We start from the raw sequence: 110714 nt of genomic DNA on the forward strand, positions 1-110714 counted from the left end.
ACGGCCCGATCGCGGCGATGCTGGTCGAATTGTTCCCGACCCGCATCCGCTACACCTCGATGTCGCTGCCCTACCACATCGGCAACGGCTGGTTCGGCGGCCTCCTGCCCGCCACCGCCTTCGCCATCGTGGCCTCGACCGGCGACATCTATGCCGGCCTCTGGTACCCGATCACCTTCGCGGCGATCACTGTCGTGATCGGCTTCCTGTTCCTGCCGGAAACCAAGGACGTCGACATCAAGGCGACCTGATCGCAGCAACAATCGACGACACCAACCGGCCGCGGTCTCCGCGGCCGGTTTTGCTTTGTAGGGTTACCGGTTGCCGCCGACGAATTGCAGCACCACCTCGCGCCGGTGCGGACGGCTGCGATGCTCGACCAGATAGATCGCCTGCCAGGTGCCGAGCGCGAGCCTGCCGCTCAGGACCGGGACCTGGAGCGAGGTCTGCGTCAGCATGGTCTTGATGTGGGCCGGCATGTCGTCGGGTCCCTCGGTATCATGGGTCCACCCGGCGTTCTCCGGTGCGAGCCGTGACAGGGCCGTGGTGAGATCGACCAGCACGGAGGGGTCGGCGTTCTCCTGGATCGTCAGCGAGGCCGAGGTGTGGCGGATGAACAGCGTCAATGCGCCCTCACCCGCGTGCGCCTCGGCGATGAATTTTGCGGCCTCGCTGGTCAGATCGGTGAAGCCGCGGCCGGGTGTCTGCACGGTAAGCAGTGACGATGTGACGGTCGTGGCCTGCACGGACGATGGTGCGGAGCGGGTGACGGATCTGGCTGATGTCATGGAGGGGCACGCATCAAATCTTCCCCGACACGTCTTTCTGCACGCGGTTGGCCATGTCGATCAGCCGCCGCCAGGCCTTTTCCAGGAACGACATCACGCGGTCGATGTCCTGCTCGCTCGGCAGCGGGATCTCGATCTTGCGCTCGCCCTCCGCGACCTTGGGCTCGGCCTTCTTAAGCGGATCGGATTTCGGCAGCGCCTCGTCGATCTTGCCCGATACCGTCGGCCCCGCCGCGAGCTGTGCCTTCAGCCGCTCGACCTCGGCCTGCAGCCGGCCGATCTCGGCGTCGAGTGCGGTCCGCTCGTCGGGCACCGCGTAGCAGGCCCAGCCGGCGCCGTTCTTGGTGCAGGTCGATACCGTGCCGGTGCGCGTGTCGAGCCGCAGCACGCCCTCGGGGATCGGTGTCATGCTGTAGCGGCCATTTTCGCCGTCGGGCGCGGATTGCGCGGCCACGAGGCCGCCGCTGACGACCATCACCGCGGCCGCCGCCGCGAGCCATGATGTCATGGATGACGTCGCAGGTCTCATCGTTGTCTCCGCCCCGGCGCTGCTGCGGCTGCGGTTGCAATTCTACACCGGCCGGCAATCCGCCGCCAAAAACCCGCCCCTGAAATCAACGAACGTGACGGCATCTTTGATCCCACCAGCGCGGCGAAAGCACGGCTGCATCCGCCGATCCTGAGCAGACCTGCTGCGGTGCGGCGTCACGCTGTGTGCAGCGCTGCCGTGCACGCCAATATCATTAAGCAAATCAGAGACATAATCGAAAGCGACGCAATCGTGACTTGGCTTGACTTGATTATGGGCCATCAGTATGGTCCGCGCGGCTTTTGAGGGTGGCGGGCGTAATTTCCATTTGGCCGCAGCGTTTCGGGTCTTTGTCGCATGGCACAGAGCACGGGACACGGTGAGAATGGAGATCGCGATAGATCGTCCGAGGAAGCCGCGCTTTCCGATCGGCTCGGAAATCTTGATCAGCGGTTGTCCGAATTTCGCGACCGCCGGGCCAAGACCGAGCAACCCGCAGGTGACGAGGAAGACACAGCGGCCAGAGCCTCGGCGATGGCGCTTGGTTTTCGGTTATCCTCCGAGTTGGTCGCCGGTGTCGCTGTCGGAGCGGGGATTGGCTGGGGGTTCGACCGTTTGCTGTCGACGTCGCCTTTCGGATTCATCGTGTTCCTGCTGCTGGGCTTCGTCGCCGGCGTGGTGAATGTGGTGAGATCGGCAGGCGCGGGTCAAAACAGGCGCGGTGGTTCTTAAAGCTGGTCCCACCAGGAGAGGAATGATCGTGCCGGCCTCGCCGGTACGGGCCGGCCCGGCCGGCAGACCGAGACCCGCCGGCATGCCCGGCAGACCAAGAGATGCCGCGCCGATGAAAATCGATCCGATCCACCAGTTCAACATCGAGCCTCTCTTCACCCTGGGCCATATCGGCAATCACACGATCGCCTTCACCAATTCATCGCTCTACATGCTGATCGCGGTCGCGATCATCTCGATCCTGATGCTCGCCAGCGGCTCGCAGCTGGTTCCCGGGCGCCTGCAGTCGGTCGCCGAGATCTCCTACGAATTCGTGGCCTCGACCATCCGTTCGACGGCCGGCGCGGAAGGCATGAAGTTCTTCCCGCTGATCTTCTCGCTGTTCATGTTCATCTGCGTCTCGAACCTGGTCGGCATCATCCCCTACACCTTCACGGTCTCGAGCCACCTGATCGTCACCGCCGGACTGGCGCTCTTGGTCTTCTTCACCGTGCTGATCTACGGCGTCGCCAAGAACGGCGTGAAGTTCTTCAAGATCTTCGTTCCCCACGGCGTGCCCGGCTACGTCCTGCCGCTGGTCATGTTCATTGAAGTCCTGTCGTTCTTCCTGCGGCCGGTCTCCCACAGCATTCGTCTGTTCGCCAACATGCTGGCCGGCCACATCGCGCTGAAGGTGTTTGCCGGCTTCGTCGCCATGCTGGGCTTCTCGCTCGGCGCCATCGGCTGGGTCGGCGGCGTGCTGCCGCTGGCGCTCACGATCGCGCTGTACGCGCTCGAGATCCTGGTCGCGTTCCTGCAGGCTTACGTCTTCGCGATCCTGACCTGCATCTACCTCAACGACGCCATTCATCCGGGACACTGAGCGGTCCGGGGAATTTCCACCCACAACCCTATCTTTCTTCCAAGGAGTCTAAAATGGATCCGGCAGCAGCAAAACTTATCGGCGCGGGCATCGCGTGCATCGGCATGGGCGGTGCGGGCGTCGGCGTGGGCGTGATCTTCGGCAACTACCTCGCGGCAGCCGTCCGCAACCCGTCGGCCGCTCAGGGCCAGTTCGGCAACCTGATCTTCGGCTTTGCCGTGACCGAAGCGCTCGGCATCTTCTCGCTGCTGATCGCGCTGCTTCTGCTGTTCGTTTTCTAAAGGAACGACTTCTTCCGCGCCGCTTCATCCGAAGCGGCGCGTGACAGCAACAGGAGTACTCCATGGCCGAGAGTCATGGCGGGGCAAAAGGACCGGCGGCGGGTGCCCACACCGAAGCCGATGGCGGTCATCACAGCGGCGGCTTTCCGCCGTTCGAGAGCAGCACCTTTGCTTCGCAGCTGGTGTCGCTCGCGATCTTCTTCGTCCTGCTTTACGTGATCGTGTCCAAGCTCGCTCTGCCGAAGGTCGGTGGTGCGATCGAGGCACGCCAGAACAAGATCGAGGGCGACCTCGCCGAGGCGCAGAAGCTGAAGGACCAGTCCGAGGCTGCGCTGAAGGCCTACGAAGGCGAGCTCGCTTCGGCGCGTTCGCGGGCGCAGGCGATCGGCAACGAATCCCGCGACAAGGCGAATGCGCAGACGGACGCCGAACGCAAGGCGTTGGAAGCGCAGCTGGCGGCCAAGCTCGCCGAGGCAGAGAAGACCATCGCCTCGACCCGCACGGCCGCCATGAGCAACGTCCGCGGCATCGCGGCCGACGCGGCAGGCCAGATCGTGCAGCAGCTCACCGGGGTCATCCCGGATGCCGCCTCGGTCAATGCCGCCGTTGACGCGTCCTTGAAGGGTTAGCCACAGATGTTCTTCGATCCTGAAACCTGGGTCGCCGTCGCCTTCGTGATCCTGATGGTCGTGTTCGGCTATCTCGGGGTGTTCAAGTCGGCAATGACCGCGCTCGATCATCGCGCCGCCCGCATCAAGGCCGAGCTCGACGACGCCGCGCGCCTCAAGCAGGAGGCGGCCAAGGTGCTCGCCGACTACAAGGCGCGCAGTGCCATGGCCGAGCGCGAGGCTGCCGACATCATCGCCAACGCCAAGGCCGAAGCCGAGCGCATCGCTGCCGACGCCAAGGCGAAGATGGAAGACTTCGTCGCCCGCCGCACCAAGACCGCGGAGGGCAAGATCGCGCTGGCCGAGGCCCAGGCACTGGCCGATGTCCGCGCCGCCGCCGCGGAAGCCGCCGTCCAGGCTGCCTCGACGATCCTGTCGCAATCGGTCAAGGGCCAGATCGCCGACGACCTGCTCGCCAGGGGCATCAGCGAAGTCAGGCAGAAGCTGAACTGAGGGATTTGCCTTCACCAATCAAAAAGCCGGCGCGATGAGCGCCGGCTTTTTTGTTGCGTGAGAGATGCCTCCTCATCGTCATGCCCGGGCTTGTCCCGGGCATCCACGTCTTGGCCGCCAGAAAGAACGTGGATGGCCGGGACAAGCCCGGCCATGACGACTGAATTTTCGTGCGGCCCTACTTCTTCTTCCGGCCCTTCGGCTCCGGCGAGAGCGCCTGCGGGTCGAAGCCGACGTAGAAGATGTAGGTATCGGCGACCGCGGGCGCCGGCGTCGGATAGGTCATATCCTCGGCGACGAAGGTGAAGGGTACGCTGCCGCCTTCCGACATCGCCACCGTGGTCCGGTAGGCCTTCGAGGCGATCACTTTCTCGCCGACGCCGCCCTGCACCACGGCGATGCGCAGCGGCACCTCGACGGAGGCGGGCGCGCCGGCGGGGCCGGCGATGACGCGGCCCTGGATGCCGATCCGGGCCGTGATGCCGGCGCTGCTGCGGGAGCATTCGCGCGCCATCTTCGTGATCGAGGCCTGGAAGCGGATGTCATTGCCGACAGCCGGCTTGCCGCTGGCGCCGACCGCGTAGGTCGAGGCCCCCGCGCGCACCGTGACCTGCGGGCAATCGAGGTCGTCTTCGGCCGGCTGCCCCGGCGCAGGCGCCGGCTTCGTCTCGGCCGGCTCGTCGGACTTGCCGCCGAACAGGCTCTTGAAGCGGTCGGTCAATGACTGCGCCGCCACCGGCGAGACAGAGGCGAGCGCGATCGACGATGCCAACACGACCGCTGCGCCCCGCCGCAACCTCGTCCGCGATGACCGAAGCTCCTGCACCATCAACACCCGTACTCCATGACAATGTTCCGGCCGGGTTATATCGCCAAAATCGGCGAACCCAAGGCCGCAAAAAGGGGGACTCGGCCGCACGAGACGGCCGCTCAGCCGCGGAAATCCTCGTGCAACAGGCCGAACAGCAGGTGATCCTGCCAGATCCCGTTGATGCAGAGATAGCGGCGCGCCAGGCCCTCGCGCGAGAAGCCGCACTTCTCCAGCACCCGGATCGACGGGGCATTGGTGGGGATGCAGGCGGCCTCGACCCGGTGCAGATTGAGCTCGCCGAACAACGTCGGCAGCAGCACCCGCAGCGCGGCCGTCATGTAGCCGCGATGGGCATAGGGCTGGCCGATCCAATAGCCGATGGTACCGGCCTGCACGATGCCACGCCGGACATTGGCGAGCGTGATGCCGCCGACCAGGGCACCGTCGAGCTCACGGAAGATCAGAAAGGGATAGGAGCGGTCCGCGGCGATGTCCTCGGCATAGCGGCGCAGGCGGCGGCGGAAGCCGGACCGGGTGAGATCGTCAGACGGCCAGATCGGCTCCCAAGGCGTCAGATAGTCGCGGCTGGTCTCGCGCAAATGAGCCCATTGCAGGAAGTCCGACATTTGCGGCGCACGAAGGAGCAGCCCGTTGCCGCGCGGCGCCAGGGCGGCGGGTCCACTGGATGGCAGGCGAAAGAGGGCCATGGTGATGCTTTCCGGGGCGAGGCAGCCCGCGCGCGGCTCCTAATGCAGCCTCGCCTTGGCGCGCGCCAGGGTCAATCCTTCCGCAAAAGACACCGCCGTGTCCAGACCCCTGCCGCTGCCCAATGCAACGACCGCAGGCCGGCTGCGCGACAGCAGCGTGCGGGCCGCGTCCCGCGTCGATTCGATGCTGACGGCATCGATCCGGGCCACCAGTTCCTGCACGGTCTGCGGCCGACCGTAGGCCAGCACATGCCGGGCGAGCTGCTCGGCGCGGGAGGAGCAGCTCTCCAGCGCCATCAGCAGACCCGCCTTCATCTGCGCCTTGGCCCGGGCGATCTCGGCCTCGGTCAGCGTCTCCACCGAATCGTTCATGATGTCGACCACGACCTCCATCATCTCCGGCGCGTCGGCGGGATCGGTGCCGGTGTAGAGGCCGAAAAAGCCGGTGTCGGTGTAGGGCGCGTGGAAGGTGTAGACGGAGTAGCAGAGGCCGCGCTTCTCGCGCACCTCCTGGAACAGGCGCGACGACATTCCGCCGCCGAGGACATTGGTGAAGACCTGCAGCGAGAACAGCGAAGGATCGGTCTGCGGCACCCCCTCGAGCGCCAGCGTCAGATGCGCCTGCTCGAGCTCGCGATGCACCACCTTGGTGCCGCCCTGGCCAAACCGAGCGGCCTGCGGCTTCGGCCCGGGCGTCGCCTCGAAGCTCGCAAAACGCTTTTCGACCTCGGCGACGACTTGGCCGTGGTCGACCGCGCCGGCCGCCGCCACCACCATGTCGGGTCCGCGATAATGCGTCGACAGGTAGCCGCGCAGCATGTCGCGGTTGAAGGCGCGCAGCGTCTTGGCGGTGCCGAGCAGCGAGCGGCCCATCGGTTGGTCGGGATAGCAGAGCTCGTTCAGGTGCTCGAACACGACGTCGTCGGGCGTGTCCTGCGCGGCGCCGATCTCCTGCACGATGACGTTCTTCTCGCGCTCCAGCTCGTCGGGCTCGAAGGCGGGATTGGCGAGGATGTCGGCGAGCACGTCGAGGGCGAGCGGCACGTCGGCTTTCAGCACTCGCGCGTAATAGGACGTGGTCTCGGTCGAGGTGCCGGCATTGAGGTCGCCGCCGACCGCCTCGATCTCCTCGACGATCTCGCGCGAGGAGCGCCTGGTCGTGCCCTTGAAAGCCATGTGCTCCAGGAGATGCGAGATGCCGTGCTCGTTCGGCTTCTCGTCGCGTCCGCCGACGCCGGCCCAGACGCCGAGCGCCGCCGTCTCGAGGTGAGGCATCTCGTCGGTGACGACGGTGAGGCCGGAGGCAAGCTTGGACATCTCGACGCTCATCCGGCAACTCCCTGCTTTGCGGCGCGGCTGGCGGACAGCACGAACCGCTCGAGCTCGGCCTGATCGTTCTTCATCACCCTCATGTGTTCGGATTTGGTCATCAAACCGTCGAGCCAGGCCGGCAGTTGAGGCCGCTGGCCGCAGGCCGCCTCGACGGCATCGGGGAACTTGGCCGGATGGGCGGTGGAAAGCACGATGCTCGGCACCCTCGTATCGGTGGTGTCGCGGTCCGCGACGGCGAGCGCCACGGCGGTGTGAGGATCGACCAGCTCGCCTGCTTCGCGCCAGGCGGCGCGGATCGCAGCCGCCGTCTCGGTCTCGTCGGCGCGCCCGGCATCGAACTCCTCGCGGATCGCGGCGAGTGTCGCATCGGGCAACACGAAGCGGCCGGACTGCTTCAGCTGTTCCATCAGGCGGCGCACGCCGGCGGCATCGCGCCGGCCTGCCTCGAACAGCAGCCGTTCGAAGTTCGAGGAGATCTGGATGTCCATCGACGGCGACGCCGTCGCGTGCACCTCGCGCACCTCGTAGATGCCGGTCTTCAGGGTGCGCGCCAGAATGTCGTTGACGTTGGCGGCGATGCGCAGGGTGCGCACCGGCAGCCCCATGCGCTTGGCGACGTAGCCGGCGAAGATGTCGCCGAAATTGCCAGTCGGAACGACGAAATCGACCGCGCGCGCCGGAGCACCGACCGCGACGGCGGAGGTGAAGTAGTAGACCACCTGGGCGACGATGCGCGCCCAGTTGATGGAATTGACGCCGGAAAGCGAGGTCGCATCGCGGAAGCGATGGTTGTTGAACATCCCCTTCACGAGCGCCTGGCAGTCGTCGAAAGTGCCTTCGATGGCAAGCGCATGGACGTTGGCCGCGCCCGTCGTCGTCATCATCCGCCGCTGCACCTCGGAGATGCGGCCGTGCGGAAACAGCACGATCAGATCGACGTTCTCGAGGCCCGCAAAGGCTTCGACCGCGGCGCCGCCGGTATCGCCCGACGTCGCGACCACGATGGTGGTGCGCTGGCCGCGCTTTTCAAGCACATGGTCCATCAGCCGCGAGATCAGCTGCATCGCCACGTCCTTGAAGGCGAGCGTCGGACCGTGGAACAGCTCCAGCACGAACTGGTGCGGCGACATCTGGCGCAGCGGCACCACCGCAGGATGGCGGAAAGTGGCGTAGGCCTCGTTCGCCATGCGCCCGAGCTCGGCGTCGGAAATCTCGCCGCCGGCGAAGGGACGAATCACGTCGACCGCGACCTCCCAATAGGGGCGGCCGAAGAAGCCGGCGATCGTCTCGCTCGGAAGCTGTGGCCACACCGCCGGCAAATACAGGCCACCATCGCGGGCAAGGCCGGTCAGCATCACGTCACAGAAGCCGAGTTCGGGGGCTTCGCCCCGGGTCGAGATATAACGAGTCAAACTGCCCTCCAAATGCGGCGGGGCCGAGGCTCGACCCTTAAGCCTTTGATTTTACGTAAATACTTGTCAACAGCCAGAGGCTTTGAACCACCATAGAGTGTTTTGCGGCATCGGGAAACCGCTTCCGGCCCTCCCCTCGCCCAATGAAAAAGGGCTGCGGCATTGCCGCAGCCCTTCTCTTGGAAGGTCTGTCGTTGTGTGCAGACCGGTTTGCTTCGTCGGGGTCGTCGACCCTCAAAACTGTTCCGGCAAGCTTTCGTCGCCTGTCCCGAAATCGTCAAGGGCCAAAACCCCGCACGCCTCGAAAATGTTCCTATTCTTCCCGAACCGACTCGGGCTCGTCCTATACAGCGGCCACCACATCTTGGCAGTTAGTTCCGCTTTTTCCCGAATGAGCCGCGGGAACGAATACAGCCTCGGCCCATTGTGTCGGCCGATGGATGTCGCCCGTTGGCCATGCATTGCCCGGCCAACGGCGGCGTCGATCCGTCGGCCGAACCGCTGCATCCTGGAGCAGCCGGTTCGGTCGCCGGCGAAGGTCAGTTCAATCCGATTTCCACTGCGATCCGGATCAGGTCGGAATGGTTCTTGGCGCCGAGCTTCTGCTTGAGCAGGGAGGTGGTGTTGGCGACCGTCTTGTAGGAGATGCCGAGCGCCTCGGCGACCTCGACGATCTTGTCGCCGCGTCCAAGCAAGCGGAGGATTTCGAGCTCTCGCGGCGTCATCTGCGAAGCCGGGTTGGCCTTGATCGCCGCGCCCGAAAACGTCACGGCTTCCGCAAGCTGCGGCGAGATGAAATTGTCGCCCGCCACCACCTTGCGCACCGCTTTCAGCAGGATCCTGGGGTCGTCGCCCTTGGAGACATAGCCTTGCGCCCCGAGCTCGACGGCCCGCACCACGAAGGCCGGATCGTCGTTCATGCTGAACATGATGATCTTGGCGTCGGGATCGTCCTTGCGGATGCGTCGCATCAGCTCGAAGCCGGAGACGTCGGGCAGGCTGATGTCGATCACGGTGACGTCGGGCCGCTTGCTGACATAGGCACGATGCCCGGATTTGGCGTCGGTCGCCTCGTCAATGCGGATTGAATGGTCGGATGCGAACAGGGTGCGACAGCCGGACAGCACCACGGGATGGTCGTCGACGATCAGGACCCTTGTCGCCAGCTTGGCGGTATCTTGCATCGCGCACTCTCTTGTTTTTCGACTCATAGCCCGCCGGGAACAAATGGAAAGAGCAAATTCCGTCGATACGCGTTAGAATTGACCTAATGTGGCACCGACTTTCGTTCCGGACGCAATTGTTTCTCCCGCTCGGCGCCAGTTTCTTCGCGGCGCTGATCCTGGGCGGCGTCCTGCTCCAGATTTTCGCCACGGGCCAATTGGCGGAGGAGCACGAGCCACGACGGCGTTCGACGGAGGCGGTCGCCGCCGCGCTCAACAACGCCTTGAGGGCATCGGACAATCCACGGCAGACCCTCGACGCTTTTGTCCATTCTTTGGACACCTCCTCCGATATCCAATTCCGCGCGCTGGAGGGAGGTCCCGCGCCACCGCCGAAGGACGACCTGCGCAGGCCGCATGGCGTGCCGCAATGGTTCGTCGACCTTCTCGCCGTCCCCGACATGGACATGGCATTTCCGGTGACGATCGACGGCAGGCGTGTCGGCGACATCGTATTCCTGCAGGACATGTCGGCCGATCTGTTCGAGAAATGGATCGGCTTTCTTGCGCTCGCCAGCCTGCTCGTCGCGTTGATGGTCCTTACCGGCACAATCGCCCATGTCTTGTCGGGCTCTGTGCTGCGCCCCCTGCAACATCTCGGCGAAGGGCTCACGCGGATACGACAGGGCGACTACACCAGGCCTATACCGGTCGGAGGCCCGCCGGAAATCCGGCAAGGTTGCGAGGAGGCGAATGCGCTGGCTGCAACGCTGGCGCAGTTGAGTCAGGACAATCGCGATCTGATGCACCGCCTGGTGTCGCTCCAGGATGACGAGCGGCGCGATCTCGCCCGCGAACTGCACGACGAGCTCGGCCCCCTGCTGTTCAGCATCCGCGCCGGCACGATCGCGCTGACCGAAGCCTCCGAGCCAATGGGACAACTCGGCAAGTCGGCACATGACCTGCTGCAATCGGTAGAGGCACTGCAGCAGACCAACCGCCGCATCCTCGACCAGCTGCGACCGCTCTATATCGAGGAGCTCGGCCTTTCGAGCAGCGTGCAGACGCTGCTTCGGAATTTTCGCAAGCAGGCGCCTCATATCGTCCTGACGGACACGATTGATCCCGATCTCAGCGGAATGGGCGGGCCGCTGGCGCAGACCGTCTATCGCGTGATCCAGGAGGCACTGACCAACGTGCTGCGACATGCCAACGCCGGCAGCGCCCATGTGCAGGCCACCGTTGCCGACAAGACGCTCGTCATCGAGATCTCCGACGACGGCGGCGGTTTTCCTGCGGGCAATGTGTTCGGCCGGGGCCTGACCGGCATGCATGAGCGCGTGCGCGCGCTCAGCGGATCGCTATCGCTGCTGCGCGTGGATGAGCGAACCTACGTGCGCTGCCGCCTTCCGGCGCAGACGATGCGGGACGTTTCGTCACCGGGCTGATTCAGCAGGCGCAGCCATCCTGCGCATTCTGTCGCGCCGGTTCGCACAGCGTGCTGCGGATCTTGCCATCCGGGCTGAAACGGAACGAGGCCTGAATGCGCAGCGCGCCAGCGACGGAATATTCGAGGTGGACGCCGTGGGACGCGGGATGGATCTCTTCCAGCCCGAACCCTGCCGACGAGAAGGCGCTGAGCCGCGGCTGCCAATAGGCCTCGATCTCGCTCCGGCCGCGATAGCGCCGCGCGCCGTCGCACGTGCATTCGAGCTGCGCGTCGTCGGCGTAGAGGTCGAGCAGGGCTGCGAGGTCGCCCTTACGGCAGGCATCCACCCAGTCGACGACAATTCCCATCTGGTCGAAATCGCTCACGCCACAATCCTGTCTGCCGCGAGGAATGTTGAAGGCGGCTTAGGGTCACACTCGTGAATGTCCGCTGAATAATAAAGACCGGGCAATTCCGGGTTCCCTATCAGGGAATCTACGGAGTGACGGAACTTTGCCATCTTCCTCGCAACCAGGCCGCGAATGCGATCAACACCGCGCCCGCGAGCGTGAACCAGGTGATCGCGTATTGCAGGTGATCGTCCTTCAGATGCACGTCGAGCGGCCCCGGACGCGGAATGCCGTTCGCCGGCGCAGGCTGCTCGAGATCGATATAGAACGGCGCAACCGCGCCCCAGCCGAGCGCGCTTGCGAATGCCAGATGATCGCGCACAAACCAGAGCCGCTTGGCGCGGTTCTCCGCCGGCGCCAGCCAGCTTGCCGCCTCGGGAAAGCGCAAGTATCCGGTGAGCTCAACCGGCTCGCCGGTGACGAGCTTGTTCACCGCGCGATCCTCGACGCCGCGGTCCTGCATGGTGTTCTCGACGAAGCCCGCGTCGATCACGAGCATCTCGCCGCCGGGAAGCCGCGCCGGCAGGAACGCCCAGGTGCCGGGGCCGGAGGCGTCCTTGCGCACGGCGGAGCCGGAGGAATAGACCATCGCATCGGGCAAGGCTGCGTAGGTTGCGGTGAAGCTGACGCGGCGGAATTCGTCGCGGGCAGGATTGAGCGCGGCCCATTGCGCGGACGGCGGCAGCGCAACCGGCGCCGCCGCAAGCCGCTCGGTGAGTGCCGCAATCAGCTCGTGCTTGGCTGTGCGACGCTGCAGCTGCCAGACACCGAGCGCGACGAACACGGCCGTCAGCAACAGCGTGAACAGCGCGAAGCCGGCCACGAGGGCCTTGCGCGACGCAGGCTCGTTCATTTCGCGCGATCGACCAACCGGCCCGGCGCCGCCTTGTGGTGAAATTGCAGTGCGATCAGCAACGACTTCATCGAGCGCAACGGCAATAGCGTGGTGGCGAGGATCAGCGGCAGCCAGAGCACGGCATGCAGCCAGTATGGCGGCTGGTATTTGACTTCGACGACGAGGGCGCATGCGACGACGATGCCGCCGGCCAGCATGATGATGAAGATCGCCGGACCGTCGCCGGTATCGATGAAGGAATAGTCGAGCCCGCAACGGTCGCAAGCGGGGGCGAGCGTCAGAAACCCAGCATAAAGTTTGCCCTGGCCGCAGCGCGGGCATCGACAGGCAAGCCCGCGCAGCGCGCTTTGCAGGACGGTGGTTTCGGACGGGGGTGTGCCGGCACTGTCGTTCATGATGGCGGACTCTAGAGCATTTTCGGTTCTGATTGAATCAGAACCGAAGCTCTAGATTCTTGTTTTGACGCGTTTTCTTGACGCGAACCGGTGTCCACTTCGCTCGAAAACGCTCTATCACAGTTTCCGGCGAAAACTTCCGGCGGCCGGAAAGCGAAAAGGGCGGCCCTGCGGCCGCCCTTCCCGATCGGTTCGATGCGGCTCAGTGCGCGGCGTGGGCCATGGTCTCGGCGCCGCGTCCCCAGACGTAGATGCAGAGGAAGAGGAACAGCCAGACCACGTCGACGAAGTGCCAGTACCAGGCTGCGAACTCGAAGCCGAGATGCTGCTTCGGCGTGAAGTGGCCGGCATAGGCGCGGAACAGGCACACCAGCAGGAAGACGGTGCCGACCAGCACATGGAAGCCGTGGAATCCGGTCGCCATGAAGAACGTCGCGCCGTAGACGTTGCCGGCGAAGGAGAACGCCGCGTGGCTGTACTCATAGGCCTGCACGCAGGTGAAGAGCGCGCCGAGCACGACGGTGAGGATCAGGCCGTATTTCAGGCCCTGGCGGTCGTTCTCGAGCAGCGCGTGGTGGGCCCAGGTCACGGTGGTGCCTGACGTGAGCAGGATCAGCGTATTCAGCAGCGGCAGATGCCAGGGATCGAAGGTCTCGATGCCCTTCGGCGGCCAGGTGCCCGGGACCGCGCAGGCGCCGGCCTGGGTGCCGAGGCCGCAGCCGAACACCGCATCACGGGTGGCGTGAACGGCATCGGCCGGAAACAGCGCCGCGTTGAAATAGGCCCAGAACCAGGCGACGAAGAACATCACCTCGGAGGCGATGAACAGGATCATGCCGTAGCGGTGATGCAGCTGCACGACACGGGTGTGATCGCCCTTGTACTGGGCTTCCTTGATCACGTCGCCCCACCAGCTCGCCATGGTGTAGAGCACGCCCACGGTGCCGACGCCGAACACGATCGGCGCCGCGGAGAACATGTGGTGCATCCAGGCGATCGCGCCGACCGCCATGATGAAGGCCGAGAGCGAGCCGACCGCCGGCCAGGGCGAGGGATCGACCAGGTGATAGTCGTGATGCTTGGTGTGCGCCGTGGCCATTTCCGTCTCTCTCCTCAATCCCGTGCCTATCAGGCACTTATCCCCTTGTGTCCAACCGCCCGAGGCTGAGCCCTGCGGTCAAAGATTTCCCTTGCGCTTGTCCCCCTCGCCCGATGCCAGCGGTTTCACCACCGGATCGCGCACCGGATAGAACGTGTAGGACAGCGTGATCGTGCTCAGCCCGTCGTTCTCGTGGTCGGCGGCGATCGACGGATCGACGTAGAACACGACCGGCATCTCGCGCTTCTCACCGGGCGCCATGGTCTGCTCGGTGAAGCAGAAGCAGTTGATCTTCTGGAAATAGGCGCCGACCGTCAGGGGCGCGACGTTGTAGGCGGCCTGGCCCGCGGTGGCGCGCGCCGCCTGGTTGGTCACGGTGTAGAAGACCGTCACGACCTGGCCGATATTGACCTCGATCTCGCTCTGCTCCGGCTCGAACTTCCAGGGCAGGCCGGGCGCGACGTTGGAATCGAAGCGCACCGAGATCTTCCGCGCGATCGGGCCCGTGGCCGGCGCAGAGGTCGCCACTTGCGTCGTGCCGTTGAAGCCGGTGGCGCGGCAGAACCAGTTGTAGAACGGCACCGCCGCGTAGGAAGCCCCGACCATCAGCGCAACCACGCCGCCGCAGATGGACGCGACCACCACATCGCGCCCCAGCCCGCGGCGCTTGGCCGGGCTGCCCGACTTGGCGCTGACGTCCTGCGATATGGTCGGCTCGTGATCCATGTTTCCTACATCGGCCGCACGAGCACTGCCGGCCCCTTGACCATGGTGACGGCGAAGAACAGCACCACGAGCACGCCGAGCGCCAGAGCGATGGCGATGGAGCGCTGACGCCGGCTCCTCTGCTGCGCCTCGGTGAGGACGATTCCTTCCGGCTCGGGTTTGTCGGCCATCGCGGTGATCATGCGCCCCCAATCATCGGAGCAAGCGCCCGGTACACGACCTCGGCCAGCAGGGTCGCAAACAGCGCGAACAGGTACAGGATCGAGAACGCAAACAGCTTGCGGGTCGCGCGCAGCGACTGGCTGCGCTCGCGGCGCAGATAGACGTTGATGGCGAGCACCAGCATGCCGGCACCGAGGATCAGCGAGACCACGCCGTAGACGGCATCGAAATAGCCGAGCGCCCAGGGCGCGGCGGCGACCGCGATCAGCACGATGGTGTAGAGCAGGATCTGCAGACGCGTCGCATCGGGACCGGCGACGTTGGGCAGCATCGGAATGCCGGCGCGCGCGTAGTCGTCGGAGCGGAACAGCGCCAGCGCCCAGAAATGCGGCGGGGTCCAGAAGAAGATGATGGCGAACAGCAGCAGCGGCTCGACGTTGACCGTGCCCGTGACGGCGGCCCAGGCCACCACCGGCGGCAGCGCGCCGGCCGCGCCGCCGATCACGATGTTCTGCGCGGTCCAGCGCTTCAGCCACATCGTGTAGATCACGACGTAGAAGAAGATGGTGAAGGCGAGCAGCGCGCCCGCGATCCAGTTGACGAGGATGCCGAGCGTCATCACCGAGAAGAAGGCGAGCGTCATGCCGAACGTCATCGCTTCAGGGCGGGTGATGCGGCCGCGCGGGATCGGCCGGTTCGCCGTGCGCGACATCTTGGCATCGATGTCGCCTTCGAGCGCCATGTTGAGCGCCCCGGAGGCGCCGGCACCGACCGCGATGCAGAGCAGCGAGGTGATCGCCAGCACGGGATGGAAATGCCCCGGCGCCATCGCCATCCCGACCAGCGCGGTGAAGATCACCAGCGACATCACCCGCGGCTTGAGCAGTGCGACATAGTCGCCAACCTCCGCTTCGGAGATGCGGGGATTGCTGTCGATGGCGTTGTGGTCGAGGACGGACACTTAGATTTACTCGCTTCGTTACAGCGCCGCGGCGCCCGTCACGGGCGCCGCGGGATTGCTTACTGCACGCGAGGCAGCACTTCGAACTGGTGGAAGGGCGGCGGCGAGGACAGCGTCCACTCCAGCGTGGTCGCGCCTGCACCCCAGGGGTTATCGCCCGCCGGCACCTTCTTCATGTAGGCGTCCAGCACGCAGTAGAGGAAGATCAGCACGCCGAAGCCGGAGATGTAGGAGCCGACCGACGAGACCAGGTTCCAGCCCGCGAACGCATCGGGATAGTCGACGTAGCGGCGCGGCATGCCGGACAGGCCGAGGAAGTGCTGCGGGAAGAACACCAGGTTGACGCCGATGAAGGTAACCCAGAAGTGCGCTTTCGCGAGGCCCTCGTTGTACATGTAGCCCGACATCTTCGGGAACCAGTAGTACCAGCCGGCGAAGATCGCGAACACCGCACCGAGCGACAGCACGTAGTGGAAGTGCGCAACGACGTAGTAGGTCTCCTGCAGCACGCGATCGACACCCGCGTTCGCGAGCACGACGCCGGTGACGCCGCCGATCGTGAACAGGAAGATGAAGCCCACCGCCCAGATCATCGGCGCGCGGAATTCGATCGAGCCGCCCCACATCGTGGCGATCCAGGAGAAGATCTTCACGCCGGTCGGAACCGCGATGACCATGGTGGCGGCGACGAAATAGGCCTGCGTCGCCGAGGACATGCCGACCGTGTACATGTGGTGCGCCCACACCACGAAGCCGATGCCGCCGATCGCGACCATGGCGTAGGCCATGCCGAGATAGCCGAACACGGGCTTGCGCGAGAAGGTCGAGACGATCTGGCTGATCATGCCGAAGCCGGGCAGGATCAGGATGTAGACCTCGGGGTGACCGAAGAACCAGAACAGATGCTGGAACAGCACGGGGTCGCCGCCGCCGTCGGGGGCGAAGAAGGTCGTGCCGAAATTGCGGTCGGTGAGCAGCATGGTGATCGCACCGGCGAGCACCGGCAGCGACAATAGCAGCAGGAACACCGTCACCAGGATCGACCACACGAACAGCGGCATCTTGTGCAGGGTCATGCCCGGCGCGCGCATGTTGAAGATGGTGGTGATGAAGTTGATCGCGCCCAGGATCGAGGACGCACCGGCGAGGTGCAGCGACAGGATCGCGAAGTCGACCGCCGGGCCGGGATGGCCCGAGGTCGACAGCGGCGCGTAGATGGTCCAACCCGCCCCGACGCCGTTGGCGCCCGGCTCGCCCTCGACGAAGGTCGACATCAAGAGCAGCGCAAACGAGGCCGGCAGCAGCCAGAACGAGATGTTGTTCATGCGCGGGAACGCCATGTCCGGCGCACCGATCATCAGCGGCACGAACCAGTTGCCGAACCCGCCGATCATCGCGGGCATGACCATGAAGAAGATCATGATCAGGCCGTGCGAGGTCACGAACACATTGTAGGTGTGGGTCTCATGGAAGACCTGCACGCCCGGATACATCAGCTCGGCCCGGATCGCGATCGACATCGCCGCACCGATGATGCCGGCGATGACCGCGAAGACCAGGTACATCGTGCCGATGTCCTTGTGATTGGTCGAATAGACGTAACGCCGCCATCCGGTCGGATGGGCATGCTCGTCATGATGCGCGTGATCGCCGTGTGCCGCTGCGCTCGTTGCCATTTTCAAATCCTGCCTTGCGTCCCGTTCGGACCTTTGAAAGGTCCCGCCCTTTATCGCTTTCAGTCCCTCAGGCCGTCACCCGGCGCTTACTGCGTCGGGCCGGCCGCGGAGGCGTAGGTGCTGGTGCCGCCGCTTGCATATTTCTTCTTCGCCGCCTCGACCCAGGAGGCGAACTCCTGGTCGCTCACCACACGCACGGCGATCGGCATGAAGGCGTGGTCCTTGCCGCACAGCTCCGAGCACTGACCGTAATACATGCCGGTCTTGGTGGCCTTGAACCAGGTCTCGTTCAGCCGGCCCGGGATGGCGTCGATCTTGATGCCGAAAGCCGGCACCGCAAAGGCGTGGATCACGTCGGCGCCGGTGGTCTGGACTCGAATCACCTTGTTGACCGGCACCACCATCTCGTTGTCGACGCCGAGCAGGCGAGGCTGCTTGTCCTGCGCCATCAGCGAGTCGAACTCGAACTTGCCGTTATCCGGATAGGCATAGGACCAGTACCACTGCTTGCCGGTCGCCTTGATGGTCAGATCCGCCTTCGGCACGTCGAGCTCCAGGAACAGCAACCGGAACGACGGCACCGAGATGCCGACCAGGATCAGCACCGGAACGAGGGTCCAGGCCACCTCGATCAGCGTGTTGTGGGTGGTCCGCGACGGCACCGGGTTGGCCTTCGCGTTGAACTTGACCACCACGATCACGAGCAGCGCGAGGACGAACAGCGTGATCAGGGTGATCAGCACGAACAGGAAATTGTGGAACCAGACGATGTTGTCCATCACCGGCGAGCCGGACTGCTGGAGCGTCCACTCCCACGCCGCCGGTTGCCCGAGCTCGGCGAATGCCGTGCCACCCGTCGCCAGCGTGACGCCAGCCGCCACCAAGGCGATGGTGGCCAATCCCAGCAATTGCCGGCCCACCCGACCCATCGACATCCTCATGTCGTTCGCGCTCCCCTTCCGAAATCACCCCAAGTGCATTCCCCTGCTTCCGGGAAACGCTTATTCGATCCGCCAGTCCGCCAAACCGCCACGCAAGAATACCTCTAAGAGGAATTGGGGCCAGATCGCTAGAACGCGAAATCAAGCCTCTCAAACCATAATTCTTGATCTATCGCAATGCAGTCTTGAGGCCCGTCTGCCAGCCATCACCGGCAAGATATTTCCCAGCAAGATCAGACAAAAATACCGTTTCCCGGGACGCTGCGGCTTGACAGCGGAATTGCCCGCGGTAGGCACTGGAAGGCTGCCACGCGGCAACCTGATTCGTGTGGGCGATGGCGGTGTCGGCGGCGCAGAATTTGCTTGGGAATCGCCTTCAAGACGCCGTCATTTCCGTACAGTCCGCCAGTCAGTCCGCCAAGCGCGAGCAACCCAGGCGAGCAGAGGGACCGACCCGATGGGGCTTTCGAGATCGATGGCAAGGCCGGCGAACGGCCTCCCGGCGCTCGCCGCCCTCGTGGCTGCGATCGTCCTGCTGGCGTTTCCGGGGCTTGCCCATGCGCAGGGCGCGGTTCGTTCCGTCCATGGCGACTGGCAGATCCGCTGCGACACCCCGCCGGGCGCCCAGACCGAGCAATGCGCCCTGATCCAGAGCGTGGTGGCCGAAGACCGCTCCAATGCCGGCCTGACGGTGATCGTGCTCAAGACCGCCGACCAGAAGAGCCGCTTGATGCGCGTCGTCGCGCCGCTCGGGGTCCTGCTGCCCTCCGGCCTTGGGCTCAAGCTCGACAACCAGGACGTCGGCCGCGCCGGCTTCGTCCGTTGCCTGCCCAACGGCTGCGTCGCCGAGGTCGTGCTGGAGGACAAGCTGCTCGGCCAGCTCCGCAGCGCCAAGACCGCGACCTTCATCATCTTCGAGACGCCGGAAGAAGGCATCGGCTTCCCGCTCAGCCTGAACGGGCTCGGCGAGGGGTACGACAAGCTGCCGTAGGAGCGGCTCACCTTGGCAATCCTTTTGTTTCCGTAATGTGAGGCTTCGCGCTCTCGCGGAACCGGTCCGAAACCATTATCTTGCCCCACATCCCCCGATAATGGACGGACGCATGACCAATCCTGCCACGACCTCCCTGCTCGACCGTGCCAATCTCGATCGCGACCAGGTTCGCCATGAAGTCGCGCGCGGGCTTTCGGGCGCTGACGACGGCGAACTGTTCCTGGAATACAGCCAGACCGAAGCGCTGATGTTCGACAATGGGCGGCTCAAGCAGGCGACCTACGACACCTCGCAGGGCTTTGGCTTGCGCGCGGTCAAGGATGATGCCGTGGGCTACGCCCACTCCTCCGACGTGTCGCTGCCGGCGCTGATTCGCGCCGCCGACGCGGTTGCTGCCGTGCGCGGCGGTTACTCCGGCAGCTTCTCGGCGCCGCCACCGCATACCAATGTCCGCCTCTATGGCGACGACAATCCGCTCGATGCGCCGGGCTTCGAGACAAAAGTAAAACTGCTCGCCGAGATCGACGCTTACCTGCGCGACAAGGATCCGCGGGTGCGGCAGGTCAGCGTCAGCCTGGGCGCGACCTGGCAGGTCGTCGAGATCCTGCGGCCCGACGGCGAGAGCTATCGCGACATCCGTCCGCTGGTGCGCGTCAACATCTCCGTCGTCGCCGGCCAGGGCGATCGCCAGGAGAGCGGCAGCAAGGGCTATGGCGGCCGCGCCGGCTATGCCGAATTCATCGAGACGAGGTCCTGGCGCGAGGCCGCCGACGGCGCGCTGCGCGAGGCGCTGGTCAATCTGGAATCGATTCCGGCGCCGGCCGGCGAAATGGACGTCGTGTTGGGCGCCGGCTGGCCCGGCGTGATGCTGCATGAAGCGGTCGGCCATGGCCTCGAGGGTGACTTCAACCGCAAGAAGACGTCGGCGTTCGCAGGCCTGATGGGCCAGCAGGTCGCGGCCAAGGGCGTCACCGTGGTCGACGACGGCACCATTGCCTCGCGCCGCGGCTCCCTGTCGATCGACGACGAGGGCACGCCGACCAATCGCACCGTGCTGATCGAGGACGGCATCCTGGTCGGCTACATGCAGGACCGCCAGAACGCACGATTGATGAACATGAAGCCGACCGGCAACGGCCGTCGCCAGGGTTATGCCCACGTGCCGATGCCGCGCATGACCAACACCTACATGCTCGCGGGCGACCGCGAGCCGGCCGAGATCATCGCCTCGGTGAAGAACGGCGTGTTCGCCGCGAATTTCGGCGGCGGTCAGGTCGACATCACCTCGGGCAAGTACGTGTTCCAGTGCACCGAGGCCTACAAGATCGAGAACGGCAAGATCGGAGCGCCCCTGAAGGGCGCCATGCTGATCGGCAACGGGCCGACCGACCTGCATCGCATCCGCATGATCGGCAACGACCTTGCGCTCGATACCGGCATCGGCACCTGCGGCAAGAACGGCCAGGGCGTGCCTGTCGGCGTCGGCCAGCCGTCGCTGCTGATGGAACGCATTACGGTGGGTGGAACGGGCGCATGAGCATCGAGAAGGCAACGGTCACCCCGAAGCGGAAAAGCAGCGGCTGGGGTGGCCAACTGGTGCAGCTCGCCGGCATCGTCGCCGCGGTCTTCATCGCCAAGGGCGCGCTCGCCGAGCCGTTCTACGTGCCGTCGGGCTCGATGGAGCCGACGCTCCTGATCGGCGATGCGCTGCTCGCCTCGAAATTCCCCTATGGCTACGGCACCTCGTCGCTGCCGATTCAGATCAGCCTGCCCGAGAGCGGCCGCGTGTTCGCGGAGACGCCGAAGCTCGGCGACGTCGTCGTGTTCCGCTGGCCCGGCGATCGCTCGCAGGCCTGGGTCAAGCGCGTCGTGGGTCTGCCCGGCGACCGCATCCAGATGCGGCAGGGCCAGCTCTTCATCAACGACCGCCCCGCCGAGCTGAAGCCCGATGGCGTCGGCGCCGCCGAGGACGACCATGGCGGCAGCGAGCCCGCCTATCGCTATGTCGAGACGCTGCCGAACGGCGTCTCGCATCTGATCTTCAAGATGCGCGACAGCGGGCCGCTCGACAACACGTCCGAGGTGACGGTGCCGGCCGGCCATCTGTTCGTGCTCGGCGACAACCGCGACAATTCCGCCGACAGCCGCGTGCCGCTGCGCTCCGGCGGCGTCGGCCTGTTGCCGATCGATAATCTGATCGGCCGTGCGGATGCGGTGCTTGGCTCCTGGGATCTCGGCATGCGCAGCCAGCCGGTGTGGACCTGGCTGTCCGGATTCAGGCTGGCGCGGTTCTTCACCGCCGTGCATTGACTTGGCCGCAAGGTGAGCAAGGACGAATTCCTCGCCCTCGCGCTACGCAATCCGGTCAACGCCGCGATCCTCGACGAGCTGCACCGGCTCGCGCTGCCGGATGCATGGCTGGTGTCGGGATGTCTGGTGCAGACGGTCTGGAACGCGCTCACGGGGCGCCCGATCGACCACGGCATCGCCGATTACGATGTGTTCTATTTCGACCCCGACACATCGTGGGAGGCCGAGGACGCGGTGATCCGCGATGTATCTGACCGGCTCGGCCATCTCGGCGTCAAGGTCGAGACCCGCAACCAGGCGCGGGTGCATCTTTGGTATCCCGGCAAGCACGGCCTGCCCTACCCGCCCCTGACTCGTACGACCGACGGCATCGACCGCTTCCTGACGCAGAACACGCAAGTCGGCGTGAGACGCGCAAACAATGGCTACGAGATCTACGCACCGCGCGGGTTCGACGACATCGCAGCCCTGATCGCGCGGCCAAATCCAGGACCGAATTTTTCTGTCGCGAACTACGCGGCGAAGGCCGCGCGATGGAAGGCGCTGTGGCCGGAGATTACGGTGATCGCGGCGGAGTGAAGCGCCTCACGCGTCCCGAACAAGCCGCATCGTGAAACGATGCGGCGCAGAGCCGGGACCCATGCGCAACAGAATGCAATGTGGCATGAGCCCCGGCGCTGCAGCGCAGCGCTGAAGGAGCGCCGCCATAGCGCGTCGAAGACGCGCGTAAACGCGCTGATGGCGTCCGGGGCACGAATACGAACGCTACCGCACCACGCCCGACGTGAACCCCGCCTTCCTTCGCGGCGGCTTGATTTCCTTCTTCAGGAAGCAGCGCGCCTCGCGCCCGGTGTAGCCGGGGCGGGCATAGGTGAAGGCGCGGCATTTGTTGTCGGCGGTGCAGGCGGCCTTGCAGGCCTCGACGCTTTCGCCGTCCTTGAGCTCGAGATTCCGCAAGTCGCCGCCGGGGCGGTCGATCGACGTCTCGACGCCCTCGACGCGCGGCTCGATCACGCCGGCGCCGCGCACCCCGGAGATACAGCAACTTCCCGGCACGCGCGCCGGCACAGTGTTCTTCAACCAGCATACCGCCGAGCCGCCTTCGACGTCGGGATAGTTGAAGCTCCAGGAGCGGCAGCGGCGATCGCGCTCGCACAGCAGCGCGCAATCCTCGGGATCGCCCGATGTGACGGGCGTGCTGAAATAATCGCCGCCGGGCCGATCGAAGGCGGTCTGGGCAGGCGCCGGCACGCTCGCAAATACAAGCAAAAGCAGCGTGACACATGCCGCGGCGCTGGCCATGACGGCCCCGGACAGGCGGCCCTTCCCCATCGGAACAGCTTTCGAGTTATTGACGACGCTCAGTTTTTTTCAGCCGGTCATTTGATCGCCGCAAACCTGTATGGGCGATGAACGGCTGAAATCCAGGATCTCTGGGTCTCAGAGGTCTAGAACGCGTATTCCGCGTAGGCTGGTTCCACCGAACCCTTCCAGGGACCGTTGAATTTGTCCAGCATTTCCTCGGCCGGCGTCCGGCCGGAATCGATGATGCGATCGAGCGGTTCGAGATGCCGCGTTTCGTCGCGGCCGAGCTGGTCGATCCGGCCGCGCCGGCGCAGGCCGGCATGGGCCAGAACGAGGCATTCCTTGGCGATCTCGAACAGATAGCGGTCCCTGATCCGCGCCTTGAAGCCCATGCGCGGCACGTCGTCGCGCAGCGCCTGGCGCTCATGCGAGGTCCAGTGCTTCACCAGGTCCCAGGCGGCATCGAGCGAACAATCGTCGTAGAGCAGCCCGACCCAGAACGCCGGCAGCGCCGGCAAGCGGCCCCACGGCCCGCCGTCGGAGCCGCGCATCTCGAGATAGCGCTTGAGCCGCACTTCCGGGAAGATCGTCGAGAGGTGGTTGGCCCAGTCCGACAAGGTCGGACGCTCACCGGGAAGGTTGTTGTTGCGGCCGTCGAAGAAGGCGCGGAACGAGGAGCCCGAGACGTCGATATATTCCTCGCCGCGCTTGACGAAATACATGGGCACGTCCAGCGCATAATCGACATAGCGCTCGAACCCCATGCCGTCCTCGAACGCCCACGGCATCATGCCCGCGCGAGCGTTGTCGGTGTCGCGCCAGATCTCGGACCGGAACGAGAGGAAGCCGTTCGGCCTGCCCTCGGTGAACGGTGAATTGGCGAACAGCGCAGTCGCGACCGGTTGAAGCGCGAGCGAGACGCGCAGCTTCTTGACCATGTCGGCTTCGGAGGAGAAGTCGAGATTGGTCTGCACCGTGCAGGTCCGGTACATCATGTCGAGGCCGTATTGACCGACCTTCGGCATGTAATTGGTCATGATCTTGTAGCGGCCCTTGGGCATCACCGGGATGTCGGCGCGCGACCAGGACGGCGTCATGCCGAGCCCGAGGAAGCCGATGCCGAGCGGCGTTGCGATCTCGCGCACCTGCGCCAAGTGTGCCATCAGCTCACTCTGGGTCTGGTGCACGTTCTCGACCGGCGCACCTGACAGTTCGAACTGTCCGCCGGGCTCGAGCGAGATCGCGCCCCCCCCGGTGACGTCGTAGAGGCCGATGATGTTGCCCTGCTCCATGATCGGCTCCCAGCCGAGCAGGAGCTTCATGCCTTCGAGCAGCGCACCGATGCCGCGCGCGCCCTCGTACGGCACCGGACGATGGCCTTCGAGCGTGAACGGCGTCTTCTCGTGCTCGGTGCCCATGCGGAATTCGGACGGGTCCTTGCAGCCGGCCTCGAACCACGCAACGAGCTCGTCGCGTGATTGCAGCGGCGTCATGTCGATCTGGTCTCGCGCCATATCAAACTCTAATCAAAAGCGCTTCGACCGAACGCGCGCGGGTGACAGGGACGGCCCGCGAACCCACCGGTTGCACGGGCGAGCGGGTTTGCCGCGCGATCATCGCGACGGCATGCTTTCGTTGGCGGCCGCGGGCGGCAGTTTCATCTCGCCGCACGAGCAGCCCAGGCGATCGAGCAGATTGCTGAGCTTGACGGCGTCGGCGTCCGACAGTTTCGAACCGACATATTTCTCGATCGCGGCCGAATAGGCGCCCCACATCCGCTTCTGCAGCTCGCGGCCGGCTTCGGTGATCTCGACGAACTGGCCGCGCTTGTCGATCTTGCATTCGCGCCGCGAGGCGAGACCCTCGTCGACCAGGCGGTCGATCAGGCGCGAGGTGGAATATTGCGGGATCAGCATCTGCCGCTCGAGCTCGACCGGCCGCAGCTCGCCCGAGGGCGCCCGCGACAGCTCGAGCAGCGCGTCATACCAGGCCAGCGGTGGGAAACCGGCCTTCTTCAAGTCCTGCTCGACGCAATCGAGCACGCGGCTCTGCACCCGCATCAGGCGGATCCAGGCGGCGGTTGCCTCGGTCGATGGTTTGCGTTTCATGGTCCCGCTCAAGCTCGTCGCCCGTCTCTTACCCCATTCGATGCACCTGCATCAATCTTGACTATTTCGAGCAGGTGCATCTAGTCGTTCTTTCGGTCGAACCAAGCGTCAGGGGAAGGAAATGCCACGAAACCGTACGGTTTCCCCGGTGTGTGCCCGCCGTCCCCAAATCGTGCTCCTGGAGGCCAGCCCCTCTATGGCCTGGTCGACGTCGGTAGCGGCGCCAGGAAGGCCGAAAATGGTGAGGATTATCTGAAGCTGAGCCCAAGGCCCTGCGCTGGGCTTCCACGGCGGCGAGATCGTGACCGAAGCCCCGGTGATTGTCCAGATCATCGCGGGCACGGGCACGCGAAAGGCCGGATCGATGATCCGGCCCTTTGCTGTTCCCGCATAGTAGCCCAGGCTACAAACGTTCTCAGGCCGCCGCCTTCTTCGGCGCGAAACGGCCGTAGAAGGTCTCGCCCTTCGCCGCCATCTCCTCGAGCAGCTTCGGCGGGGTGAAGCGCGAGCCGTATTTCGCCTCCAGCTTGTGGCAGAGCTCGACGAACTTCTTCGTGCCCATGAAATCGATATAGGACAGCGTGCCCCCGGTGAACGGCGCAAAGCCGAAGCCGAGGATCGAGCCGACATCGGCTTCGCGCGGGTCGGTGATGACGTGGTCCTCGACGGTGCGTGCGGCCTCCACCGCCTGCACCACCAGGAAGCGCTGCTTCAGCTCCTCGATATCGAGCGTGTCGGGGTCGAGCTGCTTCGGCTGCAGCGCGGAAAGGCCCGGCCACAGGCTCTTCTGGCCCTTGCCCTTCTCGGGGTAATCATAGAAGCCCTTGCTGTTCTTGCGGCCGAGACGGCCCTGCTTCTCGACCATCTCCACCATCAGCTTCTTCTGCTCGGGATTGATCGCGTTGGGGCCGAGATCGGCTTCGGTCGCCTTCATGATCTTCAGACCGAGGTCGAGCGCGACCTCGTCCGAGAGCGAGAGCGGGCCGACCGGCATGCCGGCCATCTTGGCGCAGTTCTCGATCATCGCCGGCGGCACGCCTTCCAGGAACATCTCGTTGCCTTCGGCGACGTAGCGGCCGACGCAGCGATTGGCGAAGAAGCCTCTGGAATCGTTGACCACGATCGGCGTCTTGCCGATCTGGCGGACGTAGTCGAGCGCGGTCGCGAGCGCGACATCGCCGGTGTTCTTGCCGAGAATGATCTCGACCAGCATCATCTTCTCGACCGGCGAGAAGAAGTGGATGCCGATGAACTTGCCCTGGTCCTTGAAACTCTCGGCCAGCGAAGTGATCGGCAGCGTCGAGGTGTTGGAGGCAAAGATCACATCCGGCTTCAGATAGGCTTGCGCCTTCGCGAAGGTCTCCGCCTTGACCTTGCGGTCCTCGAACACGGCCTCGATCACGAGATCGACGTCCTTCAGCGCGGCGTAGTCCGCGGTGGCCGTGATGCGCGCGAGCAGCTTCTCCGCATCATCGGGCTTGGCGCGGCCCTTCTTGATCTGCTCCTCGATCACCTTCTGCGCATGCGCCTTGCCCTTGTCGGCGCTCTCCTGGTCGCGGTCGATCAGGACGACGTCGAGGCCGGCGCGGGCCGAGACATAGCCGACGCTCGCGCCCATGAAGCCGGCGCCGATCACGGCGATCTTCTTCACCTTGGTTGCGGGCACATCCTTCGGACGGCGCGCGCCCTTGTTGAGCTCCTGCATCGACAGGAACAGGCTGCGGATCATCGCGGCTGCTTCCTTCGAACGCAGCACCGAGGTGAAATAGCGCGATTCCACGCGGAGCGCGGCGTCGATCGGCAGCTGCAGGCCCTCATAGACGCAGCTCATGATCGCCCGCGCGGCCGGATAATTGTCGTAGGTCTCGCGGCGATAGATCGCGTTGCCGGCCGGGAACATCATCATGCCCGCCTTGGAGAACACCGGACCGCCCGGGAGCTTGAAGCCCTTCTCATCCCACGGCGCGACGGCCCTGCCGCCGCCCTTGATCCAGTCCTTCGCCGCCTTGATGAGGTCGGCGGCGGGAACGATGGCGTGAATGAGGTTCAGTGCCTTGGCCTTGTCGACCGTGACAGGATCGCCCTTGAGCAGGATCGTCATGGCGTCCTGCGGCGGCACCAGGCGCGGCACGCGCTGCGTGCCGCCGGCACCGGGGAACAGGCCGACCTTGACCTCGGGCAGGCCGAGGCGCGTCTTGGGATTTTCCGCCGCGACGCGATAGTGGCAGCACAGCGTGATCTCGAAGCCGCCGCCGAGTGCGAGGCCGTTGATCGCCGCCGCCCACGGCTTGCCTGACGTTTCGATTCCGCGCAGCACCTGCGAGAAGCGCCGGCTCTGCTCGAACAGCATCTGGTTCGCCGCGGTCTCGCCCTGCTCCTTGAAAACCTTCGCATAGGCCTGGTTCATGCCTTCGAGCATGGAGAGATCTGCTCCGGCGCAGAACGCTTCCTTGGCCGAGGTGATGACGACGCCCTTCACAGCGGCATCCGCAGTGGTCGCCGTGACGATCGCCTCGAGCTCGTTGGTCGAGGTCTCGTCGAGCACGTTCATGGAGCGGCCCGGGATGTCCCAGGTGACGAGCGCGATGCCGTCGGAATCGGTCTCAACCTTGAAGTTCTTGTACGACATGTTGGTTGCTCCTCAACCTTTAGACGCGCTCGATGATGGTCGCGGTGCCCATGCCGCCGCCGATGCACAGCGTGACGAGGGCGGTGGACTTGTTGGTGCGCTCGAGCTCGTCGAGCACGGTGCCGAGGATCATCGCGCCGGTCGCCCCGAGCGGATGGCCGAGCGCGATGGCGCCGCCATTGACGTTGATCTTGGCGTTGTCGATGTCGAAGGCCTGGATGTAGCGCAGCACGACGGAGGCGAAGGCCTCGTTGAGCTCGAACAGGTCGATGTCCGACTTCTTCATGCCCGAGCGCGCAAACAGCTTTTCAGTGACGTCGACCGGACCGGTCAGCATCATCGCGGGCTCCGAGCCGATGTTGGCAAACGCCCGGATCTTGGCACGCGGCTTCATGCCGTACTTGCTACCCGCTTCCTTGCTGCCGAGCAGCACGGCGCCGGCGCCGTCGACGATGCCGGAGGAATTGCCGGCGTGGTGCACGTAATTGACGCGCTCGATCTCCGGATGGGACTGGATCGCAACGCCGTCGAAGCCGCCCATCTGGGCCATCATCGTGAACGACGGCTGCAGCTGCGCCAGCGACTGCATCGTCGTGTTGGGCCGCATGTGCTCATCCTTGGCGAGGATTGTGAGGCCGTTGATGTCCTTCACCGGCACCACGGACTTGTCGAAACGGCCCTCGTCCCAGGCCTTGCCGGCACGCTGCTGGCTCTGCACGGCGTAGGCATCGACGTCGTCGCGCGAGAAACCGTACTTGGTGGCGATCAGGTCGGCGGACACACCCTGCGGCATGAAGTAAGCAGGCACCGCGATCGAGGGATCCATCGGCCAGGCGCCGCCGGAGGCGCCGATGCCGACGCGGCTCATGGATTCGGCGCCGCCGCCGATCACGAGCTCATGCTGGCCGCTCATGATCTGGGCCGCGGCGAAGTTCACGGCATCGAGACCGGAGGCGCAGAAGCGGCTGATCTGCACGCCAGGGACGGCTTCGCCGAGACCGGCCTTCAGCGCCGCGAAGCGAGCGATGTCAGAGCCGGCTTCGCCGACCGGATCGACCACGCCGAGCACGACGTCGTCGACCGAATCCTCAGGCAGGTTGTTGCGGTCCTTCAGCGCCTTCAGCGGCACGGTCGCGAGCGCGAGCGCGGTGACTTCGTGCAGCGCGCCGTCCGGCTTGCCGCGGCCGCGCGGGGTACGAACGTGGTCGTAAATGAATGCCTCAGGCATGACGCCCTCCTGATGTGATGTTCGGTACGATTGGGAGCAGGCCGCGGAAGCAGGCTCAGAACGCTTCCGCCGGCAATTCCATGATGGTGGCGCAGCCGGCCTGGATGCGCGCGAGATTGGCCGCGGTCTCCGGCAGCATCCGCTCCATGAAGAAGCGGCCGGTGACGAGCTTGGTCGAGAGATAGGGCGTGGCCCCGCTCTCGGCAATCTTCCCTAGCGTCACCTTGGCCATCCGTGCCCACATGTAGCCGAGCGCGACGAAGCCGAAGAGATGCAGGTAATCGGTTGCGGCAGCACCCGCATTGTCGGGCTTCGCCATCGCATTCTGCATCAGCCAGGTGGTGGCCTGCTGCAGATGGCCGAGCGAGGTCGAAAGCGGGGTGATGAAGGGCTTCAGCGCCTCGTCGCCGCCGTTCTCCTTGGCGAAGGCCATGACCTCGCCGAAGAAGGCCATGATGGCACGGCCGCCGTCGCGCGGCAGCTTGCGGCCGACGAGGTCGAGCGCCTGGATGCCGTTGGCGCCTTCATAGATCATGGCGATACGGGCATCGCGGACGAACTGCTCCATGCCCTGCTCGGCGATGTAGCCGTGGCCGCCATACATCTGCTGCGCCTGCACCGCGTTGGCGAAACCGTAATCGGTGAGGAAGCCCTTCAGCACCGGCGTCATCAGGCCCATGTGATCGTCGGCGGCCTGGCGGTCCTTGGGGTCTTCGGAGCGGTGAGCGACGTCGCTCTTCAGCGCGGTCCACATCACGAAGGCGCGCGCGGCCTCATTGAAGGCGCGGATCGAGAGCAGCGTGCGGCGCACGTCCGGATGCACGATGATCGGGTCGGCCTGCTTGTCCGGCTCCTTGGCGCCGGTCAGCGCGCGGCCCTGGATGCGCTCGCGGGCATAGGCGACCGCATTCTGATAGGCGACCTCGGACTGCGCGAGGCCCTGCACGGCGACGCCGAGCCGGGCCTCGTTCATCATCACGAACATGCCCTGCATGCCCTTGTTCTCTTCCCCGATCAGCCAGCCGGTGGCGTTGTCGTAGTTCATCACGCAGGTGGAATTGCCGTGGATGCCCATCTTGTGCTCGATCGAGCCGCAGACGACGCCGTTGCGCTGTCCCACCGAACCGTCGGCGTTGACCAGGAATTTCGGCACCACGAACAGCGACACGCCCTTGATGCCGGCGGGCGCGCCCTCGATGCGGGCAAGCACGAGGTGGATGATGTTCTCGGCGAGGTCATGCTCGCCGGCCGAGATGAAGATCTTGGTGCCCGTGATCTTGAAGCTGCCGTCCGCCTGCCGCACCGCCTTGGTGCGGAGCATGCCGAGATCGGTGCCGCAATGCGGCTCGGTCAGGTTCATTGTGCCGGTCCATTCGCCCGCCACCATCTTCGGCACGTAGGTCTTCTTCTGCTCCGGCGAGCCGTGCACCAGAAGCGCCGCGGTCGCGCCCATGGTGAGGCCGCCATACATCGAGAACGCCATGTTGGCCGAGATCTGGAATTCGTTGACGGCTTGCGAGAGCGTCACCGGCAGGCCCTGACCGCCATATTCGGTCGGCGCCGACAGGCCGAGCCAGCCGCCCTCGGCGACCTGCTTGAAGGCCTCCTTGAAACCCTTCGGCGTGGTGACGCTGCCGTCGTCAGTGCGCTTGCAGCCTTCGAGATCGCCGACGCGATTGAGCGGCTGCAGCACCTCTTCGGCGAGCTTGGCGGCTTCGCCGAGAATGGCCTCGCGCACGTCACTCGACGCATCGGAGAAGCCGGCGAGGTTGTCGTAGCGATCGATCTGGAAGACGTCGTTGAGCAGGAAGTTCACGTCTTCGACAGGGGCTTTATAGATCGGCATGGCGTTCTCCCGGCATGTCCTTGAAGTATTGGGGCTTGAAGGGGATGTTGGGCTTATGATTGGGCGGCGGCAAGCTGCTCCGCCATCAGGCGGTGCAGCATGTTGATCGCCTTGAGCGGACGCACCATCACCTTGAAGTGAGTGATGCGTCCCTCGGCATCGAAGCTGATGATGTCGACGCCGTTGATCTCGATGCCGTCGATGACATTCTTGAATTCGAGCACGGCACCATTGTCGCTGCGCCATTCACCGACATAGGTGAAGCCGGGGCCGCCGAGCACCTTCTCGGCGCTGGAGAGGTATTTGAAGGTGATGTCGCGGCCGGCTTGCGGCGTGTGCACGACGGGGCTTTCGAACACGGCATCAGGATGCAGGAGGTCCCAGAGCGCGGTGCGGTCGTGAGACTTCATGTAGGCGTACCAGGAATCGAGGCCGGTCATTCTCGGGTGCCTCCCTCAAGGCCAGGGCAAAAATTACGAAAACAACCCCATGCACAGTAGCGATGAGATTGATTTCATTGGATTTTTTCAGTCGGACTTTTTGCCCGCCTGCACGCTGCCTCATATGCACATTGACGCATATGCGCCGATGCGCATAAAGTCAAGCAACTTGGTCAAACCCTTACAGGAAGGCCAGTCATGGCACTCGGCGACGCAATCCTCGCATGTCTGACGGAACGCCCGATGACGGGCTACGAGCTCGCCAAGACGTTCGATTCCTCGATCGGCTTCTTCTGGAAGGCCGATCATCAGCAGATCTACCGCGAGCTCTCCAAGCTGCGCGACCGCGGCTACATCCAGGGCCGCGAGGTCGTGCAAACAGGCAAGCCCAATAAACTGATCTATACGCTGACTCCCGAGGGCCGAACAGCACTGCGGCACTGGGCCGCGCGGCCCAGCACGCCGCCCTCGATCAAGGACGACCTCCTGGTGCGGCTGCACGCGCTCGACAGCATCGACATCGAGCCCATGCGCACCGACCTGATGGCGCGCCTCGAGCACCACCGCGACCGCCACGCCAATTACGAGCGCATCCTGAAGAAGCGCTTTCCCGACGGCACGGCGGAAGGCCGGCTCGACCTCGGTAATTTGCTGCTGCTCCAGCTCGGCGCCCGCCACGAGCAGATGGTGGCCGACTTCTGCGAAGAGGCGCTGGAAGCGCTCTCGGCGATGAGCGGCAAGGCCGCCGTGGTGCCGCTGGAGGATGGCAAGCGGGAGAAGGGCTGAGGGAAAGCGACGGTCCGTAGCCCCGGATGGAGCGCAGCGAAATCCGGGATTCGTGCAGCCGACGCCGGCCCCGGATTACGCTGCGCTCCATCCGGGCTACGCAGCCTTTGCAAGAGCCCAAGTTCCCGCCGCCCAACTTTAAGACAGCCGCGCCGCATTCCTTAACTCGTTATTTACCGTAACAGGAAAAAGTCGGTTTTCGAGGCAGACGACCCGCGCCAAATTCGATTGTCTTTACAACCGGCACGCGTGGGGAAGCTGGAGGCGCCGGGTGGGGTGCCGAAGTCGGAACCGGACAGAGTCATGAATTCGCGCGTATCGTGGAGTGTCGACGGCATCGATCCATCCGTCCGGGAGCGGGCCGAGGCTGCTGCGCGGCGCGCCGGCATGTCGCTCAACGACTGGCTGAACTCCACGCTCGGCGAAACTGCCCCACCCAATTTCCGCGGACCTTACGATCAGCGTCCGCAGCACATGTCGAGTCAGGAGAGCCGCGAAGTCGCCGACATCCACCAGCGGCTCGACGCGATCACCCAGCAGATCGAGCGGATCTCAAAACCGGCGCCGCGCCAAGACTCCTCACGACAAGACTCCTCGAGACCAGACGTCTCCCGCGAGCAGGGCGTCGCGCGCCAGCTCAACGACGCGATCTCGCGGCTCGACGCGCGGCTGTCGCAGATCTCCCGCCCGCAGCGGCAACCGCAGCAGCCGCAGGCCCCTCGCCCCACCCTGGCCGAGACGCGCCAGCGCCAGGCCGATGCCGTCGAGCGCGCAGCCGCGCAGGTCTATCGCAGCTCACCACCCCTGAGCCCGGCCTCGTTCGACGTCGCGGTCGCCGAGATCACTGCGCGCCAGAGCGAGCTCGACGGCTTTACGCCGCGGCAGATGCCGCCGCGTGCTGCGCCGCCGCTTGCGCCAACGGCTCCCTACGCGCCGCCGATGGCGCCGCCCGCCCCTGCCTATGCGCCGCCGCCACCGCAGCCGGATTTTTCCTCGCTCGAGCGCCATCTGCTCAAGATCACGAGCCAGATCGAATCGCTGCAGCGGCCCGACAATACCGAGCAGGCGATCGCCGCCTTCCGCAGCGAGCTGGCCGAAATCCGCGCCGCCATCACCGAGGCGATGCCGCGGCGCGCGATCGAGTCGATCGAGAACGAGATCCGCTCGCTGCATCGCCGGATCGACGAGACCCGCTCCAACGGCACCGACGGGCAGGTTCTTGCCGGCATCGAGCGCGCACTGTCCGACATCAAGCAGGTGCTGCGCACGCTGACGCCGGCTGAGCAGCTTACCGGCTACGACGAGGCGATCCGCAATCTCGGTGCCAAGCTCGACCTGATCCTGCGCGCCAATGACGATCCCTCGACCGTGCAGCAGCTCGAGGGCGCGATCTCCGCGCTGCGCGCCATCGTCTCCAACGTCGCCTCCAACGAGGCGCTCGCGCGTCTGTCCGAAGACGTGCAGCTGCTGTCGTCCAAGGTCGACCAGATCACACGCGCCGCCGGCCACGGCGACAGCTTTGCGGTGCTGGAGCAGCGCATTGCGGCGCTCACGGCGGCGCTGGAAACGCGCGAGCGGCCGCAGCCGTCCGAGAGCACCGAGCATCTCGAAGCTGCGATCCGCGCGCTGTCGGACCGCTTCGACCGCATGCAGGTCGGCAACGATTCCGCATCGACCTTCGCCCATCTCGAGCAGCGGGTCTCGTATCTGCTGGAGCGGATCGAGGCCGCCGCCGATCCGCGCAACGGCAATTTGAGCCGCGTCGAGGACGGGCTGCACGACATCCTCAGGCACCTCGAACGGCAGCAGGCGACCTACGCCGCGCTGGCCGAGAGCCGCAACTCCGCGCCGCCGCCGGATTCCGGCATGGTCGACCTCGTCAAGCGCGAGCTCTCCGACATCCGCTTCAGCCAGGCCGAGACCAACCGGCATACCCAGGACTCGCTCGAGGCCGTCCACAGCGCGCTCGGCCACGTCGTCGATCGCCTCTCGATGATCGAGGGCGATCTGCGCGCGGTGCGCACCGCGCCGCCGCCTCCCGCCCCGCAGCCGATGCCGATGGCGATGACGGCCCCGATGGAGCCGGCGCCGATGGCGCGCGAGCCGCGGCCGCAGCCGCAAGCACAGCCGCCGAAACACGATCCGAAGCCCGAGCTGCCCAATCCCGCTGCCGCGCAGGCGGCGCCGGCTGCCTTCGTCGCCGCGCCGCGCGAATTCCACGCCGCCGCCCCCGCCGCGCCACCTCCCGTGCCGGCGGCACCGCCGGTTCCGCCGCGCGCGATCAGCGAAATCCTGGAGCCGCACACTGCGCGCGCTGCGCTCGCGCCGGAACTGCCGCCGGATCACCCACTCGAGCCGGGCACACGGCCGGGCGGACGCCTCGCCACGCCTTCGGAGCGCATCGCCGCCTCCGAGAGCGCGATCAGCGGAATTGCCGCCGCACCGAAGGAGCCGGTGTCGTCGTCGAGCTTCATCGCCGCCGCGCGCCGCGCCGCGCAGGCCGCCGCCGCGCAGCCGCCCGAGAAGCCGGCCCGTGGCGCCAAGGCCGCGATCGCCCGCGCCAAGGAGAAGGGCCAGGAAGGTGGCTCGACCATCACCTCAAAAATCCGCTCGCTGCTGGTTGGCGCGAGCGTGGTCGTGATCGTGCTCGGCACCTTCAAGATGGCGATGAACCTGCTCGACGGCGGCAGCCCGTCACCGACGCCGCAGGCCATGCAAAACATCCCGAGCGAGCCGGCACCGCAGCCCGCGCCGCCGCCGGTCGAGACCAAGCCGGCCGCGCCCGAGCAGATCACCCCGTCGATGACGTCGCCGACGCCGATCGGACGGCAGTCGCAGAACAATGCCGCGCCGGCGCCCCTTCCCAATTCCGGCAGCTCGGCCTCGGTTGAAATCCCGCAAGCGCCTGCCGCGGCGGTGCCGGCGCCGGCCTCCAGCGACGTCACCGGCGCGCTGTCGGGCACGAGCCGCGCCAGGCTTGGCCTCGTGCAGGTGCCGCCGAGCGAGAAGCTGCCTGACGGCATCGGCGGCCCGGCCTTGCGCAGCGCCGCGATGAAGGGCGATGCGACCGCGGCCTACGAGATCGGCGTGCGCTTTGCCGAAGGCAAGGGCGTCGCCACGAACTACGACGAAGCGGCGAAGTGGTACGACCGCGCGGCGCAGGCCGGGGTCGTCCCCGCAACCTTCCGCCTCGGCACGCTCTACGAAAAGGGCTTGGGGGTGAAGAAGGACGCCGACATCGCGCGCCGCTACTACACCCAGGCCGCCGAGCGCGGCAACGCCAAAGCGATGCACAATCTCGCTGTGCTCGATGCCGATGGCGGCGGTCGCGGCGCCAATTACAAGAGCGCGGCGCAGTGGTTCCGGAAAGCGGCCGATCGCGGCGTGGCCGACAGCCAGTTCAACCTCGGCATCCTCTATGCCCGCGGCATCGGCGTCGAGCAGAACCTCGCCGAATCCTACAAATGGTTCAGCCTAGCTGCCGCCCAGGGCGATGCGGATGCCGCCGGCAAGCGCGACGACGTCGCCAAGCGCCTCGACCCGCAATCGCTCGCCGCCGCCAAGCTTGCGATCCAGACGTTCAGTGCCGAGCCGCAGCCCGACGATGCCGTCAACGTTGCGGCCCCGAACGGCGGCTGGGACATCGCACCGCAGGCCAGCGCCAAGCCGGCCGCAAAGCCAGTCGCGACCAAACGCTCGGCGTCAGCGGCGCATTGAGCCGCATCGCATTCGATTGAGCCTGCGGGCCGCGGACTCCGTACACCTCTCCGCCTGAAGGGCCATCCCATTTAAACCTTCACTGGAGGTCGTCATGCCCGGGCTTGTCCCGGGCATCCACGTTCTTTGTACTGCGTCGCAAGGCGTGGATGGCCGGGACAAGCCCGGCCATGACGGTGTTGCGACTAGTGTGCCCAAAAGTGTGCAGCTCATATGCGATGGCCCTGCCGCGCGCGGGGGGCTTCTCCTCTGGACTGGCCCGATGGAGCCTTTCCCGTAAGCACCAGGAGAAATGCCCTAGGGCGCAGCCCTCAACTTTTGCATTCTGCGGGGAAATCGCTATTTTCCGCGGCCCGGAGGCCCCTTGATGTCCGTTATCGATCCCAGCATGAGCCCGAGCGATCTTCGCGCGCTCGCCGAACAATCCAACGCCTGGCCGTTCGAGCAGGCGAAGGCCATTGTCGCGCGGCTGAAGAAAAGCCCCAAGGACGAGGTGCTGTTCGAGACCGGCTACGGCCCGTCCGGACTGCCGCATATCGGCACGTTCGGCGAGGTGGCGCGCACCTCGATGGTGCGCCATGCCTTCCGCGTGCTCACCGAGGACAAGATCAAGACGCGCCTCTTGGCGTTCTCCGACGACATGGACGGCTTCCGCAAGGTGCCCGACAACGTCCCGAACAAGGAGATGCTGGCGGAGCATCTCGGCAAGCCGCTGACGCGGGTGCCGGATCCGTTCTCCAACGAGTACCCGTCGTTCGGCCACCACAACAATGCGCGGCTGCGCGCCTTCCTCGATCATTTCGGCTTCGACTACGAGTTCGCGAGCTCGACCGACTATTACACCTCCGGCCGCTTCGACGCGACGCTGCTGAAGATGCTCGCCGCCTACGACAAGATCATGGCGATCATCCTGCCGACGCTGGGACCGGATCGCCGCGCCACCTATTCGCCGTTCCTGCCGATCAGCAAGACCACGGGCGTCGTGCTGCAGGTGCCGATGATCCGCCGCGACGTTGCGGCCGGCACGGTGACCTATGTCGATCCCGATACCAACCGGGAAGTTGAGACGCCCGTCACCGGCGGCAACGTCAAGTGTCAGTGGAAGGCCGACTGGGCGATGCGCTGGGTCGCGCTCGGCGTCGACTACGAGATGGCCGGCAAGGACCTGATCGATTCCGTGAAGCTGTCCGGCGCGATCGCGAAGGCACTCGGCAGCACGCCGCCCGAAGGTTTCAATTACGAGCTCTTCCTCGACGAGAAGGGCCAGAAGATCTCGAAGTCGAAGGGCAACGGCCTCACCATCGACGAATGGCTGCGCTACGCCTCGCCGGAATCGCTGTCGCTGTTCATGTATCGCGAGCCGAAGGCGGCCAAGCGGCTTTATTTCGACGTCATCCCGCGCAACGTCGACGATTACCAGCAATTCCTCGACGGCTTTCCGAAGCAGGACGGCAAGCAGCAGCTCGGCAATCCGGTCTGGCACATCCATAACGGCAAGCCGCCGCAGGGCGACATGCCCGTTACCTTCCAGCTGCTCCTGACGCTGGTGTCGTCGTCGAACGCGGAGAACGCCGAGACGCTGTGGGGCTTCATCGGCCGCTACCGGCCCGGCGTGAGTCCGCAGACGCATCCGAAGCTGGATGCGATGGTCGGCTATGCCATCAACTATTATCGCGACTTCGTCGCGCCGACGAAGCAATTCCGCGTACCGACGGACAGCGAGCGCGCCGCGCTGCAGGATCTGCGCGATGCGCTGTCACAGCTGCCGCAGGACGCCTCGGCCGAGGACATCCAGAACGTCGTCTACGAGATCGGCCGCCGCGAGCCGTTCCTCGACCAGGTCAAGAAGGGCAAGGACGGCCGTCCCGGCGTAACGCTGGACTGGTTCAACATGCTCTACCAGGTGCTGCTCGGCCAGGAGAAGGGCCCGCGCTTCGGCTCCTTCGTCGCGGTCTACGGCGTGCAGAACGCGGTCAACATGATCGACGGCGCGCTGGCAAGGAGCGCGTGAGCGAAGATCTGTAGCCCGGATGGAGCAAAGCGTAATCCGGGGTCTTCACGAGCGGCATCAGCAGTCCCGGATTGCGCTTCGCTCCATCCGGGCTACGGGATCAACTCAAATCGACCGCAGCACGTAGCGGCGGTTATCCTTCTGCACCGGGCGCGCATTCATCGGGTACAGCTTTGCGAACGCGGCGACGTCGCTTGCCGCCACCTGGATCGGGGTGGTCAGCAGCAGCCATTCGACCACTTCCGAGCAGGGCGGCGTCGTCAGCGAGCCGGGATAGCGGTAATAGCTGAGCTTCGGTGGCAGCATGGCGAGCGGATCGATGCTCGCATCCGCCTTCACCGCGGGCCCTTCCGCCGCCGGCATGGTCTTGACGATCTTGGCGAAGGCCGCATTCGGCCTGCCCTCGGTCATGAGCACGCCGACCACGGCGAGCCCGCCGGCGTCGTTGCGATGGACGAAATGCGCCTCCATCGGAAAATTCTTGCCGCCGATCATGTGCTCGCTGGGCCGGTGGAAGTGCACCTGGAGCAGCTTGTACTTGACGTCGCCGAGCATCAACGTGCTGCCTTCGGCGAAGTTGAGCTGGATAGTGTGCCCGTTGTTGACGATGGTGTCGGCGCTCCTGCCCCAGCTCAGCTTCAGAGCCGGCAATTGCGACTTGATCGTCGCCTCGATGTCGATCGGCGATTGCTGCAGGCCGACGGCGCAGGCCTTGTTGGCGGCGTCGAGATCGCCCCATTTGGCCGGGCCGCCGGCGCCCTCATAGCTCCAATGCACGCCTTCGGCGGCGAAGCCCGGCTTGCACAACGGACAAAGTGCGAGACCCGCCAAGGCCTTCAATGCGTGACGGCGATTCATCGTATTCCCCCTCAAGATGAACTTGGTCGGCAACTGGTGCGCAACCTATGCGAGAGGCGCGGTGAGTCGCAATGGCGATCGCAACGCGAACGGTGTCGTGGTCCCCTCGCGCGATCATTGGCTCGCCCACACGATCCGCATGATCCAGCCGACGTCACCAATCGCCATCGTCCGCTCGGCGAGCGACGCATCGAGCGGCTGCAATTCGAGCGTCTTGGCCGTGCGGCGCTTCAGCATCGCGACCGTCATCTCGCCCGCCTTGCTCCGCACCACCACGCGATCGCCTTTACGGACCGGCGCGCCGGGGGAGACCAGGACGATGTCGCCATCGCGATAGACGGGCGCGAGCGCATCGCCTGAAATCTCCAGCGCGAAGGCGTGGCTGTCCTCGGTGGCGGGCAGCGCGATTTCGCCCCAGCCCTTGCCGGATGGAAGGCCGGCCTCGTCGAAAGCGCCGCTCGTCCCGGCCTGTGCGAAACCGAGCAGCGGCACCGAGCGGCCGGCGCCCGCGCGGTCGTCGTCGATCAATTTGGCAAAGCTGTCGATCGAGGCATCGGCCGCGGCCAGCGCCTTTGCGATCGATTCGGTCGAGGGCCAGCGCTCGCGGCCGTCGGCGGTGACGCGCTTGGACCTGTTGAAGGTGGTGGGGTCGAGCCCGGCACGCTTGGCAAGCCCGGACGGCGACAGCCCGGCGCGCGCCGCCAGCCGGTCCAGCGCGGCCCAGATCTGGTCGTGAGTCAGCATCCTCTGCGCTTTGGCCTGTCTGACCATGGAAGGTCCAGCCCGTCGCAACTCAGGAAACTGTCCTCAAATCAACCGGTTTTCCGTTTTTCGCGCAAGAGGCGGCGGAGGACGGTGCTTTCAAACGAAGCGGGCGCCCACCGGCGTCAAGAAAACGCGCCAAAACAGCAATCTGGAGCGCGTGCCGATTTCATCGGTGCGGAAAAGGCTCTAAGTCTTGAGTTCGGAAGGGGCGGCCTTTACGGTCGCGCCGGGTTTCGAGGACCCGCGAAAGACGAAAAAACCCAAAAGACTCAAAGAACAAACAAGGCTGCGGTAGCGGTGGTCAAGATCTACAAAATCTGTCCGGCCTCGGCCTGGCGCGAGGCGGAACGGCAGGGTGTCTACCGGGGCAGCGCAGACGACGCGCGCGACGGATTCATCCATTTCTCGACCGCGGCCCAGGTTCCCGAGACCCTGCGCAAGCACTATTTCGGGCAGCGCGCGCTGTTCCTGGTCGAGGTCGACGGCGATGCGCTCGGGAGCGAATTGCGCTGGGAACGCTCGCGCAATGACGAGCTCTTTCCCCATCTCTATGGCGAGCTCGATTTGGGCGCGGTGATCGCGGTGATGAACCTCAACACGCGCTCCGATGGCGGTCACGATGTTCCGGAGCTGTTGCCGTGATCCGCGCGTTCGACGCCTTTTCGCTTCCGGTGCTGCGCTGGCTCGATCCCGAAGACGCGCATCGCCTTGCGATCCAGGGCCTGCGCTTCCTGCCCCCGGTCAAGCCGCGTGCCGATGATCCCAAGCTCGCGGTGCGCGCCTTCGGGCTGAACTTTCCCAATCCGATCGGCATGGCCGCGGGCTTCGACAAGAGCGCCGAGGTGCCGGACGCGCTGCTGCGGCTCGGCTTCGGCTTCGTCGAGATCGGCTCGGTGACGCCGAAGCCGCAAGCCGGCAATCCGCGGCCGCGGCTGTTCCGGCTCGAGCGCGACGAGGCGATCATCAACCGCATGGGCTTCAACAATGACGGCGCGGAGGCGGCTCTGCGCCGGCTTGCCGCGCGCGCGCAGCACGGCGGCATCGTCGGCGTCAATGTCGGCGCCAACAAGGATTCGCCGGACCGCGTCGGCGACTACGTCAAGCTGATCGAGACCTTCGCGCCGGTGGCGAGCTATTTCACCGTCAACGTCTCCTCGCCGAACACGCCGGGCCTGCGCAACCTTCAGGAAGGCGCGCTGCTCGACGATCTGCTCGCGCACGTGATCGACGCCCGCGAGCGTGTCAGGCAGAAGGCCGGCGACACGCCGGTGCTGCTCAAGATCGCGCCGGATCTGAGCCTCGCCCAGCTCGACGACGTCGTGCAGGTCGCGCGCTCGCGCCGGGTCGACGGCATGATCGTGTCGAACACAACGATCGCGCGGCCGAGCACGTTGCGCGAGGAGATGCGGGCGAAGGAGCAAGGCGGCCTCTCCGGCCGGCCGCTGTTCCGGCTGTCGACGCGCATGGTCGCGGAAACCTATGTGCGAGTCGAGGGCGCATTCCCGCTGATCGGCGTCGGCGGCGTGGATTCCGGCGGCGCTGCGCTGACCAAGATCCGCGCCGGGGCCAGCCTGATCCAGCTCTATTCGTCGCTGGTCTACAAGGGCCTCGGCCTCGTCGACGAGATCAAGCGCGACCTGACCTCGACGCTATTGCGAACCGGGCGGGATTCGCTGGCCGACATCGTCGGCGCCGATGCGGCGACGCTGACGGCGGAAGACTGGCCGGGGCTGTGAGCCGGTCTCGCGCCCCGGACGCAGCGCAGCGCCACTCAGCGGTGCGCTGCAGAGCCGGGGCCCATGTGACAGCGAGCTCGATGACGAATGGGTCCCGGCTCTGCGCAGCAGCGTTTCACGCTGCAGCGCGTCCGGGACACGAGAGCTGCGGTTTCGCAAACGTCGCCCGATACAGCGCCGGATACCTCGCCCCCTGCAAGCCGCCGCGCGCGACGTAGAACGCGATCAGCGCGCTCCACAGGCCGGCATTGCCGAACGATTGCAGCGCCAGCCAGACGACGAAGAAGATCGCGAGCGACAGCAGCATCAGATTGCGCATCTCCCGCGCCCAGGTCGCACCGACATAGATGCCGTCGAAGCCGAAGGCGAATACGCCGGGGAGCGGCGCCAGCACGATGAAGGGCAGGAACTCGCGCGCGGCGCGGCGGACGTCCTCGCTCGCCGTCATGACGTTGATGATATCGGGGCCGAAGCCTGCGAACAGCACGGCGACGACGATTGCGAAGCCGAGCCCCCACGTCAGCACCAGCCTGGTCGAATCTGCAAATCCCTTGGCGTCGCGCGCGCCAAAGCTGCGGCCGCAGAGCTGCTGGGCTGCGTTCGCAAGGCCATCGAGGAAGAAGGCGCTGACCAGGAGGAAATTGTTGAGCACGGAGTTCGCGGCCAGCGTGACGTCGCCGGCGCGCGCGCCCTTGGCGGTGAAGAACAGGAACACGGCGATCAGCGCCGCGGTACGGATCAGGATGTCGGTGTTGACAGCCAGGAGCCGCATCAGCTTGGCGCGATCGAACAGCGTTGCACGAGAGACTGCAAAACCGCCGACCGCATGGCGCCGGCATACGATCACGCCGAGCATGAAGCCGATCGACTCGGACAGAACCGCGGCGATCGCCGCGCCGGCGATGCCGGTGTCGTAGACCAGCACCAAGAGGATCGTCGCCACCATGTTGATGAGGTTGATGACGACCTGGAGCGCAAGGGCCGGATTGGCGCGGGCCTGCCCCACCAGCCAGCCCAAGATGACGTAATTGGCGAAGGCGAAAGGCGAGGACCAGATCCGGATCATGAAATAGGTCTTTGCCGCGCGCGTCACGCCCTCGCTGCCGCCCATCAGGTCGAACAATGCGCCTGCCAGCGGCAGCTGCAGCACGATCAGCGCCGCGCCGATCAGGCCGGCGACGATGAAGCCGCGCACCAGGATCACGGTCTGCTCGCGGCTCTCGCCGGCGCCGAGCGCCTGCGCGGTGAAGGCAAGCGTGCTCATGCGCAGGAAACCGAACAGCCAGAACAGGCAGTCGAAGATGACGGAGGCCATCGCGACGCCGCCGAGCAGCGCGGCATCGTCGAGCCGTCCGATCGCGGTGGTCGAGACCACGCCGATCAGCGGCGTCGTGAGGTTCGCGACCATCGCGGGTCCTGCGATGGCAAAGACCTGCCGACTGCCGACGCGGTGATGGACGGGTGCGTGCATCGTTCAGAACACGAGCACCATGCCGTCCTCGGCGGCGAGGTGCTCGACTTCACCCAGGCGCGACAGCATGTCGTCGCTCATATGGGTGAGGACGAGCCGCTTGGCGTCGATGTCGGGCAGATGCTGTTCCAAGGTCTTCAGGCTGAGATGGTTCTTGACCACCTTCTCGTACATGTAGGCCTCGGCGATGAAAAGGTCCGCGCCATGCGCCAGCGGAATGAGCGTGTCCGTCCATTCGGTATCGGCGCTGTAGGCGAGCGTGCGGCCCTCGGCCGCGACGCGATAGGCCAGGAAGGGCCCGCCGGATTCGCCGTGCACGACCGGATAGGGCGTCACATTCACCGCGCCGAAGTCTTGGCTTTGCCCGGGTGCGAGCTCGACCACGTTCAGCTCGAAGCGCTGCCTGGTCTTCGAGGAATGCTCGAACAACGCCTCCATCACCTCACGCAGCCGCCGCGCGATGCCTTGCGGGCCTGCGACCGTCAGCGGCCGCGTTCGCCGCGAGAATTGCGCGTCGAGCAGAAAGAACGGCAGGCCGGCAAAATGGTCGCCATGGAAATGCGTGATGAGAATGAGGTCGATGTCGTCGCGGTCGATCTCGAGCCGCTTCAGCGCCGGCAGCGCCGACGCACCGCAATCGATCAGGAAGTTGGCTTCGCGCCCCGAGACGTGGAAGCAGGTGTTGAGCCTGCCTCCGGAACCGAAGGCGTCACCGCAGCCGACGAAACGCAGTTGCATCGGCTGCGCACTCCCTCGATAAAATCCTCACCGGCCGCGCGGCGCGCCGAACACGCGCGACAGCAGCCAGATCGGAATCACGATGACCGCGCCGAGCAGGAAGTAGCGCAACAGCCAGTTCACCGCATCGAAGCCGAGGTCCCAGAGCCGCTGGAACAAGAGGCGGATGCTGTGGATGATGTTCCAGGGATCGAAGCCGATCGCGGCGAGCACGACGCCGACCAGGATCGAGAGCAACACCAGGCGGAACGCGACAGTCAGCGGCGAGCCGCCGAGAAAGCGATGCAGGCCGTCGCTGCGGCCGGCCGGCAAATCTCTGACGTCTTGGACCATCGCAAACTCCTGAAGGATTCGAGCCCATTATAGGCACGGCGGGGCACATGGGGAACCTGCAAGCGGGCGTCAATCGGGTTACGGGAGTTTAATTCGGGTAAGATGCGCCGCCTCCGTTGTGGCGCGCTGCTGGCCGCGGGGCCCCAGCCTCTCCCGCTTGCGGGAGAGGCCGCGCCGAAGGCGCGGGTGAGGGTTCTTTCCTCTAGGGGAGCGTCCCATTGCGGAGACAGCCCTCTCCCCAACCCTCTCCCGCAGGCGGGAGAGGGGGCGCACCGTCTTCTTGGCAACAGTTCAAACATCGATCTCCGCCGGCTCGGCCTTCAGCATCCTCTCCAGCGTCTCCAGCCGGTCGGCCTCGCGCGGCGGCTTGTCCCAGCGCAGGCGACTGATGCGGGGGAAGCGCATGGCGACGCCGGATTTGTGCCGCGGCGAGCGCTGCAATCCCTCGAAGGCCACTTCCAGCACCAGCCCCTTGTCGCCCTCGTGCACGACGTGACGCACGGGGCCGAATTTTTCGGTGGTGTTGCGCCGGACGAAGCGGTCGATCTGCAAGAGCTCCTCATCAGTGAAGCCGAAATAGGCTTTGCCGACCGGCACCAGCTCCTCGCCGTTCTCGGTCTCGGTCCAGACGCCGAAGGTGTAGTCGGAATAATAGGACGAGCGCTTGCCGTGGCCGCGCTGCGCATACATCAGCACGGCATCGATGATGTGCGGGTCGCGCTTCCACTTCCACCATTGCCCCTTCGGCCGCCCCGGCAGATAAGGCGCATCGCGCCGCTTCAGCATGACGCCTTCGACCGCGTCCGCATCCTCGCCGGCGCCGGCGCTGGCGGGGTCGGCGCGGGCGGCGGTGAGTGCCTCCCAGCTGTCGAAGGGCACGGTGGGCGACAGATCGATGCGGGGATCGTCGAGCTTTGCGATGAATCGCTCCAGCCGCTCGCGCCGCTCGGCAAAAGGCAGCTCGCGCAGATCGTTCTCGTCGTCGCCGAGCAGATCGTAGGCGCGCAGGTGAATCGGAAATTCCTTGATCAGCTTCGCCGACACGACCTTGCGGTTGAGCCGCTGCTGCAGGACGTTGAAGCTCTGGACGCGGCCTTCGCGCAGGATCAAGAGCTCGCCGTCGATCGCGCCCGGCAGGCGCAGCGACGGCACCAGATCCGGAAAGCTTGCCGTGATGTCCTCGCCGGTGCGCGAATAGAGCCGCGCGGTGATATGGCCGCGCTCGTCGCGCCCGGCGACCGCCTGCACGCGGATGCCGTCCCATTTCCATTCGGCGATGTAGTCGGCGGGATCGAGCGCGGCGAAATCGCCGTCCTCGATGGCATGCGCCAGCATCACGGGCCGGAACGGCGCGGGATCGCGGTTGACGGGCTTGTCGCCGCGGCCTTCCAGCCAGGCGAACAGGTCGAGATAGGGCGGCGCAAGGCCCGGCCAGATCAGCTCGATCTCATGCGGGTCCTTGTCGCCGAGCGCCGCGGCCGCAGTCTTGGCAAGGCGCGCGGAGATGCCGATCCGCAAGCTCCCGGTGACGAGCTTCAGCAGCGCCCAGCGGCCGGTCTCATCGAGCTCGTCGAGCCAGCGCTCGAGCTGCTTCGGTAGCTCGGTCTTGCCGAGCGTGCGCAGCGTGGTGACGACCTCGGTGAGGCTCGGCGGGGGTGGGTTGTTGTGGGCGGCGAGCGTGGCCTTCGGCCACATCAGCGCCACTGTCTCGGAGAGATCGCCGACATAATCGTAGCTCAACCCGAACAGCACCTCATCCGTGCGCGCGGCAATCAAATCGCGGATCAGCGCGGGCTTGGCGTGCTTGAAGCTGAGTGCACCGGTCAGCGCGGCGAGCGCGTAACCGCGGTCGGGATCGCCGACCTCGCGGAAATAGCCGGTGATGAGCCGCAGCTTGTTGTTACGGCCGGGCTCATAGGCGAGGCGGTCGAGCAGCTCGGCGAAGCGGTTCATGCTTCGGCCTCGCCTTGAAGGGGCGTCTCGCTCTCCTCCTCGTCGCCATAGCCGACCAGATCGAGCGGCTGCGCCTTCAGGCCCTTGCTCCGGCACCAATGCACCAGCGCATCTTCCTGGCCGTGGGTGACCCAGATCTCGCCGGCGCCGGTCGCCGCGATGGTCGCGGTGAGGCCGTCCCAGTCGGCGTGATCGGAGATCACCAGCGGCAGCTCGACGCCGCGCTGCAGCGCCCGGGCACGTACCCGCATCCAGCCCGAGGCGAAGGCGGTGACCGGATCGGGAAAGCGTCGCGTCCAGAGATCGGCTGTGGCCGAGGGCGGCGCCAGCGTAATGGTGCCGGCGAGCGCCGCCTTCTTCATGCCCTTCACCGGTTTGAGCTCGCCGAGCTCGATCCCGCGGCTCTGATAATAATGCGTGATCGTCTCCATCGCACCATGCAGGTAGATCGGCGCCTCATAGCCGGCCTGACGCAGCAGCTTGATTACGCGCTGTGCCTTGCCGAGCGAGTAAGCGCCGACGAGATGCGCGCGCTCCGGAAACAGCGCGACGGAGGCGAGCAGCTTCTTGACCTCGTCGCTCGCATCGCCATGCCGGAACACCGGCAGGCCGAACGTCGCCTCGGTGATGAAGACGTCGCAGGGCACCAGCTCGAACGGCGTGCAGGTCGGATCCGGCGCGTCCTTGTAGTCGCCGGAGGCGACGATGCAGGTGTCCTTGCACGTCACCGCGACCTGCGCCGAGCCCAGCACGTGGCCGGCCGGGTGAAACTTGACCTTGACGTCGCCGAGCCGGATTTCCTCGCCATAGCGGATGGCCTGGGTCGAGCCGGCAAAGTTCTCGCCATAGCGCAGCCGCATCATGTCCAGCGTTTCCTGCGTCGCCAGCACGGCGCCATGCCCGGCGCGGGCATGGTCGGAATGGCCGTGGGTGATCACGGCCCGCTCCACGGGGCGGACAGGGTCGATATGGAAGCCGCCGGGCTTGCAGCACAGACCGGCAGCATTTGGCAGCAGGATGTCTTGCGCGCGCATGGTGGTGATATAGGAAGTGGGCGCTTCAAATTAAGCTGTCATGCGCGGGCTTGACCCGCGCATCCATCCTCTTAGAAGGTTGCTTTTTTGATGGATTGCCGGGCCTACGCCGCGCCGGAGGGGCTTCGGCCCCGCAGGCGAGTCAAGCCCGGCAATGACAATCGGTTCCTCAATGCCGCTCCGCCTGTTCCTGACCTCCGGCGATCTCATGGCCGACCGCCGTTTCGAGTTCGCGCGCGACCTTCAGCTCAAGGGCGACCTGCCCGCCGCCGCGGACCTGCTGGAGCAGGCGATCGAGCTCGCACCTGATTTCACCTCGGCCTGGTTCACGCTCGGCGAGATCCGTCAGCAGCTCGGTGAGCGCGACAAGGCCATCGCGGCCTTTCGTGAAGCGCGGCGCTGCGATCCCGGGGACCAGCACGGCGCCGGCCTGCACCTGATGCGGCTCGGCGATGCCGAGATGGCGGAGATGCCCAAGGCCTACGTGCAGGCGCTGTTCGATCAATACGCGCCGCGCTTCGAGCACGCGCTGATCAACGATCTCGGCTATCGCGCCCCTAGCCTGATCTTCAAGGCGGTGCTGGCGGCGCGCGTCGCCGCCAAGAAGCCCGCCTACTTCAAGCGCACCATCGACCTCGGTTGCGGCACCGGTCTCGCGGCCGCTGCCTTCGCCAAGCAGGTCGATCATTTCATCGGCATCGATCTGTCGCCCGGCATGATCAAGGAGGCACGGGCGACGAACCTCTATGCCGAGCTCGAAGTCGCCGACATGATCGAGGGTCTGCGCGGCAAGCCAGATGCGAGCGCGAACCTCGTCGTGGCCGCGGACGCGTTCGTCTATCTCTCCGATCTCGCACCGGTGCTGAACGAAGCCAGGCGCGTGCTCGTATCAGGCGGCGTGCTCGCCTTCACGCTGGAGACGCATGACGGCAACGGCATCGTGCTCGGCGATGGCCTGCGTTATGCCCATTCCGCGGAATATGTGCGCGGCGCCATCGCGAAGGCGGGGATGAAGCTGCTGACGCTGGAGCCGGCCTCGCCGCGCAACGAGAACAACGAGCCGGTGCGTGGCCTCGTCGTCGTCGCCGAGAAAACTTGAGTCTAGGCGCTAACGCCTGGCGATTTGAGCGTCATTGCGTCGCAAAGCTGCGACTTCCCACTTGCGAGCCGAGCTGCGATGTCAGCACAATGCGCGCATCAGGGAGAAAACAACAATGACCAGGAATCCATCGCGGCGCGATTTCAGCGCCGGCGCACTCGCCACCATCGCAGCATCGACATTGCCCGCGCCCTACGTCTGGGCCGCGGAGAAGAAGTACGATGCGGGCGCCAGCGACACCGAGATCAAGATCGGACAGACCGTGCCGCATTCCGGCCCCGGCTCGCTCTACGGCGTGCTCGGCCGCGTCGGCGAAGCCTATTTCCAGATGCTGAACGAGAAGGGCGGCATCAACGGGCGCAAGATCAAGTTCCTCACCATGGACGACGCCTACAGCGCGCCGAAATGCGTCGAGGCGACGCGGCGCCTGGTCGAGCAGGAGGAGGTGCTCGCATTGTACGGCTCGCTCGGCACCGCGCCGCAAACTGCCGTGCACAAATACCTGAACTCCAAGGGCGTGCCGCAGCTGCTGCTCAACACCGGCGCGTCGAAGTGGAATAATCCGAAAGAGTTCAAGTGGACGATGGCGGGCCTGCCGCTCTATCCGACCGAGGCGCGCATCCTGGCGCGGCACGTCGTCAGCGTGAAGCCGAACGCCAAGATCGGCATCCTCTACCAGAACGACGATTTCGGCCGCGACTTCCTTGCACCCTTCAAGAAAGTGCTGGCGGATGCCGGCGGCACCGCGCAAGTGATCATGGAGCAGACCTATGATCTCACCGAGCCGACCGTCGATTCCCAGCTCGTCAATCTCTCGAAGTCGGGGGCCGACGTCTTCTACAACATCTCGACCGGCAAGGCGTCGTCGCAGTCGATCCGGAAAGTGGCTGAGCTCGGCTGGAAGCCGCTGCAGCTTCTTTCCGCCGGCTCCACCGGCCGCTCGATCCTCAATGCCGCGGGCCTCGAGAACGCCACCGGCATCGTCGCGATCCGCTACAACAAGGAGGTCGGCCTGCCCAAATGGGAGAAGGACCCGGACGTGATGGCGTTCGAGGAGCTGCGCAAGAAGTACACGCCGGCGATCGACCCCGACAACACCATCGCCTTCGCCGGCTACGGGCAGGCCGCCACGATGGCCGAGATCCTGCGCCGCTGCGGCGACGACCTCACCCGCGCCAACGTGCTGAAGCAGGCATCGAACCTCCATGGTTTCCACTCGCCGTATTTCCTCGACGGCGTCACCTACAGCTACACGCCCGAGGACTACACGCCGATGAAGACGCTGTTCATCTCCACCTTCACCGGGAAAGACTGGGACATCTCCGACAAGCCGATGTCGGAATAGCACTCACATCGTCATGGCCGGGCTTGTCCCGGCCATCCACGCCCTTCCACGCAGCACAAAGAACGTGGATGCCCGGGACAAGCCCGGGCATGACGGCCTCTGCTGATTTTCAAATTGGACTTTGCTCTGCCAGCAGAGCGGAAGCGCAGCTAGCTGGCCATCGCCAGCCGATAGGCCTGCGCTGCATTCACTCCGAACGCCTTGTCCCGCACACGCGGGCCGAGCCTCGCGAGGCAGGCCTCCAGCGCGGTCTTGATCTCGCCGTAGCTCCCGGCGAGCAGGCATACGGGCCAGTCCGATCCGAAGATCAGCCTGTCCTCGCCGAAACATTTTGCGGCGTGCGCGACGAACGGAAACAGCCGTTCCGCATCCCAGTCGTCCCACACCGCCTCGGTCGCCAATCCCGAGATCTTGCACCAGACATTGCCGCAGGCTGCCAGCGCTGCGATGCGCTCGGTCCATTCCGCGCTGCCACCTTCGGCAATCGGCGGCTTGGCGGCGTGGTCGAGCACGAAACGGGCGTGCGGAAAGGCCTGGGCGGTGGCGATAGCCGCGGGCAGCTCGCGGCTGCGGACGAGGAAATCGTAAGCGAGATCGTGGGCGAACACCGCGGTGAGACCGCGCTGGACGTCCTCGCGCAGCAGCCAATCCGCGTCAAGCTCGTCGTGCACCTGGTGGCGGATGCCGACCAGCTTGTCTCCGCCAGGCAGAGCGCGCAGCCGGTCAAGCGTTTCGCCGAGCGCAGCATCGGTGAGATCGGCCCAGCCGACCACGCCGACAACCGAGGGCGTCGCAGCCGCGATACGCAGGAACTCCTCGGTCTCCTCCAGCGCGGAGCGGCATTGCACCACGATGCTGGCCTCGATGCCGTTCGCCAGTAGCAGCGGCGCGAGGTCGGCCGGGCCGAAGGCACGGCGGATCGGCGCCAGCTCGTCCGCCTCCATCCAGGGATAATCGGCGCGCGCCGGATCCCAGAAATGCTGATGGGAATCGACGATCATGCCTTAAGCTCCGCCCGGCAGAGGCGCGCGCGCATCGACGAGCCTTCGTGCCCGCAGCTCCTGCCAGAATGCCGGCGGCACCGCCTTTTCGGACATCGCGATGTTGTCGGCGACCTCGGCGGCGTTGCGCGCGCCCATCACGGCGACCGTCACCGCCGGATGGGCCATGCAGAATTGCAGCGCGGCCGCCTTCAGCTCGGTGGCGTGCCTGCGGCAGAGCTCGTCCAGCTCCAGCGCACGTGCCACGAGCGCCGCATCGGCATCCTGATAGTTGAATTTCGCGCTCGTCCGCGGATTGGCCAGGATGCCGCTGTTGTAGACGCCGCCGAGCAGGATGCCGATGTTCCTGGTTTGGCAGAGCGGAAACAGCGCATCAAGCGCGCCCTGGTCGAGCAGCGTGTAGCGGCCGGCAAGCAGGAAGCAATCGACCGGCACGGCTTGCGCGAAACGAACCAGCATCCCGGACTGGTTCATGCCGGCGCCGATCGCCTTGACAGTGCCCTCCTCGCGCAGGCGCTGGAGCGCGCGGAAGGCGCCGCTGACGGCGTCGTCGTAATGATCGTCGGGATCGTGGACGAGCAGGACGTCGACGCGGTCGAGGCCGAGGCGCTGCAGGCTCTCCTCCACCGACCGCATCACGCCATCATAGCTGAAATCGAACACCGGCCGCTCGCGCGGCGTGCCCTTGTAGTGCTCGTCCTCCGGGGCAGCGCCATCCGGTGCGCGCAGCAGGCGGCCGACCTTGGTCGAGATGACGTAGGAGTCGCGCTTCTGTTGCCGCAGAAAGGCGCCTATCCGCCGCTCCGCGAGGCCGAAGCCGTAGAGCGGGGCAGTGTCGAAGAATCGAACGCCGAGCGACCAAGCGCGTTCAATCGTCGCTTGCGCATCGGCATCGCTGACGGGTGAGAACAATCCGCCGAGCGGGGCGGAACCGAGGCCGATCGATGTGACATCGAGAGCGCCGAGCCGCGACCTTTTCATTCCCATTGCCTTCCAGCAGTCGTCTTCCAGTCCAAATCATGTCTCCCGCTTGCGGAAACCGCAAGCGGGAGAGGCATGCAGAAGCGCGGGGCTGGCAGCGCTCCTACTTCAACATCTGCGCGACGTTGTCCTTAGTGACGAGATCGAGGCCGGTGTAGACGATCTCCGGCACCTTCTCGCCCTTCTTGATGGCGAGCAGCGTGTCCATCGCCTTCTCGCCCATCTCGAACGGACGCTGGCCGACCAGCGCATTGGCATAGCCGTCACGCAGCAGCTCGAGCTGCATCTTCAGCGTATCGGCGACGACCAGCGTGAACTTGCCGGAATCGATGTCCTTCTTGTTCTTGCTGGCGAAGGCCTTGAAGCCTTCGGGCGCGAACATCGGCCAGCCGCCGATCGGAACGATGGCGGCGAGATCCGGCGTTGCGGTGCGCATGTCGGTCATCTGCTGGACCGCGAGCGCGGGATCGTCGTTGCAGAAGCTCGGCGAGCCCGCGACCTCGGTCCATTTCGAGCCCTTCAGCGCCTCGCGCACGCCGTCGACGCGCTCGGCGAGGTTCTTGGCGCCAGGTCCGCCGGAAACCATCGCGTATTTGCCGCCGTCGGGCCGCAATTTCAGCAATTCCTTGCCGAGGGCGAGACCGAACTCCTTGTTGTTGGTGCCGATATAGGCGATGCGCTTGGAGCCCGGCGCGTCGGCATCGAAGGTGATGACGGGAATGCCGGCAGCAGTCGCGGCCTCGATCGACTTGGTCATGGCCGCGACGTCCGCGACCGAGATGGCGAGACCATCGACCTTCTGCGTGATGAAGTCCTGAATGATCTGGGCCTGGGTCGCCGGCTCATGCTCGACCGGCCCCTTATAGATGCATTCGATGTTGCCGAGCTCCTTGGCGCGCTTCAGGCAGCCGTCGCGCGCAAAGTCGAAGAACGGATTGTTCATCGCCTTCGGCACGATGACGAAGCGGTAGTTCGCAGCGAATGCCGGCGTCGCCATCATCGCAACCGCGATACCGGCTAGAAGCAGTTTCCTCATTGTCTCCTCCACTCTTGTTGGTGCCTATCCCCTCGAAAGCCCCCGGGAAGCGGATAGGCGGCGTTTTCCTTGCCTTCCCGAGATGTCTTCATTTCAGGTCATCCGCGAGCGGACGCGGTCGACCAGCACAGCCAGAATGATGATCACGCCGACCAGCGCCTGCTGCCAGTACGAGCTGACCTGGGCCAGCACGAGGCCGTTGCGGATCACCTCCAAAAGCACGCAGCCGACGATGGCCCCGAGCGGACCGCCGATGCCCCCGGCGAGATTGGCACCGCCGATCACGGCCGCCGCGATCACGTTGAGCTCGTAGGAGGTCGCCATGTTGGCCGGCGCCGATCCGAGCCAGCCGGAGATGATGATGCCCTGCAGGCCCGCGGCGAGCGCGCAGATCACGTAGACCTCGATCTTCACACGCACCACCGGAATGCCGGTGAGCTCGGCCGCCTTCTCGTTGCCGCCGAGCGCAAAGACGTGGCGGCCGAACGAGGTATGGTGCAGGATCACCGCCATCGTCAGCGCCAGGATCACGAGATAGATGAACGGCGCCGGCACGCCGAGCACGTCACCGGAGGTGAGCGCATAGAAATAATCGGCATCCGGCCCGCCGGGGAAGCTGCCGCGTCCGTTGGAGACGACATAGCCGAGCCCGCGCACGATCGAGAGCATGCCGAGCGTGGTGACGAAGGGCGACAGGCCGAGCACCGCGATGCAGAAGCCATTGAAGAGGCCGGCAATCAGCGCGACGCCGAGGCCGGCGAGGATCGAGATGAGCAGGATCAGCCCCGGAACATTGGCGAGCACCGTCTTGCCGTCGGCGGCCATGTGCACCAGCGGCGAGCCCGGCGCCGACAGCTCGGTCATCACCATTGAGGTGATCATGGCGGAGAAGCACATCATCGAGCCGACCGACAGGTCGATGCCGCCGGTGATGATCACGAAGGTGACGCCGAGCGTCGCGATGGCGATGAAGGAAAAGTTCTTCGCCACGTTCTGCATGTTGCCCTGGCTGAAGAAGTACGGGCTGGCGAAATGCATGATCACCAGCAGCACCGCCAGCGCGAGCAGGACATAGCCGGTCTGCGAGGCGAAGATGCCGCGCTGCCACCATCTGATCTTGCCGACATTGGTGAAGCTGATCGGGGATTCCATGGGCATGGCCATCACGCGGCCTCCTTCGCACCGGTGATGAGGGCGGTAACCTCCTCGGGGGAGGTCTGGTGAATCGGCTTGTCGGCACGCTTCTCGCCGCGCCGCATGACGACGACGCGGTCGCAGACGGCGAACACGTCCGGCATGCGGTGCGAGATCAGCATCACGGCGACGCCCTGCTCCTTCAGCCGGTGAATCAGGCCGAGCACCTGCTCGACCTGGCGCACCGAGATCGCGGCGGTCGGCTCGTCCATCATGACGAGCCGCGCGTTGGAAAGCCGAGTGCGCGCGATCGCGACCGCCTGGCGCTGGCCGCCCGACATCTGCCTGACGAGATCGTCGGGGCGCGTCTCCGAGCGCAGCTCGCCGAACAGCTCGAGCGCGCGCGCGGCCATCGCCTTGTGGTCGAGCAAGGCGATGGGGCCGAACCTGCGCTTCAGCTCGCGGCCGAGAAAGACGTTGGCGGCGGCCGACAGATTGTCGGCCAGCGCGAGGTCCTGGTAGACGACCTCGATGCCGACGGCGCGGGCATCGACGGGACGGTTGAAATGCACCGCGTTGCCGGCAAAGCGCATCTCGCCATGGGTGGGCCGGAAATTGCCGGCGATGATCTTCACCAGCGTCGACTTGCCGGCGCCGTTGTCGCCCATCAGGCCGACCACCTCGCCGGGCCAGACCTGCATGTCGACGTCGTGCAGCGCGCGGATCGCGCCGAACTCCTTGCCGATGCCGGTGAGCTCGAGCACCGGCGTCGCGTCAGCCTTCGTCATCAACGGTGTTTCCTCAGACATAGCGGTTGACCAGGGATTCCAGATATTCCTGCCGGCCCGAGCGCGGCTGCGGGTCGAAGCCGGGAGACATCGCGCGGTCGGCGAGATCGGCGAGCGAGCGCTGGCCGCCGAGAATGGCGCGGCCCTCTGGCCCCGCCCAGCCCTCGTAGCGTTTTGCCAGCGGCGCGCTCAGCGCCCCGGCGTCGAGCATGTCGGCGGCGGCGAGGAAGGCGCGCGCGCAGGCATCCATCGAGCCGACATGGGCATGGATGAGATCATCGGGATCGATCGACTGGCGGCGGATCTTGGCATCGAAATTGAGCCCGCCCGTGGTGAAGCCGCCGCGGTTCAGGATCTCGTGAAACACCAGCGCCAGCTCCGGCACGTTCATCGCGAACTGGTCGGTGTCCCAGCCGAGCAGATCGTCGCCGCGATTGATGTCGAGCGAGCCGAACACGCCGAGCGCCTCGGCCAGCGCGACCTCGTGATGGAAGGAATGGCCGGCGAGGATGGCGTGATTCTGCTCGATGTTGAGCTTGACGTCCTTGAGCAAGTCATAGCGTTCGAGGAAGCCGTAGCAGGTGGCGACGTCGAAATCATATTGGTGCTTGGTTGGCTCCTTGGGCTTGGGCTCGATCAGGAGCGGGCCCTTGAAGCCGATTTTGTGCTTGTGCTCGACGACGAGCGAGACGAAGCGGCCGAGCTGGTCGAGTTCGCGCTTGAGATCGGTGTTGAGCAGCGTCTCGTAGCCCTCGCGTCCGCCCCACAGCACGTAGTTCTGCCCGCCGAGCCGGTGCGTCACCTCCAGCGCGGCGCGGACCTGGCCGGCGGCATAGGTGAAGATATCAGGGTCCGGATTGGTGGCCGCGCCCGCCATGTAGCGGCGGTGCGTGAACAGGTTCGCAGTGCCCCAGAGCAGGCGAATCTTGCTCGATGCCATCTTCTGCTCGAACAGATCGGCGATGGCATTGAGGTTGGCGACGGACTCGGCGAGCGAGCTGCCTTCCGGCGCCGCATCGACGTCGTGAAAGGTGAAGAAGGGAACGTCCAAGAGGCGGAACAGCTCGAAGGCGACATCGGCCTTGGCGCGGGCCATCGCCATCGCGTCGGTGCCGTGGTGCCAAGGCCGCAGGAACGTCTCGCCGCCGAAGGGATCGCCGCCCGGCCAGCAGAACGAATGCCAATAGCAGACCGCAAAGCGCAAGTGATCCTCGAGCCGGCGGCCATGCACCAGGCGGTCCTTGTCGTACCAGCGGAAGACGGGCGCGCCTTCGGCCTCCTTGCCGCCGAAGGCGACGGGTGCACTTGCATCGAAGAATTTGGCTGGCGCGTTCACTTAAAGAGACTCCTTCAATGCGGGATAGAGCGTGCGCCATCGCCGATAGGCCTCATCATAGGCCGCAGCGACGGACGGGCGGGGTGTGAAGCTTGCGAGCCGCCGCGGGCGCGTGCAGACCTCCGCGGGGTCCTCGCCTGTTACGGCGAGCCGGCCGAGCCGCGCTGCGCCGAGCGCGGCGCCCACCTCGCCTTCCTCGACGCGATGGACGGGCATGCCGAGCACGTCGGCGCAGATCTGCGCCCACAGCGGCGAGCGCGAGCCGCCGCCGACGAGATCGACCTCAGTGATCGGCCCGCTGGCTGCGCTCAGCGCCGCCAGATTGTCACGCGCGGCAAAGGCGACGCCTTCGAGCACGGCCTGCACAATCTCCGAGCGCCCGGTCGCGCCGCGCAGGCCGACGAAGGCGCCGCTGGCGGCGGCGTCGTTGTGCGGGGTGCGCTCGCCGTCGAGATAGGGGAGGAACTGGACCGGGCCCGGTGCATCGACGCGCTCGCCGAGCGGCGCCAGGAGCGCTGCGGCCGGCGTCTCCATCACCCCGGCGAGCCAGGCGAGCGAGGCTGCGGCCGACAGCATCACGCCCATCTGATGCCAGAGGCCGGGAAGCGCGTGACAGAAGGCATGCACGGCCGAAGCCGGCGCCGGCGCGAAGCGATCCGTGACGCGGAACAGGACGCCCGACGTTCCCAGCGACAGGAAGGCATCGCTAGGTGCGATGGCGCCGAGCCCGATCGCGCTGGCCGCATTGTCACCGGCGCCGCCCGCGACCACGACATTTTTCGCCATGCCCCAGCGCTGCGCGTATTCGGGCGCGAGCACCGCACTCACCGCACTGCCCTCGACGAGACGCGGCATGTGGTGCAGATCGAGCCCGGTGGCATGCAGCAGCAGCGCGGACCAGCGGCGCAGGCCGACGTCGAGCCACAGCGTGCCTGATGCGTCCGACATGTCCTCGACCATCTCGCCGGTGAGGCGATAGCGGACATAGGCCTTCGGCAGCAGCACCTTTGCCACGCGATCGAAGATCTTCGGCTCGTGCCGTGCCACCCAGAGCAGCTTCGGCGCGGTGAAGCCCGGCATCGCGAGATTGCCGGCGATCGCGTGCAGCGAGGGACAGCGCCGCTCCAGCGCCGCGCATTCGGCCTGCGAGCGGCCGTCGTTCCAGAGGATGGCCGGACGCAGCGGCCGGCCGTCCTCGCCAAGCAGCGTCGCGCCGTGCATCTGACCGGACAGCCCGATGCCGCGCACCTGCGCGACCTCGTGCGGATGGCGCGCGGCGAGATCGTCGACGGCGCCGACGGCCGCATCGACCCAGGCGTCGGGATCCTGCTCGGACCACAGCGGCGCCGGGTGCGACAGCGCAAGCTCGCGCGTCGCCGTCGCGGTCACCGCGCCGGCTTCGCTTACGAGCACCGCTTTCACACCGGACGTGCCGATGTCGATCCCGAGATACAAATCGTCCTCCCTTTCACCTGCCGCGGGAGAGCGATCTTGCGTCGCTTTTCCCCGCTGGCGGCCTGTTGCCAAATCCACCTGCCGCTAGGGCAGATTGTCCCGCATCACGATGTCGATCCTGATCTTCTCCTGTTCGCTCAAGATCGGCTCGCCGCGGGCGAGCGCGAGCAGCACGCGGACGGCCGCGCGCGCTTCATGTCCGGGGTTCTGCGAGATCGCGGCATCCATCACGCCCTGCAGCAGCAATCGCCGCGTCAGCGCGGTGACGTCGTGCCCGACGAACACCACCTGCTTGTCGCGCCCGGCCGCGCCAGAGGCCTTGTCGTTGAGCGCTTTGGCGACGCCCTGGGTGCCGGCGCCGACGTTGTAGAGGCCGACGATGTCGGCATGCTTGCCGAGCAGCCGCGCCAGCAGCTGCTCCGAACGGTCGTCCTCGTCCCGCCCTTCCAGCACCGGCAGCACGCTGAGATCGGGGAATTCGGTCGCCATCACCTGGTTGAAGCCGAAGATGCGCTCGGCATGGTCGCGCAGCCCCTGCGAGCCGGCAACGATCGCGACCTTGCCGGACCTCTGGCCGACCAAGCGCCCGACCAGCGCGCCGGCGGTGCGGCCCGCAGCGATGTTGTCGATGCCGACATAATGGTGGCGGCGCGAGGACGGCACGTCCGAGACCAGCGTCACGACCTTGGTGCCGGCATCGACGAGGTCGTTGATGGCGGCGCGGACGCTCGGATGGTCCAGCGCCACCACGGCGACGCCGTCATAGTCGCCCGACAGCGCCTCGAGCGAGGCCGCGAGCGCGGCTGGCTCGAACACGTCGGTTGCGATCATCTCGACATTGAGGCGGCGGGCCGACAGCCAGGCCGCCATCTCGCCGAGATAGGCCTCGATCTGCTGCATGAACGGGTTCGGCCCCGACGGCATCACGAAGGCGAAGCGGCGGGCGCGGCCGCGCGCGAGCTCGGCGGCGGCCACATGCGGCTGGAACGAATTGCGCGCAATGGCGTCCTTGACGCGCCGGACCGTATCCGGGCGGACCCCCGGCCGGTTGTGCAGCACGCGGTCGACCGTGGCGAGGCTGACACCGGCCTCGCGGGCGATGTCCTTCAGCGTCAGCACAGTCGGGCTCAGGGTCTCGGCCATGGCTGAAGGCTAGCAGAGGTGTTTTGAGGTACGCAACTCATTTAATGAGGGGGTAGGTCTTTTTGCGTCGTGGCCGAGGAACAGCTCCCCGAGCGGACCGTTGCCGGGGCGTGCGTAACGACATCACCCATGAGCCCGGCGAGGGGCTGAGCCCGACGCTCGAGCGCAACATCCAGGCGCTGGTCGCGCGGCGGCGCCGCGAGCAGCAGGCGGCTAGCGGCCAGGACAAGCTCGCCGACGCGATCACGGCCTTCACCGGCAGCATGATCTTCGTCTACCTGCACCTCGCCGTGTTCGGGTTCTGGATCATCGCCAACCTGCATTGGATTCCGGGGCTTCCGGCCTGGGACGAGAGCTTCGTCGTGCTGGCGATGATCGCCTCGGTGGAGGCGATCTTCCTCTCCACCTTCGTGCTGATCTCGCAGAACCGCATGACCGCGGCAGCCGACAAGCGCGCCGATCTCGATCTCCAGATCAGCCTGCTCGCCGAGCACGAGCTGACCAAGGTGGCCCACCTGCTCACCCAGGTCGCCGAGCGGCTCGATGTCAAGCCGGACGCGAAGCGCGACCTGGAGGAAGCGGCCCGGGACATCGCCCCCGAGCGCGTGCTCGACAAGATCGAGGAGACGCGCTCGTAAAGCGCGATGCGATTAGGATGAATCGTCATCGCGCTTTACGTTGTTGTTTGAGCATGATCTTTTCGGAAAACCGCTTCACACTTTTCCGGATCATGCTCTAGCTATCGCCGCTCTGGCGCCGACAGGTCGAGCGTCAGGAACAAGCTGTTGGGATCCTCGACATAACCCTCGAACGGGCTACAGGCGACGAAACCGTGCGCGAAATAGAGTGCGTGCGCCGGCTTGAAATAGTCCCACGAGCCGGTCTCGAGGCTGAGCCGCGTCAGGCCGCGCGCACGGGCCTCCGTGATGACGTGACGCAGCATCTGGCCGCCATAGCCGCGCCGGCGCGCGGTCTGCAGCGTGTGCATCGACTTGACCTCGCCATGGCTCGCCGAAAGCGTCTTCAGCGCACCGGTCGCGACCAGCGTCTCGCCGTCCCAGCCGGTCCAGAACGCGACCTCGGGTGCACGCAAGCCCGCGAGATCAAGCGCATGGGCGCTGCCCCGCGCCGTCTGCGCCCGCGCGGTCGTGACGTGGTGATCGAGCAGCGCGACGACGCGCGGATCGTAGGTGTCGCCGGTGCGGATCTGCATCGTGCTCGTCTCCATGCCCTGCCCTCACATCTTGCCGTAGGACGCGCCGCGCCGCGTGATAATGACGTAGCGCGCGTCCTGCCTGGTTTCGTTCTCGAAGATCACGGCGCGCATCACGTCGAAATCCAGACAATCGCCCTCGCGCAGCCGCACCGCCTTGGCATCGATATGCACGGCGATCGCGCCCTCCAGCATCAGGAGCTGCTGGGTGAAGGCGTTGCGGCCCCAGGGGCTGTAGGAGACGCGCGCGCCGGCCGGAAGGTCGACCACGATGATCTCGATGCCGCTGGCCGCATCCGGCGGCGAGGCATGACGCCGGCGATAGCCGCTGTCGGGATCGCGCCAGAGCGGCTGATCCGCAAGCCGCACCAGGCGCTCCGGCGGCTTCTCGGCGAGCGCGACGACATCGCTGAGCGTGACGTCGAGCGCGGCGCAGAGCTTGTTCAGCAGCGCCGCCGTCGCGCTGCTCTGCGCCCGCTCCACCCGCCCGATCATGGCCCGGCTGACGCCGGAGCGGCCTGCAAGCTCGTTCAACGTCATGCCCGCCTGCGTCCGCAGCGTCTTCAGCCGCCGGCCGATGGCGCGGTCGAGTTTTTGTTGGTCCATCTCTTTGCAGGTCCTGGCCTTCATCCGAACATTGCCCGGCACGAGGACCGCACCCGCCGGACGCCCTGGAGCTTAAGCCGGGGAAGCAGTGCGTGCCGGGAGCAAAGGATCAATATATTGGAATCTTTGCGCCGCTCGCGAGAGCGAGTTCGTCACGCCGGCACTGATGAAAAATTCAATCGGGGAAACTATTGGAGCGGGCGAAGGGAATCGAACCCTCGTATGCAGCTTGGGAAGCTGCCGTTCTACCATTGAACTACGCCCGCGGATGCGCGGTTCACGCCCCTCCTGATTAGCCGAGACGGCGCGCCCCGCCAAGCGGTTTGGCGCGACCGGCGGGGCGGTTGTTAACGTCCTGATAAGATTCCAGGTGCGCCGGATTGTGGCGGTGTTATGATCGCTTGTCCGGGGGAAAACGTGCACTGAGTGGGGCGTGTGCATGGTGGGGCGAGCTTACGCGATATTCGACACGGCCATCGGCCGTTGCGGCATCATCTGGAGCGGCACCGGCGTGGTCGCCGTGCAATTGCCGGAGGCGCGGGAGATCGACACCCGGCGCCGGATTTTCCAGGTCCATCCCGAGGCGCGGGAGCAGCGCCCGTCCGAGAATGCCGAGCTTGCGATCGAGGGCATCACGGGCCTGCTGCAAGGCCACGATCCCGATTTCTCCGAGGTCAGCCTGGACGCCGGCGGGGTGCCCGGCTTCAACCGGCGCGTCTACGAGTACGCCTGCAGCATTCCCCGCGGGGAAACGCGCACCTATCATGAGGTGGCCAAGGCGCTGGGTGCCTCCGGCGCGGCCTATTCCGTGGCGCAGGCGATTGCGAAAAATCCTTTCATGCTGATCGTGCCCTGCCACCGGGTGCTGGAAACAGGCAATTCCACCGACCGGCTCTCGCCCTATGGCGGCGTGATCTCCAAGCGGCGGCTGCTGGCGCTCGAAGGCGCCCATCCGATCGCCAGCAAGACCTTGTTCGAGGTGCTGCTGCCGGTTGCCCCGCCGAGACCCTCCACTTAGATAAGGCGGCATGCACGCCACCACGCTGCTGACGACGCCATCGATAAGTGTTTCCGAGTTTCGCTGCGATGCGGGACCGGACGACACGCCGTTTGCGGAATGCCGCACCGGCCATTCCATCGCCTATGTCCGCTCCGGCAGCTTCGGCTGCCATTGCCGCGCCGGCTTCTTCGAGCTGGTGGCGGGCTCGATGCTGGTCGGCGCCCCCGGCGAGGAATACACTTGCACGCATGAGCACGTGTCCGGCGACGTCTGCCTCGGCTTCTTCTTCAGCGAGGAGCTGGTCGACGCCCTCGGCGGGCGGCGCGAGATCTGGCAGATCGGCGCGACGCCGCCGCTGCCCGAGCTGATGGTGCTGGGCGAGCTGGCCCAGACGGCAGCAGATGGCAACAGCGATCTCGGCCTCGACGAGATCGGCCAGATCCTGGCCGGCCGTTTCGTCGACGCCGTCTCGGGCAAGGCGCGCAAGCCGGCCGCCCCCACCGCACGCGACCGCCGCCGCGCTGTGGAGGCCGCGCTGTGGATCGACGACAACTCGCATGCCGAGCTCGACCTCGAGCAGGCCGCAAGGCAGGCGGGCCTCAGCCCGTTTCATTTCCTGCGGCTGTTCTCGGCCGTGCTCGGCGTCACCCCGCATCAATATCTGTTGCGCTCGCGGCTGCGGCACGCCGCGCGCAGGCTTGCCGACGAGGACATTGCCGTCACCGACATCGCCTATGACGTCGGCTTCGGCGACCTCTCCAATTTCGTCCGCACCTTCCATCGCGCCGCCGGCGTGTCGCCGACCAAGTTCCGCCAGGCGTCGAAGGGGGAGCGCAAGATTCTCCAAGAGCAGCTTGCCCTCAACTGACTAGGGTCGTCTCCGGCGCGTGCCAATCGCGGCACGCATTTCGCAATGGAGACGATCATGTACGACCACATCGGACTGCGCGTTGCCGACCTCGACGCCGCCACGCGCTTCTACAGCGCGGTGCTGGCACCGCTCGGCTTCGTCCTGTGCTCGAGCGGCGACGGTTATGCCGGCTTCGGGCCGAAGGGCGAGCCGGCGCTGTGGCTGCACCTGAACCAGGGCCGGAAGGCCGACGGCGTCCACATCGCCTTTCGCGCCGGTGATCATGACGCGGTCAAGGCGTTTCACAGCGAGGGCCTCCGGCATGGCGGCCGGGACAATGGCGGCGCCGGGCCGCGCAGGGATTACAGCCCGACGTACTATGCGGCCTTCCTGATCGATCCCGACGGCAACAATGTCGAGGCGGTTTGTGTGTGAGGCGCAAACGATCACAGCACAAACGCCGTCATTCCGGGATGGTGCGTAGCACCAGACCCGGAATCTCGAGATTCTCAGGTGCGCAATTGCGCACCATAGTTCGGCTCTCCGAGCCGCCCCGGAATGACTCCGACAAAGGGGAATATCCATGGCCTCCATCCACAACGACATCTTCCTCCCCGCCTCCGCGCGCGCCGTCTGGGACGCGGTGCGCGATTTCGGCGCGCTGCATCGGCGGCTGGTGCCCGGCTTCGTCACCGCCTGCACGCGCGACGGCGATGCGCGCATCGTCACCTTCGCCAACGGCTCGGTCGCGCGCGAGGTGCTGGTCGATTGCGACGATGCGCGCCGGCGCCTTGTCTATGCCATCAACAACGAGCGGCTGAGGCATTACAGTGCCTCGGTGCAGGTCATTGCCGAGGGCGAGACGAGCTGCCGCCTCGTCTGGATCATCGACATGCTGCCGAACGAACTCGCGCCTTACGTTGAGGGACAAACCAAGGAGGCGGTGGCCGCCATGCACAAGGCGTTTCCGCCCGCGGCGGCCTGATCATTCACTGTGAGTTTTCTCACAGAAACCCGGCCTCGCCGGCCGTAACCATGCCCGCGTGCGTCCGGTCGGCTCTGCTCTCCCGGCGGCGCCACGCACGCGAGGAGCATGCCATGAGAGGTGCGGACAAGGTGATCTGTCAGGCAGCCGTGATGCTGCTGCTGTTTTCGATCTCGAGCGTGCCGGCAAAGGCGCAATTTCTCGGCGGCGGAGCGGCCAGCGGCGAGGACATGATGACGCAGATGGCGCCGATGCTGGAGATGATGAAGGCGAAGATGGGCAAGCGCCGCTTCGCCATGCTGATGCAGACCATGGGCCCGATGATGAGCCGCATGATGGAGAACGGCGGCGGTGGGCTCGGCGGCCTGATGGGCGGCGGCAATTTCGGCGGCGGATTCGGTGCACCGAGCTATGGCGGCTACATGCCGATGGGCGGCGGCACCATGCCGGTCGGGATCGGCAGCATGGGCGGCGGCGACATCATGGGCATGCTCGGCGGCACCGGCGGCAGCGACATGATGGCGATGATCCCGCAATTGATGCGGCTCGCCAATACCGGCGGCGGCGGCCATCGCCGCCACAAGCGTCGCTAGTTGCCAGCCGAAAGCGCCGGGCTGATCGCAGGCTTCGTCTGGCGCGGTCCCCAGCGTGTCAGCACGACGCTGGAGCACGACAGCAGGCCGAGCACGACCATCGAGCTTGCGGCGAGCCAGAAGAAGCTCTGCGCGCCGGCGCCGTGCGTCGACAGCCACCAGCCGACGCCCGCGATGTAGATCAGCCGCGCGGTCTGCGCCAGCACCGGCCCGATCACCTTGGCCGCGCCTTGCGAGGAGAAATACATCGTCGTGGCAAGGCCGAAGAAGGCGTAGAACGGCCCGACCGTCGAGAGATATTGATGGCTCGCCGCGCGCACAGCTGCGCTGTCGGTGAACATGTTGACCCAGAGATCGGGGAAGATCGCAACAAAGCATGCCGGCGCGCCGACCGCCACGAAAGCGGCAACGCTTGCCGTCCAGGCGATGCGCCGGGCGCGCGCGATGCGGCCGGCGCCGATCGCCATCCCGACCATCGGCACGCAGGCGATGCCGAACGAGAACGCGATCGAGGTCAGCAGGAATTCGAGCCGCGCGCCGACGCCGTAGCCGGCGAGGATCGCGGTGCCGAACTGCGCCAGCATGTGGGTGAAGATCGAGATCGTCAGCACCGATTGCAGCGGCGAGAAGCAGGCGATGGCGCCGACCTTCAGGATGTCGAAGAACATCGCCCATCGGATGCGCAAGCCCCGCAGCTTTAGCGTGATCCGCGCGCGGCCGGAGAACAGGTACCAAGCCATGATGCCGATGTTCATGGTGTAGGCGATCAGCGCGCCGGCGGCGACGCCGCGCATGCCGAACTGCGGCACCGGCCCGAGCCCGAGGCCGAGCGTGCCGCCGAGCACGATCTGCCAGGCTGCGGAGTTGAGGATCAGGAATGACGGCAGCTTCATGTTGCCGGTGCCGCGCAAGATGCCCGCCATGGTGTTGAGCAGCCAGGGCAGCACGGCACCGCCGAAGAACACCTGGGTGTAGGCGATCGCATGCGTCAGCACATCGCCGCGGCCGCCGAGCATCTCGAGCAATCTCGGCCCGAAGATCAGCATGCCCAGCATGAAGACCAGGCCGAAGCTGATGCCGATCAGCATCGCGTGCACGGCCAATGCGCCGGCGCGCTCGCGGTTCCCGGCGCCGAGCGCACGCGCGATGGCCGAGGCCACCGCGCCGCCCATGGCGCCGCCGGACATCGTCATGGTCAGAATGATTGTCGGAAACACCAGCGCCATCGCCGCCAGCGCCTCGACGCCGAGCCGGCCGACATAGGACGTCTCGGCGATGACGACGCAGATGCCGGCCGACAGACCGATCACGTTCGGCCAGGCGAGTGAGAGCAGCGTGCGCAGGATCGGCCCCTCGGTCAGCGCGCTTCTGAGCGGCGGCGGAGGCGACGGCAGCGGGCGCTCTTGCTCATCGACCGGGATTTCGGCGATGTCGGACATGTCCTCTCCCGGGCGCGGGCGCCGTTTGCGGCGCGGCAATCACTTGGTGTGCCAATAACTTCGTTCGCGCGAAAGGCGCGGCTGAGGCTTGTTAGCACGGCGCGCTCCGATTCCACCTGCGCCTGATGCAGGCGTGCCCTGCGGCAGCGCATTTCAAGCGGTGGAATTACCCGATCGTCCAGACCAGCGGCGGGCGGCCGCCGGCAGCGGTGCGCATCTGCACGCCGATATGCCGGCCGCAACCTGCAGCGAGGCCTTCGAACAATCCTTCCAGCACCCTGGCGCAGGCGCGGTGATAGTCGGCGACGTCGTCCATCAGCTTCCAGCTCTGCTGGCGGATCTCGAACGCGCCTTCGGATGCCGTCGTCTCGGCCGCATCATCCTGCGCGGCGAGCAGCGCGTTCAGGAACGATGCGAACTCTCGCGCGCCGACGCGGGTCGTCGACAGCGTCGCGGCGATCTCGTCGAAGAATTGCATGCCGATCAACTTGCCGGTGATGTGCAGGAGATAGCCGGCGTCTTCGACGCCGAACAGTTGCACCATCACGGGCGCGGCGGTGCGCACATATTCCATCGCATAGTTGCGATAGGCCTTTTCCAGCCGTGGTTTCGGCCAGCTCGCAACCGGTAACGCCGGCGCGGTCGCCGCGTCGAACATCGGCGCCTCCAGATGTCGTGCGAACACCAGACGCTGGTCGAGCTCGAGTGGGTGGTCGTATTGATGGTAATAGCCTTCGAGCCCGTCCTGACCGTCGACACTCTGCTTGGTGCAGACGAAGCCGAGGCGGAGGTCGCCCAGAGCGACGCCGTTGTTGGCGTGCCAGCCGCGCAGCATCGCGCGCGACACGTCGCCCGGCACGCCGCAGATCGCCGGCCCCTTCCAGATCCAGCGCGGCGGCGGATAACGGATCCAGGCCTGGGTGTCGCTCTCATACATGTACTCGACATGCACGCCGCCGATCCAGTTGGAGAGATAGTGATATTGCGCAGCCGCGACCGCCGGCGGCAGATGGTCGATCCCGAGCTTCTTCAGCCCCGGCAGGAAGCGCTCCTGTTGCTGACGGCGGAACACGCGGAAGACAAATTCTGCGGCATCCGCCGTGCCGCGGCGGGTGACCACGGTGAGGATCAGCCCGGTGAAATAGGCGTGATAGAGATCGGCAACTGCGCGCCAGCGCTGCCATTGCGCTTGCTGCGCGAGGTCTGGTGCGGCCGTCATGTTTGCTCCCCGATCGTTGTTTTGATCGAGTGTGTCACCGCAGCCGGTGACAGGCAACATGACGCGCGTGCAGGCCTCCCTGCGCGGCTTTCCGTCAATTCCGCATCACGAATTTTGTGCCTTGGCCGCCCGTTCGCGCTCGACGCGCTCCGTGACGTCGCGCGCCATCGCCACCGATCCCTGCACCGCGCCGTCTTTATCCCGCACCAGTGCGAAGGTCATCTCGATGTAGAGCTTGCGCCCGCTCTTGGGCAGCGCGCGGGTCAGCGTCGGCTTGCCCGCAAGCTTCATGGTGCCGCTGGCGAGCGCGGCATCGAATGCTTTCCAGTGCGCAGCGCGCAGATGTTCGGGAATGATCAGATCGAGATTCTGGCCGAGCGCTTCGTCGGCTGTGAAGCCGAACAGCGCGGTCGATGCGCGATTCCAGCGCGTGATCGTGCCGGAGCGATCGGAATAGATCAACGCATCGGCGGCGTCGTTGATGATCTGTGCGTCGAGATCGGAGGGATTGCTCATCTCGTCACCTCGCTTGTAGCCCGGGTGGAGCCACCGGGTCGGCGCGGAGCGCCGCCCGATGACAGGCTCCACGTAATCCGGGATCGCGCCACAAGTGAGACCTTCCCGGATTACGCTTGCGCTCCATCCGGGCTACAGGATCGGGCTACACCCGAAAATGCTTCGATAGCTTGAGGCCTTGCGCCTGGTAGTTGGAACCGATGCGCTGGCCGTACATCGCGTCGGGGCGCGCCAGCATCTTCTCGTAGACGAGGCGGCCGACGATCTGGCCGTGTTCGAGGATGAACGGCACCTCGCGCGAGCGCACCTCCAGCACGGCGCGCGATCCCAGCCCGCCGGCGCCGGCATAGCCGAAGCCGGGATCGAAGAAGCCGGCATAGTGCACGCGGAATTCGCCGACCAGGGGATCGAACGGCACCATCTCCGCGGCGTAATCGGGCGGCACCTGCACCGCTTCCTTGGAGGCGAGGATGTAGAACTCGCCGGGGTCGAGGATCAGGCTGCCGTCGGGACGGGCCGAGATCGGCTCCCAGAAATCCTCCACCGCGTAGCCGGCGCGGCGGTCGACATCGACGACGCCGGTGTGGCGCTTGGCGCGGTAGCCGACAAAACCGCCTCCCTTCTCGCCCGAGAGATCGACCGAGACGGCAACGCCGCCGGACAGATCGGCATCGTCGATATCGACGAGGCGCTCGCTCGCGTGCAGCGCATCGAGCTCGTCGGCATTGAGGATGGCATCGCCGGTGCGGAAGCGGACCTGGCTGAGGCGCGAGCCCTCGCGCACCAGCACCGGAAACGTCTTGGGGCTGATCTCGGCATAGAGCGGGCCATGATAGCCGGCGCCGATCATGTCGAAGCGACGGGTGCCGTCGGCGATCACGCGGGTGAAGACGTCGAGCCGGCCGGTCGAGCTCTTCGGATTGGCGGCAGCGACGATCTCCGGCGGCAGTGCCAGGCTTTCGAGCAGCGGCACGATGTAGACGCAATTGGTCTCCAGCACCGCGCCGTCGGCGAGGCTGAACTCGTGCAGCTTCAACTCGTCGATGCGCTCGGCGACAGTGGCACCTGGCCCGGGGAGAAAGCTGGCGCGGACGCGATAGGCGATGTCGCCAAGGCGCAGATCGAGGCTCGCCGGCTGGATCTGGCTCTCGACGAAGTCGTAGGCGGGCAGGATGAGACCTTCTTCCGCCATCGCCGCGATCATGCGGTCGGGCAGGATACCATTGGCGTCGGCGGCGACCGTGAACGTCAACCGGGGGTCCTCATCAGGGGTCGAATGCATCCGGTCATGCCGGAAATACAAGTCTTTTACGGCTATCCGATGGACGCCTTGACGGAAAGGGCATTGCGGAATATGAGCATCACTTATCCCGTGGTGATTTGAGCCGGCCGGCTTGCAGCCACGTTAAATAACTCGCTAAACAGGCCGGGGACCTCTGTGATCCCGGCCCGTGGAGATATCCAGGCCGGTTTTTTTGTGACCGTTTTGCCTCGACGGTCATGTCGGAGAGGGTCCTATGTCGAAGTCGCCTGCTGCCTACCGCCCCGAAACCCGCCTGGTCCATTCCGGCACCCTGCGCTCGCAATATGGCGAGACCTCGGAGGCGCTGTTCCTGACGCAGGGCTATGTCTACGCCAGCGCGGAGGAGTGCGAGGCGCGCTTCAAGGGCGAGGATCCCGGCTTCATCTATTCGCGCTATTCCAACCCGACGATCGCGATGTTCGAGCGCCGCATGATCGAGCTCGAAGGCGCCGAGGCCGCGCGCTCGGCGGCAACTGGCATGGCGGCGGTGACGACCGCGATCCTGGCGCCGCTCAAGGCCGGCGATCACGTGGTCGCCTCCCGCGCCCTGTTCGGCTCGTGCCTCTACGTGATCCAGGACCTGCTGCCGCGCTACGGCATCGAGGCCACGCTGGTCGACGGGCTCGATCTCGACCAGTGGCAGCGCGCGCTGAAGCCGAACACCAAGACGTTCTTCCTGGAGAGCCCGACCAACCCGACGCTGGATGTGCTCGACATTCCTTCGATCGCCGAGATTGCGCACAAGGGTGGCGCGCGGCTCGTCGTCGACAACGTGTTCGCGACGCCGATCTGGCAGAGCCCGCTCGCGCTGGGCGCCGACGTCGTCGTCTACTCCGCGACCAAGCACATCGACGGCCAGGGCCGTTGTCTCGGCGGCATCATCCTGTCCTCGGAAGCCTTCATCGCCGAGCACATCCACAATTTCATGCGCCAGACCGGCCCGTCCATTTCGCCGTTCAATGCCTGGGTCCTGCTCAAGGGCCTGGAGACGCTGGGCGTGCGCGTGCGCGCGCAGACCGACACGGCCGCGCGCATCGCCGAGGTGCTGGCGAGCCATCCCAAGATCTCGCGGCTGGTCTATCCCGGCCGCGCCGATCATCCGCAGGCGGCGCTGGTGAAGAAGCAGATGCGTGGCGGCTCGACGCTGGTCGGCTTCGAGGTGAGGGGCGGCAAGGCGGCGGCGTTCCGCGTGCTCAACGAATTGAAGCTTGCCAAGATCTCGAACAATCTCGGCGATGCCAAGAGCCTCGTCACGCATCCGGCGACCACGACGCATCAGCGCCTCAAGCCGGAAGACCGCGCCGCGCTCGGCATCAGCGAGGGTTTCATCCGCTTCTCGGCGGGGCTGGAGCACGCGGATGACCTGATCGAGGATCTGACGGCCGCGCTGGAGAAGGCGTAGCGGGCGAATGGCGAATAGTGAGTGGCGAATAGGTCAATCTATTCGCTACTCGTCATTCCCGATTCGCCCTCTCACATCGGCCGATACGTTCTCACATCGGCGGGCACGTTCACCCCGAGCTTGATCTGGCCGACGGAGCGGATGATGTCGTCGCCGAGCAGCTGGGCGAAGCAGGCATAGCCCCAATCGTTCATGTGCAGGCCGTCGGCGATGACGAAGCTCTCGACCGGGATCGACTGGTTCTCGTGCCAGTCGCGCATCACCTCGAAGCGCGGGAAGATGCCGACGTGGCGGAGCTCGGCGACGTTACCGAGCAGCTTGATCATCTTGCCGGCGCTCTCCTTGCGCTGGTTGACGGCCGGCGAATATTGCGGGTCGACCAGCACGATGTCGGTGCCGCCGGCGGCCTGAATGCGGCTGATGCCGTCCTCTACCAGCTTGGCCGTATCGGCAGGATCGAGGTTGCGCAGCACGGCGTTGGTGCCGACCTGCCAGATCACGAGATCAGGATGCACGTCGATCACCTGCGTCTGCAGGCGCTTCATCATCTCGGGCGCATCCTCCCCGCCGACGCCGGCATTGACGACCGTGATCTCGGCGGTCGGATAGTGCCGGCGCAGCTGCGCGGCCAGGCGGTTCGGATAGTTGAACTCCGGCGAGCTCGCGCCGAAGCCCGCGGTCGACGAGGAGCCGAACGCGACGATGACGACGGGCTGGCCGGCGACCAGCCTGCTTGCGACATGCGGCAGCGACCCCATCGCCTTGGAGCCGCCCTTCGGAGGCTGGCAGGGCACGCGGCTGAAGATGTCGGCGGCGGACTTCGCGACCTCCTTCACCTTGTCGATAGCGCGCGAGGTGACGCCGCGCGGCTCGGGCGACCTCGCGGCGACGGTGGTCTGGGACGGCGCAGCGGGCGCGGGATCAGGCGACTGGGCGGGTGCGGCGGTCGCCGGCCGTGCGGCCGGCGTCTGCGCATGCGAGGCGGGCGTCAGCAACAACAGCACTGCTGCTGCAGGCACGGCCAGCCATGACGTCAGGCAAAAAGGGCGGAGAGAACTCATTAACGCTAGACCTCAATTTTGCTGCTGGGCCGGCTCCAGGTGAGCAGCGTCAATCACGAATTGTGCCAACGCCCGGCCTAGGCAATCATGGACCTGCTTCGCCAGCTCAGGCCCGCGGGACGGGCTGAACAGGTCGAACTGGCCCTGATCATTCCACTGCCGCATGATCGCGAAACGATCGAACAGCGGGATGTCGTGCTCCTGCGCCACGACGCGCATGTTATCGAGAAAAGGCTGCGCCGAGATCATGGTCTCGGTGCGCGGGCTGTACTGCAAATTCATCAAGACGACGTCAGCCCCTGCCTTTTGCAGCGCAACAACCCCCTCGGTCACCGCGCCACGAAATTCGTCGGGATCGATGGATCGGATAGCATCCACGGTCCCGGTCTGCCAGATGACCAAAGTAGGCGTTTTTGCTTCCATCAGCTTAACGAAGGTGGACGCGGTCTCCTCTGCCGTTTTCTTGCTCTGTATTTCTACGGAGACGCGCACCACCTCGGAGGGCGGCAGCTTCTCCTTGAGGATCACCTCCATCCGCGCCGGATAGGAGCTGCTCTCTGACGACGGAATCGTGGTCGAGCGGCTGCCGATGACCAGAATATCGAGCGGCCTGCCGGCCTTGACCGCCTCGGCGACCTTGGGCAGCTGGCTTTCGCTGGTCAGCAGATAGGACGGCAATTCGCAGGCCGCAGGCACGGGGGACACGGCAGACGCGGCATCGCCCGCGCGCGCCGTGGGCGCGGCGAGGCCACCGCATAGCAGGATCAGGCTCAGGAGAACCTTCGCCTTCATCAGCCCCCTCCCGCCAGATCGGCGTTGCCGACGGCGTTTTTGGTTTTCGCACCGCTCTTGTCAGCCACACGCTTGTACCACGAAATGATCCAGGCAACTCCCCACATGATCAGGATTCCGGAGAGGCTAATCAACGCATGCATGGCCGCCCCGCCGGAGACTTCGGCGAGAACGAAATGGCCGGCAAAGGCCAGGAAGACGCCGAGGCAGAAGATCTCGAGCGAATGCTGGCCACATAGAATCAATGGTCGCAGCCAGCGCGATTTCAACCCCGGCCAATCCCGGGGCAGGAAGCGCACGGTCAGCGCCGCCAGCGCCAGGAAGTGCGTGAAGCGCAGCACGTCGAGGTCGGTCTTGTCGATCGGATACATCCACTGCTCGATCCGCTTCGGCATGAACTGGGAGAGCTGCGGCACATACCAGGTCAACGTCACGTAGAACGCCGCGACGAGATAGGCGATCGCGATCCACATCGTTACCGGCGACGCTAAAATACGCGACATGCGCCGCGCACCTCCGAGCGCACACCATGCACCGAAAACGAAAAGCAATTGCCAGGCCAGCGGATTGAAGGCCCAGAAGCCGTTCGGATAGGCGGAGAAGTAGAGATCGTATTCCCAGGTCACCGCGTAGAGCACGACGGAAAGGCCGAGCGTGACGTCGGGCTTCCATTTCATCGACCACAGGATCACGGGCAGCGCCAGCATCAACACGATATACAGCGGCAGCACGTCCATGTTGACGGGACGGAAGCGCAGCAGCAGCGCCTGCACGATGGTGACGTCGGGCTGCTTGAGGAAATCCATGATGCCCATCTCTTCGGTGTAGAGCGGGTTCTCGAACCTGGTCGCCACATAGGAGATCTCGGCGAGGAAGATCGTGAACAGGAAGACGTGGGCGACGTAGATCTGCCAGACCCGACGCATGATGCGCGCGGTGGCGATGACGACGCCGCTCTCCAGCATCGCGCGGCCGTAGACGAAGGCGGCGGTGTAGCCGGAGATGAAGATGAAGATTTCGGTGGCGTCGCTGAAGCCGTAATTGCGGATCGTGAACCAGGTCAGCAGGCTCGTCGGCAGATGGTCGATGAAGATCAGCCATAGCGCGAGCCCACGGAACAGGTCGAGCCGGAGCTCACGCTCGCCGATGGCGGGCAGCGTGATGGCCGGCGCTGCGGCGCGCGACTTGGTCCCTGCGGGCGTGGCGCCCGCGGTGCCTGCGATGGTCGATCCCGTCACTTGGTCGGCAATGGTCATCGGGGCCTGGAAACCCTTCGGCAAATCGCGACGTTGAAGCAGTGTAATGGTCCGGCTGTCGTCTCGCAAAGCGCCCGGATCACATAAGGGTGTCTCCCTCGACGGTGTGCTTTTCCTCCAATTCTGGCGGGACGATGTCGCCAAAGCCGCCCGCGGGGGGTTTGGTTCCCCGGGCGGATTTCGGTATGATGGCGGCTATGTACCGCGCCGTGACCCGCCAGATTGAAGTGACCGTCGAGCCGAACTTTGTTCCGGAGCAGTCGTCGGCCGACCGCTCGCGCTACTTCTGGTCCTACACCATTGTCATCACCAATTCGGGCGAGGAGACCGTGCAGCTCAAGACGCGGCACTGGATCATCACCGACGCCTCCGGCCGGCAGCAGGAGGTGAAGGGCGAGGGTGTGGTCGGCGAGCAGCCGATCCTCGCCCCCGGCGAGCGCTTCGAATACACCTCCGGCGTGCCGCTCTCGACCGCCTCCGGCTTCATGACCGGCCGCTACCAGATGGTCAGCGAAACCGGCGAGCGCTTCGAGATCGACGTGCCGACGTTCTCGCTCGACAGCCCGGACAACAAGCGGGTGTTGAATTAGCCGAGGTCTCATTTGCCTCGTGTCCCGGACAAGCTGCAGCGCGGAAGCGCTGCGGCGCCGAGCCGGGACCCAGGGCAACACGGCACGATGCGGATGGATGGGCCCCGGCTCTGCAGCGCACCGTCGAAGTGACGCTGCGCTGCGTCCGGGGCACGAGAGCGGACGCTGCGCTCGCAATGACGGAGGATAGGCTTACGCGTCTTCCACGCCCGCCTCGTGCGGCGTGAACTGGTACACCGACGAGCAGAACTCGCAGGTGACGACGACCTTGTCGTCCTTGACCATGGCGGCGCGGTCGTCGGGCGAGAAGCTCTTGAGCATCGCGGCGACCGCATCGCGCGAGCAGGAGCACCGCGCCTCGAGCACCTGCGGATTGAACACGCGCACGCCGCGCTCGTGGAAGAGACGGTAGAGCAGCCGCTCGCCGGAGAGCTCGGGATCGATCAGCTCGACGTCCTCGACGGTCTCGATCAGCGAGCGCGCCTCGACCCAGGCATCGTCTTCAGTGACGCTGTGCACCTCGGTGCCCTCGGGGGCGTCGCCGGGATGCAAGTCCGCCTGCCGCGCGCGCTCCGGCGCCTTCGGCAGAAACTGCATCAGCATGCCGCCGGCGCGCCAGCGATGCTTGCCGCCGTCGCTCGAGCGCCACTCCTCGCCGACCGCGAGGCGCACACGCGTCGGGATCTGCTCGGAACGCAGGAAATATTCGTGGGCGGCATCTTCCAGGCTGCCGCCGTCGAGCGCAACCAGGCCCTGGTAGCGGCTCATGTCGGAGCCCTGGTCGATGGTCATGGCGAGATGACCGCGGCCAAGCAGCGTGCCGGAATCTTTTGCCGTGCCCAAGCGAGAGGCATCAAAGCGCGCATAGGCACGCAGACGGTCCGGGGCCTTGTAGTCGACCACCAGGAACGACACCGGGCCATCGGTCTGGGCCTGAAGAATGAAGCGGCCCTCGAATTTCAGCGCCGAGCCGAGCAGCGTCGTCAGCACGATGGCCTCGCCGAGCAGCTTGCCGACCGGCGCGGGATAATCGTGCTTGGTGAGGATGTCGTCGAGCGCAGGACCAAGCCGCACCAGACGCCCGCGCACGTCGAGCGCGTCGACCTCGTAAGGCAGCACGGCGTCATCGATCGGAACCGATGATGGCGCGCGAACCGGGCCTTCGGGCCCGGTATTCATGTCAGGAGATTGGAAAACCATGGCGCTTTATCTGGGGTCGGAGGACGGAAGATGGAAGGGGGCGAGGAGCCTCAAACTCATTGTCGTCCCGGACAAGCGCAAGCGCCGATCCGGGATCCATAACCACAGGACGACGTCACAACGCGAGATGGCAACTCCGAGTCATCGCCAAACAACTTCCTATGGCTATGGGTCCCGGATCGGCGCGCGCTTTTGGCGCGCTTGTCCGGGACGACAGTGGAGCGTGGCGCTGCTACCGCTCCACAGCCGCGCTACTTCACCGCGTCGAAGCACCAGGCCAAGATGCCCTTCTGCGCGTGCAGGCGGTTTTCGGCCTCATCGAACACGACCGATTGCGGACCGTCGATCACCTCGTCGGTGACCTCCTCGCCGCGATGGGCCGGCAGGCAATGCATGAACAATGCGTCCGCCTTGGCCAGCGACATCAGCTTGGCATTGACCTGGTAGGGTTTGAGCACGTTGTGGCGGTGCTCACCCTCCTTGTCGCCCATCGACACCCAGGTGTCGGTGACGACGCAATCGGCGCCGCGCACAGCGGCCTCGGGATCGGTGCCGAGCACGATCGGCGCGCCGGTCGCCTTGATCCAGTCGCGCATGGCCTTTTTCGGTGCGAGCTCCGGCGGCGTTGCGACATTGAGCTGGAATTTGAAGCGCTCGGCAGCATGGGCCCAGGACGCCAGCACGTTGTTGTCGTCGCCGGTCCAGGCCACCGTCCTGCCCTCGATCGGGCCGCGATGCTCCTCATAGGTCATGAGGTCGGCCATCACCTGGCAGGGATGCGAACGCCGCGTCAGACCGTTGATGACGGGCACCGTGGCGTTGGCCGCGAGCTCCAGCAGCGCATCGTGGTTGAGGATGCGGATCATGATGGCGTCGACATAGCGCGACAGCACCCGCGCGGTGTCGGCGATGGTCTCGCCGCGGCCGAGCTGCATCTCGGCGCCGGTGAGCATGATCGCCTCGCCGCCGAGCTGGCGCATGCCGACGTCGAACGAGACACGGGTGCGGGTGGAGGGACGCTCGAAGATCATCGCCAGCGTCTTGCCTTCGAGCGGCCTGACCGGCTGCTGCGCCTTCTGCTTCGCCTTCATGGCCGAAGAGGCAGCGAGCATGCTCTTGAGCTCCGAGAGCGGCAGCTCGTTGATGTCCAGGAAGTGCTTTGGAGCTTTGTTGGGCGTCGTGCTCATCAGCTTGCCGCCCGCTTGGTCTGGCTGGAGGAGATCGCAATGCAGGCGCGCTCTAACCGCCCGACGCTGTCCTCGATCTCCGCTTCGGTGACGATCAGGGGCGGCAGGAAGCGCACGACATTGTCGCCGGCTCCGACGGTGAGCAGCTTTTCGGCGCGCAGCGCCGCGACGAGATCGCCCGAAGGCACCACCGCCTTGATGCCGATCAGGAGGCCCTCGCCGCGCACCTCGCTGACGACATCGGGATGACGATCGATCACGGAGGCGAGCTTCTGCTTGAGCAGCAGCGACATCTTCTGCACGTGATCGAAGAAGCCGGGCTTGAGCATGACGTCGAGCACGGCATTGGCAGCCGAGATCGCGAGCGGATTGCCGCCGAAGGTCGAGCCGTGCGAGCCCGGCCCCATGCCGGCGGCCGCATCCGCGGTCGCCAGCACGGCGCCGATTGGAAAGCCGCCGCCGAGCGCCTTGGCGAGCGACATCACGTCCGGCGTGACACCGGTGCGCTTGTAGGCAAAGAGTTCGCCGGTACGGCCCATGCCGGTCTGCACCTCGTCGAAGGCGAGCAACAGGCCGCGCTCGTCGCAGAGCTCGCGCAGCGCCTTCAGGAAGGCGTGAGGTGCAGCACGAACGCCACCCTCGCCCTGGATCGGCTCGACGAGAATGCCGGCGGTCTGCGGGCCGATCGCCTTCTTCACGGCGTCGAGGTCGCCATGCGGCACCTGATCGAAGCCGTCCATCGGCGGACCGAAGCCTTCGAGATATTTCGCAGACCCGGTGGCGGCGAGCGTCGCCAGCGTGCGGCCATGGAAGGCGCCCTCGAAGGTGATCATGCGGTAACGTTCTGGATGTCCCTTCGAGAAATGATGGTGGCGCACCAGCTTGATCACGCCTTCCAGCGCCTCGGCCCCGGAATTGCAGAAGAACACGAAGTCCGCAAAGCTCTCATTGCAGAGGCGGCTTGCGAGCTTCTCGCCATCAGGGCTCTGGAACAGGTTCGACATGTGCCAGAGCTTGGTCGCCTGCTCCTGCAACGCCTTGACCAGCGCGGGGTGGACATGGCCAAGCGCATTCACCGCCACGCCCGAGGTGAAATCGAGATAGCGATCACCGTTGGTCGCGATCAGCCAGCAGCCTTCGCCGCGCTCGAAACCGAGGTCGGCCCTGGCGAAAACGGGGAGCAAATGCGGCGCGGCGCTGTTGGTCATGACGTCACTTGAATGTTGCGGACGGTGTGAGGCACGCATTGCGCGACGCACCATTGACCGGCCCCGGAAAACGAAACGTGCCGCCTTTTAAGGGCGGCACGTGGCACTATCTTATGCTTGGCAAGACGGGTGTCAATGCCGCCGGAAAGCCTCGCGAAACGCTGAATCCGTAGTCTTGCGGTGCCGATTTTGCGGGTTTTTTCACCACGGAACATGTGGACGCGAGTCGGCGGACTCTTGCGCGGGAGTCACGCCATATTGTAGCGTTTGAATTGTCAGATACGACATCTCGTGCAGCAGTTCTGATCCCAAAAGTCCTCATGTACCGGCGTGAACGTTCGGGCGTCTTGAGCGCGCCCGGCGAGCCTTAAGGGATTCTGACGGCACGGGTTTTTCAAGGCTTAAGCATTCGCTGCGAAGGCCCCAGGATGGCAGGCGCGCGGCGAGGGAAAGGGTGCAATGACGGTTTTGACCTGGTCCGATGATCGCGTCGAGCAGCTGAAGAAGCTCTGGGAGGCCGGACTTTCGGCCAGCCAGATCGCAGCCGAGCTCGGCAATGTGACCCGCAATGCCGTGATCGGCAAGGTGCACCGGCTCGGCCTGTCCGGCCGCGCCAAGAGCCCTTCATCGGCAGCGCCGCGGCCGCGCAAGGCACGGCCCGCGCAGCACATGATGCGGGTGACCCGACCCGTCGCGCGCGGCAACACCGCGCTCGCTCAAGCCTTCGAGGTCGAGGTGGAAGCCGAGCCGGTGACCTACGACAACGTGGTGCCGATGAGCCAGCGGCTGTCGCTGCTGGAATTGAACGAGGCGACCTGCCACTGGCCGGTCGGCGATCCCTCGAGCCCGGATTTCTTCTTCTGCGGCGGCAAGGCGCTCTCGGGCCTGCCCTACTGCGCCCAGCATTCGCGCGTGGCCTATCAGCCCGCAGCGGACCGCCGTCGTGCACCGGCGAAGCCGGGCACGCGGTGAGTTTGCGGATCAAGCTGATGGCAGCCGTCGCACGGTGACGGCTCAAATCACTCGGTGTCATCCCCGCGAAGGCGGGGATCCATAACCACAGGGCGCAATCGTTGCGCGAGATGGTCACTCCGAGTCTTCACCAAACGAAGTCCTGTGGTTATGGATCCCGGGTTCGCGCTGCGCGCGCCCCGGGATGACGGCCGAGATTGAAGCCGCGGCTCTCTAAACCAGCTTACGTCTGCTCGGCCTTGGCGAAGCGATCGTCCAGCGCATAGCCGGCGCCGCGGACGGTGCGGATCGGGTCCTGCTCGCGGCCGAGATTGAGCAGCTTGCGCAGGCGGCCGATATGGACGTCGACGGTCCGCTCGTCGATGTAGATGTCGCGGCCCCAGACGCTGTCGAGCAGCTGCTCGCGCGAGAATACGCGGCCGGGATGCTCCAGGAAGAACTCCAGCAGACGATACTCGGTCGGGCCGAGATCGATCGGCCGGCCCGAGCGCGCCACGCGGCGCTTGTCGCGGTCGAGCTCGATGTCGCCATAGGCGAGCACGGTGGCGAGCCGCTCGGGGCTCGCACGCCTGAGCAGGCCCTTCACGCGCGCGAGCAGCTCGGGCACCGAGAACGGCTTGACGATGTAATCGTCCGCGCCGGTGGCGAGCCCGCGCACCCGTTCGCTCTCCTCGCCGCGCGCGGTGAGCATGATGATCGGCAGCTGCTTGGTCTCGGGGCGGGTCCGAAGCCGCCGGCACAGCTCGATTCCCGACAGGCCCGGCAGCATCCAGTCGAGCACGATCAGATCGGGAATGTGCTCTTTGAGACGGGTGTCGGCGTCATCGCCGCGCATCACCGTCTCGACGTCATAGCCGTCGCCTTCGAGGTTGTAGCGGAGAAGCTCGGTGAGAGCTTCCTCGTCCTCAACCACCATAATGCGTGCGCCCATGTTGTCGTCGCTCCCTAGGTATTCGGCACCGTCGTGGCGAAGGTCGTCATGTCGCCCTTCGGCCGCTTGTCGGTGATCGCCTGGCCCTCGATCATGTAGAACACGGTCTCGGCGATGTTGGTTGCGTGGTCGCCGATCCGCTCGATGTTCTTGGCACAGAACATCAGGTGGATGCAGAACGAGATGTTGCGCGGATCCTCCATCATGTAGGTGAGGAGCTCGCGGAACAGCGAGGTGCAGATGGCGTCGACTTCCTCGTCGCCCTTCCACACCGCCATCGCCGCCGGCAGGTCGTGCGCGGCATAGGCATCCAGCACCGACTTGACCTGCTGCTGCACGAGGTCCGTCATGTGTTCCAGGCCGCGGAACAGCTTGAGCGGATGGAAATCCGTCTCCAGCGCCGCGACGCGCTTGCCCATGTTCTTGGCGAGATCGCCGATGCGCTCGAGGTCGGTCGCAACGCGCATGGCGCCGACGATCTCGCGCAGGTCGACGGCCATCGGCTGGCGGCGGGCGATGGTGAGCACGGCGCGCTCCTCGATGCGCTTCTGCAGCGTGTCGAGCTCGCCGTCGGTGGTGACGACGCGCTGGCCGAGCGCGACGTCGCGGCGGATCAGCGCGTCGACGGAATCGACGATCATGCGCTCGGCGAGGCCGCCCATCTCGGCGACCAGGCGGGTGAGCTCCTGAAGGTCGCTGTCGAAGGCCTTTACGGTATGTTCAGAACCCATGTTCCGTCTCCTCAGCCGAACCGGCCGGTAATGTAATCCTGCGTGCGCCGATCGCTCGGCGACGTGAAGATCTTGCTGGTATCGTCGAACTCGATCAACTCGCCGAGATACATGAAGGCGGTCTTGTCGGAGACGCGCGCCGCCTGCTGCATGTTGTGGGTGACGATCGCGATCGTGTAGTTCTCGGACAATTCCTGGATCAGCTCCTCGACCTTGGCGGTCGAGATCGGATCGAGCGCCGAGCAGGGCTCGTCGAACAGGATCACCTCGGGCCGCACCGCGACGGTGCGGGCGATGCAGAGCCGCTGCTGCTGGCCGCCGGAGAGCGACAGGCCGGAGGCATTGAGCTTGTCCTTGACCTCGTTCCACAGCGCGCCGCCGCGCAGCGCCTTCTCGACGCGGTCGTCCATCTCGGACTTCGAGATCTTCTCGTAGAGACGAATGCCGAAGGCGATGTTCTCGTAGATCGTCATCGGGAACGGCGTCGGCTTCTGGAACACCATGCCGACGCGGGCGCGCAGCAGGTTGAGGTCCAGCTTGGGGTCGAGGATGTTGGTGTGGTCGAGCAACAGCTGACCCTCCGCACGCTGGCCCGGATAGAGATCGTACATCCGGTTGAAGATGCGCAGCAGGGTCGACTTGCCGCAGCCCGACGGGCCGATGAACGCCGTGACCCGATTGGTGCCGAGCGCCAGATTGATGTTCTTCAGCGCGTGGTGCTCACCATAGTAGAAATTCAGGTTGCGCGCGGTGACCTTGGCGGGCGCCTCGGGCAGCGGCTGCGAGCCGGGATGAACGGTCGGTGCGCTGACGGAAACAGACATTTCACTCATTTTGCAGTCCTCTCGGCGCCAAGGATGCGCGCGCCAATGTTCAGGGCAAGCACGGTCAGGGTGATCAGCAGCGCGCCGCTCCAGGCGAGCTGCTTCCAGTAGGCGTAGGGGCTCTGCACGAAGTTATTGATGGTGACAGGCAGGTTTGCCATCGTCTTGTTCAGGCTGAGGCTGAAGAACTGGTTCGACAGCGCGGTGAACAGCAGCGGCGCGGTCTCGCCGGCGACGCGGGCGGTCGCGAGCAGCACGCCGGTGATGAGGCCGGAGCGTGCGGCGCGATAGGCGATCCGCTTGATCACCAGCGAGCGCGGCAAGCCGAGTGCGCTGGCGGCCTCGCGCAGCGGATTCGGCACCAGCAACAGCATGTCCTCGGTGGTGCGCACGACGACCGGGATCACGATGACGGCGAGCGCGAGGCTGCCCGCGATCGCCGAGAAGCCGCGCATCGGCACCACCACCGCGCCGTAGATGAACAGGCCGATGATGATCGAGGGCGCCGACAACAGGATGTCGTTGATGAAACGGATCACCGAGGTCAGCTTGTCGTTGCGGCCGTACTCGGCGAGATAGGTGCCGGCGAACAGGCCGAGCGGCGCGCCGATGCCGACGCCGAGCACGGTCATGATCAGCGAGCCGACGATGGCATTGAGCAGGCCGCCCTCGGTCGAGCCGGGCGGCGGCGTGTTCTCGGTGAAGACCTGCAGGTTGAGGCCGGTCAGGCCGTTGTAGAGCAGCGTGATCAGGATCAGTGCCAGCCAGGTGACGCCGAAGGCGGCGGCGGCAATGCAGAGCCCGCGGATCACGATGTCCTTGCGGCGGCGGCGTGAATAGATCGGGTTCATGTCACCTCCCCGCCTTCTGTTCCAGACGCAGCAGCATCAGCCGCGCGGCCGCGAGCACGAAGAACGTCAGCACGAACAGCAAGAGGCCGAGCAGGATCAGGCCGGACTGGTGCAGGCCGTCGCTCTCGGCAAACTCGGATGCGATCGCCGCCGAGATCGTGGTGCCCGGCGCGAAGATCGACGAGGAGATCCGGAACGAGTTGCCGATGATGAAGGTCACCGCCATGGTCTCGCCGAGCGCGCGGCCCAGCGCCAGCATGATGCCGCCGATGATGCCGACGCGGGTGTAGGGGATCACGACGCTGCGGACGACCTCCCAGGTGGTGCAGCCGACGCCGTAGGCGGCTTCCTTCAGCACCGGCGGCACCGTCTTGAACACGTCGACCGAGATCGAGGTGATGAAGGGCAGCACCATGATGGCGAGGATCAGCGCGGCGTTGAACAGGCTGAGATAGGACGGGGGACCTGCGAAGATCGCGCCCAGCACGGGAACACCGTCGAACACCCGGATCATGAAGGGCTGGAAGGTGTTGGCCAGGAACGGGCCGAGCACGAAGAAGCCCCACATGCCGTAGATGATCGATGGGATTCCGGCGAGCAGCTCGACCGCCATGCCGATCGGGCGGCGCAGCCATTGCGGGCACAGCTCGGTGAGGAAGATCGCAATGCCGAGACCGACGGGAATGGCGATCAGCATCGCGATGAAGGAGGTGACGAGCGTGCCGTACATCGGCCCGAGCGCGCCGAGCACCGGCGGATCGGCCGAGGGCGCCCAGCGCTGCGTCCACAGGAAGGAGAGGCCGTATTCCTTGATCGCCGGGAACGCACCGACGACCAGCGAGATGATGATGCCGCCGAGGATCAGCAGCACCGAGATCGCGGACAACCGCGTGATCCAGTAGAAGGTGACGTCGCCGAGCTTGAACGCGCTCAAGGCCTTGGCGCGATCATACGGACCGGCAGCATCAATCACATTGCTCTCGACAGCCATCTCAGCCACGCCGATCCCCTGTACCCGTTCTATTTACGCTTGTTGTTGGTGGCGCGCTCCGGATCGGCAGGAGGCCGATCCGGAGCGGAGATCTTGCAGCATCCCGGAACCGCATCCGGGACACGATGGCGCCTTAGCTCTTGATCTCGGCAGCCCAGGTCTTCTCGATCTGCTGGACGACGCTGTCCGGCATCGGGATGTAGTCGAGCTCCTCGGCCATCTTGCCGCCATTCTTGAAGGCCCAGCGGAAGAACTTGATGGCTTCCTGCGAGGCCGCCTTGTCGGTGGCGGACTTGTGCATGAGGATGAAGGTCGCCGCCGTGATCGGCCAGGACTTGTCGCCGGGCTGGTCGGTCAGGATGACATAGTAGCCCGGAGCCTTGGCCCAGTCGGCGTTGGAGGCGGCCGCCTGGAAGGCTTCGACGGTCGGCTGCACCGGCTTGCCGGCCTTGTTGACGAGACCGGTGTAGGTCAGCTTGTTCTGCTTGGCATAGGCGTACTCGACATAACCAATCGAGTTCTTGGTCTGGCTGATGTTGCCCGACACGCCTTCGTTGCCCTTGGCGCCGACGCCGACCGGCCACTCGACCGCGGTACCCTCGCCAACCTTGCTCTTCCAGTCGGCGCTGGCCTTGGAGAGGTAGTTGGTGAAGTTGAAGGTGGTGCCCGAGCCGTCCGAACGGCGGACCACGGTGATGGCCTCCGAGGGCAGCTTCGCGTTCGGATTGAGCTTCTTGATCGCGGGATCGTCCCACTTGGTGATCTTGCCGAGATAGATGTTGGCGAGGGTCTCGCCGTCGAACACCAGCTCGCCCGCCTTCACGCCCTCGAGGTTGACGACGGGGACGATGGCACCCATCACCATCGGCCACTGGACGAGGCCGTCCTTCTCGAGCTGCTCGGCCTTGAGCGGCGCGTCGCTGGCGCCGAAGGTCACAGTCTTGGCCTGGATTTGCTTGATGCCGCCGCCGGAGCCGATCGACTGATAGTTCAGACCGTTGCCGGTCTCCTTTTTGTAGGCGTCAGCCCACTTCGAATAGATCGGGAACGGAAACGTCGCGCCGGCACCGGTGATGTCGGCGGCAAGCGCCACCGTCGTCGATGCGGCGACCAAGCCGGCAGCGACCATGGTTTTGATGAAATTCATGCTGGTCTCCATACAGGGGAGCGAAGCGCCATCCGCGCCCGATCGCGCTCCCCGCGCCGCCCGTTTAGGAGCGGTCGGCTTTGCTTTTACGAAGGTTTCGTGACAGTTGGATGACAAACTCAAGCAATTGGAATTGCTTATGTTTTTGATCAAACTTGAGTCTTGGCCTGGGGAAAACAGGCGGTGAAGGTGGCACCCTGCCTGGGCACACTTTCGATCAAAAGGCGGCCGCGATGACGGTTAAGGATATGTTTCACCAGCGATAAGCCGAGGCCGGTGCCGCCTTGCGAGCGGCTGTCGCCGACATCGACCCGATAGAAGCGTTCGGTCAGCCGCGGCAGGTGTTCCGGTGCGATGCCCGGGCCGAAATCGCGGACCATGACCCGGATTTCCTGAGTTCCGTCAGCGGCGGCACTCGAGGTCAGCGACACGATGACGCGCCCGCCGGAAGCGCCGTATTTGAGTGCATTCTCGATCAGGTTCTCGAACAGGCGGAGCAGCTCCTCGCGGTCCCCCGCGATCATCACCGGCGGCTCCGGCAGGTGGATGTCCACCTCGACCTGACGCTCGCGCGCCAGCGGCTCGAGCCCGTCGGCGACCTGGCGGATGATCGGGACGAGATCGACCAGGGTGTCGGGCCGGACATGGGCCGACAGCTCGACCCGTGACAGCGACAAGAGATCGTCGATCAGGCGCGCCATGCGCGTCGCCTGGTTGTGCATGATGCCGAGGAAGCGCTCGCGCGCCTTTGGATCGTCCTTGGCCTGGCCCTGGAGCGTATCGATGAAGCCCGACAGCGCCGCCAGCGGCGTCCGCAGTTCGTGGCTGGCATTGGCGACGAAGTCGGCGCGCATCTCCTCGACCCGGCGCAGCGGCGTCTGGTCGTGGAAGGTCATCAGCATGCATTTGTCGGCACCGCCGAAGCTGGTCGGCACCGGTACCGGCGTGATGATCAGCTCCATCCATCGATCGACCGGAACGTGATCGAGATAGGTGGCGCGCCGCGGCTCGGTGGTCGCGATGGCCTCGCGCAGCGCCGTGATGATCTCCGGCGAGCGCAGCGCGAACTGGGCGAGCTCGTTCTTGCGCAGTGCCGGCGCGAGCTGGGCTGCCGCGGCGTTGAGGTGGATGACGCGGCCGGCCCGGTCGAGCAGCACCGCCGGATCCGGCATACCGGCGACCACCGCGGCCACTGCCGCGCTCTCGACCGGGTTGATGCGCCTGACGTCGTCCCGGGAGGTGGCCGGATCGTGCAGCCGCCACGGGATCAAGGCAGCCGCCGCGATGCAGAGGAACACGATTGCGGCGTGCAGCGCCGATAATTCGCCGAGCGAGACCACGACGGAGAGCGCCAGCGCCGCGGCGATCAGGATGATGGTCGAGTGCCGCAGCCGGTCGGACCAGGGCTGGGCGGAGGGAGAAGAGGGGGCGTCGATCGCCATCGGGGCGGGCTTCTCCTGGGGACTGTCCTTAAGGACCTGACACCGGTCAGGCGCCGCTGTCGCTGCGCTCTCTCACATAGGCGGCTTCGGGCGCCGGGCCGGGGTCCAGCTTGAGCGCCGCCTGTTGCAAGCGCTTCGATCGGGCGCCGATGATAACTTCTCGAAACGTCAGCAAGATTACAGATAGGACGAACGGAGACAGATAATAGAGGACGCGGAACAGGAGCATGCCGCCCAGCAGCTCCTCGCGGTCCATCTGCCAGAGGCCGACCAGCATGGCGGCGTCGAACACCCCGAGGCCCCCGGGCGAATGGCTGGCGAAGCCGAGCAGGGTCGCCGAGACGAAGATCACCGCGACCACAACGAAGCCGAGATTGGGCTCGTCCGGGACCAGCACATACATCGCCAGCGCGCAGAAGCCGAGATCGACGATGCCGATCGCGATCTGAAGCAGCGTCAGCGGGCCGCCCGGCAGCACCACGGTCCAGGGGCCGCGGCCGACCACCCGCGGCTGGGTCCAGACCCAGACCACGTAACCGATCAGGCCTGCGATGATCATCAGCGCCATCGTCCGGTTCAGCCAGGCCGGCAGCTGGTCGATCGAGGCTGCCGCCTCCGGATGGTAGGCGATGCCAAGGCCGAGCACCGCCGCATTGCCCAGCCAGAAAGTCAGGCCGGCGAGAAAGCAGATTTTTGCGACGTCGATCGCGTTCAGCCCATAGGCCGAATAGATGCGATAGCGCACCGCCCCGCCGGTGAAGACCGAGGCGCCGACATTGTGGCCGATCGAATAGCTGGTGAAGGCCGCGAGCGCGTTGATGCGATAGGGCACATGGGCATGGCCGATCGCGCGTGTGGCGAAGAGGTCGTAGAAGGTCAGCGTGAAATAGCCGGCAGCGACGAACAGCGCCGCCATCGCAATCTGGCTCGGCTCGGTGCTCTTGATCGCTTCGAGGACCTCGTTGAAATCGATGCCGCGCAGCATGTGGTAGAGCACGTAGCAAGCGATGCCGATGACCGCGATGCTGATCACAACTCCAAGCTTATGCAGGACCTGCTTCTGGCGCAGAAACGTCATCGCCCTGCGTATGGCTTCCAGCATCTAGACCTCGAACAACGCTTCAGCGGCCAGGGTGGCCGGCGGACAGGCGGACGCGCAGGCATTCAACGAACCCTCGCCGCCGGCGCCGGCATCGCGCATGCCCCCTGCCCCTCCACTAGCGCGTTTTTGGCCGAAGTGGAATTCGCCAATTCGAACAAAAACACGTGCCTTCAATATTTTAGGCAGGGTTGCGGCTCCCGGTGCAGGGTTTGGCGCTTTCGTCGGCAAGGCTTGGCGCGAATCTCCATCGCGATCCTGCGCAGGGGCCATGAAGTTTTGATGATTTCGGCCGCACAATGTTCCGTCACGCCTTAAGCTGACGTCAATCTATGGGGCCGGCCTGCCTGTTGAAAGAGGGCGACCGGAGCGGCCGGTCACGGTTTTCCGATCCGCCGGAAGGTCGCGGCGGACGCGCCCCCGGCCCTCGCGTGAAGGGTGCATAGCAACATCACACTGCGGCTGGCGGCGCGGTGCGCGCGACCACGCGGTCGCGCAGCCAGGCGCCGATGGTGCAGCCGACGAGGTAGCAGGCGAACATGATCAGGGCGAGGTCGAGCCAATAGCCGAAGCGACCGGGGACCACATGGGCGAGAGCGGCTGCGACCAGGGCGGCGGCAAGCACTGCGAGCCACCGCGCAGTCACCTTCGAGGTGCCGTTGCCGCGCTGGACCACCGAGATCCAGCCCATGCAGAAGCCCAGCAGCAGCGAGCCGATCAGCCAGCCCAGATGGAACGAGACGAGATAGGGCATCGTCACCTCACCAGAAATTCGATACGGCGGTTCTGCGCCTTGCCTTCATCGGTGTCGTTGCCGGCGACGGGCTGCGTGCTGCCATGGCCGACCGCGGTGAAGCGGCTGGCGGGAAGGCCCGCCCTGACCAGATAGTCGATCACCGCCTGCGCGCGCTTTTCCGAGAGGGCCTGGTTGAAGGAGTCCTCGCCATCGGCGTCGGTATGTCCGGCGACCTCGATATTGGTGGTGGGGCAGCGCAGCGCGGTCTCGATGAGGCGATCGAGGATACCGGCCGAGTCAGGATCGATGTCCGCGCGCTTGTTCGCGAAGCGGATCTTGCCCTTGGTCAGGAGCTCGGTGAACAATTGCTGGCACACGGTGCCGTCGACCGGGCCTGCCGCGGGCTTCACCGTGATCTCCGGCTTGTACTGCCAGTGCTTCGGGAAGTCCTTGCCGAGACCTGCGCGGATCTCGTTGGCGGCGCCCTCGTAGAGCGCATCGCCCGAGAGCTTCACCTCGCGGTCGGAGACGACGAGCGTGCCGGTCGACAGCCGCGACAGCGCGCCGAGCGCGGCGACGACCGCCGGGCTGAAGGAGCCGGGTGCGCCGATGCTGGCCTTGAGATTGTCGACGACCTTTTCGGTGAAGAACTTTCGCGAGGCGCTGGTGGCGATCATGGCGTGGACATTGTTGTCCGGAACGTAGCCGGTCAGCGTCACCGTCGCGGCCACCGGATCCTTGTAGGCCTGGAAGATGTAGGGCGGCGCCTTGATCTCGTTGGCCGCAATCGAAAAACCCTCGGGCAAGTTCTTCAGCGCAGCCGCGATCGCCTCACGGCCGCCGAGCTCGCGCGCCATGCCCGACAGATTGACCTTGGTGTCCGTGATCGTGATCTTGCCGTCCTTCAGCTTGCCGATCTGATCCAGCAGCAGCATCGCGGCGGCTTCGAACCGAGGTGGCGCCCCGCGCGCCAGCCCCATCTGGTCGGCAACCTCGACGCCGCCGACTTCCTTTCGGGCAGCTTCGGTCAGCCGGGCCCTCATCGACGGCAGCGGCGCGGAGCCCGACAGCGTCACCCGCACCACGTCGCGCTCGGCATTCCAGACGAAGGGCTTGGCCTCAGGTACAAGGCGGGTCCGGTCGTCGACCAGCCGCACGCCGGGCACCGTTTCGACCGCCATGACCGCGTCGCGGCGCCCCTCCTCGGAGAAGGCGTCGGCGGCGAGGCTGACGTCGCGGCCGTCGACCGCGATCCGGGTCTTGTCCAGAACGGTGTCCTTCAGCGCAGCCGAGCTGCGGGCCGACAGATCGGCCTCGACCGGTAAGGTATTATTCCAGGCCGCAAATCCCCACATGACGGCAAGGGGGATCAGCCCCGGCCACCATTTGCTGGCCCACGAGAAAAGCTTCTGCATTCGACGACCCGAACTCTGGAAACGGAGACAAAACAAACCCTTGGCAGGCTGTCAAACCGGAAATGGTCCTGTTCCGAAGGCCCGGCTGGGACAATTGGAATAACTTTTTCTTCAAGGGTTCTTCCGTAAGTTGAGGGTTGGAATGCCAAAGTCCCCCACCCGGTCATGAAACAACTGCGTAACAACGTCATCCGCGCCGGGCTGGGAGCACTCTACTTCAGCGGGGCGCACCACCTGTTGCGCCCGCTTTTGTCGGGCGTCGGCGCCATTTTCATGCTGCACCATGTGCGGCCGGCGCGCGAGGCCGCGTTCCAGCCGAACCGGCATCTCGAGGTCACCCCCGAATTCCTGCGCGCCACGCTGTGCCATTTGCGCTCGCGCGACATCGACGTCGTCAGCATGGACGAGCTGCATGAGCGGCTGGCGCAGGGCCGGTTCGACCGCCGCTTCGCCGCCTTCACCCTCGACGACGGCTACCGCGACAATCTGGATTATGCGCTGCCGGTGCTGCGCGAATTCGACGCGCCGCTGGCGGTCTATGTCGCGAGCGATTTTGCCGACGGCACCGGGCGGTTGTGGTGGACGGCGCTGGAGGCCGTGATCGCCAAGACCGAGCAGATCGAGGTGCAGATCGGCAATTCCGCGCTGCGGCTCGATGCGAGCACGCCAGCGGCGAAGCAGGCGGCGTTCGACCGCCTGCATGACTGGCTGCGCGCGTTGCCGGCCGAGCAGGATCTTGCACGCGAGATCGGGGCGCTGTGCAGGACTTACGGCGTCGACATGGAAGCGCTGTGCCGCAGCCTCTGCCTGTCCTGGGCCGAGCTGAAATCCTTTGCCGCCGATCCGCTGGTGACGATCGGCGCGCACAGCGTCAGCCATTGCAACCTCGCCAAGCAGGCGGAAGACATCGCCGCGCAGGAGATCGCCGCGAGCCGCGCGCGGATCGAGCAGGTGCTGGAGCGCCCCGTGCTGCACCTCGCCTATCCCTATGGCGACCGCGACGCCGCGGGGACGCGCGAATTCGCCCTTGCCGCATCCGCCGGCTTCAAGACCGCGGTGACGACGCGACCCGGCATGCTGTTCGCCGAGAACGCCGGCCACATGACCGCGCTGCCCCGCGTCTCGCTCAACGGCAATTATCAGGACGCGCGGATCCTGCCGGTGCTGACCTCGGGCGCCGCGACCGCGATGTGGAACGGTTTCCGCCGAATCGCGGCGGCGTAGCTGCTGCGTTCTCCGCTGTCGTCCCGGACAAGCGCGCCTTCCTTGACTCCCCTCCCCGCTCCGCCCAAAACCGGCGGCAACCAAGGGAGGAACGCATGTTCAACGATCTGTTCTCGCTCAAAGGCCGCATCGCGCTGGTGACCGGCGGCTCGCGCGGCATCGGCAAGATGATCGCGGCGGGATTTCTCAGCGCCGGCGCGGCAAAAGTCTACATCACCGCGCGCAAGGCCGGACCGTGTGAGGAGACCGCCAAGGAGCTCAGCGCGCGATATGACGGCGAATGCATCGCGCTGCCGATCGACATCTCCAGCATCGAAGGCTGCAACAGGCTGGCCGGCGAGATCATCAGGCTGGAGCCGAGGCTCGACATCCTCGTCAACAATGCAGGCGCGGCCTGGGGCGCCGAGTTCGACGAATTTCCGGAGAGCGGCTGGGACAAGGTGATGAACCTCAACGTCAAGGCGCCGTTCTTCCTGACCAAGGCGCTGGCCGGTCCCTTGCGTGCGGCGGCGAGCGCAGAGCGCCCGGCGAAAGTGATCAACATCGCCTCGATCGACGGCATCTTCGTCAATCCGATGGAGACCTATTCCTACGCCGCGAGCAAGGCCGGGCTGATCCATCTGACTCGGCGCATGGCGGTGAAGCTGATCACCGACCATGTCGTGGTCACCGCGATCGCGCCGGGCCCGTTCAAGTCCGACATGAACCGCGCCGCGCGCGACCACGGCGACGAGGTCGCAACGCGCGTGCCCGCGGGCCGCATCGGCACCGACGAGGACATGGCGGGCGCCGCGATCTATCTCGCCTCGCGCGCGGGCGACTACGTGGTCGGAGCGACCATCGCGGTCGACGGCGGCATCGTCTATGCGAATGCGGGAATCAAGGGCAGCGGCTGGGATAGCGATTGATCGGCGAGGCCCCAAGCAAAAATATCGAAAAACAACCCCATGCACAGTAGAAGGCGCCTTGATCGATAAGGGGTTTTTCGAGCGGCACGGAGACGACGATTGCAGCCGCGATGCGGTTGATACGTCGGGCAAAACACTTGTCGAGCTGGGCCGTGGACTCAAATCCATCGGTAGCGATGCAGGCACCGCGACATCCGCTTTCCGCTCGAAATGGGCCTTGGCGGTCGTAGAAGTGCGTGTCCGCTAAGGGGCCAGAACCGGACTATCGTTTGACAATCACCTCTGAGCTTGCCTTCGCGATCGCAGCTGGTCGCGCTGCAATCGCGGGCGCGGCTTGAAGAAGGCAACGTTTGGCCGGTTCCGACCACTCCCGGTAGAAACTTACAATGTTGGCATGGCCTCCTGGTTCGAAGACCGGCGGCGCGAGGCCGCATCAACGCTTCGAAGTCACCCAGGCCAGGAACGCGCCCGTGGCGTCGGCTCCGATTGCGATGCGCCCGAAATTGGGGATATCGAATGGCGCCCGAACTATTCGGCCGCCATGGCGCCCGATCTCGGCTGCGCATCGATCGACGTTATCGACTTCCAGATAGCTCAGCCAGTGCGGCGGGTCGCTATCGGGAACGATTCCGCGCATGTCGAGAATGCCGGCAACCGGCCTGCCCTCCACCTTGGCGATCCAGTAGGTGCGGTTCTGGTGGGCCATCGGCACGCCCTCGAACGTCCAGCCGATAGTCGCGGCATAGAACGCCTTGGCGGCCTCGACGTCACGCGTATAGAGTTCGTTCCAAGTGAAACTTCCATGCGTCACGAGTTCCTCCTTATCGCTACCGTTCACTGGCCCCGCTGCAGCGGCGCCCATCCAGAGGACGAACGAGACCAACCAGCGCCGACAACGCTTAACCGGGAAATCGGAGGGCAGGAAATCGCTGGCGCCCCTTTGGTCGGAAATGGGCCAGAAGCGGAAGCGATCATTCTATTTGGTAACCTCGTTGGCAGGTGCCAGAAGAACGGGTGGAACCGCGACATCGATCGCGCGTGTTATCAGCAGCGCGCGACGGGGTCATGCTGCTTGCGGAATGGGCCGTGAGGAAATCCAATTCGGTCAAGATCAGGCGCCGGAGAAGAAAAGGGGTGAAGGTCTACAGGGTCGTGCGGTGAAACGGCGATATCTACCTATTCCGCTTTCTCAACTCGCTTCTGCAAGAATTGCTCGCAGCGAGATTATCATGTGGCCCGCCACGGGCGCCTGTGCCACGCCTCAACAGCGCGGACGCAAATCCGCCGCGTGATCCTTCCTTCAGTCGGAGCGCTTGCGGCCGGCGAGTCCGGCGAAAATCGAGAAGAACAGGACGTTGTAGAGCACGCCAAAGAGAATCTGCACGCAAACGACGAATCGTGCCCATTCTGATCTCGGCACGATGTCCCCATAGCCGGTCGTCGTCATCGTGACGATACTGAAATAGAACGCCTTGCCGAGCGCCAGTTCGGTGGAAAAGGCCCCAGCGTCGCGGCGCACCATATAGACGTAGAGCACGGCAAAGCAGAACGCTGCCAGCGCGTAAGCGGCGGTGAGGTCCGCAAGAATCCGCCAGATCGGCGTGCGCGCCAGATAGCGGCCGCTGTCCGCGCCATAGATCCCCTGTAGGGTATGGAAGATGCGCCAAGCCAGATAAAGCCAAATGATGAAAACGCCGAGCTTGGCCGCCTCCCCCGCAAAGATCGTGACGGCGTTCTCGGGCAGAAAGCGCGGCACCGCCGCTTCGACCAGCAAGCCGAGGACGCTCGCGGCAATGACGACGGGCACCGCTATTCGGAACCGGCGGCCGGGAGCGGTCTTTGCGGTGCTCATGTGCGTTCTCACCTCTTCACGAGCGTGCCGATCCCGGCGGGATCACATAGAGCGTCATCGCGAATATGGCGTAGACCAGCAGGAGCAGGACGCCGACGAACCATGCGGAACGGCCGGAGTTGGTCACGAGGCAGCAGGTGACGGTCGCTATCATCATCATGACAACCGCACCGGGCCAGAACTGCAGGTCCATCGGCGTCGGACCGATGGCATAGCTGAGGATCATCAGCACCGGGGCCACAAACAGCGCGATCTGCGAGGCGCTGCCAAGCGCGATGGCGACGCTCATATCAAGCCGGTTCTGGCGGGCCGCCGAAAACGCCACCGCCATTTCCGCTGCGCCGCCGACCAGCGCCACGACGATGAAGCCGATGAATGCGGGGCTCATCCCCAGCATTCGTCCGGCCTCCTGCACCGAGGCGACAAATATCTCGCTGACCAGTGCGACGAGAACCGTGACGACGATCAGTGTGACGACGGCGAGCCCGATCGGCCAGTGCGCGGCCTCGTCCTTGCCGTTATGATCCTTCGCTGCGAAGAAATCCTTGTGCGTCCTTAGCGAAAACAACAGGCTTGATCCGTAGGCAGCAATCAGCAGGCCCGAAAGCCCCGTGCTTAGTTTACGCAGGACCTGTTCGCCCTGCGCCAATTCGAAATTGCTGATTGCCGCAGGCGCAAGCAGCGCGACAGTCGCCGCCAGCAGCAACGCCGAATGCAGCCGTGCGCCGGCGCGATTGTATTCCTGGACGTGATAGCGCAATCCGCCGAGCAGGAAACAGGCACCCAGCATGAACAGCGAGTTGGCAACGATGGCGCCTGCGATGGACGCCTTCACCAGCACATGCTCTCCGGCGTGAAGCGCCGCGATCGCTATGATCAGCTCGGTCAGGTTTCCCAACGTTGCATTGAGCAGACCGCCGATCGCATCTCCCGTCTGCTCTGCGACGCTTTCGGTGGCATGACTGAGCAGCGCGGCAAGCGGTACGATTGCGAGCACCGCGAGCACGAACAGCACTAGATGTGCAGACGGAGCCAGACTTTCGGTCGCCAGCACGACGGGCACGAAGACCAGCATCCAGAGCAACGGACTATCGCGGATTTCCTTCAGCAGAGGCGTCATCTTCTGTCTGTCTGGTATAGGCGCTATTGCCGACGGCGAGGACGGTGATGATCAACACCACGCCCATCACAACCATAAGCACGTCGGTAAACCCGGGTGCTGTGATGAAGATCGGCAGTTGGTGCGGTGCAGCGGAATGGATCGATGTGTTCAACCGACCCTCCCTCGGTAGGAGTAACCTCGAGCACGACGGCAACCCGCGAACGCCCCCGAGGCGACGGCATCAGGAAAATCTGCCAAGTATCGCCGGCCATTACAATGTTCTACGCCACGCGGCAGCCCTTTCTGCTGCGGTCGCTGTGTCAGCCCGTCTCGCGGCATGCAGACGAGCGCGGGTAAATTGCATCGGAAGCAGCGCCACGCCTGACCGTTGGGCCCATCGGGCTGCCGCAGCAGAACGGGTGAGAGCGTCAGGGTGCGATCAATAGGGAGATTGATGCGGGCACACCCAGTTGCCGTAAGTGTCGCGATAGCAGCGGCTGTTGTAGTAGCCGTAAGCCGCAGCGCCAGCCGCGGCGGCACCGTAAGCCGCCCCGCGGTAGACGCCTCTGCGGACGGCCGTGCGCGCTACCGGATGACCGGGTATCGTTCGATGGACGTGCCTGACGTGAGCGACCCTGGCACCGCCCGCATGGACCCGAACGCCACCACCACGGCGCGCCAGCGCCTCATCTGGAATCAAGCTTGCGCAGAAGAGCAAGAACGCTGCCAGACCGATAAGAGGGTAACGAAGCATGGTCTGTCCTCCTGACGATTGGGTCTTGTGCACCTCATCGCCGGGCCTGCTCGCCACCGCCCCGCAGCACGTCATTTGCCGAGGGTGCCGCGTTGTGAGCGAAACAGCACCCGACAGAGAATTTCATGCTCTCCCAGTTTGCGTTCGAGGTCAATCAATGGTCCTGACATTTGGCCCCAGGCTGAACGCGGCAGGGCCATCGTGCTGCGTTCAAGCCGGCTCCTGACAACCCTAGCAAAATTGGGCATGACAGCGCGGTCTTGCAGGTTTGGAGTGGGGCGCGTTGAGACAAATGGAGGCAATTATGCGCGAGCTGTTTCGGGCAACAGGCGTAAGACTGCTCGATCAAGACGGCCTGAAAGACCTATTCGACCACGTCAGAAATCTTCTTATGGCGACCGTAATCATCGCTGCGGGCTCCCACGTCATCAAGCAGGCTGTTTCCATTGAACTGCTTGGTGTTCTCTATGACGAGTTCGCAGGATACGTCGTGTTAGCGATCGGGGCGCTGCTCGCGGTCCTCAATGCATTGAACGGATTGCATCGACTCAACAAGCAGCAGTGGCATATGGGAATCCGAATTGCCGTAATAGTTCTGTACGTTGTTGCAACCGTGCGCCTGATTCAGTTCGTCGTCGCGTTCCGGACGGGCTAGTGACGCGGCCGCCTTGCCTTAGGGTACCGCGCCGTCAAATTACGAGATTGAAGAAGCAGGGTCTGAGCGGGTGAGAGTCCTTCACACCGAAGTCCGTTCTGGGTCAAAATCAGCGGTCGAGACCGTTGCGAGCCGCTTCCGGTCTATCCTCGACAGCCGAGGCTTGGGTGAGCATCAACTAGGCAGCCTCGGGCCATTCGCGTCGATGAAGCCGCGGTTCGGCTAGGTCCGGGTTAGCTCTGATGCCCGACCTGCCAACAAATATTTGGAAATAATCGGCAAGGGCCATGGGCCGACGCAGTCCATTTGAGCAACGAGCCTTTATGCCAATAAATAAACTTCGCCTCTGAAGACAATCAGATGAAAGAATGATGCGCATTGGGACAGTGCGACTGTCGGATTACATCCCTTGCACCAATGGAGGTTTGAGCATTCACTCGACGATGATGTGAAGCTACCGCAAATCGTTTTCCAATTTGCCTGCGCTTTCACAGGGTGAAGTGATGAAGCGCCGCCTCGGCGTGTGGCGTGTGTGATGGTTAGTGAACAGGAGAGGCATGCGCTGTCAGGTCCACCTAACTGATGTGGCATGACCCAAACGCGCAGCCTCATGCGCGCCACCCTGCACTTTCAAAGGTCAACAAGCGGGAGGAGAACAATGAGCACCTGGCTTAGTGAGCGAGAACAGCGTCTCGTCGCGGGCGCGGAGGTGGCATCGGCGGCACTGCCGATTCCGACCCAGATTGTTTCCAACGGCGAGTATCTCCCGCCCCCGCAGAGCGCTACGCAAAAGAAGGTCGAGGCTCGGATCAACGAGCTCGCCGACGTGAACGGCAAACACCTCGGCTTGAGCCGCAGGCAGTTCCTGCACACGAGCTGCGGCATGGCGGCAGCGTTCCTCGCCATGAACGACATCTACGGCAATGTCTTCCAGGTTGCGTCCGCCGAAGCCCGCGAGCCAGAGCTGATGCTGGCCCGGGCGCAAAGCCTCGCCGACCAGTTCATCTTCGACGTCCAGACCCATTTCGTGCGCGACGACTTCGACCACAAGGAGCTCTTGGGCTTAGGCGAGTTCGCAAGCCAGCACTGGAACCCGAAGATGAAGGAGGAAGGCGTCTCCTCCCTCGCTCGCTACAAGTTCCAGAACTACGTGAAAGAGATCTACTACGATAGCGATACCAACATGGCGCTCCTGAGCGGCGCGCCGTTCGACGACCCGAGCTGGTGGCTTCTGTCCAACGAGCAGATCGTCAAGGCGCGCGAGCTGATCAACGACTTCGCCGGCTCGCGGCGCCTCTTGGCGCACAGCGTCATCACCCCGAAACAACCCGGGTGGATGGACGAGGTCGACAAGGCCATCGCAGTTTATAAGCCCGATTCCTGGAAGTCTTACACGATCGGCGACCCGCTGGCGCCCTCCAAGTTCCCATGGCGGCTCGACGACGAACAGCTGATGTATCCGTTCTACGAGAAAGCGGTGAAGGCGGGCATCAACACGCTGTGCGTCCACAAGGGGCTGCTGCCACCCGACTACGAGAAGTCTTTTGCCGGGGTGTGGGAATACGCAACGGCCTGGGACATCGGAAAAGCCGCCAAGGATTGGCCACAGATGAACTTCGTGATCTACCACTCGGCGCTACGACCTTTCCTTGAGCTGCCGGACAAGGCATGGGCAGAGTTCGAGCAGACGGGCCGCATCCAATGGGCTACCGATCTCGCGGAAATCCCGCAGAAGTTCGGCGTCACCAACGTCTATGCCGAGCTTGGCACTTCCTTTGCCAACTCGGCGGTGGCGCATCCGAAGTTCTGCGCCGCGCTGGTCGGCACGTTGATCAAGGGCATGGGCGTCGACCACGTGATGTGGGGCACCGACTCGGTCTGGTACGGCTCACCGCAGTGGCAGATCGAGGCGCTGCGCCGGCTCGAAATTCCGGAGGACATGCAAAAGAAGTACGCCTTTGCGCCGCTCGGCGACGCCAACAGCGCCACCAAGCAGCAGATCTTCGCCGGCAACGCAACCAGGTTCTACAAGATCAAGCTGAAGGCCGCCGACAACACCGGGATGCCTGCCTATTCCGAGGACCGCCTCGCGGCGCTCAAGAACGAGTACACACAGGCGGCGAAGCAACCCTCGAACTTGCGTTACGGCTACGTGCGCGCCGCGTAAGCGAACGGCGCCAGCGGAGCGTCGCCCGCTCCGCTGGCGCTAGCCTGGCAACGCGATGGGTTGCCAGGCTTTTGCTTGTCCGGGACGACACTGAGTGTGGAGCTGTGTCGTAGCCTTACGACTCGATCTTCACATATTCGAAATCGCCGGGCTTGTTGTCGATGCCGACCTTGGGCGGCGAGATCCAGGAGGCGAACTGGCCGATCTCGGTGACGGGCTGCATCAGGGAGGTGATGAAGTCGCCGTCGCTGGCCGACGGCAGCCACTCGTCCTTGCGCTTGGCCCAGGTGGCGTCGTCGATCAGGATGCCGTCGGGCGTCGCGTGCACGTCCTTGAACTCGCCGATGTGGCGGTGGAAGGCGACGTTGGGCAGCGTCAGCTTGAAGTCGTAGCCCGCAGTCGAGATCACCTTGTTCCAGCGCAGCATGCCCTTGACGCAATCCTGGCTGTAATCGTCGCGCAGGCGCATGTTGAGCGCGGTCAGCGCGGGTTCGTCGACCAGCTTGATCTCGCCGTTGATCAGCTTGAGCACCGGATAGGTGGAATTCTTGAGCTGATGATCGTCGTCGATCTGGGTCTCGTGATAGCGGCCCTTGATGCCGGCGTTGAAGGCGTTGGCCGCGTTGGTCGAGACTTCCGAGCCGAACAGATCGAGCGAGAGCGTGTAGTGCAGGTTCAGCTTCTTCTGGATGGTCGGAAGATCGATCACGCCGAGCGCGCGCACCTTCGCGATGTCGGTGGGATCGGTGATGCCGGCCGCCTTCATCGCATCGCAGGTGCGCTGCACCACGCGGGTGATGCCGGTCTCGCCCACGAACATGTGATGCGCTTCCTCCGTCAGCATGAAGCGGCAGGTGCGCGACAGGGGATCGAAGCCGGACTGCGCCAACGAGTGCAGCTGCATCTTGCCGTCGCGGTCGGTGAAATAGGTGAACATGAAGAAGGACAGCCAGTCCGGCGTCGCCTCGTTGAAGGCGCCCAGCATGCGCGGCGCATCGGCGTCGCCGGAGCGGCGGCGCAGGAGATCGTCGGCTTCCTCGCGGCCGTCGCGGCCGAAATATTTCTGCAGCAGATAGACCATCGCCCAGAGGTGACGGCCTTCCTCGACATTGACCTGGAACAGGTTGCGCATGTCGTAGAGCGAGGGCGCGGTCTTGCCGAGATGTCGCTGCTGCTCGACCGAGGCCGGCTCGGTGTCGCCCTGGATCACGATCAGGCGGCGCAGCATGGCGCGATGCTCACCCGGCACTTCCTGCCAGGCCGGCTCGCCATAATGCTCGCCGAACGGCACCACGCGATTCTCCTCCTGCGGCGCAAGCAGGATGCCCCAGCGATATTCGGGCATGCGGACGTAATCGAACTTGGCCCAGCCGCGCGGATCGACGGAGTAGGCGGTGCGCAAGTAAACCAGCGATTCCTGGAAGCCGTCCGGCCCCATGTCGCTCCACCAGTCCATGTAGCCGGGGTGCCAGCCCTCCAGCGCTTTCAGCACCTGGCGGTCTTCGGCGAGATTGACGTTGTTGGGAATCTTGGTCGAGTAGTCGACGTTCATGATGTTCATGTTCATGTGGACCTCCCGTGTTGGGATTGGATGAGTTGATCGCTACCTGCGAAGTCCGGGCTGGCGAGTGGCGAATGGCGAGTAGCGAATAGATTCCTCTCTATTCGCCATTCGCTACTCACCATTCGCCCTCTACACTCGCGTCATATCGAATTTCGGCTTCTGGCCGCTGCCGTAGCGGCGCAGCGCGCCTTCCTCGCCGACGGCATTCGGGCGCTGGAAGATCCAGTTCTGCCAGGCGGTGAGGCGCGCGAAGATCTTCGATTCCATCGTCTCGGGGCCGACGAAGCGCAGGCTCGCTTCCATGCCGGTGAGGCTGTCGGGCGAGAAGCTGGCGCGCTCCTCGAGGAACACGCGGACCTCGTCGTCCCAGTCGATGTCGTCGAGCGCGAAGGTGACGAGGCCGAGCTCTTCGGCCTGCTCGGCGTCGAGGCTGGTGCCGAGCGTTGCTTCCGCGCGCTCCAGATCGGACGGATCGGCCTGGAAGCGCGCCTGCAGCCGCGTTAGCCCATGGCTCATCGGATAGGGGCCGAAGTTCATGGCGGACAGCTCGATCGACGGCGGCGGACGATTGTCGCCCTGGCGCGTGCCGATCAGCATGTAAGAGCGGTCGGCGGCGAAGACGAGCTCGGCGAGCGTGCCGGCAAAGCAGGAGCCGGGCTCGACCAGCGTCACCAGCGTGCGCGAGGTGACGTCGATGCGCTTGAGCACGCGCTTCCAGTAATGCCTGATCTCGTTGACCAGCCAGTGTGCCTTGTTGGCTTCGAGGAAAGCATCGCAAGCCAGCACATGGGCGCGCTCGCCATGGCTCTTGAACACGAGCATCGCGATCTCGAGCTCGTTGATGCGCAAGTGCAGGATGGCATCGTCGAGCTCGCGCGCCACTTGCAGCGGCCAGAACGAGGCGCCTTGCGCCATCATGCCGTCGATGTCGGCGGGCGGCGCGGCCTCCGGCGCCTTGATCGAGATGGTGGCGATGCGGGCGGTGCGATCGATGTCGACGGTAACGAAGCCGTAGCGGATGCTGTTTTGGTCGATCAGACGCCTGAGCGGCGTCAGCGCGATCCCTTTCCCGTTGCCCTTGCGCGTCGAGGCTGCCGCAAACTCCTTGGCGCGCTCGGCGATCCTGGCCTCGAGCTTGGAGTTCGGCGCGATCTCGTCGACGAGGCGCCATTGCACGGCGCGCTTGCCCTTGACGCCTTCCTCGATGGTGCAGAAGACATCGGCGTGGTCGCGCCGCACCTTGCGCTTGTCGACGACGCGGGTGAGACCGCCGGTGCCCGGCAGCACCGCGAGCAGCGGCACTTCGGGCAGCGCCACAGCGGAGGAGCCGTCGTCGGCGAGGATGATGTGGTCGGTCGCGAGCGCCAGCTCATAGCCGCCGCCGGCGGCGGAGCCGTTCACGACCGTGATGAAGCGCTGGCCGGAATTCTCCGACGAATCTTCCATGCCGTTGCGGGTCTCGTTGGTGAACTTGCAGAAGTTCACCTTGTGGGCGTGGGTCGAGCCCGCGAGCATGCGGATGTTGGCGCCGGCGCAGAACACGCGGTTCTTGGCCGAGCGCAGCACTACGACCTTCACTTGCGGATGCTCGAAGCGCAGGCGCTGGATCGCGTCGGCGAGCTCGATGTCGACGCCGAGATCGTAGGAATTGAGCTTGAGCTGGTAGCCCTCGAACAGGCCGCCATTCTCGTCGACGTCCATGGTCAGCGTCGCGACGTCGCCATCGACCGCGAGCTTCCAATGCTTGTAGCGGGACGGTTCAGTCTGGAAATCGATGAATGTCGCGCCGCCTGCGAGGCGCCGATCTTCCCCGGCCATGAGCCACCCTTGAGCTTGGTTATGCGTTTTGGAGCGTTAGATGCACAATAGTGCATCTTGTGGGGTTAGTCCAGTCCGAATCTCGGGCTTTCATGCACTTTGCTTCATCTAGGCGCGCGGACGCCTCATGCGGCCTGAAGCCCTGGATCGTCCCGCAAGGCGGCCTTGGCGAACTGCGTGATGGCATCGAGGGCGGGCCCTGGGGCCTCGCGATGCGGGGAATGCGCTGCGCTAGCAATGATTTTCAGGTCGACCGGGCAGTAACATTCCTCCTGGGCGATCTCGGCCTGGCGCAGCGTCCCATATTGATCATCGACGCCCTGCACGATCAGGACGGGCACGCGGATATAGGCGAGGTATTCGGAGATATCCCAATCGCGGAATTTTGGATCGAGCCAGGCGCCGTTCCACCCCTTGAAGGCGTTGTCGACGTCCTTGTGCCAGCGCGCGAGCTTTGCCCTGAGGTCCGTGGTCTCGAACGTCGTCTTGATCGCGGCAATCGACTTGATCGAGATGTCCTCGACGATGAAGTGCGGCGCGATCAGCACGAGGCCGTTGAGGCGATGATCCTGATGCGCCCCGGCATAGATGGTCGCGATCGAGGCACCGTCGGAATGGCCGAGCAACAGGCCACGCTTGAAGCCGATCATGTCGAGCAGCTTCGGCAGCACGTCCAAGGCCTCGCGATGCATGTAGTCGAGCGGCCGCGGCAGCGCGACCGGGCTGGACTGGCCGTAGCCCGCGCGCGAATAGACGAAGATGCCCGCGCCGGTGGCCTGCTGCAGCTTCTCGGGGAAGTCGCCCCACAAGCCGACGCAGCCGAGGCCTTCATGCAGCATGACGATGGTGGGGGCGTCGGCGGAAAGTGGCGCGAGCCATTTGTATTCGAGGCTGGCGCCGCCGATGCTGAGGAAACCGGTGGGGGTGAGTTGCGTCATGGTCGAATTCCCGTTCCTAGCCGCAGAGTGAAGTGTCCACCCTCCCCTGGAGGGGGAGGGTCGATTCACAGCGAGCGCAGCGAGCTGTGAATCGGGGTGGGGTGACAGCCTCTCCGCAGATGCGGTGCCCGCGTGGAGAGATCACCCCACCCCGTCACGCACCTCGCTTCGCTCGATTGCGTGCCGACCCTCCCCCTCCAGGGGAGGGTAAGAAGGCGAGTCCGCTGCCTGCACCATCAATGCGCGCCTTCCCGCAGCTTGAACCGCTGGATCTTGCCCGTCGCGGTCTTCGGCAGCGAGTCCACCACGTCGATCCAGCGCGGATATTTCCAGGGGCCGATCTTCTGCTTGACGTGCTCCTTGAGCATCTCCTGCAAATCCGTCGTCTTGGCGCCCGGGCGCAGCACGACGAAGGCCTTGGGCTTCAGGAGTCCTTCCGGATCGGCCTCGGGCACGACGGCAGCTTCCAGCACCGCCGGATGCGTGATCAGCGCGCTCTCCACTTCGAACGGCGAGACCCAGATGCCGGAGACCTTGAACATATCGTCGGCGCGGCCGCAGAAGGTGTAGCGGCCCTCCGCGTCGCGGACATATTTGTCGCCGGTGCGGGTCCAGGGCCCCTCGAAGGTGCGGCGGCTCTTGTGACGCTGGTTCCAGTAGCCTTCGCCGGCGGAGGGCGCATCGACCAGGAGTTCGCCGACCTCGCCGTCGGCAACGTCCTGCCCGGCCTCGTTGACGAGCCGCACCGCATAGCCAGGCACCGGCTTGCCGGACGTGCCGTATTTGATGTCGCCGGGCGCGTTCGAGAGAAAAATGTGCAACAGCTCGGTCGAGCCGACGCCATCGAGAATGTCGACACCGAAGCGTGCCTTCCAGCTGTGGCCGACGGATTCCGGCAGCGCTTCGCCGGCGGAGGTGCAGATCCGCAAAGCCTTGCCGCCACGCTCGCCCTTCATCGTCTCGTCGTTGAGCATCGCCGCGAACAAGGTCGGCACGCCGTAGAAGATCGAGGGATTGTAGCGGTTCATCAGCTCGAACATGCGCGCCGGCGTCGGCCGCTCGCTGTTGAGGATCACGCTGGCGCCGACCGACATCGGAAAGGTCAACGCATTGCCGAGGCCATAGGCGAAGAACAATTTCGCCGCGGAGAGACACACGTCGCTCTCGCGGATGCCGAGCACCTGCTTGGCGTAGGTGTCGGCGGTCGCCTGCAGATTCGAATGCAAATGGCGCACGCCCTTCGGCATGCCTGTCGACCCCGACGAATAGAGCCAGAACGCCGGCTCGTCCGGATGCGTCGCGGCGGTGGTGAACTGATCGCTCTCGCCGGCGAGCTCTTCGGCAAGCTGCTTGTGGCCGTTCTGCTTGGCGCCGGAGACCACGACATGCTCGAGATCCGGCATGCGGCCGACGACGTCCTTGATGACAGGATAGAGCGCTTCGGACACGAACAGCACGCGTGCGCGGCAGTCGGCGAGGATGTAGGCGTATTGGTCCGCGGTCAGCAGCGTGTTGAGCGGCACCGGCACGATGCCGGCGCGGATCGCGCCCAGGAACACGATCGGGAAATCGACCGTGTCCAGCATGATCATCGCCACGCGCTCCTCGCGGCGGACGCCGAGCCGGCGCAGCATGTTGGCGGCGCGGCGGGTCTGTTGCAGGAGCTCGCCATAGGTGAGCCGCGAGACGGTGTCATCGAAGGCGAGCTTGCTGCCCCTGCCCTCTTCGACGTTACGGTCGAGCAGCCAGGTCACCGCGTTGTAGGATCCCTCGCTCACGGACATCTCCCCCGAATTTAGAATTATAATTCATAGAAAGACACCACGGCGGCTTGCTGTCAATGGCAGCAGGCACTATGTTTCATTAAAACGCGCCGCAGGACCCCTGTAAAGAAGGCTCATGACCGAAAGTCCCGACGCCGAATCCCGCTTCCTCGAACAGCTCGGCCAGCGTGTGCGCACCATGCGCGCGTTGCGCGGCATGTCGCGCAAAGTGCTCGCCAAAGTGTCAGGGATTTCGGAGCGCTACATCGCGCAGCTCGAAAGCGGCAAGGGCAATGTCTCGATCGTGCTGCTGCGCCGCGCCTCCGATGCGATGGGCGCCCATCTCGAAGATTTGCTGCCGAGCACCGATCCGACGCGGGACTGGCAGATGTTCCGCGACCTCCTGCGCAAGGCGACGCCCAGCCAGATCGCGCAAGCAAAGGATCTGCTCACTGGGGGCAGCGCCTCGGCGCCGCGGCGCGCGCCATTTTGCGGCATCGCGCTGATCGGCCTGCGCGGCGCCGGCAAGTCCACCCTCGGCAAAATCCTGGCGAAGAAGATCGGCTGGAGTTTTGTCGAGCTCAACAAGGAGGTCGAGCAGCAGAACGGGCTCTCGGTCGCCGAGATCATCGCGCTGTACGGCCAGGAAGGCTTTCGCCGCATGGAGCAGGCGGCGCTGCAACAGCTGCTCGCGCGCAACGAGCTGATGGTGCTGGCGACCGGCGGCGGCATCGTCTCGGAGCCTTTGACCTTCGACCAGGTCCTGAGCTCGTTCTACACGATCTGGCTGAAGGCCGAACCCGAGGAGCACATGGCGCGCGTGCGCCGCCAGGGCGATCTGCGCCCGATGGCGGATGATCGCTCGGCGATGACCGAGCTGCGCAACATTTTGCTGAGCCGCGAGCCGCTGTATTCGCGCGCGACCGCGGTGGTGGATACCGCGGGGCTATCCGTCGATGCCGCCGCCGCGCGGCTGATCGATGCGGTACGGCCGGTGCTGCAGAACGAAGCGCGCAGCTTCGGGCTGCGCAGCGTGGCGCTGTAGAGATGACCTCCACCGACGTTGCCAGCTCCATGTTCGAGCGGATCGGCGGCCGCGCCACGATCGACGCCCTCGTCGACCGCTTCTACGACCGCATGGACTCGCTGCCGGAGGCGAAGATCGTCCGCGCCATGCATGCTGCCGATCTCGGCCTGATCCGGGACGTGCTGAAGCGCTATCTCACCGAATGGACCGGCGGCCCGCGGCTCTATACCCCCGAGAAAGGCCATCCACGGCTGCGCCAGCGCCATTTCGGCTTCGCCATTGGGGACGCCGAGCGCGACGCGTGGATGCTCTGCATGCGCGGCGCGCTGGAGGAGACGGTGGCGGACGCGGCCGCGCGACAGGATCTCGACAAGGCGCTATCAGGTCTTGCCGACTGGATGCGCAACCGGCCGTGACAGGGCGGTTGCGCTTCGGCGCAATTCGACGGCGTGCCCCGCACCGGCCCATTTGAGTTCCGCGGCGATCGCCTGCTAAGCTCCAGACATGACCGACAGGCTCCCTGACACCGTTCGCATGGAGCGCGAAGCGACGGAGCGTTAGCGCGTGATGGACGCACCTCCTGATATCATCCGTCGGTCGGCCTCGCCGCGCCTTGCGCGTCTGATCTCCAGCATTTCGTTCTACCGCGAGCGCGGCATCGGCTTGGCCGCCTTCCGGCACGCCGCGCCGCTTACACTGCCTCTGCTGGTGAATTTGGGAACGCCCTTCCGCATTGCGCTCGGACACCAACCGGACACTGCCGATGCGCGGCCGAGTTTCGCGGCGGGTCTCTTTCCTGGGCCGGTCGTGATCGAATCCGATGGGCGCGCCGAATGCGTTCAGGTCGATTTCACGCCGCTCGGGGCGTATCGCTTCTTCGGAGGAGCCGTGCCCGATCTGACCGCGCGGATCGTCGGCCTCGACGACATTCTGGGATCACTCGGTAGGGACCTCCGCGCCAGGGTCGCTGAGGCGGTCGGCTGGCAGCGACGATTCGAGATCGTGGAAGACTTCGTGCTTCGCCGCGCCGTACACGAGCCCTCCCCTGAAGTCGCTTTCGCGCTGGACACGCTTTGGCAAGGCGCGGGCGCGGTTAGAATCGCCGACATTGCCTCCGAGATCGGCTGGAGCCGCAAGCATCTCACGCGCCGCTTCCACCACGAGATCGGCGTTCCGCCAAAGGTGCTGGCCCAGATGCTGCGCTTTCATCGAGCTTGCACCCTGGCCCGAACGAACCGCACAGGCGGCTGGGCTGTAATTGCCGCGGAGGCCGGCTATGCCGACCAGGCACATCTTGCTCGCGATTTCCGGATGTTCAGCGGAGAGACGCCGACCGGATGGGCCGCGCGGCTCGATGCCGTCGATCTACGCCTGACGCGGGACGGCGGAGGCTAGCGCCGAAACAGCGCGAGCCTCGGGTCAAGTCCCATTTGTTCAAGCCGGCCGCCGTGATCCGAATTACGGTCGGCCTCGCAACAGACAAGGACTTGCACCGGACGTCTCGCAACGAGCTTGGAGAGTGCCATGAACCCGCCGAACGTTTATGAAGCGCCGCGCCTCTACCACACCATGCGCTGCAAGGATGCGGAGGCGATGATCGCCTGGCTGACGGACGTTCTCGGCTTTGCCGAACGGGTGGTGTATCGAAAGGAGGGCACGGTCGTTCACGCCGAACTGACGTTCGGATCGTCGATCCTCATGCTGGGCGCGCATCGCGACGACGCCTACGCCAAACTGATTGGTGCCATCGACGCCCGGCGGACGGACGCCGTCTATCTGGCTGTCGATGATCCCGACGCGCTCTATCAAAAGGTGAAAGCCGCCGGTGCGCGGATCGAGATGGAGCCCCACACGACCGATTATGGCAGCCGCGATTTCGCCGCACGCGATCCGGAGGGCGGGCTCTGGAGCTTTGGCACCTATTGGCCCAAGGTCGGCGAGCAGCCGCTCGCCGGATAGCGGGCGCTCGCGTCGGACAACGATCGGCCGCCGCTAGAGCCAGCCGCGTATGCGAGCTGGCCGGCCGTTTCCCCGCTAGATCGACCAGTAGTGCGGATGCGGGTACGGCCGCGAGCGGTCGCCCCAGTCGAACGCGTCGCCATCGAACTCGCACGGGCCGCTGCTGAGCTCGTCCAGCGTCAGCTCGGTCTGGAAGGCCTGGCGGCTTGGATCGTATTTCAGCGCGCTCCACTGCAGCGGATAGTGGTGGTGGGTGCCGAGCAGCCCGCCGGTCTTGATCACGGCATAGGCGACCGTTCCGCTCATCTTGTCGAGCATCAGCCGCTCGATCGTGCCGAGCTTCGTGCCGTCGCGTCCGTAGACGGCGACGTGCTCCACGCGATCACTGGGAACCATGGTGTGGCGCATGGTCTCCTCCCTGTTCTCTTGTATTAGCGGCAATTATAGCACCGGTTTCGAGGCGGCGGGAGCAGCTATAGAAGCTGCGACCGCACCGACTCCGCCCCCTGCCGCAGCAGCGGCAGGAAACGATCGATCAGCTCCTGCGCCGGCACGCGGTCGACATGGGCGCCCATGTTGATCGCGGCGACGATGATGCCGTCGTAGCGGCGGACGGGGACCGAGATCGAGCGGAAATGCGGCTCGGCCTCGCGGTCAACCAGGGCGTAGCCCTGGGCGCGGTCGGCAGCGATGCGCGCGAGCAGCGCCTTCGGGTCGGTCACCGTCTGCGGCGTCAGCGCCTCCCGCTTCATCGTCTTCAGGCGCGCAGCGAGCTCGGCGTCGTCGAGCTGGCCGAGCATGGCGCGGCCGACCGAGGTGCAGAAGGAAGGCAGGCGGTAGCCGATCTCGAGCCCGCCGGAGAACAGGCGCGTCGGGCTGCTGCGGGCGATGAAAACGACCTCGTCGCGGTCGAGCACGGCGAGCGAGGAGATTTCATTCGCCGCCGTCGCGACGCGATCGAGCACCGGCTGTAGCACCGTGACGAGCTGGTTGGATCGCAAATAGGACGCAGCCAATGACAGCACATGCGGCGTCAGCGCGAACAGCTTGCCGTCGCCGCTGACGAAACCGCCACGCTGCAGCGTGAACAGCATCCGCCGCGCCGTCGCGCGCGGCAGATCGGCCGCGCGGGCAAGATCGCTCAACGTCATCGGGCCGGCATTGGTGCCGAAGCACTGCAGCAGGCGCAGACCGCGGTCGAGAGCCTCGACGAAATCCGTCGCCCGCTCGTCAGTCTCGCTCCGTTTCAGCTTGGGCATGGCGCCGGGACAATCCTGCAAAATAGTGCTTGCTGCCGCTCCAAGGCATGTCATAATTCGCCCATTCGTTCAATAGGCGAACAAACGCCACTCCACAAAGGATGCACTCGCCATGATGAGCCAGGAGCAGAACGACCTGATCACCCGCACCGGGCCGAAAGACCCCTGCGGCAAGCTGATGCGGAGCTACTGGCAGCCGGCAGCGCTGGTGGACGAGCTGGAGGGGGCTCGCCCCATCCGTCCGGTCAAACTGCTCGGCGAGAACCTGGTGCTGTTCCGCGACGAGACGGGACGTTATGGCCTGATCGACCGCCACTGCGCCCATCGCGGCGCCGACCTCGCCTTCGGGCGGCTCGAGCATGGCGGCCTGCGCTGTGCCTTCCATGGCTGGCTATTCGACGCCACCGGCCAGTGCATCGAGACGCCGGCCGAGCCGAAGGATTCAAAACTCTGCCAGAACATCCGCCAGCGCTCCTACCCCGTGGTGGAGAAGAGCGGCATCCTTTGGGCCTATCTCGGCGAAGGCACCCCGCCCGCGTTCCCGGAGATCGACTGCTTCGTCGCGCCGGGCAGCCATACATTCGCGTTCAAGGGGCACATGGCCTGCAACTGGCTGCAGGCGCTGGAGGTCGGCATCGATCCCGCCCACGCCTCCTATCTGCATCGCTTCTTCGAGGACGAGGACACGTCCACCGCCTACGGCAAGCAATTCCGCGGCGCCTCCGCCGGCAGCGATCTGCCGATGACGAAGATCCTGCGCGAATATGACCGCCCGATCATCAATGTCGAGCACACCGAATATGGCCTCAGGCTGATCGCGCTGCGCGAGATCGACGAGGAGCGCACCCATGTGCGCGTCACCAACCAGCTCTTCCCACATGGATTCGTCATCCCCATGAGCACGGAGATGACGATCACCCAATGGCACGTGCCCGTCGATGACGAGAACTGCTACTGGTACGCGATCTTCACCAGCTACACGGCGCCCGTGGACAAGCAGAAGATGAGGGACCAGCGACTCGAGCTCTACGAGCTGCCGGACTACAAATCGCGCAAGAACCGCAGCAACGATTACGGCTTCGATCCGCACGAGCAGCAGACCGCGACCTATACCGGCATGGGCAACGACATCAACGTCCACGACCAGTGGGCGGTGGAATCGATGGGCGCGATCCAGGACCGAACCAAGGAACATCTCGGACAATCCGACAAGGCAATCGTGCAATATCGCCGCCTGCTGCGGCAGGAGATCGAGAAGGTCCAAGGCGGCGAGAAACCGATGCTGTTTCTGGACGCAGCCAACGCGCGCAGCATCCAGGGACCCGCGACCATGGACGGCATCGGCCCGACCCGGGGCTGGGAGACCTACTGGATGGAAGTCGACGTCAAGCGCCGCCGCGGGGCACCGTGGACCGCGCCGGTGCCGAAGGAGATCGCGGACAACGTGCACCGGTTGACGGCAGCGGAGTAATTTAAGGCACCGTCATTCCGGGGCGATGCGATAGCATCGAGCCCGGAATCTCGAGGTTCCGGGTCTGGTCCTTCGGACCATCCCGGAACGACAGCTATCGGGGAGTAGTCGAGTGACTTTCGTCGCGCATCATGCGCTGTGGTCGGATGAGCAGAGGGACGCAGCCCAGCGCATGCGCCGCATCGCCGAGGAGAAGAACCTCGAGGTCATCCGCCTCGCCTTCCCCGACCAGCACGGCATCTTGCGCGGCAAGACCATCGTCGCGTCCGAGGCGATCGCCTCGCTGGAGAGCGGCTGCTCGATCACCACCACCATGCTGGCCAAGGATACCTCGCACCGCACGGTATTCCCGGTGTTCACCGCAGGCGGCGGCTTCGGCATGAAGGAGATGGAGGGCGCGGCCGACGTGCTGATGGTGCCTGATACCACCACGTTTCGCGTGCTGCCGTGGGCGCCCACCACCGGCTGGGTGCTGTGCGACCTCTATTTCAATGACGGCCGCCGGGTGCCGTTCGCGACGCGCGGGCTCTACAAGCGCGTCCTCGACGAGCTCGGCGCGCGCGGCTACGATTTCGTGGCGGGGTTAGAGGTCGAATTCCACATCTTCAGGCTCGACGATCCGCACATGCGCGCGGAAGACGCAGGCCAGCCCGGCACGCCGCCCTCGGTCAGCCTGCTCAGCCACGGCTATCAATATCTCACCGAGCAGCGCTTCGATCAGATGGAGCCGGTGCTGGAGATCCTGCGCCGCGACATCGTCGCGCTGGGGCTGCCCTTGCGCTCGGTCGAGGTCGAGTTCGGACCGAGCCAGTGCGAATTCACGTTCCAGCCGAAGACGGGCCTCGAGCCCGCCGACAACATGGTGCTGTTCCGCAGCGCCGTGAAGCAGATCGCCCGCCGCCACGGCTATCACGCCACCTTCATGTGCCGACCGAAGCTGCCGAACGTGTTCGCCAGCGGCTGGCACCTGCATCAGTCGGTGGTCTCGCGCGCGAGCGGCGACAATTTGTTCATGGCCAAAGACGGCAGCGAACCGCTCAGCGCGTTCGGCAAATCCTACCTCGCCGGCCTGCTCGATCACGCCCGCGCCTCGACATTGTTCACCACGCCGACCATCAACGGCTACAAGCGCTACCGCTCCTATTCGCTGGCGCCCGACCGTGCGATCTGGGGTCGCGACAATCGCGGTGTGATGATCCGCGTGCTCGGCGGCGCGGGTGATGCCGCCACGCGCCTGGAGAACCGCATCGGCGAGCCCGCCGCCAACCCCTATCTCTACATGGCCTCGCAGATTCTCTCCGGCCTCGACGGCGTCGACCGCAAGCTCGATCCCGGCCCCTCGGCCGACACGCCCTACGAGACCAAGGCGCCGCCATTACCGAAAAGCTTGCGCGATGCGGTCTCGGCGCTGAAGGACGATCCGTTCTTCCGCGAGAAGCTGGGTGCGGAGTTCGTCGACTATTACACCCACATCAAGAACGCCGAGATCGACCGCTTCCTGTCTGAAGTGACCGACTGGGAGCATCGCGAATATTTCGAGATGTTTTGAGCAAGTCCGGCGCGACCCGGCACCGGCGCCTCACCTCAGCCGAATCGTGTCCACCCGACGGCACTCGACGCAATAATAGACGTGCTCCGCAGGCAGCGTGACTATTCCAGGTAGTGTCGCCAGGAACTTCATTGGCCGCCCGCATTTTGAGCAGATGAGGATCGGCGGATCGTCTTCGCGATCGGAACTCATACAATAACCGGGTCTGAAGGCCGCCCGCACGATACTGCCGCGCCGCGCACGCTTCATCTCGGGACAACTACCGGCCTCTATCGGAATCCGGTCCGGCCTTGATCGGCGCGCTGCTTCACGCCCGCGTGAGGCGACTTCTTCCGGAATGTTCCGACGACATCGCGCCACCCCCGGACGAAGCCATTTTCCTCATCCGGCGAAAAACGCCGGAAAGGCAGGCGGCGTATAACGGCTTCCGATGATCAACAATGGAGTTCGGTCATGTGGGGTCAACTTTTCAGCCTGATCTATCGCCTGTCCTGCCGGACCACCCTGATCGAGATCGGCGTGCACCGCCTCGCGCGCTAAGCCTATGGGGATTGGGTAAGATCGATTGACCAGATGACGGGGATTGCCATGCGCAAGCTGATCCTGATCGCCGCGATGTCTCTGCTAGCAAGTCAGGCCTGCGCTGGCGGTTCGCGGAGCCTCAGCCTGGCGGCGAGCAATGCGAGCCAGCAGACTGAACAGCCGGCCACGACGACGCCAGTTCCGGCGCAGACGACTCAAGGCCCGCTACCGGCGAATGTGCAGACGGCGACGACCGCGCCAGCTGCATCGACCGCAGCGGCCCCGGCAATTCCGGCCGCGACAACGTCCGCCCGGCCTGCCTCCTCAACGACAACGACGACCGAAAGCGCCAAGCCGAAGCGCCGGCAGCCGTCCACCGAGGCGCGCGTCATCCGCGAGCTGCATCGGCATGGGATCTATTGGTGAAAGATCGCGTCGATCTCTTCCGTCATTGCGGTGCTGCTGGAGCGGGGCTCAAATTCCCAGATATTTGTGCTGCAGGTCCGGCGCGGCCATCAGCTCGTCGGAGGTGCCGCTCCACACCGTCTTGCCGCGCTCGATGATGTAATGGCGATCGCAGATGCGGGCGAGATGGTCGACGTTCTTGTCGACGACCAGGATCGACTGTCCGCGGCTCTTGAGCAGCGACA

Annotated in this window: 111 protein-coding genes, 1 tRNA gene and 1 riboswitch (2 of these 113 running past the window's edge); of the genes, 39 read left to right on the plus strand and 73 right to left on the minus strand. The window is 65.3% G+C overall.

The window, feature by feature from the left end; translation table 11 throughout:
• Positions 1-251, plus strand: the end of a protein-coding gene (locus tag HZZ13_RS15390) for an MFS transporter (RefSeq protein ID WP_197960409.1). Its footprint begins 1375 nt before the window's first position; the window shows 251 of its 1626 coding nt (coding positions 1376-1626); its start codon lies off the left edge, out of view; the stop codon is at positions 249-251.
• Between the two features lie 63 nt (positions 252-314).
• Here HZZ13_RS15390 and HZZ13_RS15395 read toward each other — a convergent pair whose 3' ends face one another.
• Genes HZZ13_RS15395 through HZZ13_RS15405 form a run of 3 tightly spaced genes read right to left on the minus strand, consistent with a single transcriptional unit; the run spans position 315 to position 1599 of the window.
• A complete protein-coding gene (locus HZZ13_RS15395; protein ID WP_197960410.1) occupies positions 315-788 on the minus strand; it encodes a secondary thiamine-phosphate synthase enzyme YjbQ in 474 nt (157 codons plus the stop codon).
• A 13-nt stretch (positions 789-801) separates the two neighbouring features.
• Positions 802-1317 (minus strand): hypothetical protein, encoded by a 516-nt coding sequence (locus HZZ13_RS15400; protein WP_197960411.1) that lies wholly within the window; start codon positions 1315-1317, stop codon positions 802-804.
• Positions 1318-1359: 42 nt separating this feature from the next.
• Complete coding sequence (locus HZZ13_RS15405; RefSeq protein WP_197960412.1) at positions 1360-1599, minus strand: hypothetical protein; 240 nt, start codon at positions 1597-1599, stop codon at positions 1360-1362.
• Between the two features lie 75 nt (positions 1600-1674).
• On the opposite strand from HZZ13_RS15405, the gene HZZ13_RS15410 reads away from it, so the two are divergent.
• The 5 genes from HZZ13_RS15410 to HZZ13_RS15430 all read left to right on the plus strand — a co-directional run bounded on the left by HZZ13_RS15410 (position 1675) and on the right by HZZ13_RS15430 (position 4313).
• The gene (locus tag HZZ13_RS15410) at positions 1675-2049 is read left to right on the plus strand and encodes an AtpZ/AtpI family protein (RefSeq protein WP_197960413.1); all 375 of its coding nucleotides are present in this window, start codon (positions 1675-1677) and stop codon (positions 2047-2049) included.
• Positions 2050-2161: 112 nt separating this feature from the next.
• Positions 2162-2911 (plus strand): F0F1 ATP synthase subunit A, encoded by a 750-nt coding sequence (locus tag HZZ13_RS15415; RefSeq protein WP_197960414.1) that lies wholly within the window; start codon positions 2162-2164, stop codon positions 2909-2911.
• 53 nt (positions 2912-2964) lie between these two features.
• Positions 2965-3192 (plus strand): F0F1 ATP synthase subunit C, encoded by a 228-nt coding sequence (locus HZZ13_RS15420; RefSeq protein ID WP_018643436.1) that lies wholly within the window; start codon positions 2965-2967, stop codon positions 3190-3192.
• 62 nt (positions 3193-3254) lie between these two features.
• Positions 3255-3821, plus strand: a complete 567-nt coding sequence (locus tag HZZ13_RS15425) for a F0F1 ATP synthase subunit B (protein WP_197960415.1) — start codon at positions 3255-3257, stop codon at positions 3819-3821.
• A gap of 6 nt (positions 3822-3827) precedes the next feature.
• Positions 3828-4313 (plus strand): F0F1 ATP synthase subunit B family protein, encoded by a 486-nt coding sequence (locus tag HZZ13_RS15430; RefSeq protein ID WP_197960416.1) that lies wholly within the window; start codon positions 3828-3830, stop codon positions 4311-4313.
• 178 nt (positions 4314-4491) lie between these two features.
• On the opposite strand, the gene HZZ13_RS15435 is transcribed toward HZZ13_RS15430, so the two are convergent.
• From HZZ13_RS15435 to HZZ13_RS15455, 5 genes are all read right to left on the minus strand, one after another.
• The gene (locus tag HZZ13_RS15435) at positions 4492-5142 is read right to left on the minus strand and encodes a hypothetical protein (protein WP_197960417.1); all 651 of its coding nucleotides are present in this window, start codon (positions 5140-5142) and stop codon (positions 4492-4494) included.
• 101 nt (positions 5143-5243) lie between these two features.
• Positions 5244-5831: a GNAT family N-acetyltransferase gene (locus HZZ13_RS15440; protein WP_197960418.1), complete on the minus strand. Its 588-nt coding sequence runs from the start codon at positions 5829-5831 to the stop codon at positions 5244-5246.
• A 39-nt stretch (positions 5832-5870) separates the two neighbouring features.
• Positions 5871-7160 (minus strand): M16 family metallopeptidase, encoded by a 1290-nt coding sequence (locus HZZ13_RS15445; RefSeq protein WP_197960419.1) that lies wholly within the window; start codon positions 7158-7160, stop codon positions 5871-5873.
• On the minus strand, positions 7157-8575 hold the full coding sequence (thrC, locus tag HZZ13_RS15450) for a threonine synthase (RefSeq protein ID WP_197960420.1): 1419 nt from the start codon (positions 8573-8575) through the stop codon (positions 7157-7159). The genes HZZ13_RS15445 and thrC overlap by 4 nt, the downstream gene beginning before the upstream one ends.
• Positions 8576-9114: 539 nt before the next feature.
• On the minus strand, positions 9115-9759 hold the full coding sequence (locus HZZ13_RS15455; RefSeq protein ID WP_172786060.1) for a response regulator transcription factor: 645 nt from the start codon (positions 9757-9759) through the stop codon (positions 9115-9117).
• An 86-nt stretch (positions 9760-9845) separates the two neighbouring features.
• On the opposite strand from HZZ13_RS15455, the gene HZZ13_RS15460 reads away from it, so the two are divergent.
• Positions 9846-11186 carry an ATP-binding protein gene (locus HZZ13_RS15460; RefSeq protein ID WP_197960421.1) on the plus strand — a complete coding sequence of 447 codons (1341 nt, stop codon included), beginning with the start codon at positions 9846-9848 and terminating at the stop codon, positions 11184-11186.
• 1 nt (position 11187) lies between these two features.
• Here the strand turns inward: HZZ13_RS15460 and HZZ13_RS15465 are convergent, their stop codons facing one another.
• From HZZ13_RS15465 to coxB, 9 genes are all read right to left on the minus strand, one after another.
• Entirely contained in the window at positions 11188-11553 is a 366-nt protein-coding gene (locus HZZ13_RS15465) for a nuclear transport factor 2 family protein (protein ID WP_197960422.1), read from the minus strand.
• A 109-nt stretch (positions 11554-11662) separates the two neighbouring features.
• Positions 11663-12430 carry an SURF1 family protein gene (locus tag HZZ13_RS15470; RefSeq protein WP_197960423.1) on the minus strand — a complete coding sequence of 256 codons (768 nt, stop codon included), beginning with the start codon at positions 12428-12430 and terminating at the stop codon, positions 11663-11665.
• Positions 12427-12828 carry a DUF983 domain-containing protein gene (locus HZZ13_RS15475; protein ID WP_197960424.1) on the minus strand — a complete coding sequence of 134 codons (402 nt, stop codon included), beginning with the start codon at positions 12826-12828 and terminating at the stop codon, positions 12427-12429. The genes HZZ13_RS15470 and HZZ13_RS15475 overlap by 4 nt, the downstream gene beginning before the upstream one ends.
• A 202-nt stretch (positions 12829-13030) precedes the next feature.
• Positions 13031-13927, minus strand: coding sequence for a cytochrome c oxidase subunit 3 (locus HZZ13_RS15480; protein ID WP_197960425.1), 897 nt, complete (start codon positions 13925-13927; stop codon positions 13031-13033).
• Between the two features lie 78 nt (positions 13928-14005).
• Entirely contained in the window at positions 14006-14653 is a 648-nt protein-coding gene (locus HZZ13_RS15485; protein ID WP_197960426.1) for a cytochrome c oxidase assembly protein, read from the minus strand.
• A gap of 5 nt (positions 14654-14658) precedes the next feature.
• Positions 14659-14835 (minus strand): cytochrome c oxidase system small membrane protein, encoded by a 177-nt coding sequence (locus HZZ13_RS15490; RefSeq protein ID WP_197960427.1) that lies wholly within the window; start codon positions 14833-14835, stop codon positions 14659-14661.
• Complete coding sequence (locus HZZ13_RS15495) at positions 14832-15776, minus strand: heme o synthase (protein ID WP_197960428.1); 945 nt, start codon at positions 15774-15776, stop codon at positions 14832-14834. The genes HZZ13_RS15490 and HZZ13_RS15495 overlap by 4 nt, the downstream gene beginning before the upstream one ends.
• Before the next feature lie 59 nt (positions 15777-15835).
• Positions 15836-17452 (minus strand): cytochrome c oxidase subunit I, encoded by a 1617-nt coding sequence (gene ctaD, locus HZZ13_RS15500; protein ID WP_197960429.1) that lies wholly within the window; start codon positions 17450-17452, stop codon positions 15836-15838.
• A gap of 86 nt (positions 17453-17538) precedes the next feature.
• Complete coding sequence (gene coxB, locus HZZ13_RS15505) at positions 17539-18393, minus strand: cytochrome c oxidase subunit II (protein WP_197960430.1); 855 nt, start codon at positions 18391-18393, stop codon at positions 17539-17541.
• Positions 18394-18850: 457 nt separating this feature from the next.
• On the opposite strand from coxB, the gene HZZ13_RS15510 reads away from it, so the two are divergent.
• The 4 genes from HZZ13_RS15510 to HZZ13_RS15525 all read left to right on the plus strand — a co-directional run bounded on the left by HZZ13_RS15510 (position 18851) and on the right by HZZ13_RS15525 (position 22276).
• Positions 18851-19384 (plus strand): invasion associated locus B family protein, encoded by a 534-nt coding sequence (locus tag HZZ13_RS15510; protein WP_197960431.1) that lies wholly within the window; start codon positions 18851-18853, stop codon positions 19382-19384.
• 112 nt (positions 19385-19496) lie between these two features.
• Entirely contained in the window at positions 19497-20924 is a 1428-nt protein-coding gene (tldD, locus tag HZZ13_RS15515) for a metalloprotease TldD (protein ID WP_197960432.1), read from the plus strand.
• Complete coding sequence (lepB, locus tag HZZ13_RS15520; protein ID WP_197960433.1) at positions 20921-21697, plus strand: signal peptidase I; 777 nt, start codon at positions 20921-20923, stop codon at positions 21695-21697. The genes tldD and lepB overlap by 4 nt, the downstream gene beginning before the upstream one ends.
• A gap of 12 nt (positions 21698-21709) precedes the next feature.
• Positions 21710-22276, plus strand: coding sequence for a nucleotidyltransferase family protein (locus HZZ13_RS15525; protein ID WP_197960434.1), 567 nt, complete (start codon positions 21710-21712; stop codon positions 22274-22276).
• Between the two features lie 186 nt (positions 22277-22462).
• Here HZZ13_RS15525 and HZZ13_RS15530 read toward each other — a convergent pair whose 3' ends face one another.
• The 7 genes from HZZ13_RS15530 to HZZ13_RS15560 all read right to left on the minus strand — a co-directional run bounded on the left by HZZ13_RS15530 (position 22463) and on the right by HZZ13_RS15560 (position 31253).
• Positions 22463-23029: a PAN domain-containing protein gene (locus HZZ13_RS15530; RefSeq protein WP_197960435.1), complete on the minus strand. Its 567-nt coding sequence runs from the start codon at positions 23027-23029 to the stop codon at positions 22463-22465.
• 116 nt (positions 23030-23145) lie between these two features.
• Entirely contained in the window at positions 23146-24516 is a 1371-nt protein-coding gene (locus tag HZZ13_RS15535; protein ID WP_197960436.1) for a glutamate--cysteine ligase, read from the minus strand.
• Positions 24517-24615: 99 nt separating this feature from the next.
• Entirely contained in the window at positions 24616-25110 is a 495-nt protein-coding gene (locus tag HZZ13_RS15540) for a MarR family winged helix-turn-helix transcriptional regulator (RefSeq protein WP_172786076.1), read from the minus strand.
• Between the two features lie 415 nt (positions 25111-25525).
• Positions 25526-27739, minus strand: coding sequence for an FAD-dependent oxidoreductase (locus HZZ13_RS15545; RefSeq protein ID WP_197960437.1), 2214 nt, complete (start codon positions 27737-27739; stop codon positions 25526-25528).
• A 19-nt stretch (positions 27740-27758) separates the two neighbouring features.
• Complete coding sequence (locus tag HZZ13_RS15550) at positions 27759-28967, minus strand: acetyl-CoA C-acetyltransferase (RefSeq protein WP_197960438.1); 1209 nt, start codon at positions 28965-28967, stop codon at positions 27759-27761.
• Between the two features lie 55 nt (positions 28968-29022).
• Positions 29023-30813 (minus strand): acyl-CoA dehydrogenase C-terminal domain-containing protein, encoded by a 1791-nt coding sequence (locus tag HZZ13_RS15555; RefSeq protein WP_197960439.1) that lies wholly within the window; start codon positions 30811-30813, stop codon positions 29023-29025.
• 53 nt (positions 30814-30866) lie between these two features.
• Positions 30867-31253 (minus strand): nuclear transport factor 2 family protein, encoded by a 387-nt coding sequence (locus HZZ13_RS15560; protein WP_197960440.1) that lies wholly within the window; start codon positions 31251-31253, stop codon positions 30867-30869.
• 198 nt (positions 31254-31451) lie between these two features.
• Here HZZ13_RS15560 and HZZ13_RS15565 point away from each other — a divergent pair, with 198 nt between their 5' ends.
• From HZZ13_RS15565 to HZZ13_RS15575, 3 genes are all read left to right on the plus strand, one after another.
• Positions 31452-32039, plus strand: a complete 588-nt coding sequence (locus tag HZZ13_RS15565; protein ID WP_197960441.1) for a PadR family transcriptional regulator — start codon at positions 31452-31454, stop codon at positions 32037-32039.
• A 303-nt stretch (positions 32040-32342) separates the two neighbouring features.
• Complete coding sequence (locus HZZ13_RS15570) at positions 32343-35756, plus strand: tetratricopeptide repeat protein (protein WP_197960442.1); 3414 nt, start codon at positions 32343-32345, stop codon at positions 35754-35756.
• Positions 35757-36123: 367 nt separating this feature from the next.
• Positions 36124-37767 carry a lysine--tRNA ligase gene (locus HZZ13_RS15575; protein ID WP_197960443.1) on the plus strand — a complete coding sequence of 548 codons (1644 nt, stop codon included), beginning with the start codon at positions 36124-36126 and terminating at the stop codon, positions 37765-37767.
• A 105-nt stretch (positions 37768-37872) separates the two neighbouring features.
• Here HZZ13_RS15575 and HZZ13_RS15580 read toward each other — a convergent pair whose 3' ends face one another.
• Positions 37873-38625: a carbonic anhydrase gene (locus tag HZZ13_RS15580; RefSeq protein WP_197960444.1), complete on the minus strand. Its 753-nt coding sequence runs from the start codon at positions 38623-38625 to the stop codon at positions 37873-37875.
• A 114-nt stretch (positions 38626-38739) separates the two neighbouring features.
• Positions 38740-39396 carry a S24 family peptidase gene (locus tag HZZ13_RS15585; RefSeq protein WP_197960445.1) on the minus strand — a complete coding sequence of 219 codons (657 nt, stop codon included), beginning with the start codon at positions 39394-39396 and terminating at the stop codon, positions 38740-38742.
• A 291-nt stretch (positions 39397-39687) separates the two neighbouring features.
• Between HZZ13_RS15585 and HZZ13_RS15590 the strand changes: the two genes are divergently transcribed.
• Positions 39688-40032, plus strand: a complete 345-nt coding sequence (locus tag HZZ13_RS15590) for a DUF952 domain-containing protein (protein WP_197960525.1) — start codon at positions 39688-39690, stop codon at positions 40030-40032.
• On the plus strand, positions 40029-41126 hold the full coding sequence (locus tag HZZ13_RS15595; RefSeq protein ID WP_197960446.1) for a quinone-dependent dihydroorotate dehydrogenase: 1098 nt from the start codon (positions 40029-40031) through the stop codon (positions 41124-41126). Before HZZ13_RS15590 ends, HZZ13_RS15595 begins: the two co-directional genes overlap by 4 nt.
• Positions 41127-41241: 115 nt before the next feature.
• Here HZZ13_RS15595 and HZZ13_RS15600 read toward each other — a convergent pair whose 3' ends face one another.
• The 5 genes from HZZ13_RS15600 to HZZ13_RS15620 form a co-directional block, all read right to left on the minus strand.
• On the minus strand, positions 41242-42597 hold the full coding sequence (locus HZZ13_RS15600) for an MATE family efflux transporter (RefSeq protein ID WP_197960447.1): 1356 nt from the start codon (positions 42595-42597) through the stop codon (positions 41242-41244).
• Between the two features lie 3 nt (positions 42598-42600).
• Positions 42601-43335: an MBL fold metallo-hydrolase gene (locus tag HZZ13_RS15605; RefSeq protein WP_197960448.1), complete on the minus strand. Its 735-nt coding sequence runs from the start codon at positions 43333-43335 to the stop codon at positions 42601-42603.
• A gap of 27 nt (positions 43336-43362) precedes the next feature.
• Positions 43363-43668: a DUF6460 domain-containing protein gene (locus tag HZZ13_RS15610; protein WP_197960449.1), complete on the minus strand. Its 306-nt coding sequence runs from the start codon at positions 43666-43668 to the stop codon at positions 43363-43365.
• A gap of 291 nt (positions 43669-43959) precedes the next feature.
• Positions 43960-45621 (minus strand): ATP-dependent DNA ligase, encoded by a 1662-nt coding sequence (locus HZZ13_RS15615; protein ID WP_197960450.1) that lies wholly within the window; start codon positions 45619-45621, stop codon positions 43960-43962.
• Positions 45618-46655 carry a ligase-associated DNA damage response exonuclease gene (locus HZZ13_RS15620; protein WP_197960451.1) on the minus strand — a complete coding sequence of 346 codons (1038 nt, stop codon included), beginning with the start codon at positions 46653-46655 and terminating at the stop codon, positions 45618-45620. The genes HZZ13_RS15615 and HZZ13_RS15620 overlap by 4 nt, the downstream gene beginning before the upstream one ends.
• A gap of 172 nt (positions 46656-46827) precedes the next feature.
• Here HZZ13_RS15620 and HZZ13_RS15625 point away from each other — a divergent pair, with 172 nt between their 5' ends.
• Positions 46828-47754 carry a class I SAM-dependent DNA methyltransferase gene (locus HZZ13_RS15625; protein ID WP_197960526.1) on the plus strand — a complete coding sequence of 309 codons (927 nt, stop codon included), beginning with the start codon at positions 46828-46830 and terminating at the stop codon, positions 47752-47754.
• Between the two features lie 115 nt (positions 47755-47869).
• Positions 47870-49099 (plus strand): ABC transporter substrate-binding protein, encoded by a 1230-nt coding sequence (locus HZZ13_RS15630; protein ID WP_197960452.1) that lies wholly within the window; start codon positions 47870-47872, stop codon positions 49097-49099.
• Between the two features lie 149 nt (positions 49100-49248).
• On the opposite strand, the gene HZZ13_RS15635 is transcribed toward HZZ13_RS15630, so the two are convergent.
• From HZZ13_RS15635 to HZZ13_RS15670, 8 genes are all read right to left on the minus strand, one after another.
• Positions 49249-50100 carry an amidohydrolase family protein gene (locus tag HZZ13_RS15635; RefSeq protein WP_197960453.1) on the minus strand — a complete coding sequence of 284 codons (852 nt, stop codon included), beginning with the start codon at positions 50098-50100 and terminating at the stop codon, positions 49249-49251.
• A gap of 3 nt (positions 50101-50103) precedes the next feature.
• Entirely contained in the window at positions 50104-51081 is a 978-nt protein-coding gene (locus HZZ13_RS15640) for an aldo/keto reductase (RefSeq protein ID WP_197960454.1), read from the minus strand.
• Positions 51082-51184: 103 nt separating this feature from the next.
• Positions 51185-52117, minus strand: a complete 933-nt coding sequence (locus tag HZZ13_RS15645) for a sugar-binding protein (RefSeq protein WP_197949178.1) — start codon at positions 52115-52117, stop codon at positions 51185-51187.
• A gap of 93 nt (positions 52118-52210) precedes the next feature.
• A complete protein-coding gene (locus HZZ13_RS15650) occupies positions 52211-53281 on the minus strand; it encodes an ABC transporter permease (RefSeq protein ID WP_197960455.1) in 1071 nt (356 codons plus the stop codon).
• Entirely contained in the window at positions 53281-54039 is a 759-nt protein-coding gene (locus HZZ13_RS15655; protein ID WP_197960456.1) for an ATP-binding cassette domain-containing protein, read from the minus strand. Before HZZ13_RS15655 ends, HZZ13_RS15650 begins: the two co-directional genes overlap by 1 nt.
• Before the next feature lie 13 nt (positions 54040-54052).
• Positions 54053-55375 carry a xylose isomerase gene (gene xylA, locus HZZ13_RS15660; protein WP_197960457.1) on the minus strand — a complete coding sequence of 441 codons (1323 nt, stop codon included), beginning with the start codon at positions 55373-55375 and terminating at the stop codon, positions 54053-54055.
• Positions 55376-56830 carry a xylulokinase gene (gene xylB, locus HZZ13_RS15665; RefSeq protein ID WP_197960458.1) on the minus strand — a complete coding sequence of 485 codons (1455 nt, stop codon included), beginning with the start codon at positions 56828-56830 and terminating at the stop codon, positions 55376-55378.
• 84 nt (positions 56831-56914) lie between these two features.
• Positions 56915-57973 (minus strand): LacI family DNA-binding transcriptional regulator, encoded by a 1059-nt coding sequence (locus HZZ13_RS15670; protein ID WP_197960459.1) that lies wholly within the window; start codon positions 57971-57973, stop codon positions 56915-56917.
• A gap of 110 nt (positions 57974-58083) precedes the next feature.
• On the opposite strand from HZZ13_RS15670, the gene HZZ13_RS15675 reads away from it, so the two are divergent.
• On the plus strand, positions 58084-58611 hold the full coding sequence (locus HZZ13_RS15675) for a DUF1003 domain-containing protein (protein ID WP_197960460.1): 528 nt from the start codon (positions 58084-58086) through the stop codon (positions 58609-58611).
• 101 nt (positions 58612-58712) lie between these two features.
• Here the strand turns inward: HZZ13_RS15675 and HZZ13_RS15680 are convergent, their stop codons facing one another.
• The 3 genes from HZZ13_RS15680 to HZZ13_RS15690 all read right to left on the minus strand — a co-directional run bounded on the left by HZZ13_RS15680 (position 58713) and on the right by HZZ13_RS15690 (position 60058).
• Positions 58713-59186, minus strand: coding sequence for a GNAT family N-acetyltransferase (locus HZZ13_RS15680; protein WP_197960527.1), 474 nt, complete (start codon positions 59184-59186; stop codon positions 58713-58715).
• A gap of 24 nt (positions 59187-59210) precedes the next feature.
• Positions 59211-59792: a helix-turn-helix domain-containing protein gene (locus HZZ13_RS15685; RefSeq protein WP_197949170.1), complete on the minus strand. Its 582-nt coding sequence runs from the start codon at positions 59790-59792 to the stop codon at positions 59211-59213.
• Between the two features lie 192 nt (positions 59793-59984).
• Positions 59985-60058 (minus strand) — tRNA-Gly (locus HZZ13_RS15690).
• Positions 60059-60231: 173 nt separating this feature from the next.
• Between HZZ13_RS15690 and HZZ13_RS15695 the strand changes: the two genes are divergently transcribed.
• From HZZ13_RS15695 to HZZ13_RS15715, 5 genes are all read left to right on the plus strand, one after another.
• A complete protein-coding gene (locus tag HZZ13_RS15695; RefSeq protein ID WP_197960461.1) occupies positions 60232-60810 on the plus strand; it encodes a methylated-DNA--[protein]-cysteine S-methyltransferase in 579 nt (192 codons plus the stop codon).
• 10 nt (positions 60811-60820) lie between these two features.
• On the plus strand, positions 60821-61660 hold the full coding sequence (locus HZZ13_RS15700; RefSeq protein WP_197960462.1) for a helix-turn-helix domain-containing protein: 840 nt from the start codon (positions 60821-60823) through the stop codon (positions 61658-61660).
• A gap of 57 nt (positions 61661-61717) precedes the next feature.
• Complete coding sequence (locus HZZ13_RS15705; RefSeq protein ID WP_197960463.1) at positions 61718-62077, plus strand: VOC family protein; 360 nt, start codon at positions 61718-61720, stop codon at positions 62075-62077.
• Positions 62078-62225: 148 nt separating this feature from the next.
• Positions 62226-62627 carry an SRPBCC family protein gene (locus HZZ13_RS15710; protein WP_197960464.1) on the plus strand — a complete coding sequence of 134 codons (402 nt, stop codon included), beginning with the start codon at positions 62226-62228 and terminating at the stop codon, positions 62625-62627.
• Positions 62628-62740: 113 nt separating this feature from the next.
• Positions 62741-63220: a hypothetical protein gene (locus HZZ13_RS15715; RefSeq protein ID WP_197960465.1), complete on the plus strand. Its 480-nt coding sequence runs from the start codon at positions 62741-62743 to the stop codon at positions 63218-63220.
• Here the strand turns inward: HZZ13_RS15715 and HZZ13_RS15720 are convergent.
• The 4 genes from HZZ13_RS15720 to HZZ13_RS15735 form a co-directional block, all read right to left on the minus strand.
• Entirely contained in the window at positions 63217-64659 is a 1443-nt protein-coding gene (locus tag HZZ13_RS15720; RefSeq protein ID WP_197960466.1) for an MATE family efflux transporter, read from the minus strand. The genes HZZ13_RS15715 and HZZ13_RS15720 overlap by 4 nt on opposite strands.
• A gap of 166 nt (positions 64660-64825) precedes the next feature.
• On the minus strand, positions 64826-65878 hold the full coding sequence (locus HZZ13_RS15725) for a hypothetical protein (RefSeq protein ID WP_197960467.1): 1053 nt from the start codon (positions 65876-65878) through the stop codon (positions 64826-64828).
• 105 nt (positions 65879-65983) lie between these two features.
• A complete protein-coding gene (locus HZZ13_RS15730) occupies positions 65984-66394 on the minus strand; it encodes a PAS domain-containing protein (RefSeq protein ID WP_197960468.1) in 411 nt (136 codons plus the stop codon).
• Between the two features lie 145 nt (positions 66395-66539).
• A complete protein-coding gene (locus HZZ13_RS15735) occupies positions 66540-67676 on the minus strand; it encodes a 2'-deoxycytidine 5'-triphosphate deaminase (RefSeq protein ID WP_376707046.1) in 1137 nt (378 codons plus the stop codon).
• Between the two features lie 80 nt (positions 67677-67756).
• A riboswitch (SAM riboswitch) is annotated at positions 67757-67836 on the plus strand.
• 75 nt (positions 67837-67911) lie between these two features.
• Between HZZ13_RS15735 and HZZ13_RS15740 the strand changes: the two genes are divergently transcribed.
• On the plus strand, positions 67912-69099 hold the full coding sequence (locus HZZ13_RS15740; protein ID WP_197960470.1) for an O-succinylhomoserine sulfhydrylase: 1188 nt from the start codon (positions 67912-67914) through the stop codon (positions 69097-69099).
• Positions 69100-69170: 71 nt separating this feature from the next.
• Here HZZ13_RS15740 and HZZ13_RS15745 read toward each other — a convergent pair whose 3' ends face one another.
• The 3 genes from HZZ13_RS15745 to HZZ13_RS15755 are packed head-to-tail and all read right to left on the minus strand — an operon-like array spanning position 69171 to position 72208.
• Positions 69171-70160: an SGNH/GDSL hydrolase family protein gene (locus HZZ13_RS15745; protein WP_197960471.1), complete on the minus strand. Its 990-nt coding sequence runs from the start codon at positions 70158-70160 to the stop codon at positions 69171-69173.
• Between the two features lie 12 nt (positions 70161-70172).
• The gene (locus HZZ13_RS15750) at positions 70173-70952 is read right to left on the minus strand and encodes an SGNH/GDSL hydrolase family protein (protein WP_197960472.1); all 780 of its coding nucleotides are present in this window, start codon (positions 70950-70952) and stop codon (positions 70173-70175) included.
• A complete protein-coding gene (locus tag HZZ13_RS15755) occupies positions 70952-72208 on the minus strand; it encodes an OpgC domain-containing protein (RefSeq protein ID WP_197960473.1) in 1257 nt (418 codons plus the stop codon). Before HZZ13_RS15755 ends, HZZ13_RS15750 begins: the two co-directional genes overlap by 1 nt.
• Positions 72209-72405: 197 nt before the next feature.
• Here HZZ13_RS15755 and apaG point away from each other — a divergent pair, with 197 nt between their 5' ends.
• On the plus strand, positions 72406-72798 hold the full coding sequence (gene apaG / locus HZZ13_RS15760) for a Co2+/Mg2+ efflux facilitator ApaG/CorD (protein ID WP_024337101.1): 393 nt from the start codon (positions 72406-72408) through the stop codon (positions 72796-72798).
• A 192-nt stretch (positions 72799-72990) separates the two neighbouring features.
• On the opposite strand, the gene HZZ13_RS15765 is transcribed toward apaG, so the two are convergent.
• From HZZ13_RS15765 to HZZ13_RS15775, 3 genes are all read right to left on the minus strand, one after another.
• Complete coding sequence (locus HZZ13_RS15765) at positions 72991-73998, minus strand: Hsp33 family molecular chaperone (protein ID WP_197960474.1); 1008 nt, start codon at positions 73996-73998, stop codon at positions 72991-72993.
• 251 nt (positions 73999-74249) lie between these two features.
• Positions 74250-75185 carry an ornithine carbamoyltransferase gene (gene argF / locus HZZ13_RS15770; protein WP_197960475.1) on the minus strand — a complete coding sequence of 312 codons (936 nt, stop codon included), beginning with the start codon at positions 75183-75185 and terminating at the stop codon, positions 74250-74252.
• Complete coding sequence (locus tag HZZ13_RS15775; protein ID WP_197960476.1) at positions 75185-76393, minus strand: aspartate aminotransferase family protein; 1209 nt, start codon at positions 76391-76393, stop codon at positions 75185-75187. The genes argF and HZZ13_RS15775 overlap by 1 nt, the downstream gene beginning before the upstream one ends.
• Before the next feature lie 459 nt (positions 76394-76852).
• Here HZZ13_RS15775 and HZZ13_RS15780 point away from each other — a divergent pair, with 459 nt between their 5' ends.
• On the plus strand, positions 76853-77365 hold the full coding sequence (locus tag HZZ13_RS15780) for a GcrA family cell cycle regulator (protein WP_024337097.1): 513 nt from the start codon (positions 76853-76855) through the stop codon (positions 77363-77365).
• Positions 77366-77588: 223 nt separating this feature from the next.
• On the opposite strand, the gene phoB is transcribed toward HZZ13_RS15780, so the two are convergent.
• The 10 genes from phoB to HZZ13_RS15830 all read right to left on the minus strand — a co-directional run bounded on the left by phoB (position 77589) and on the right by HZZ13_RS15830 (position 87532).
• Positions 77589-78296: a phosphate regulon transcriptional regulator PhoB gene (phoB, locus tag HZZ13_RS15785; RefSeq protein ID WP_008143479.1), complete on the minus strand. Its 708-nt coding sequence runs from the start codon at positions 78294-78296 to the stop codon at positions 77589-77591.
• Positions 78297-78310: 14 nt separating this feature from the next.
• Positions 78311-79027, minus strand: coding sequence for a phosphate signaling complex protein PhoU (phoU, locus tag HZZ13_RS15790; RefSeq protein ID WP_197960477.1), 717 nt, complete (start codon positions 79025-79027; stop codon positions 78311-78313).
• 11 nt (positions 79028-79038) lie between these two features.
• Positions 79039-79860 carry a phosphate ABC transporter ATP-binding protein PstB gene (gene pstB / locus HZZ13_RS15795; protein WP_197960478.1) on the minus strand — a complete coding sequence of 274 codons (822 nt, stop codon included), beginning with the start codon at positions 79858-79860 and terminating at the stop codon, positions 79039-79041.
• Entirely contained in the window at positions 79857-80702 is an 846-nt protein-coding gene (gene pstA / locus HZZ13_RS15800; RefSeq protein WP_197960479.1) for a phosphate ABC transporter permease PstA, read from the minus strand. The genes pstB and pstA overlap by 4 nt, the downstream gene beginning before the upstream one ends.
• Before the next feature lies 1 nt (position 80703).
• Positions 80704-81693 (minus strand): phosphate ABC transporter permease subunit PstC, encoded by a 990-nt coding sequence (pstC, locus tag HZZ13_RS15805; protein WP_197960528.1) that lies wholly within the window; start codon positions 81691-81693, stop codon positions 80704-80706.
• A gap of 133 nt (positions 81694-81826) precedes the next feature.
• The gene (pstS, locus tag HZZ13_RS15810) at positions 81827-82840 is read right to left on the minus strand and encodes a phosphate ABC transporter substrate-binding protein PstS (protein ID WP_197960480.1); all 1014 of its coding nucleotides are present in this window, start codon (positions 82838-82840) and stop codon (positions 81827-81829) included.
• Between the two features lie 149 nt (positions 82841-82989).
• Positions 82990-84282, minus strand: coding sequence for an ATP-binding protein (locus tag HZZ13_RS15815; RefSeq protein ID WP_197960481.1), 1293 nt, complete (start codon positions 84280-84282; stop codon positions 82990-82992).
• A 46-nt stretch (positions 84283-84328) separates the two neighbouring features.
• Positions 84329-85384: a lysylphosphatidylglycerol synthase domain-containing protein gene (locus HZZ13_RS15820; RefSeq protein WP_197960482.1), complete on the minus strand. Its 1056-nt coding sequence runs from the start codon at positions 85382-85384 to the stop codon at positions 84329-84331.
• A gap of 448 nt (positions 85385-85832) precedes the next feature.
• Positions 85833-86135, minus strand: a complete 303-nt coding sequence (locus HZZ13_RS15825) for a hypothetical protein (RefSeq protein WP_197960483.1) — start codon at positions 86133-86135, stop codon at positions 85833-85835.
• Between the two features lie 2 nt (positions 86136-86137).
• Positions 86138-87532, minus strand: coding sequence for an OmpA family protein (locus tag HZZ13_RS15830; RefSeq protein ID WP_197960484.1), 1395 nt, complete (start codon positions 87530-87532; stop codon positions 86138-86140).
• A 165-nt stretch (positions 87533-87697) separates the two neighbouring features.
• On the opposite strand from HZZ13_RS15830, the gene HZZ13_RS15835 reads away from it, so the two are divergent.
• From HZZ13_RS15835 to HZZ13_RS15845, 3 genes are all read left to right on the plus strand, one after another.
• The gene (locus HZZ13_RS15835) at positions 87698-88756 is read left to right on the plus strand and encodes a polysaccharide deacetylase family protein (RefSeq protein ID WP_197960485.1); all 1059 of its coding nucleotides are present in this window, start codon (positions 87698-87700) and stop codon (positions 88754-88756) included.
• 95 nt (positions 88757-88851) lie between these two features.
• Positions 88852-89664: an SDR family oxidoreductase gene (locus HZZ13_RS15840; protein WP_197960486.1), complete on the plus strand. Its 813-nt coding sequence runs from the start codon at positions 88852-88854 to the stop codon at positions 89662-89664.
• A gap of 58 nt (positions 89665-89722) precedes the next feature.
• A complete protein-coding gene (locus tag HZZ13_RS15845) occupies positions 89723-89911 on the plus strand; it encodes a hypothetical protein (protein WP_197960487.1) in 189 nt (62 codons plus the stop codon).
• Positions 89912-90097: 186 nt separating this feature from the next.
• Here HZZ13_RS15845 and HZZ13_RS15850 read toward each other — a convergent pair whose 3' ends face one another.
• The 4 genes from HZZ13_RS15850 to HZZ13_RS15865 all read right to left on the minus strand — a co-directional run bounded on the left by HZZ13_RS15850 (position 90098) and on the right by HZZ13_RS15865 (position 92790).
• On the minus strand, positions 90098-90475 hold the full coding sequence (locus tag HZZ13_RS15850) for a VOC family protein (RefSeq protein ID WP_197960488.1): 378 nt from the start codon (positions 90473-90475) through the stop codon (positions 90098-90100).
• A gap of 489 nt (positions 90476-90964) precedes the next feature.
• Positions 90965-91516 carry a potassium channel family protein gene (locus HZZ13_RS15855; protein WP_197960489.1) on the minus strand — a complete coding sequence of 184 codons (552 nt, stop codon included), beginning with the start codon at positions 91514-91516 and terminating at the stop codon, positions 90965-90967.
• Between the two features lie 16 nt (positions 91517-91532).
• Positions 91533-92636 carry a calcium/proton exchanger gene (gene cax, locus HZZ13_RS15860; RefSeq protein ID WP_197960490.1) on the minus strand — a complete coding sequence of 368 codons (1104 nt, stop codon included), beginning with the start codon at positions 92634-92636 and terminating at the stop codon, positions 91533-91535.
• A complete protein-coding gene (locus HZZ13_RS15865; RefSeq protein WP_197960491.1) occupies positions 92605-92790 on the minus strand; it encodes a hypothetical protein in 186 nt (61 codons plus the stop codon). The genes cax and HZZ13_RS15865 overlap by 32 nt, the downstream gene beginning before the upstream one ends.
• A gap of 886 nt (positions 92791-93676) precedes the next feature.
• Between HZZ13_RS15865 and HZZ13_RS15870 the strand changes: the two genes are divergently transcribed.
• Entirely contained in the window at positions 93677-94027 is a 351-nt protein-coding gene (locus HZZ13_RS15870; RefSeq protein ID WP_197960492.1) for a hypothetical protein, read from the plus strand.
• A gap of 610 nt (positions 94028-94637) precedes the next feature.
• Positions 94638-96194: an amidohydrolase family protein gene (locus HZZ13_RS15875; RefSeq protein ID WP_246504444.1), complete on the plus strand. Its 1557-nt coding sequence runs from the start codon at positions 94638-94640 to the stop codon at positions 96192-96194.
• A 115-nt stretch (positions 96195-96309) separates the two neighbouring features.
• On the opposite strand, the gene boxB is transcribed toward HZZ13_RS15875, so the two are convergent.
• The 4 genes from boxB to HZZ13_RS15895 all read right to left on the minus strand — a co-directional run bounded on the left by boxB (position 96310) and on the right by HZZ13_RS15895 (position 102292).
• Positions 96310-97761: a benzoyl-CoA 2,3-epoxidase subunit BoxB gene (gene boxB, locus HZZ13_RS15880; RefSeq protein WP_197960493.1), complete on the minus strand. Its 1452-nt coding sequence runs from the start codon at positions 97759-97761 to the stop codon at positions 96310-96312.
• Positions 97762-97887: 126 nt separating this feature from the next.
• Positions 97888-99576 carry a 2,3-epoxybenzoyl-CoA dihydrolase gene (gene boxC / locus HZZ13_RS15885; protein WP_197960494.1) on the minus strand — a complete coding sequence of 563 codons (1689 nt, stop codon included), beginning with the start codon at positions 99574-99576 and terminating at the stop codon, positions 97888-97890.
• 125 nt (positions 99577-99701) lie between these two features.
• Positions 99702-100514, minus strand: a complete 813-nt coding sequence (locus HZZ13_RS15890) for an alpha/beta fold hydrolase (protein WP_197960495.1) — start codon at positions 100512-100514, stop codon at positions 99702-99704.
• A gap of 236 nt (positions 100515-100750) precedes the next feature.
• Complete coding sequence (locus tag HZZ13_RS15895; RefSeq protein ID WP_197960496.1) at positions 100751-102292, minus strand: benzoate-CoA ligase family protein; 1542 nt, start codon at positions 102290-102292, stop codon at positions 100751-100753.
• A gap of 121 nt (positions 102293-102413) precedes the next feature.
• Here HZZ13_RS15895 and HZZ13_RS15900 point away from each other — a divergent pair, with 121 nt between their 5' ends.
• The 4 genes from HZZ13_RS15900 (at position 102414) to HZZ13_RS15915 (ending at position 105263) form a co-directional block, all read left to right on the plus strand.
• Positions 102414-103322 carry a helix-turn-helix transcriptional regulator gene (locus tag HZZ13_RS15900; protein WP_197960497.1) on the plus strand — a complete coding sequence of 303 codons (909 nt, stop codon included), beginning with the start codon at positions 102414-102416 and terminating at the stop codon, positions 103320-103322.
• Between the two features lie 2 nt (positions 103323-103324).
• Positions 103325-103720 carry a group II truncated hemoglobin gene (locus HZZ13_RS15905; RefSeq protein ID WP_197960498.1) on the plus strand — a complete coding sequence of 132 codons (396 nt, stop codon included), beginning with the start codon at positions 103325-103327 and terminating at the stop codon, positions 103718-103720.
• A gap of 247 nt (positions 103721-103967) precedes the next feature.
• Positions 103968-104699 carry a helix-turn-helix domain-containing protein gene (locus tag HZZ13_RS15910; RefSeq protein WP_246504445.1) on the plus strand — a complete coding sequence of 244 codons (732 nt, stop codon included), beginning with the start codon at positions 103968-103970 and terminating at the stop codon, positions 104697-104699.
• Positions 104700-104828: 129 nt separating this feature from the next.
• Positions 104829-105263 carry a VOC family protein gene (locus tag HZZ13_RS15915; protein WP_197960499.1) on the plus strand — a complete coding sequence of 145 codons (435 nt, stop codon included), beginning with the start codon at positions 104829-104831 and terminating at the stop codon, positions 105261-105263.
• 75 nt (positions 105264-105338) lie between these two features.
• On the opposite strand, the gene HZZ13_RS15920 is transcribed toward HZZ13_RS15915, so the two are convergent.
• Positions 105339-105671 carry a PRC-barrel domain-containing protein gene (locus HZZ13_RS15920; RefSeq protein ID WP_197960500.1) on the minus strand — a complete coding sequence of 111 codons (333 nt, stop codon included), beginning with the start codon at positions 105669-105671 and terminating at the stop codon, positions 105339-105341.
• Between the two features lie 65 nt (positions 105672-105736).
• Positions 105737-106522, minus strand: coding sequence for an IclR family transcriptional regulator domain-containing protein (locus tag HZZ13_RS15925; protein ID WP_197960501.1), 786 nt, complete (start codon positions 106520-106522; stop codon positions 105737-105739).
• A gap of 112 nt (positions 106523-106634) precedes the next feature.
• Between HZZ13_RS15925 and HZZ13_RS15930 the strand changes: the two genes are divergently transcribed.
• The 3 genes from HZZ13_RS15930 to HZZ13_RS15940 all read left to right on the plus strand — a co-directional run bounded on the left by HZZ13_RS15930 (position 106635) and on the right by HZZ13_RS15940 (position 110490).
• Complete coding sequence (locus HZZ13_RS15930) at positions 106635-107993, plus strand: aromatic ring-hydroxylating dioxygenase subunit alpha (protein WP_197960502.1); 1359 nt, start codon at positions 106635-106637, stop codon at positions 107991-107993.
• 112 nt (positions 107994-108105) lie between these two features.
• Positions 108106-109542 (plus strand): glutamine synthetase family protein, encoded by a 1437-nt coding sequence (locus tag HZZ13_RS15935; RefSeq protein WP_197960503.1) that lies wholly within the window; start codon positions 108106-108108, stop codon positions 109540-109542.
• A gap of 588 nt (positions 109543-110130) precedes the next feature.
• Positions 110131-110490: a hypothetical protein gene (locus HZZ13_RS15940; RefSeq protein ID WP_197960504.1), complete on the plus strand. Its 360-nt coding sequence runs from the start codon at positions 110131-110133 to the stop codon at positions 110488-110490.
• A 48-nt stretch (positions 110491-110538) separates the two neighbouring features.
• Here the strand turns inward: HZZ13_RS15940 and HZZ13_RS15945 are convergent, their stop codons facing one another.
• A protein-coding gene (locus HZZ13_RS15945) for an ABC transporter ATP-binding protein (RefSeq protein ID WP_197960505.1) crosses the window boundary here: on the minus strand, positions 110539-110714 show its end. Its footprint extends 538 nt past the window's final position; 176 of the gene's 714 nt are visible here — the last part of the coding sequence; its start codon lies off the right edge, out of view; the stop codon is at positions 110539-110541.

This window comes from Bradyrhizobium agreste, assembly GCF_016031625.1.
GTDB classification, from domain to species: domain Bacteria; phylum Pseudomonadota; class Alphaproteobacteria; order Rhizobiales; family Xanthobacteraceae; genus Bradyrhizobium; species Bradyrhizobium agreste.

Excerpts from the sequence above, each read along its gene's own strand:
- tldD (WP_197960432.1), top strand. The coding sequence starts at position 19,497 with ATGACCAATCCTGCCACGACCTCCCTGCTCGACCGTGCCAATCTCGAT.
- boxB (WP_197960493.1), bottom strand. The coding sequence starts at position 97,761 with ATGAACATGAACATCATGAACGTCGACTACTCGACCAAGATTCCCAAC.
- HZZ13_RS15740 (WP_197960470.1), top strand. The coding sequence starts at position 67,912 with ATGTCGAAGTCGCCTGCTGCCTACCGCCCCGAAACCCGCCTGGTCCAT.
- HZZ13_RS15870 (WP_197960492.1), top strand. The coding sequence starts at position 93,677 with ATGCGCGAGCTGTTTCGGGCAACAGGCGTAAGACTGCTCGATCAAGAC.
- HZZ13_RS15610 (WP_197960449.1), bottom strand. The coding sequence starts at position 43,668 with ATGGTCCAAGACGTCAGAGATTTGCCGGCCGGCCGCAGCGACGGCCTG.
- HZZ13_RS15700 (WP_197960462.1), top strand. The coding sequence starts at position 60,821 with ATGCACGCCACCACGCTGCTGACGACGCCATCGATAAGTGTTTCCGAG.
- HZZ13_RS15755 (WP_197960473.1), bottom strand. The coding sequence starts at position 72,208 with ATGACCATTGCCGACCAAGTGACGGGATCGACCATCGCAGGCACCGCG.
- HZZ13_RS15815 (WP_197960481.1), bottom strand. The coding sequence starts at position 84,282 with ATGGCGATCGACGCCCCCTCTTCTCCCTCCGCCCAGCCCTGGTCCGAC.
- HZZ13_RS15535 (WP_197960436.1), bottom strand. The coding sequence starts at position 24,516 with ATGGCGCGAGACCAGATCGACATGACGCCGCTGCAATCACGCGACGAG.
- HZZ13_RS15775 (WP_197960476.1), bottom strand. The coding sequence starts at position 76,393 with ATGACCAACAGCGCCGCGCCGCATTTGCTCCCCGTTTTCGCCAGGGCC.
- HZZ13_RS15400 (WP_197960411.1), bottom strand. The coding sequence starts at position 1,317 with ATGAGACCTGCGACGTCATCCATGACATCATGGCTCGCGGCGGCGGCC.
- HZZ13_RS15725 (WP_197960467.1), bottom strand. The coding sequence starts at position 65,878 with ATGACGGCCGCACCAGACCTCGCGCAGCAAGCGCAATGGCAGCGCTGG.
- HZZ13_RS15570 (WP_197960442.1), top strand. The coding sequence starts at position 32,343 with ATGAATTCGCGCGTATCGTGGAGTGTCGACGGCATCGATCCATCCGTC.
- HZZ13_RS15855 (WP_197960489.1), bottom strand. The coding sequence starts at position 91,516 with ATGAGCACCGCAAAGACCGCTCCCGGCCGCCGGTTCCGAATAGCGGTG.
- HZZ13_RS15435 (WP_197960417.1), bottom strand. The coding sequence starts at position 5,142 with ATGGTGCAGGAGCTTCGGTCATCGCGGACGAGGTTGCGGCGGGGCGCA.
- HZZ13_RS15840 (WP_197960486.1), top strand. The coding sequence starts at position 88,852 with ATGTTCAACGATCTGTTCTCGCTCAAAGGCCGCATCGCGCTGGTGACC.
- HZZ13_RS15425 (WP_197960415.1), top strand. The coding sequence starts at position 3,255 with ATGGCCGAGAGTCATGGCGGGGCAAAAGGACCGGCGGCGGGTGCCCAC.
- HZZ13_RS15560 (WP_197960440.1), bottom strand. The coding sequence starts at position 31,253 with ATGACCGGCCTCGATTCCTGGTACGCCTACATGAAGTCTCACGACCGC.
- HZZ13_RS15930 (WP_197960502.1), top strand. The coding sequence starts at position 106,635 with ATGATGAGCCAGGAGCAGAACGACCTGATCACCCGCACCGGGCCGAAA.
- phoB (WP_008143479.1), bottom strand. The coding sequence starts at position 78,296 with ATGGGCGCACGCATTATGGTGGTTGAGGACGAGGAAGCTCTCACCGAG.
- HZZ13_RS15650 (WP_197960455.1), bottom strand. The coding sequence starts at position 53,281 with ATGGCCATGCCCATGGAATCCCCGATCAGCTTCACCAATGTCGGCAAG.
- HZZ13_RS15545 (WP_197960437.1), bottom strand. The coding sequence starts at position 27,739 with ATGTCGTACAAGAACTTCAAGGTTGAGACCGATTCCGACGGCATCGCG.
- HZZ13_RS15940 (WP_197960504.1), top strand. The coding sequence starts at position 110,131 with ATGCGCAAGCTGATCCTGATCGCCGCGATGTCTCTGCTAGCAAGTCAG.
- HZZ13_RS15900 (WP_197960497.1), top strand. The coding sequence starts at position 102,414 with ATGACCGAAAGTCCCGACGCCGAATCCCGCTTCCTCGAACAGCTCGGC.
- HZZ13_RS15915 (WP_197960499.1), top strand. The coding sequence starts at position 104,829 with ATGAACCCGCCGAACGTTTATGAAGCGCCGCGCCTCTACCACACCATG.
- HZZ13_RS15510 (WP_197960431.1), top strand. The coding sequence starts at position 18,851 with ATGGGGCTTTCGAGATCGATGGCAAGGCCGGCGAACGGCCTCCCGGCG.
- HZZ13_RS15540 (WP_172786076.1), bottom strand. The coding sequence starts at position 25,110 with ATGAAACGCAAACCATCGACCGAGGCAACCGCCGCCTGGATCCGCCTG.
- HZZ13_RS15720 (WP_197960466.1), bottom strand. The coding sequence starts at position 64,659 with ATGTCCGACATCGCCGAAATCCCGGTCGATGAGCAAGAGCGCCCGCTG.
- HZZ13_RS15730 (WP_197960468.1), bottom strand. The coding sequence starts at position 66,394 with ATGAGCAATCCCTCCGATCTCGACGCACAGATCATCAACGACGCCGCC.
- HZZ13_RS15715 (WP_197960465.1), top strand. The coding sequence starts at position 62,741 with ATGAGAGGTGCGGACAAGGTGATCTGTCAGGCAGCCGTGATGCTGCTG.
- HZZ13_RS15825 (WP_197960483.1), bottom strand. The coding sequence starts at position 86,135 with ATGCCCTATCTCGTCTCGTTCCATCTGGGCTGGCTGATCGGCTCGCTG.
- pstS (WP_197960480.1), bottom strand. The coding sequence starts at position 82,840 with ATGAATTTCATCAAAACCATGGTCGCTGCCGGCTTGGTCGCCGCATCG.
- HZZ13_RS15580 (WP_197960444.1), bottom strand. The coding sequence starts at position 38,625 with ATGAATCGCCGTCACGCATTGAAGGCCTTGGCGGGTCTCGCACTTTGT.
- HZZ13_RS15395 (WP_197960410.1), bottom strand. The coding sequence starts at position 788 with ATGACATCAGCCAGATCCGTCACCCGCTCCGCACCATCGTCCGTGCAG.
- HZZ13_RS15575 (WP_197960443.1), top strand. The coding sequence starts at position 36,124 with ATGTCCGTTATCGATCCCAGCATGAGCCCGAGCGATCTTCGCGCGCTC.
- HZZ13_RS15680 (WP_197960527.1), bottom strand. The coding sequence starts at position 59,186 with ATGCAGATCCGCACCGGCGACACCTACGATCCGCGCGTCGTCGCGCTG.
- HZZ13_RS15420 (WP_018643436.1), top strand. The coding sequence starts at position 2,965 with ATGGATCCGGCAGCAGCAAAACTTATCGGCGCGGGCATCGCGTGCATC.
- HZZ13_RS15645 (WP_197949178.1), bottom strand. The coding sequence starts at position 52,117 with ATGAGGAAACTGCTTCTAGCCGGTATCGCGGTTGCGATGATGGCGACG.
- HZZ13_RS15830 (WP_197960484.1), bottom strand. The coding sequence starts at position 87,532 with ATGCAGAAGCTTTTCTCGTGGGCCAGCAAATGGTGGCCGGGGCTGATC.
- HZZ13_RS15605 (WP_197960448.1), bottom strand. The coding sequence starts at position 43,335 with ATGCAACTGCGTTTCGTCGGCTGCGGTGACGCCTTCGGTTCCGGAGGC.
- HZZ13_RS15615 (WP_197960450.1), bottom strand. The coding sequence starts at position 45,621 with ATGAACCGCTTCGCCGAGCTGCTCGACCGCCTCGCCTATGAGCCCGGC.
- HZZ13_RS15750 (WP_197960472.1), bottom strand. The coding sequence starts at position 70,952 with ATGAAGGCGAAGGTTCTCCTGAGCCTGATCCTGCTATGCGGTGGCCTC.
- HZZ13_RS15550 (WP_197960438.1), bottom strand. The coding sequence starts at position 28,967 with ATGCCTGAGGCATTCATTTACGACCACGTTCGTACCCCGCGCGGCCGC.
- coxB (WP_197960430.1), bottom strand. The coding sequence starts at position 18,393 with ATGAGGATGTCGATGGGTCGGGTGGGCCGGCAATTGCTGGGATTGGCC.
- HZZ13_RS15620 (WP_197960451.1), bottom strand. The coding sequence starts at position 46,655 with ATGCGCGCGCAAGACATCCTGCTGCCAAATGCTGCCGGTCTGTGCTGC.
- ctaD (WP_197960429.1), bottom strand. The coding sequence starts at position 17,452 with ATGGCAACGAGCGCAGCGGCACACGGCGATCACGCGCATCATGACGAG.
- HZZ13_RS15640 (WP_197960454.1), bottom strand. The coding sequence starts at position 51,081 with ATGAAAAGGTCGCGGCTCGGCGCTCTCGATGTCACATCGATCGGCCTC.
- HZZ13_RS15460 (WP_197960421.1), top strand. The coding sequence starts at position 9,846 with ATGTGGCACCGACTTTCGTTCCGGACGCAATTGTTTCTCCCGCTCGGC.
- HZZ13_RS15685 (WP_197949170.1), bottom strand. The coding sequence starts at position 59,792 with ATGGACCAACAAAAACTCGACCGCGCCATCGGCCGGCGGCTGAAGACG.
- HZZ13_RS15480 (WP_197960425.1), bottom strand. The coding sequence starts at position 13,927 with ATGGCCACGGCGCACACCAAGCATCACGACTATCACCTGGTCGATCCC.
- pstC (WP_197960528.1), bottom strand. The coding sequence starts at position 81,693 with ATGGCTGTCGAGAGCAATGTGATTGATGCTGCCGGTCCGTATGATCGC.
- boxC (WP_197960494.1), bottom strand. The coding sequence starts at position 99,576 with ATGGCCGGGGAAGATCGGCGCCTCGCAGGCGGCGCGACATTCATCGAT.
- HZZ13_RS15820 (WP_197960482.1), bottom strand. The coding sequence starts at position 85,384 with ATGCTGGAAGCCATACGCAGGGCGATGACGTTTCTGCGCCAGAAGCAG.
- HZZ13_RS15765 (WP_197960474.1), bottom strand. The coding sequence starts at position 73,998 with ATGGTTTTCCAATCTCCTGACATGAATACCGGGCCCGAAGGCCCGGTT.
- cax (WP_197960490.1), bottom strand. The coding sequence starts at position 92,636 with ATGACGCCTCTGCTGAAGGAAATCCGCGATAGTCCGTTGCTCTGGATG.
- HZZ13_RS15490 (WP_197960427.1), bottom strand. The coding sequence starts at position 14,835 with ATGATCACCGCGATGGCCGACAAACCCGAGCCGGAAGGAATCGTCCTC.
- HZZ13_RS15565 (WP_197960441.1), top strand. The coding sequence starts at position 31,452 with ATGGCACTCGGCGACGCAATCCTCGCATGTCTGACGGAACGCCCGATG.
- argF (WP_197960475.1), bottom strand. The coding sequence starts at position 75,185 with ATGAGCACGACGCCCAACAAAGCTCCAAAGCACTTCCTGGACATCAAC.
- HZZ13_RS15705 (WP_197960463.1), top strand. The coding sequence starts at position 61,718 with ATGTACGACCACATCGGACTGCGCGTTGCCGACCTCGACGCCGCCACG.
- HZZ13_RS15920 (WP_197960500.1), bottom strand. The coding sequence starts at position 105,671 with ATGCGCCACACCATGGTTCCCAGTGATCGCGTGGAGCACGTCGCCGTC.
- HZZ13_RS15890 (WP_197960495.1), bottom strand. The coding sequence starts at position 100,514 with ATGACGCAACTCACCCCCACCGGTTTCCTCAGCATCGGCGGCGCCAGC.
- HZZ13_RS15470 (WP_197960423.1), bottom strand. The coding sequence starts at position 12,430 with ATGAACGAGCCTGCGTCGCGCAAGGCCCTCGTGGCCGGCTTCGCGCTG.
- HZZ13_RS15630 (WP_197960452.1), top strand. The coding sequence starts at position 47,870 with ATGACCAGGAATCCATCGCGGCGCGATTTCAGCGCCGGCGCACTCGCC.
- HZZ13_RS15635 (WP_197960453.1), bottom strand. The coding sequence starts at position 50,100 with ATGATCGTCGATTCCCATCAGCATTTCTGGGATCCGGCGCGCGCCGAT.
- lepB (WP_197960433.1), top strand. The coding sequence starts at position 20,921 with ATGAGCATCGAGAAGGCAACGGTCACCCCGAAGCGGAAAAGCAGCGGC.
- HZZ13_RS15415 (WP_197960414.1), top strand. The coding sequence starts at position 2,162 with ATGAAAATCGATCCGATCCACCAGTTCAACATCGAGCCTCTCTTCACC.
- HZZ13_RS15670 (WP_197960459.1), bottom strand. The coding sequence starts at position 57,973 with ATGGCCGAGACCCTGAGCCCGACTGTGCTGACGCTGAAGGACATCGCC.
- phoU (WP_197960477.1), bottom strand. The coding sequence starts at position 79,027 with ATGGGTTCTGAACATACCGTAAAGGCCTTCGACAGCGACCTTCAGGAG.
- HZZ13_RS15430 (WP_197960416.1), top strand. The coding sequence starts at position 3,828 with ATGTTCTTCGATCCTGAAACCTGGGTCGCCGTCGCCTTCGTGATCCTG.
- apaG (WP_024337101.1), top strand. The coding sequence starts at position 72,406 with ATGTACCGCGCCGTGACCCGCCAGATTGAAGTGACCGTCGAGCCGAAC.
- HZZ13_RS15440 (WP_197960418.1), bottom strand. The coding sequence starts at position 5,831 with ATGGCCCTCTTTCGCCTGCCATCCAGTGGACCCGCCGCCCTGGCGCCG.
- HZZ13_RS15655 (WP_197960456.1), bottom strand. The coding sequence starts at position 54,039 with ATGACGAAGGCTGACGCGACGCCGGTGCTCGAGCTCACCGGCATCGGC.
- HZZ13_RS15555 (WP_197960439.1), bottom strand. The coding sequence starts at position 30,813 with ATGCCGATCTATAAAGCCCCTGTCGAAGACGTGAACTTCCTGCTCAAC.
- HZZ13_RS15875 (WP_246504444.1), top strand. The coding sequence starts at position 94,638 with ATGCGCGCCACCCTGCACTTTCAAAGGTCAACAAGCGGGAGGAGAACA.
- HZZ13_RS15835 (WP_197960485.1), top strand. The coding sequence starts at position 87,698 with ATGAAACAACTGCGTAACAACGTCATCCGCGCCGGGCTGGGAGCACTC.
- HZZ13_RS15780 (WP_024337097.1), top strand. The coding sequence starts at position 76,853 with ATGACGGTTTTGACCTGGTCCGATGATCGCGTCGAGCAGCTGAAGAAG.
- HZZ13_RS15905 (WP_197960498.1), top strand. The coding sequence starts at position 103,325 with ATGACCTCCACCGACGTTGCCAGCTCCATGTTCGAGCGGATCGGCGGC.
- HZZ13_RS15530 (WP_197960435.1), bottom strand. The coding sequence starts at position 23,029 with ATGGGGAAGGGCCGCCTGTCCGGGGCCGTCATGGCCAGCGCCGCGGCA.
- HZZ13_RS15735 (WP_376707046.1), bottom strand. The coding sequence starts at position 67,676 with ATGCATTCGACCCCTGATGAGGACCCCCGGTTGACGTTCACGGTCGCC.
- HZZ13_RS15600 (WP_197960447.1), bottom strand. The coding sequence starts at position 42,597 with ATGCACGCACCCGTCCATCACCGCGTCGGCAGTCGGCAGGTCTTTGCC.
- pstA (WP_197960479.1), bottom strand. The coding sequence starts at position 80,702 with ATGAACCCGATCTATTCACGCCGCCGCCGCAAGGACATCGTGATCCGC.
- HZZ13_RS15455 (WP_172786060.1), bottom strand. The coding sequence starts at position 9,759 with ATGCAAGATACCGCCAAGCTGGCGACAAGGGTCCTGATCGTCGACGAC.
- HZZ13_RS15710 (WP_197960464.1), top strand. The coding sequence starts at position 62,226 with ATGGCCTCCATCCACAACGACATCTTCCTCCCCGCCTCCGCGCGCGCC.
- HZZ13_RS15695 (WP_197960461.1), top strand. The coding sequence starts at position 60,232 with ATGGTGGGGCGAGCTTACGCGATATTCGACACGGCCATCGGCCGTTGC.
- pstB (WP_197960478.1), bottom strand. The coding sequence starts at position 79,860 with ATGAGTGAAATGTCTGTTTCCGTCAGCGCACCGACCGTTCATCCCGGC.
- HZZ13_RS15410 (WP_197960413.1), top strand. The coding sequence starts at position 1,675 with ATGGCACAGAGCACGGGACACGGTGAGAATGGAGATCGCGATAGATCG.
- HZZ13_RS15485 (WP_197960426.1), bottom strand. The coding sequence starts at position 14,653 with ATGGATCACGAGCCGACCATATCGCAGGACGTCAGCGCCAAGTCGGGC.
- HZZ13_RS15625 (WP_197960526.1), top strand. The coding sequence starts at position 46,828 with ATGCCGCTCCGCCTGTTCCTGACCTCCGGCGATCTCATGGCCGACCGC.
- HZZ13_RS15475 (WP_197960424.1), bottom strand. The coding sequence starts at position 12,828 with ATGAACGACAGTGCCGGCACACCCCCGTCCGAAACCACCGTCCTGCAA.
- HZZ13_RS15585 (WP_197960445.1), bottom strand. The coding sequence starts at position 39,396 with ATGGTCAGACAGGCCAAAGCGCAGAGGATGCTGACTCACGACCAGATC.
- HZZ13_RS15405 (WP_197960412.1), bottom strand. The coding sequence starts at position 1,599 with ATGGCCCATAATCAAGTCAAGCCAAGTCACGATTGCGTCGCTTTCGAT.
- HZZ13_RS15445 (WP_197960419.1), bottom strand. The coding sequence starts at position 7,160 with ATGAGCGTCGAGATGTCCAAGCTTGCCTCCGGCCTCACCGTCGTCACC.
- HZZ13_RS15925 (WP_197960501.1), bottom strand. The coding sequence starts at position 106,522 with ATGCCCAAGCTGAAACGGAGCGAGACTGACGAGCGGGCGACGGATTTC.
- HZZ13_RS15745 (WP_197960471.1), bottom strand. The coding sequence starts at position 70,160 with ATGAGTTCTCTCCGCCCTTTTTGCCTGACGTCATGGCTGGCCGTGCCT.